The sequence below is a fragment of the Streptomyces piniterrae genome (genome assembly GCF_005048155.1).
GTDB lineage: Bacteria > Actinomycetota > Actinomycetes > Streptomycetales > Streptomycetaceae > Streptomyces > Streptomyces piniterrae.
Genome location: NZ_SUMB01000013.1, coordinates 1 through 115,343, shown reverse-complemented (window position 1 = coordinate 115,343; position 115,343 = coordinate 1). Strand labels below are relative to the sequence as shown.

The following is a 115,343-nucleotide window of genomic DNA, read 5'->3' as shown; positions in this document are numbered from 1 at the left end:
CTCGGTCACCCGCACCTGGTAGGCCAGCGCCGTCCGGCCGACGCGGGCGTCGACGACCAGTTCGGCCGTACCGGCCCGGCCCTCCGCGGCGGTGGCGGCCTTCGCCGCGGCCTGACCGGCCGACAGCTTCGGGCTGGTGGAGCGCACCTCGATCTGCCGCCCGGCGGCCCGGGTGACGTCCTGGTAGGCCGAGTCGGCGTCCAGGTGGATGACGAGGTCACCGCCGAGCACCGGCAGGCCGCGGTGGGTCCGTATGAAGCGGACGTGCTGCTTGCCGTCCGGGTCGACCAGGAGATCCGTGGCCGTGAGGGTGTCCTTCTTGCCGACGCCGGTGGCGGAGGCGTGGGCGTACGCGGCGGCGCGGGCCGCGTCGACTATCGCCGTGTGGGTGGGGGAGGAGGCCGGAGCTGAGGCCTGAGTGGTCGAGGGGGCCGCGGTGGCGTTGGCTGCCACCCCTGCCGTGATGGTCGCCGCCGTCGTCACCGCGACGGCGATCGCCAAGCTGCGTATGTGGGGTCTACGCACTGTTTCGGGTCCTTTGAGCACATGGGTGGCCGGCTCGCCAACCACCCGTACGCGCAGCGCTGTTGCGCACTGCGGGGGTCGGGCGACCCCGTGCAAACCCTGCGGGACCTGGCATGAGCATGTAAAGCCAGAAGGTCAGTTTTCGACCCTGTTAAACCGAAATTTGACAATTGGTCATCATTGAGTAGCGACAAGATGACCAATCGTGTTCTCGCCGAAGGAGAGGCGATAAGACGCGAGATGGTTGCTCCACGGGAGAGCATCGCCGATCCGGGCAGCCGAGAGACCTCATCTGACCGAACGCTGACCGACCGCCGACAGACTGGCGACAGACTGCGTCCGACAGACCGCCTCCGACAGACCGCGCCTGGTAGACCTCGCCCCGGACCGGGCAAAGATCCGCGCATGACCGTCCTCGTCGGCACCTCCGGCTGGCAGTACAAAGACTGGCGCGACGTCCTCTACCCACCGGACCGGCCGCAGCGGCTGTGGCTGGAGGAGTACGCCCGGCAGTTCGCCACCGTCGAGAGCAACGCCGCCTTCTACCGGCTGCCCGAGGAGAAGACCTTCGCCGACTGGCGGGACCGCACCCCCGACGGGTTTGTGATGGCCGTCAAGGCCAGCCGCTATCTGACCCACATCAAGCGGCTGCGCGAACCGGCCGAGCCGGTCGAGCGGCTGATGTCCCGCGCCGCCGCCCTCGGCCCCCGCCTCGGACCCGTCCTGCTCCAGCTGCCGCCCACGCTGCACGCGGACGCCGGACTGCTCGACGCCTGCCTCCGCTGCTTCCCGGCCGGCACCCGCGTCGCGGTCGAGCCCCGCCACCCCTCGTGGTGGACCGGGGAGATCAGAACGGTGCTGGAGCGGCGGGCCGCCGCACTGTGCTGGGCGGACCGGGAGTCCCGGCCCGTGACGCCCCTCTGGCGGACCGCCGACTGGGGGTATCTGCGCCTGCACGGGGGCCGCGCCGAACCCCGGCCGCGCTACGGCCGGCAGGCGCTCACCACATGGGTGCGGCGGATCGCGGACAACTGGCCCGACCAGGCCGATGTCCACACCTACTTCAACAACGACACGGGCGGCGCCGCCGTCCTCGACGCCGCCGCTTTCGCCCGCGCCGCCGCGGCCGCCGGCCGCACCGTGAGCCGTACGCCGTCCGGGCGTGGCTCCGCCCGCTGACGGCGGGGCCGGGATATATCTGCGCTCGTACCGCCCCGGCGAGCGAACGAGGTGAGGCGCGAGTGATCCGCAGACGGGTGGTGGTCTCCGGAGACGTGCACGGCGTGTTCTTCCGCGACACCTGCCGGCAGACGGCGGACGAGCACGGAGTGACGGGCTGGGTGCGGAACCTGCCGGACGGCACCGTGGAGGCCGTGTTCGAGGGAGAGCCCGAGCGCGTGGCGGACCTGGTGGACTGGGCACACAACGGCCCGCCCACCGCGATCGTCGACGCGGTGTACGTGCGGGAGGAAGCCCCGGAAGGCCTACGAGGCTTCGAGATCCGCGAAACACCCGGCGGGCTCTAGCCGGCGACCTGGTCGGCCCCTCTGGAATACCCTCCCTCGCCCCCGCGTTGTGGACCCGCAGGGGGCCTTCCCATCCCCTAGGGGATCTGTTCGAACACCCCCTAGGGGACGCCCGTCGCACGGAAGCCGACCCACAAAGAGAGCCGGCCGTTCGTCCGGGCGCATTTCGGGACCACGGTGGCATCCTGGACGTGTGTACGCACACGTGGTGCACCTTCGTTTCTCCTGGCGTGGCGCCGTGGCCGGACTGGCCGCGGCGGCGCTGGCTCTCGGCCTCGCGGGCTGTGCGAATACCGGCCCCGACGGGGATGCGGGTCCCAAGTCGCGGACTGTCTCCCCGTTCACCGGACTCCCCGCGTCGTCCGGGCGGCCGGTGCTCGCCGTCAAGATCGACAACGTGGGACCGGCGCGGCCGCCCACCGGGCTCGGCGCGGCGGACATCTGCTACGTGGAGCAGGTGGAGGGCGGACAGACCCGGATACTCGCCGTCCTCTCCTCCCGACTGCCGCCGAAGCTGGGGCCGGTGCGCAGTGCGCGCGAATCGGATCTCGAACTGCTGGGGCAGTTCGGCCGCCCCGCACTCGCGTACTCCGGGGCCCAGACCAAGCTCCTTCCCCTGATCGCGGTCGCGCCGCTGTACGACCTGCCGCCGGGCAAGGCCCCCGACGCCTACTTCCGCGACCGTGCCCGGTCCGCACCGCACAACCTCTACCTGCGGCCGGAACGGCTCCTCGGGCACGCGCCGGAGGCGTCCGAGGCGGCCGACATCGGGTTCCGCTTCGGGGCGGCGCCACCGGGCGGGCGGGAGGAGACGGCCTACACCGTGCGCTATCCGGCGTCCCGGTTCGACTTCACCTGGTCGCACTCCGACAAGAAGTGGCTGGTGGCGATGGACGGTGCGGCGGCGCGGACCACCGACGGCGGCCGGACCGCCGCCTCGACCGTCGTCGTCCAGCAGGTGAACGTGCGCGACTCGGGTTTCCAGGACCGGTGGGGCAGCGTCTCGCCGTTCACGGAGACCGTCGGGTCCGGCTCGGCGGTGGTCCTGCGTGACGGCAAGGCCTACGACGCGCGGTGGAGCCGGGCCGCGGAGCAGGTCGGCACCACCTTCACCACACCGGCCGGGGAGCCGCTGAACTTCGCCCGCGGGCAGATCTGGGTCATGCTCACCGGCCGCTGACAGCCGGGCGCCGACAGCCGGGCGCGGGGCGGGAGTTGAAGGCACCAAGGGCACCACCCCCCCTCGCAAGGTGCAGCATGTTGCACTCTGCGCGCACGTTATTGCAACGCTCTCGGTGAGCGATTAGCGTCATGCCCGAAGTCCGGTCGATGCAGCGGCCCCAGCACGACGAAACGGCCGCCGAGCTATCTGCGATCAGGGGGAAGTTGTGACGACTCTGGATGACGGCCTCGCGGCGGCCGCGGCGAAGTGGCCCGCCGGCCGTGAGGGAAACCAGGGTCAGGAGCCGGCGGCCATGGTTCCCATCGCCGCCCTGCGGCCCGCCGACTCACCCCGAACCGCCGGCGAGAGCAGCGACCACGTACGCAGGCTCGCCGAGTTGAACACCCCGCTGCCCCCGATCGTGGTGCACCGGCAGACGATGCGGGTCGTCGACGGGATGCACCGGGTACGCGCGGCCATCCTCCGCGGCGAGGAGTATGTGGCGGCCACCTTCTTCGAAGGCAGCTCGGCCGACGCCTTCGTGCTCGCCGTCGGGTTGAACAGCGCGCACGGGCTGCCGCTGTCCTCCGCCGACCGCTCGGCCGCCGCCGCCCGGATCATCCGCTCCCACCCGCAGTGGTCGGACCGGATGGTCGCCTCGGCGACGGGTCTGCCCACCAGGACGGTGGCCGCCCTGCGCGGTGGTTCCACCGACCCCGGGCCGCAGCTGAACACCCCGAAGGGCCGCGACGGCCGGACGGGACGCGAGGGCCGGGCGCGCCCGCGCCATACCGCCGCCGGACGTGAGCTGGCCGGCCGGCTGGTGGCCGAGCGGCCGGACGCTTCGCTCCGGGACATCGCCGCTCGGGCCGGTATCGCGGTCGCCACGGCGAAGGACGTACGGGACCGCATCCGGCAGGGACGTGATCCGGTGCCCCAGAAACTGCGCAAGGACGAGGCGGTGCGGAAGGCAGTCGCACCACCAAGCGCCTTGTCCGGCAGGGGCGTTGGCGACGTACGCAATGGTGCAGACGTACGCAATGGCGGCGACGTACCGGGTGCGGGGGGCATACGGGGCGCCGGGGGCGGCTGGGCGCGGCCGGCGAAGGGGCGGATGGACAGCGTGTCGGTGCTCGGCAGCCTCCGTAAGGACCCGTCCCTGCGGCAGACCGAACTCGGCCGCGCCCTCCTGCAGTTGCTGAGCGCTCACGCGATCAGCGAGGACAAGTGGCAGCTGCTCGCCGACTCGGTACCGGCGCACTGCAGCGACGCGGTGGCGCAACTGGCCCACCGTTGCTCGGAGGAATGGCTGCGCTTCGCGCAGGAGGTCGGTCGGGGGGAGGGCCACCCGAAGCGGACCGGATCGTCATGACCGTGCCCTCCAGCATCATGCCCGTCGGTACCGTGCCTTTCACCGTGGCCCGTCGCCCATCGTTGCGGCACACCGCGTCGTGACGCAGACTGCTGCGAGGAGAGGGGGGTGACCCATGGACCGTCAGGACGACGCATCACCAGGGCCGACGGCCCACTCACTCGACGGCCAGGTGCGCGCGGCCAAGACCGCCATCGCCGCGAGGCTCCGCCACATCCGGCAACACCACCCGGAAGGCCCGTTCACCCTGGCCAGGCTCGCGGAGCGGGCCGGCGTCTCCAAACGCACCCTGGCCTCGGCCGAGTCGTCCGACGGCACGAACCTGACCATCGAGACGCTGGTGAAGGTGGCGCACAGCCTCGGCATCCAACGCTGGGCCTATTTCCTCGACGAGCGGGTATTCGGGGAGGTCAACGCCGAATTGGAAACCCTGAAGGTACTGCGCCGCGGAAGGGTGGAAAAGGTGGCCCTGCGCACCTCCACCCCCGGAGGGCTGCCGCCCGCGTCCCTGGCCGAACTGACCTCCCTCATCACGGGAATCGTCGCGTCGGCGCAGGTGGCCCGCGACACGCTGCATGAACTGCCGGTCGAGGACAACTGACCGACTGGCCAATTCCGTCTCACCCTGCGCGTCGCGTCCTGCTCGCCGTCTTCTTCACAGCGGTCGTCTTCTTTTCGGCGGTCTTGGCAGCAGTCTTGGCGGTGGTCTTGACCGTGGTCTTTGCGGTGGATTTCTTCTCGGCGGTGGTCTTCTTTCCGGCGGTCTTCTTCGCCGTACTGGTGGACTTCTTACCGCCGGTCGCCTTCGGCGCCCGCGTCGTCTTCTTCGCCGTGGAACCGATGGTCTTCTTCGCCTCCGGTTCACCGGTTTCGCCCCGTGACCGCTGCGCGGCACGGACACTGTCCTGCAAGGCCGCCATCAGGTCCATCACCTCGCCGGCGGGCTGCACCTCACCGGCCTCGAATTCCGGCTCGCGGTCCGCCAGTTTCGCCGCCACGATCTCTTCGAGCGCCTCGCGGTAATGATCGTGCACATCGTCCTCGGACAGCTCCCCGAAGGAATCCATCAGGGCTTCGGCGGCCTTCACCTCATTGGACGCGACCGTCACCTCCCGCTCGGGGAGCACCCCGTCCATCGGCCGGATCTGGTGCGGCCACAGCAGGACCTGCATCACGAGGGTGTCCTCGACCGGGCGGATCATCGCCAGCGTCTCCCGCCCATGCAGCGCGATCTTGCCGAGCCCGACGCGCCGGTGCCGCTCCATCGCCTCGCGCAGCAAGGCGTACGGCTTGGCCGCGGCAGGCCCGTCCGTGCCCAGGTAGTAGCCCTTGCCCAGCTGCAACGGGTCGATGTCGCCGCCGTCGACGAACGCCAGAATCGTCAGCGTCTTCGCGGTCGGCAGCGGCAGCGCATCAAGATCGTCATCGGTGAGCGGCACGATGGCGTCCCCGCCAGCCTTGTAGCCACGGCCGATCTCGTCCTGAGTGACCTCGACCCCTTCGAGGGAGCAGACGGCCTGATTGCGTACCCGCCCGCCGTCCGCCGTGTGGATCCGCACAAAGCTGACCGACGCGGAGCTGTCCGTGGCGTTGTACGCGGCCACCGGAATCGTGACCAGGCCGAAGCTGATGGAGAACTTCGCCGTGGGGCGCATGAGAGGCCGCCTTCATCGTGGAACGAGGCGCAGGGCGAATGACGGAAACCATGCTAAGCGGGGTGGCGGAATTCCGCGATCGGAAGCCCCCGGGGAACGCCCCCGCCCCAGGGAAAGGCATTCGCCCCAGGAAACGCATTCGCCCCGGGAAATCGATCCGCTCCGGGGAAACGCATTCATCGCCGAACCCGAACCCGAACCCGAACCCGAACCCGGACACGGCCCCGGACCTAGGCCATCACCACGTCATACACCTCGAAAAGCTGGTCGAAATCGCCTTCCACCCCGGTCACCTCCTCGATCACGGACCACAGAAACCCTTCGTCCGGACCCCAGCTGGGCAACGCGATACGCCCTTCGACAGGCAACGGCGGCCCGTGATCCGCCACCGTTTCCCAGCCGTGAAAAGCCACATGCCGAACCAGTTCGGCATCGTCGTAAAGCGAGAAGGCGACATCCGAGAACGTCACAGCAAGCGCCTGGGTTTCCCTGAGAGGACCCGGCCCATCGGTCGCGATCAGAGATTCTAAACGCGGCACGAAGAGGCAGTCCGGATCCCACAACTGGGCCCAGCCGCCCCGTTCCGCGAAATACAGCCGCTCACCGGGATCGGACCCCCACGCCCAGTCGCCACCCGCCCGCTCGGACGTCGGCTCGTAGGCGAACGTGTCCGGGAGAAAACCCACGACATCATCGATCGAGCGGTCGCGTACGAAGAGCGCCGAGGTGTGCCATCCCATGCTGGGAGAGGATCGCGTGACGCCGAAGCGATTGTCAATCGGCCTGGTGACAGGGGGCGTTGGGGCCTCGAAGGGCGGTTCTCGAAGGGCGGTTCCCGAAGCGGTCACGGGCCCCGGCCCTCACCCCGTCCACGTCCACTCGGCGACCTCCGGCAGATCCGTGCCGTGCTCCCGGATCCAGGCGTGATGGCGGCTACGGGCGTCCGCCATCTCCTGACGCAACGCGACCGCATGGACCGCCAGGCCGGGCACCCGGTCCACGACATCCATCACCAGCCGGTACCGGTCGAGATCGTTGCGGACGACCATGTCGAAGGGCGTCGTCGTGGAGCCCTCCTCCTTATAGCCGCGGACATGCAGATTCGGATGCCCCGCACGACGGTAACCGAGCCGGTGGATCAGCCACGGATAGCCGTGATAGGCGAAGATCACCGGCTTGTCGCGGGTGAACAGCGCGTCGTACTCGAAGTCCGGCATGCCGTGCGGGTGTTCACCAGGCGGCAGCAGCCGGGCCATGTCCACGACATTGACCACCCGCACCGCCAGCTCCGGCAGATGCCGCCGCAGCAGATCCGCGGCCGCCAGCGTCTCCTGCGTCGGCACATCCCCGGCACAGGCCAGCACCACATCCGGATCGCGGCTGCTGACCTCCGTGCCCGCCCACCCCCACACACCCGCCCCACGCGCGCAATGCGCCTGCGCATCGTGGAGCGACAGCCAGTCGAAACACGGCTGCTTCCCCGCCACGATCACATTGACATGGTCGCGGCTGCGCAACGCATGATCCGCCACCGCGAGCAGGGTGTTGGCATCCGGCGGGAGATAGACCCGCACCACCTCCGGACTCTTGTTGAGAACATGATCGACGAAGCCCGGGTCCTGATGGGAGAACCCGTTGTGGTCCTGCCGCCAGACGTGTGACGTGAGCAGATAGTTCAAAGACGCGATGGGACGCCGCCACGGCAGCCCGCGCGCGGTCTTCAGCCACTTGATGTGCTGATTGACCATCGAGTCGACGATATGCGCGAACGCCTCGTACGAAGAGAAGAGACCATGCCGGCCCGTGAGGAGATAGCCCTCCAGCCACCCCTGGCACAGATGCTCCGACAGCACCTCCACCACCCGGCCATGTCGCGCCAGATGCTCGTCACCACCGGCCGTCTCCGCCTGCCACGCCTTCCCCGTCGCCTCGTACAGCGCCTCCAGACGGTTCGAGTCGGTCTCGTCGGGGCCGAAGACCCGGAAATCCCGGCGCTCCGCCGTGGCCTCCATGACCGCCTCCAGCAGACCGCCCAGCACCCGCGTCGGCTCATGCAGCCCGCCGCCCGGCTTGTCGATGTGCACCGCATGCCGCTCCAAGGACGGCATCGGCAGCTCCCGCAACAACAGACCACCATTGGCATGCGGCGACGCGCCCAGCCGCCGCGGCCCCTCCGGCACACACCCCAGCACCTCCGGACGCGGCCGGCCGGCCTCGTCGAACAACTCCTCCGGCCGGTACGAACGCAGCCACGCCTCCAGCTGACGAAGGTGGTCCCGGTTCTCCCGCACGCCCGACAGCGGCACCTGATGGGCGCGCCAGGTGCCCTCGACGGCCAGCCCGTCCACATCATGCGGACCGGTCCAGCCCTTCGGCGTACGCAGCACGATCACCGGCCAGCGCGGCCGGTCCACCTCGCCCTCGGCACGGGCCCGCCGCTGAATATCGGCGATCCGGTCCAGCGACCGGTCCATCGCGGCGGCCAGCGCCTGGTGCACCGCCTCCGGATCGTCACCCTCCACATGGATCGGATTGTGGCCGTAGCCACGCAACAGCGCATCCAGCTCGTCCTGCGGAATCCGGGCCAGCAGCGTCGGATTGGCGATCTTGTAGCCGTTGAGATGCAGAATCGGCAGAACCGCCCCGTCATACACCGGATCGAGGAACTTCGTGGCATGCCACGAAGCCGCCAGCGGCCCCGTCTCCGCCTCCCCGTCACCGACCACACAGGCAACCAGCAACTCCGGGTTGTCGAACGCCGCACCATACGCATGGGCGAGGGAATAGCCCAGCTCACCGCCCTCATGGATGGAACCCGGAGTCTCCGGCGCGACATGACTGGGCACCCCGCCCGGAAACGAGAACTGCCGGAACAGCCTCGCCATGCCCGCCCCGTCCCGGCTCACCCCCGGATACGTCTCGGCATACGTCCCGTCCAGCCAGGAGTTCGCCAGCACCGCAGGACCCCCATGGCCCGGACCCCACACGCACAACGCATCCAGATCACGGGCCTTGATCACCCGGTTGAGATGCGTGTGCACCAGGTTCAGCCCCGGCGAAGTACCCCAGTGACCCAGCAGCCGCGGCTTGATGTGCTCCGGCCGCAACGGCTCCGCCAGCAGCGGGTTCGCCATCAGATAGATCTGCCCCACCGACAGATAGTTGGCAGCACGCCAGTGCGCGTCCAGCGACCGGAGTTCGGCAGGATCCAGTTGACCGGACCCCGACGACACCGACCCGTCACGAGCACTCATCCCTCACCGGCCCTCTCGGCAGGCGGACAGGCCGACGCCTCCGACGACTCCAGATACACCTCCGCGGCGATCACCGCCTCGCGGACCGTCCGCCGGCCCATCAGCACACACAGCGTGTACGCGATGTCCTCCAGCCCGCGGCGCCGGGCCTGATCATGCGGCTTCGTGAGGACCAGGTGCTCCCACACCCGGTACCGCCGCAACAGCGCGGCGAGCTCATTCCTGTCCGGCAGCAGCATGCCGTCATCTCCCGATATCAGCCCGGGTGACCGGGGGAGCCACGACGGCGCGTGGAGATCGCGCCCGAACCGAGTCGCTCCCACCGTGCGACGGTCACGCGCCGTCCGCAACCGGACGCGGACGGCGAAAGCACCTCACACGTCAATCGGGCGGCTCCGGCGCCGGATGCTCTCCCGGCTCGGCACCCGGCGGCTCCTCCGGCTCCGGCCCCGGCTCCTCCGGCTCCGGCTCCGGCGGACGCGGGTCCCGAGGCACCGGCTGCGGCCCGCTCGGCACCGGCTCGGGGCCGTCGGGCTTCGGACTCGTAGCCACGACACCTCCTTCCTCTCGTCCTCCTGCTGGCTAACCGGCCACCCCGCCCGGTAAACGCCGCCGTTCAAGTCAATCGCCGAACACCAGGGACCGGTCCGTACACATCGCCGGCCCGTACACCTCGCCGGTCAGTACACATCCCGCACATAGCGCTTGTCCGCCGCGAGCTGCTTGACGTACGCCGCCGCCTTCTCCTCCTCCAGACCCCCATGCGCGACGGCTATCTCCCGCAACGCACGGTCGACGTCCTTCGCCATCCGCGACGCATCACCACACACATAGAAGTGCGCACCGTCCTGAAGCCACGACCACAACTGCGCGCCATGCTCACGCATCCGGTCCTGGACATACACCTTGGCGCGCTGATCCCGGGAGAAGGCCGTGTCCAGCCGGCTGAGCAGCCCCTCGCGACGCAACTCATCGAGTTCGTCCGCGTAGTAGAAGTCCGTGGCCCGCCGCTGCTCACCGAAGAAAAGCCAGTTGGGCGCCCGATGCCCCAGCGCACGACGCTCGTCGAGGAACCCGATGAACGGAGCCACGCCGGTACCCGGGCCCACCATCACCGCCGGCGTGGCAGGGTCGGCCGGCGGCCGGAAATGCGCGGCACGCTGCACGAACACCGGCACCGGGCTGCCGCACGGCGCGTCCGCGAGATACGTCGACGCCACCCCCTTGCGCGGACGGCCCCGAAGATTCTCGTAACGGACGACGGACACCGTCAGGCTGACGAGACCAGGATCCGTCAGGGGACTGGACGATATGGAATACAGGCGAGGCTGCAGCCGGGGCAGAATGCCCGCCCACTCGGCCGCACCGGCCCGCACGGGAAACTCCGCGATGACGTCGACGGCCTGCCGCCCCCAAGTCCACTGCGCCAGCTCGCCCTTGTTGTCCGGACGCAGCAGCTTCTTCAGCACGCGGTCCTGGGTGCGCTCGGCGACAAGCCGCAGCAGACCCGGCGTGATCCTCGCGATGTCCAGATGCCGATGCAGGGCCTCGCCGAGCGGCACCTCCCCGACCCCCGCGACCTCGACACCGGCACGCGCATCCAGACCGGTCACCGCCAGCCACTCCGCCACCAGATCCGGGCAGTTCAGCGGCCGGACGCCGAGCGCGTCACCGGCCTCGTAAACAAGCGGGACACCATCACCGTCACGCGTGTCGAACGTGAACCGGCGAACTTCCTTGGCGGCCCCGGGGAGGCTGAGCAGCCGGTTCCCCACCAGACGGGCGGTGGCGGGCGCGGCCTTGGAGGGACGGGCGGGAGCCGGCGATGCGGTGCTCGGTGACCCGGTGCTCGGCGATGCGGCGCCGGGTGACGCGACGTCCCGTGGCGCGGACGCCGGACCGGGCCGCGCCTCCCCGGCCCCAGCATCCCCCGCATCCCCCGCACCCTCCGCATCCCCCGGCACACCCAACGCCGTCAGCACCTGCTCCAACCACTGCCCCGCCGGCTGCTCGTAATCCGGTTCGCAGTCGGTACGCGGAACCAGACGCACCGCGCCCAACTCGTCGAGCCGCTGATCGAGACGGCGGCCATGCCCGCAGAAATCGTCGTACGAGGAATCACCCAGCGCCAGAACCGAGTACCGCACACCGTCCAACCGCGGAGTGTCGGGCGCGCTCAGCGTCTCCCAGAAACCCGACCCGTTGTCGGGCGCATCGCCGTCACCGAACGTGCTCGTGACGATGAGCAGATCCGCGGTACGCGGCAGGGCCGCCAGCGAACTCTCATCCATACCGACCAGCCGCGCCGCCCGCCCGGTGTCCGCCAGCCGCCGGGCCGCCTCGGCGGCGACCTCCTCCGCGTTCCCCGTCTGCGACGCCCACAGCACGATCACCTCACGCCCGGCGGCAGGGCCGGCCGCGGCACGGCCATCGGCAGCCGCCGGCACCGCACCCCCGGCGGCACCCCCGACCTGCGGCGCCGGCGACTCCGCCGCGCGCGAGAACATCCCGGCCAACACCCCGTTGACCCACAGCGCGCTCTCCGAACGGAACGGCGCATGCGACGGCAGTACGGGCGTGCCCGCCGCCCCGGAGCCCAGGCCGGACAGGAACCCGGAGAGATAACGGCGCTCATGATCGGTCAGCTCCGGCGGAGCCACCCCACCGAGCCGGAACACATCCGCCAGCACCGCCACCGCACCCGCCACCGAGGACCCCGACGCCCCACCGCCATCCCCCGGCACGGCCCCCACAAGCTCCCGCTGCTCGCCACCCCCCGACCCCACGGCCACCTTCGCCAGAGACACCGCACACACCTTGAACTCCGGCTGGAACGACACCGGATCGACCGCGTCATTCGTCACCGCGTTCACGCTCAGGTACTCACCGAACAGGTCGTTCCAATGGAACGGCGCGAAACAGCCCCCGGGCCGCACCCGGTCGGTCACGACCGCCGGCAGCACCGCCCGCCCACGCCGGGACGCGACCTCGACCGAGTCGCCCTCCGCAATGCCCAGACCGTCCGCATCCTGCGGATGGATCTCCACGAAAGGCCCCGGATTGAGCTTGTTCAGCTTGGCGACCTTGCCTGTCTTGGTCAGGGTGTGCCACTGATGCTGAAGACGACCGGTGTTCAGGACGAACGGGTAATCGTCATCGGGCATTTCGGCCGGGGGCAGATGCGGCCGGGCGAAGAACACCGCCCGCCCGCTGTCCGTCGGAAACGACAACCGGGGCCGCGTACCGTCCGGCCGCACCACCGGCGCCTGACTGACACCGTCATTGACATAACGCACCGGATTCCGGTCGGGCCCGTCGACAGAAGCACTGGGCCACTGCACCGGACCACGCCGCAGCCGCTCATACGTCACACCCCGCAAGTCATAACCGGTCCTCGGATTCCACGCCCGCCGGATCTCCGCGAAAATCTCCTCCGCGCTCTCATAACCGAACGCGTCCTCATACCCCATCTCACAAGCGACCCGCGCGATGATCCGCCAGTCCGGCCACGCCTCGCCCGGCGGATCGACGGCCCGCCGCACCAGCGTGAGATTCCGCTCCGAATTGACCATCACGCCCTCGGACTCCGCCCACATAGCGGCCGGCAGCACGACATCGGCATACGCATTGGTCTCGGTCTCCGCGAAAACATCCTGCGCGACAACGAACTCCGCAGCCTCCAAACCCTCGATGACCGTCTTCCGATTGGCCACCGAAGCGACAGGATTGGTGCAGATGATCCAGCAGGCCCTGATCTCCCCGTCCGCCATCCGCCGGAACATCTCGACGGTCCCCTGACCCGCCCCGTCCGCCCGCAACGTCCCCGGCGCGACACCCCACAACTCCTCGACGAACGCACGGTCCTCGGCCACCAGCACCGACCGCTGCCCCGGCAGCCCCGGCCCCATATAGCCCATCTCGCGGCCGCCCATCGCATTCGGCTGCCCGGTGAGCGAGAACGGGCCACTGCCCGGACGACAGATCGCACCGGTCGCCAGATGCAAATTGACCAGAGCATTGGTGTTCCACGTGCCGTGCGTGCTCTGATTCAGCCCCATCGTCCAGCAACTCATCCAGTCACCCGCCGCACCGATCCACTCGGCGGCCCGCCGGATATCCGCCTCCGGAATCCCGGTGATCTCGGCGACCGTCGCGGGCGGATAGTCCGCCAGGAAACCCGGCATCGCCTCCCACCCCTCCGTGTGCTCGGCGATGAACTCCGCATCCGTATGGCCGTTCTGCACCAACAAATGCAGCAACCCGTTCAGCAACGCCAGATCCGTACCCGGCCTGATCTGCAGAAACAGATCCGCCTTGGCCGCGGTCGCGGAACGCCGCGGATCGACCACGATCAGCTTCGCGCCCGCCTTGACCCGCTCCATCAGCCGCAGGAAAAGAATCGGATGACAGTCCGCCATATTCGACCCGATGACGAAGAACACATCCGCATGCTCGAAATCCTGATACGACCCGGGCGGACCGTCCGCACCCAGCGACAGCTTGTAACCACTGCCCGCACTCGCCATGCACAATCGCGAATTGGACTCGATCTGACGGGTCCGCAGAAAACCCTTGGCGAGCTTGTTCGCCAAATACTGCGCCTCCAGCGTCATCTGACCGGAGACATACAGCGCGACGGCGTCCGGCCCGTGCTCATCGACGATCGCGCGCAGCCGCCGCGCCGTCTCCTTCACCGCCGCGTCCATCGCCCGCGGCGCCGGCTCGTCGCCCCGCTCGGCCCGCACCAGCGCGGTATCCAGCCGGCCCGGCGCCGCCAGCAGATCGGCACTGGTCGCGCCCTTGGTACACAGCCGCCCGGCATTCGCCGGATGCCCCTTGTCCCCGGACGCCTTGCGCACCGTACGCCGCCCGTCCGCCCCGGTCCCGACATCGAGCACGATCCCGCAGCCGACACCGCAGTACGAGCACACCGTCCGCACCTGCGTCGTGCTGCCTGCGCTGTCGGTCTGCGACTCCGGTACGGCCACGGACGGGTCCCTTCGTGTCGGCTGCGTGCCAGGACCCGATCCGCGCTCTCTCCGCTCGGCTCGCCCATCCGGCCGAGCCCTCGCGGCCTTCCGGTCGGCCCCTCCGGTCGGATCCTCTGCGCACGAGGGTACGAATCGCCCGTTTCCCGAGTGTCACAGTGACCGATCATCGGTCGTTACACCCACCACACAACCGCCCCCGCCCCAACGTGAGGACCCCTCCCGGCCAGGTCCTGAAACTCACCGTCAACAGCACCTTGACGCAAGGAACGAATCACTCTCCGTAATCGTTGCCGGAAAGAGGAGGCAGGCAAGAGGCGGAGAAACACACACGGCGAAGCAGGCCCCGAGGGCAGGGGCGAGAGGAGAACAAGAGGAAAGGAGACGGGGAGAAACAGAAGGCAGACAAGGAAAGGAGAGCCAGGGCGGGAGAACGGACGCGCGGGCCAGCAGGGCGCGCAGAACGGGGGGAGCAGGAGGACACGCGAAACAGCAGGACGTGCGGCGCAGCAGGGCGGACGTGTGGAACAGCAGGGCGACCGGGACTGCCGGACCACGCGCGGCTCAGCAGCCAGCCCGTCACCACATGAGGCGTCGAGGCAGTCGTCGAGACGTCACATCACGAGCTCGCCCAGCGGGACGTCCGGATCCGCGAGAGCGATCTCGTCGACCGTCTGCCCGCTGGCCACCAGCGCGCGGATCGGATCGGTGACATCCCAGAGGTTGACGTTCATGCCGGCCAGCACCCGACGCCCGGCCAGCCAGAAGGCGATGAACTCGCGGGATTCGGTGCTGCCGCGGAAGACGACCCGGTCGTAGGCGTCGGGGTCGACGTAGCCGGTGTACTCCATGCCCAGGTCGTACTGGTCCGTGAAGAAGTACGGCAGCCGCTCGTAGATCACGTCCTGGCCGAGCATGGCCCGGGCCGCGGTCTGCGGCTGGTGGAGGGCGTTGGCCCAGTGCTCGACGCGGATGTGCTTGCCCAGCAGCGGGTGGAACGCGCTGGCGACGTCGCCGGCCGCGTAGACGTCGGGGTGGGAGGTGCGCAGCCGCGCGTCGACGTGGACGCCGTTGCCGACGTCGAGTCCGGCGGCCGCGGCGAGCCCGCTGTTGGGGGTGACGCCGACACCGACGATCACCGCGTCCGCCTCGACGCGCGTGCCGTCGGCCAGCAGCACGCCGTCCGCATGCCCGCCGCTGCCCGTGATCTGCGCGATCTGGGTGCCGCAGCGCAGGTCCACCCCGTGGTCGGTGTGCAGCTCGGCGAAGATCTGGCCGACCTCGCGGCCCAGCACCCGCTGCAGGGGGACCTGGGCCGTGTCCAGCACGGTCACCTCGACGTCGGCGGCGCGGGCGGCGGCCGTCGTCTCCAGGCCGATCCAGCCGGCGCCGATCACCACGACCCGGGACGCCGCGCGGAACGTCTCCTTCAGCCGGTCGCTGTCCGCGAGGCGCCGCAGATAGAGCACCCCGTCGAGGTCCGCGCCCGGCACCGGCAGCGGGCGCGGTGTGGAGCCGGTGGTGAGCAGCAATTTCGCGTAGTCGTGGTGGCTGCCGTCGGCGAGGGTCAGCCGGTGCCCGTCCGGGTCGATCCCGGTGACCGTGGTGCCCAGCCGCAGGTCGACCCCGTGCTGGGAGTACCACTCCGGCGGGTGCACGAACGCCTGCTCCTTCTCGGACGTGCCCAGGAGGTAGCTCTTCGACAGCGGCGGGCGCTCGTAGGGGCGCTCGCGCTCGTCGCCCAGCAGGACGATCGGGCCGTCGAAGCCTTCCGCGCGCAGCGTCTCCGCGGCCTTCGCGCCGGCCAGGCCCGCTCCGACGATCGTGAATGCTGTGTTCCCGGCGTTCCCGGCGTTCCCGGCCATGTCGCGCTCAGCTCCCGTCTGCGCTGCCCGCAGCCCACGCGGCCCATGCCGTCGTACGCGGCCCCGGGCGCCTCCAGATCATCAAGTACCCGATCATCAAGTACCCGCTGGCCTGCCGGGCAGGTACCGCCGATGGTGTGGTCGGCGGCCAGTGGGACCAGTGGGGTCAGGGGTGATGAGGGGTACCTGTGGGGTCAGAGGGAGGGGTAGGGCCGGGGAGGGTGACGGATGCCCGCGGGAGGGGTGGGCGCGGACGGGGCCGCGGTGCTGACATGCCCTCAGCCGTCCTCCACCATGCCCAGGAGACGCTCCCCCCTGCCGTGGACGCGCTCTGCCCTGCCGACGACGACATCCTCGGCCGTACCTGAAACGACACCCTCCACCGCACCGAGAGCGACCTCCCCAGCACCGTCGACGCCCCCCGCAGACCCCTCGACGCCACCCGCAGAATCGAGGAAGTGGAATTCCGGGTGCGGATGCATCAGGAAGTCGTGATGCGAGATGTTCCAGGCGTACGCCCCGGCCACGCCGAACACCACCCGGTCGCCCGACCGCAGCCCCGGCGCCGGGACATCGCGGGACAGGACATCCTTCGGGGTGCACAGCTGGCCGGTGACGGTGACACGGTCGCCGCGCGCCGCGGACCGCGGCCAGGGGTGCGGCCACGGCTCGTCGGACCGCAGCACCGTGCAGGGCTGGTCGTGGCCCTTGGTCGCGGGGGTGCGCAGATGGTGGGTGCCGCCGCGGACCACGGCGAACTCCTCGCCGTGACTGTGCTTCACATCCAGCACCTCGGTCGCATACCAGCCGCAGTACGCGGTCAGCGCGCGCCCCGGCTCGATGCGCAGCGTGAGCGCCGGGTGGGCCGCCGCCAACCGGGCCAGGCCCGCCCCGTACGCCGGCCAGTCGAAGCGCCGCTCCGGGGCGGCGTAGTCGACGGCCATCCCGCCACCGATGGTCACCTCCGACAGGCCGACCCGGTGACGCCAGGCGAGCTGCGCCGCCCACGTCACGATCGCCTCCGACACGGCCAGCTGCTCCGGCGCCTCCAGCCCGCTCGCCAAATGGGCGTGTACGCCGACGAGTTCGAGGTTCGGGTAGGTGCCGTCGGTGAGCAGCGCGACCACCTCGTCCGCCTGCTCCGGGTCCAGCCCGAACGGGGTGGGCCGGCCACCCATCGCCAGCGAACTGCCGTCCAGGGAACCGTCGTCGACCGGCAGGTTGAAGCGTGCCAGGACCGCGATACGGCGCTCCGGCGCGAGATCGGCGGCGAGGCCGGCCAGCATGTGCAGCTCGTAGACGCTCTCCACATGGAAGCGCCGCACGCCGATTTCGAGAGCCTGGGTGATCTCCTTCGGCGTCTTGCCGGGACCACCGAAGGCCAGCGGCGCATCGGGCACCGCCTTGCCGACATGCGCCAGTTCGCCGCCCGAGGAGACCTCGTAACCGTCGACATACGGGCGCAGCGCCGCCAGGATCTCCGGCTCAGGGTTGGCCTTCGCCGCGTAGTAGAGCTCCACACGCTCGGGCAGCGCCGCCCGCACCTCGGCCATATGGGCCCGCAGAGCCCCCAAGTCGTAGATGTACGCGGGGAGTTCCTCGGCGCGCAGGGACAGGGCGCGCTCCCGGACGGCGGGAGTGGGGGCGGTCATCGGGCGCTCCAGGGGGTGGTGTCGTCGGTGCGCACGGCACCGGACAGAACGGACTCGGCCAGCGGCGAGGGCAGCAGCACATAGCCGGCCTCCCGGTCGGCCTTGCGCTCCCAGCGGGTGAGCAGATTGGCCTTCGCGGGCAGCGGCACCCCGGCCAGCAGGGCGGCCAGCCGCGGCGGGCAGCCGTACCGGTCCGCGTAGGTCTGCAGAGTGCGCCGCACCTGCGCCCACAGCTCCGCCTCGGCGTCCGGATGCAGATCGGCGAGCGCGGCCAGCATCTCCGCCACATGGTTGACCAGCAGGCAGTACACCACCCGGTCCCAGCCGCGCTGCGCGTCGTACGTCATCGGCCCGGCGACCGCCTCCGGCAGCGAGGCGAGCAGCTCGGTGTGGTGCTCGGGGACGAGCTTCGTGCCCTCCAGATCACGGAAGAGGACCTGCGCGGGCATACCGTCGCCGTCGACGCAGACCAGCACGTTCTGCAGATGCGGTTCCAGCACCATGCCGTGATCGAAATACGCGGCGAGCACCGGCGGGACCAGCAGATTCAGATAGGCGGCCCACCACTCCAGCGCGGCCTGCGGCCCCGCGCCGTCCAGCAGGCGGGAGATATGGGCCGCGCTGCTCGGGTACTCGTCGGCGACGGCGGCCGCCAGCAGCGGCGTGGTGCCCGGCAGCAGCCGCCGGGAAAGCCCCTCGCGGATGATCACGCCGAATCCTTCGAGCAACTCGGTGTCCGGCCGCCCATCGGCGCCGGGCAGCGCCAGACTCCGGTAGGCGGGCTCGCGCAGCACCGCGCTGCCGGGGAAGCGGGTCGCCAGGTCGGCGAGCACCGGCTCCAGCAGCCGGGTCAGCGCGACCGCCCCGGACAGCTCGTAACTGGCGTTCTTACGAAGGCAGTTGGTGATCCGGACGTTCAGACTGAACTTCAGGAAGGACGCACCGTCGTACAGCGTGCGGACCGACGCGGTCGCCGCGAACGGGGTCTCACTGTGGCCCAGGACGAGGATGTCGCCGCGATCCAGCGCTTCCTGGAGGCCGGCGTGCCCCCGCAGCAACTCGTACTGCCAGGGGTGGGCCGGCAGCAGCCGGTAGCCGTCCGGGACCTCGCCGGCCAGCGCGTCCAAGGGGGCCGTGGCACCGGGCGTGGCGCACTCCTCCGCTATCAGCCCGTCGCGGACGGCGAGCAGCAGCAGCGGGAACGACGCCCCGGCCTCCGGCGCGTACGCCTGCCAGTCGGCCGGATCCCCGGTGCGGGCCTTGGGCGTGGGATGGAAACGGTGGCCCAGGATCAGCGACTGCTCGGACGCCACATAGCCGGCCTGCCACTCGTCACCGCCGTCGGCGGCGGGCGGACCGGACGCGCCACGAGCGGCCAGCGCCGCCGCCACCGCCTGATGGCTGGACTCGATCTGCGCCAGGAACTCCTCGTTGCGCACCCCCGTCCGCAGCGACAACTCGGCATGCACATACTCGGCCAGCCGGCGCCAGCCGACCTCCGCCCACCCCTCCGCGGTCTCCTCGGCCACCGGGCCGGTGAACCGGTGCGCACCGAGCAGCGACGTACGGCGCAGCCCGACCCGCAGCAGCACACCGCGACGCGGCAGCCGCAGCAGCAGCCGGCCGTGATCGACGGCGGTCTGGTGCTCGGGTCCGGAGACCTCGCGGAGCAGGCAGTTCAACAGCGTGTGCGCCACGGCCCGGTCGGCGGTGGGCAGACCGGCGGGGGCGGCCGGGGCCGTACCGGTGCCGGGCGTATTGGTCAGCGAGGGCATCGATGGCTCCTGCGGTTCCGGAGACTACGGGGGAGACGGGGAAGGAGGCGCGGCAGCAGGCCGGGGCCGGCGACCGCGAGGACGGCGGCCAGCGCTGCCGCGGTCCCGGTCAGAACGGGCGCGGCGGGACCGAACCAGTCGTTGCCGGCCGCGGCGGCCACTCCGGCGGCAACCGCACCCGCCTTGGAGAAGAATTCGATCGAGCCGAACAGCCCACCCGGGGCACGGCCCTTCGCACAGTCGGCGGCGAGCACCGACAGACACACCAGGCCCATCGTGAGCCCGGCACCGAGCACCAGCCGTACCGCGATGAACGCGGTCAGCGAGTCCGCGACGCCGTGCCCCGCCAGGCCCAGCGCGATACAGCCGAAACCGAGTACGATGCCGAGCCGCGGACGGCTCCGGAACAGCGAGTGCACCGCGATCGCCGCGACCAGATAACACATGTGCGGCAGAGCGAACAGGACACCCGACACCATCGGGCCGGCACCCGGAATCCGCTCCTTGATCAGCGCGATCAGGTACGGGAACGAGATGACGGTGGAGAAGACGAACGCGAACTCCAGCGCGTACAGGGCCCGCAGGGACGCCGCCGGGGCACGCCCCGCCGAATCGCCCTCCGCGGCCTCGACGGCCTCGACCGGCCCGGCCGCCTCACCCTCCGCGGCAGCCCGGCCCTGCGAAGAACCCGAAGAACCCGAAGAACCCGAAGGCCCAGCAGCGCCGATACGCGGCGGCTCCGGCAGAGCCGCCAGCATCACCGCCGCGGCCAGCGGCAGCAACGCCATCAGCGCATACTGCCGGTGCGGCGACAGCCACGGCGTCAGCGCCCCGACCACGATCGGCGCGAACACCAGCGCCGCCCGCGCACTGCCCTGCATCAGCGTCAGCGCCCGGGACAGCGCACCGCCCTCCAGCGCCGCCCCCAGATAGCCGTTCGACGCGGAGAACGTGCCGCCCAGCACCCCCTGGAGCACCAGCGCCGCCGCGAAGGTGACCAGCGAATCGGCCCAGCCCGCCAGCAGAAACGCCGCGGCCAGACCCAACTGCGCCCGCAGCAACAGCCGTTTACGGCCGAACCGGTCGGCGAGCCGCCCCCACAACGGCGCACCGACGGCACCGAAGATCGTCGGCACGATGTACAGCAACCCCGCCCAGCGAGCGGCCTCGTCGCCCAGCTCCGGAAGGATCTCGGTGAGGTACGGCGGCAGACCCAGCGCGGCGAACGACGCCACGAAGTAGCAGCCCGCCACCGCGTACACCTGACGGGGAGCGAGCCCCCGGCCGACCTTCGTCTCCACAGCGGCCGCATCCGCACGGCGCGCGGCCACGGTTCTCGTCGGGCTTATCCGCATCGTCGTCACATCCCCGTCGGCAGCGTCGGCAGCAGGTAATTGGGGCCGGTGGTGTAGTGCTTGTTGATGTCGGCCGCGCCCGAACGCTCCTTGGACAACAGGGTTCCGGCGCTGACCATGGCCTTGACCGGCAACTCCCCGGCGTCCAGCACATACGACCGCAGTACGGCACCCGGCTCGCCCGGCGCGGTACCCAGCCGCTCGACCGCCTCCGCGAGCCGGTCGCGGACCAGGGCCAGCAGCCGGCCGAGCGGCGCCCGCCCGTGCCGCGCCAGCCCGAAGGCGTAGGAACCCGCACACAGATGGACGGTGATGGTGGCGAACAGGTCCAGCACCGGCCGGTCCTGCTCGGAGAAGATCCGCGGATCGGCGAAATCCCCGGGGTCCGGGGCGTCCGCGCCCAGGGCGTCCCGCAGCCGCACGGTGTTGATCCGCGGCCCGTCGTTGTCCTTGAACAGCAGCCGCAGCCGGGTGCCGCGCGCCCCCTCGTCCAGCACCAGCGAGATGTTCTGCTGGTGCGACTCCAGACCGATGCCATAGCCGAACAGCGTGGTCTGCCAGTCGAAGAGCAGGGTCAGACAGGCGTCCAGCAGCGCCAGCGGGTCGCCGCCGTAGAAACGGTCGGCGAGCTCGTCGATCACCAGCCGCCCACCGGGCGCCCGGCCGAGCAACGCCGCCATCGGCACCACCGCGCTGCCGTCCAGACCCGCCGGATAGCGCCGGCACAGCACGGCCAGCAACTCATGACCGGCGTGCGCGTACCCCGTCTCATCGGCCTGCAGAACCGACTCCGCGAACCGCGGCTCACGGGCGATGACCTTCGCCAGCAGCCGCTGGCCCGCGGCGCCGTCGACGAGCGTCGGGGGCTTGATGGTGCGCCGGTTGCGCAGCCCCAGCGTCGAGGTGGCCAGCGGAAGCTTCAGATGCAGCCGGGGATCGGCGCCCACGGCCACGGTCCGCATCGACAACGTCGGCACCACACCGAGCAGCGCCCGCTCGGAGAGCACCGCCTCGCCCTCCAGACCGGTCGCGGCCAGGGCCTCCTGCAGCGGATCACCGAGCGTCAACGGATGCACAGGAAGCGCGAGATGGCTCTCACCGAGCTGCGGCAGCCCCAGCTCGGCCGGCGTCGGCCAGCAGCCGGGCAGCGCCGCCGCCCCGCCCGCCACGGTGATCGCCCGGCGCGGCACGGCCAGCCAGCGCAGCGCGAAGTGCGGCCGGAACTCCGGTGCGTACGCCCGTATTCGGGCCTCGTCCAGACCGGAGCGGCCGCGCGCGGTCGGGTACACGGGATGGTCGTGCCGGGCCGCGAGCGTGTCGTACGCCAGGCCCCCGTCCAGCCCCAGCCAGGAATCGACGGACGGCCCATGACGCTTCGTCAGCTCGGCCGCCACCTCCTCCCCGGTCCTGGCGTGCAGCCGCATCGTCGCCAGCGTTTGCCGGCACTCCTCGGCGAAGGCGTCGAAGCCCGCCCGGTCCGCCGGGTCGGCGAGCGCACCCAACGCGGCCAGGACCTCGTCGACCGAGGTCAGCCGCGCGCCGTCGGACTCACGGACGAGCAGCGGCAGCCGGGCCGCGTACTCGCTCTGATAGCCGTCCGGACCCAGCGGCAGCAACAGTGCACCGGCGTCCGGGCCGGCGGGCAGCCGCAGCCACGGGCCGTCCGGCCGCTCCAGCACGGTGCCGCGGGTGCGCAGCCCGACGACGTCCTCCCGCAGCAGCGCGCTCAGCACCCGCAGCAGCAGCTCCGACTCCTCGGCCGGGGCGGTCGGGTCGGTCGGGGCAGCTGAGCCGGTCGAGTCACCCGCGTCAGCTGCGTCAGTCGAGCCGGTCGAGTCAGCCGAGCTGGCCGAGCTGGCCGATCCGGTCGGCCCGCGTCCGGCCGCTCCGCCTCCGGTCGCCCCGTCTCCGGTCCGGCCCGTGAGTGTGTCGACGGCGACGCTCACGACGAGATCTCCCAGCGCTCGGTGGCGAAGAAGCCGTCCGCGACCCGGTCCACGGCCGCCCGGTCCGCGCCGGTGACCCGCAATACACCCAGGTAGTCGCGGTTGGTGCGATACAGCGGATGCTCGGTACCGACCGGACGCAGCGGCCGGTAGCTCACCCGCACGCCGTCCACCTCGCGGTCCACGGCGTCCGGCGCGCCGGTGAGTGTCCCGGCCCGGTCGGCGAGTGCGTACTCCACCCGGCCCGCGGCGTCACGCCGGGCACCGAGGTCGGCGGGCAGCGGCTCGCCCAGATGCGTACGCAGGATGTGCTCGAACAGCGGGATCTCCAGCAGCTGCGCCAACAGCAGATCGCACTGGTCGCCGATGACGCGGTAGTTCACCTCGATGAGCCGCGCCCGCCCCTCGTGCACCACGAACTCGGTGTGACAGGCCCCGAAACCGACGCCCAGCGCGTCGAGTTGGGCCAGCACCTGGGCGACGACGGGCTCGGGCTGGTCGGCGACGAAGTCCAGCCGCTCCTCGATGAAGGCCGGGGGCGGCGAGACGGCGGTGTGGAAGCCGCCCAGCACATGCCGCACCCGCCCGTCGCCGAGCGTCTCCAGGGTGAAGAGCTCACCGGGCAGGAACTCCTCGGCGACCAGTGCCGCCCCGGGCCGCCGCTCCTGAACCTCCTTGGCGCGCACCACCAGTTCCTCGGCGTCGCCGACCAGCATCACATCCTCGCTGGCCACGCCCTCGCGGGGCTTGAGGACGCAGGGATACGGCAGGCCGGCACCGGCCAGCGCGGACGGGTCCTGGCCCGGCGCCAGCTCGGCGGTCCGCACGGTGTCGGCGCCGGCCGCGGCGAGATGGCGGCGCATCTCCGCCTTGTTCTTGGCCCGCAGTGCGGCCCGCCAGTCCTTGCCGGGCAGCCCGAAGTAGTCGGCGACCAGCGCCGCTTGGGTCTGCAGATGGTCGCTGTTGCTGAAGACCGCGGTGGCCGGGTGGTGGGTGGCTATGCGGGAGATGACGGCGCGGAAGTCACGGACGTCGCACTCCACAACCTCGATCTCGGGGTAGGTGCGCCGGTGCGCCTCGGGCTGGTCCGTCAGGACCGTGACATCGAGACCGAGACGGGCCGCGGCGGGCAGGAATCCATCGGTGACCGAGTCGGTTGGATTGAGAGCGAGCAGATACATCCGCATGAGCGGGCCCCTTCGGGATCGGGGGTGGTGCGGGGACATGAGTGGGCGCTTCGGTAACGCCACGGAGGGAACCAATCACCCTCTGTAATCGTTGCCGGATAAAAGGAGGCAGCAGGCAAGAGGCGAAGGCCACCAGCAAGAGGCGGAAGGCACGCCCGCTAGAACAAGGTCACTGACAAGAGGTGGAGGTCACTGGCAAGAAGCGGAGGTCACTGGCAAGGGGCGGAAGGCGCGGGCGAGTTACGGAGAGAACGGGCGAGTTACCGAGAGAGGAGTTGCGGAGAGAGGGGCGAGCAGCGAGGTACGAAGTAACGAAGAAGCAGGCAGGAGCGAAGGCAGGAGCGCGAGGCGAGGCGGACCGGCGAGGTGGGCTGGAGAGCTTGACCGGCCAGGCGGACCTGCGAGGTGGAGCGGCGAGGCGGAGCGTCCCTTGCAGGTCAACCGTGCCCCTCCCGGTGTGCGCCGCGTGGAACACGAGGCGCACACCGGGAACCGGCCGAAACCTGCTCACCTGTGACGGCGGGTTGTGACGGCAGGTCAGGCATCAGTGGCCCGGCGTCGCGGCCGGTCAGGCCTTCGGCAGCTTCACACCGGTGGCCTTGGCCACGTCGGCGAGCATGTGCTCGGCGGCCTGGATGCCGATGCCGGACATCCAGGTCTCGTCCGGCACGTCGAAGACCTTGTCGTTCTTGACGGCGGGCAGGTCCTTCCAGACCGGGTTGGACGTGACGTCCTTCTGCTGGGTCTTGTCCGGGGTGTCGGCCACGGTCACGAAGACCAGGTCGGCGTCGGCCTTGTCGATCTCCTCCGGGCTGACGTCGAGCATCGTCTTCTCCGGGTCGGTGGAGTTCTGCGACTTCGGACGCGTCAGGCCGATGTCGTTGAGGACGACACCGCTGTAGGAGGACTTCTGGTAGAGGCGGGTCGGGCCGGCGACGAAGCGGACCACCGAGGCGGACGGCATCTTGCCGTCGTACTTCTTCTTGATGGCCGCGCCCAGCGCCTTGGCCTGCGCCTCATACGACTTGAGCCGCTTGGCGGCCTGCTTCTCCAGGCCCAGGGCCTCGGCGTGCGCCTTCAGGTTCGCCTTCCAGGGGCCGCCGGTGGTCTCGGTGAAGACGGTCGGCGCGAGCGCCTTGAGCTTGTCGTAGATCTTGTCGTGCCGGACCTTGGACGACAGGATCAGGTCGGGCTTGAGGGAGGCGATCTTCTCCAGGTTCGGTTCCAGCAGCGGGCCGACGTCCGTGACGCCCTTGACCTCGTCCTTGAGGTACGTCGGGAAGCCGCCCTCGGTCTTCATGTGCGGGGAGACCGCGCCGACCGGCTTGATGCCGAGCATGGTGACGTCGTCGAGCTCACCGGTGTCCAGGACGACGACGCGCTTGGGCTGCGAGGGGATCTTCACGTCGCCCTTGACGGTCTTGACGGTCCGCGGGAAGGCGCCGGAGGCACCGGACTTGGCCGCGTCGTCGCCGCCCGAGGACTTTTCGCCACCACAGGCGGCGAGGGCGGCGGTACCCAGAACGACGGCGAGCAGCGCGGCGAGCAGCCGCCCGATGCCGCGGAGGGAGAGTCTGCTGAACATGCGGGTTCGACTTTCTTTTGGGGAGCGGGGACAGATGCTCGTGGGGGAGAGCGCGGGGGGTGGGGCTTGTGGGGCTTGTGGGGCTTGTGGGTCTCTGGGGTCGGCCGGGGTGGGCTCCGGTCGGCCGGACGGGCTCCGGGTCAGTCGGACGCGGTGGTGTGTCGAAGTGGGCTGCCCTTCGGGATGACCAGCGGAGTGCCGGTCTCCGGGTCCGGAATCACCCGGCAGTCCACGTCGAAAACGGCCTTGACCAGTTCCGCGTCCAGGACCTCCGCCGGGGCGCCGGCCGCGGCCAACTGCCCGTCCTTGAGGACCACGAGGTGGTCGGCGTACCGGGCGGCCTGCCCGAGGTCGTGCAGCACCATCACCACGGTGCGGCCCGCCTCGGCGTGCAGCGCGGCGACCAGATCGAGGACGTCGAGCTGGTGCCGCAGGTCGAGGAAGGTGGTGGGCTCGTCGAGCAGCAGCAGATCGGTGTCCTGCGCCAGCGCGAGGGCGATCCAGGCGCGTTGCCGCTGGCCGCCGGAGAGCTGGTCCACCGGCTGGTCGCGCAGCCCGGTGGTGCCGGTGCGCCGCAGCGCCTCCTCGACGGCCTGCTGGTCGGCTTCCGACCAGGGGCTGAGCAGTCGCTGGTGCGGGTAGCGGCCGAGCCGTACCAGCGCCTCGACGGTGATCGCGTCGGGGGTGACGGGTTGCTGCGGCAGCAGGCCCATCCGCAGGGCCAGGGCCTTGGCGGGCATCCGGTGGATGTCGGAGCCGTCCAGGGTGACGGTGCCGGCGGCCGGCGCCAGCAGCCGGGTCAGTCCGCGCAGCAGGGTGGACTTGCCGCAGGCGTTGGGGCCGACGACGGCGGTGACGGCGCCGCCCGGCAGCACCAGGTCGAGGCCGCCGACGATCAGCCGGTCGCCGTAGCGCAGATCGAGCCCGTGGGTGGAGAGCTGGTTGGCGGGCGGCTGGTCAGTGGCCGATTGGCCGGTGGCCGGTTGGTCGGTGGTCGACTGGTCAGTGGTCAGCTGGTCAGTGGTCGACTGGCTGGTTGTCAGCTGGCCATTGGTCACTTTGCCGGTGGTCACTTTGCTGGTGGTCACTTGGCCGTTGGCCAGCTGGTCGGTGGTCAGCTGGTGGGAGGTCATCGGGCACTCCTGTTCACGGAACTGCTCTGACGGATCATCAGCACCAGCAGCCAGGGCGCGCCCAGGGTGGCGGTGACCACCCCGACCGGCAGCCCGCTGACCGGCAGCAGATACTGCGCCACCAGATCGGAGGCGAGCAGCAGTACGGCACCGGCGAGGCCGGAGAGGGCAAGCGTCCCGGCGGTCGGCGGACCCGCCAGGAACCGCACGATGTGCGGGACGGCCAGCGCGACGAAGGCGACCGGGCCGGTCAGTGCGGCGGCCAGCGAGGCCAGCACGATGGCGGTCACCAGGACCTGGAGGCGGGCGGTGTTGGTGTTCAGACCGAGCGCGCCGGCCGAGTCGTCGCCCAGGTCCAGCACGGCCAGCCGGCGGTGCAGCAGGAAGGCGACGACGAGCGCCACCACCACCGCCCCGCCCGCGGCCCACACTTCGGTCCAGGTCCGCCCGTACACCGACCCGGTGGTCCACTGGAGCGCCGAGCCGGCCAGCTCGGTGGGAAAGCGGACGACCATGAAGTTCACCGCGGCGGTCAGCCCCGCCTGGACGGCCAGGCCGACCAGGACGAGCCGGGTGACGCTGACGCCGGCGCGCCAGGCGAACACGCCCAGCAGCACCGCGGCGAGCAGCCCACCGCCGAGCGCGGCCAGCGGAATCAGCGCCTGCGAGGCGCCGGCCGCCAGCATCACCACCGCGCCGAACGAGGCGCCGCCGGTCACCCCCATCACGTCGGGGGAGGCGAGCGGATTGCGGAACAGCCGCTGCAGGAGTGTGCCGGCCACCGCCAGCCCGGTGCCCGCGACGACCGCCGCGACCATCCGGGGGGCCCGGAACTCCTGCACCACCAGCACCGTGCCCGGATCGCCCAGCCCGAAGAGGCCCTTGAGCGCGTCGGCCGGCGGCAGCGGCATCTCGCCGTTGGCCACGGACACCGTGACGAGGGCGAGGAGTACGAGAACGCCACCGAGGGCGAGCAGCGGTGTACGGCGGCCGGCGGGGCGGCGCGCGGTGCTCGCGGACACGGCGCCGAGCGGCTTCTTGGCCCGCACGGTCCCAGTCCCGGTCCCAGTCCCGGTCCCGGTCACCGCGCCGTTGACCGTGTCCTTGACCGCGCCGTCCACCGCATCCTTGGCTGTGTCGTCCACCGTGTCGTTCACCGCCTTGCCCACCGCGCCGTCCATAGCGTTGTTGGCTGCGTCGTTGGTTGTGTCGTTCATCGGGCCACCTTCCGGGCCAGCACCGCGAGCAGCGGCGCGCCGAGGAACGCGGTGAGGATGCCGACCTGAAGCTCGGACGGCCGGATGACGACCCGTCCGAGGATGTCGGCGGTGAGCAGCAGCAGCGGTCCCGCGATCAGGCAGCCGGGCACCACGATGCGGTGGTCGGAGGAGCGGAACAGCTGCCGGACGAGGTGCGGTGCGGCCAGGCCGATGAAGGCGAGCGGACCGGCGACGGCGACCGCGGACCCGGCGAGCAGGATCACCGCGAGGCCGCCGGCCGCCCGGATCCGGGACACCGGCACACCGAGCGCCAGCGCGGAATCGTCGCCCAGGGCGAGCGCGTTGAGCGCGGGGGTGATGGCCAGCGCGACGACCAGGCCGAGCACCAGGGTCGGCAGCACCGGGTAGAGCACGGCGAGGGGGCGTTCGGCCAGCGATCCGGCCAGCCAGAAGCGGGCCTCGTCCAGCGAGCGCTTGCTGGCCAGCATCACCGTCGACGTCCATGACACCAGGACGAGTTGGAGGACCGTGCCGCCGAGCGCGAGGCGTACCGGATCGAGGTCGCCGGCCCGCCGGGCGAGCGCCTGGGCGAACAGTGCGGCGCCGGCGGCCCCCGCGAACGCGAACCAGAGGTATTCGACGGGACGGGTCAGATGCAGCGCGAAGATGGCGGTGACCACGGCGAAGGACGCGCCCGCGTTGATGCCGAGGGTGGTCGGTGAGGCCAGCGGGTTGCGGGTGATGCCCTGGGTGACCGCGCCGGCGACGCCGAGCGCCGCGCCCACCGCGAGCGCGACGACGGTCCGCGGCAGTCGCAGCCCGGTGACCACGATGGCGTCGCGTCCGTGTGCGCTTCCTGACAGGGCATCAAGCACCGTGGACAGCGGCACGGACCGGGCGCCGAGGGCGAGGCTCAGAGCCGCGCAGACCGCCAGCGCGCAGAGCCCGGCCGTGAACAGCGGGATGCTGCGCCAGGTCTTCGTGGCGGGGCGCGCGCCGGGCACGGGGGGTGCGGTGGCTGGTGGCTTGATCGTCGACACGCGGCGTTACATTAGGTTAGGCATACCTAAACCCGCAAGTCTGAGCCCGTGAAGGATCAACAAATCCCTTTTGTCGACCCGCCGGTCGGTAATGCCCGCCCACCTGCTACGCCGTTTACGGGTCATGCTGGAAGGGAGGCCGACTTGAGGAGCGTCATGAACCCCAGCACCCCCCGCATCGCGGTCATCGGCGCCGGCCCCGGCGGCCTGACCTGCGCCCGCGTCCTCCAGCGCCACGGCGCGCCGGTCACCGTCTTCGACCGGGATCCCGCAGCCGACGCCCACCCGCAGGGCGGCACGCTCGTCATGCGGCCGCACTCCGGGCAACGCGCTCTCCAAGAGGCGGGCCTCGACGAGCAGTTCCGCGCCCTGGCCCGCCCCGTAGGCCAGGAGACGCGACTGCTCGACCACACAGGCACCCTCCTGGGACGCACACCGCCACCCGACGAGGAACCGAGCCCCGAAATCGACCGCGGAGAGCTGCGCCGCCTGCTCCTGGACTCCCTCGCTCCCGGCACCGTGCACTGGGGCCAGTACCTCCGCACCCTCCATCCGATCGGCGACGGCACCCACAAAGCCGAGTTCGACGACGGCCACACCGCCACCTTCGACCTGGTCATCGGCGCCGACGGCGCGTGGTCCAGGGTGCGGCCCCTGCTCTCGGACGACACCCCCCACTACTCCGGCGTCACCTTCGTCGAGGCCGGATTCGACGACGCCGACACCCGCCACCCGGCCGTCGCCCGCCTGGTCGGCGACGGCGGCATGAGGGCCCTGTCCGGCAGCAAAGGCCTGATCGCCCAACGCGACGGCCACGGCCGCATCCGCGTATACGCCGCCTTCCGCGGCTCCCAGGACTGGGCGGCGGAGCGCGGCCTGAGCCTCGACGACACGGAGGCGGTGCGCGCCGCCCTGCTCGAAACGTTCGCCGGCTGGGACGGCCAACTGCTGGCACTGCTGCGGGACAACGACGGTGGGTTCGTCAACCGGCCGCTGTTCGCCCTGCCCGTACCCCACACCTGGCCCCACACCCCCGGCCTCACGCTGCTCGGCGACGCCGCGCACCTCATGACGCCGCTCGCCGGCACGGGCGCCGACCTCGCCATGCTCGACGGCTGCGAACTCGCCCTGGCGCTCACCCTCCCTCGTAGCCCCGAGGGCGGGGGAGGGGCGGCCATCACCGACCAGGACGCGGCGGTGCGCGCGTACGAGGCGGCCATGCTGCCGCGCTCCGCCGAGGCCGCCGAGAGCGCCGCCCGCGCCCTGGACGACGCGCTCACCCCCGACGCACCGCACGGCGCCCGGCATCATCTGCTGCGCCGCTTCCGTCACCACTGACGTGCGAACGGGGGCCTGGTGGACCCTTAGGGGAGATCCCCTAAGGGTCCACCAGGCCCCAGGCCAATGCATACCCGCTGCGAGCCGGCCCCACCGCTCCTTCACGTCGCTCCTTCACGTCGCTCCTTCACGCCTCGGCTCTTGCCAGCCCTCCGACCCCTCCGATCCCTCCGATCCCTCCGGTTGCGCCCCCGCCGGCCCCATCGGACGATCGGCACCGTACGTAAACGATCACCGCACCGTTCGAAAGTGATCAGCGGTACGCGAGGCCGGCGAGAGCGCACGACGACAGCGAGGACACCGAAGACCCCCGCCGAGGAGGGACGGAACACACGTGAAGATCACCGAGCCCACGCTCGGCGCGCCGTGTTGGGTGGAGCTGGGCACCTCGGACGTGGACGCCGCCACGGTCTACTACCGCGAGGTCTTCGGCTGGAGCGCCGAGACCGACCCGCGCTCAGAAGCCGGCGGCTACACCGTCATGTCGCTGGGCGCCGCCCCGGTCGCCGCCGTGACCCCTCTCTACACGCCGGGGCAGCCGACCGCGTGGACCGTGTCGTTCGCGACCCGGGACACGGACGCGCTGGCCGCCGCGGTCGCCGAGGCCGGCGGGAAGCAGCTGCTGGCACCGCGGGACATCTTCGACGTGGGCCGCTTCGCCGTCGTCGCCGACCCGGAGGGAGCCGTCTTCTCGCTCTGGCAGGCCCGCTCCTTCCCCGGTGCCACCCTGTTCAACGCGCCGGGCTCGCTCGGCTGGGTCGAACTCGCCACCCGGGACGCGGAGCGCGCCAGGGCCTTCTATCCGCGGGTGTTCGGCTGGACGGTCACCGCGCACGACCGGTACACGCGATGGGGCATCGACGGCGCCGAGTTCGGCGGTATGCGCCCCCTGGACGAGCGCAATCCGGACGACCGCCCCACGCACTGGCTGCCGTACTTCGCGGTCGAGGACGTCGATGCGACCGCCGCCCGCGCCATCGAGTCCGGCGGCATGCTGCTGGGCCCCCCGACCGACGTACCCGGCGGCCCGCGGATCGCGATGATCCGCGACCCCCAGGGCGCGGTCTTCGGCATCCACAGCGCCGTCGACGAGGGCTGACCCGAGCACAGCTCACGAACACCGACCGAACCACAACTCACGAAGGCCGACGGAAGCACAACTCACCAACGCCGACCGAAACGCAGCCCACCAACGCCCTCCACGGCGGCTACCGACGCGCTGACATCGGTGCGCTGACCCCCCGTCACGCGATTGGCCCTCAGGCGGTCGTTTCACCACACTTCTTGGGTGATATGAGCGTAATGTCCAACTAGCGCTGGCGGCGCCACCATGCCGATGGGTGGCCATTGCGCGTCAAGAACAGGAGACCCCTATGTCCACGACCGACATCCTCGTGGCCCGAGGAACGCGGCTCGCCGCCGGAGCGGGCGCGCTGACCACGGTTGTCGCCCTCGGAGCGGCGCTGCTCGCCGCGGCGCCGGCCCAGGCGACTCCCGCGAAGCCGAAGCCGTACGGCATCGTCACCGCCAAGGGGGGAGTGAACGAGCGTCAGTACCCCAGCACCGACTCCTCCGTGGAGGGGCATCTGGGCCACCGCGCGCACGTCGGTCTGGTGTGCAAGGTCCGTGCCCAGAACGTCATGGGCAACACCGTCTGGTTCCTGACCCGGGACGGCGTGCGCGGGGGTCGCTACCCGACCTGGGTGTCGGCGAAGTTCGTGACCAATTCCGGTGCCGTCAAGTACTGCAAGGACCTTTCGCGGAGCCATATGGAGCCCATTGACCCGGCGAAGCCCGGCAACGGCTGATCCGCGGCCCCGCGCGGCGCCCTGACGGTCGTAGGGCGCCCCGCGGAGCGCGTGCGGGGCCCGGCCCCGGTGCCTCCGGGTGCCGGGCCGGGCCCCCGGTGCCTCCGGCGCAGCGCCGCACCCCTTCCCTCTTCCGTATTACTGGAACACGTTCTACTGTGCCCCTCGACCCGGCATCCGACGGCCCGTCAGGAACCCGGAACAGGAAGCGGCCATCGGCGCCGGGCGACTCGCACCGGACGAACTGGAGGGGCCGTGCACCTCGAATACACCCCCGGACAGCAGCAGTTGCGCGCCGAACTGCGGACGTACTTCGCCGGACTGGTGCCGGACCGCGCCTACGCCAGGTACACCGAGCCCGCCGCCCAGAAGCGTTTCTACCGCGAGACCGTGCGCCGCCTGGGCCGCGACGGCTGGCTCGGGGTCGGCTGGCCCACGGAGTTCGGCGGGCGGGGCATGAGCCCGATGGAACAGTTCGTCTTCTTCGACGAGGCGGCGCAGGCGGGCGTCCCGCTGCCGCTGATGGCGCTGAACACCGTCGGCCCGACGATCATGCAGTACGGCACCGACGAGCAGAAGGCCTACTTCCTGCCCCGGATCCTCTCCGGCGAGATCGACTTCGCCATCGGCTACAGCGAACCGGACGCCGGGACGGACCTCGCGGCGCTCAGGACCCGCGCCATACGCGAGGGCGACGAGGAGACCGGCCACTACGTCGTCAACGGGCAGAAGATCTGGACGACCAACGGCGACACCGCCGACTGGGTGTGGCTCGCGGTACGGACTGCCTTCGAAGATCCTGCTGCCCCGCCCCACAAGGGCATCACCATGCTCCTCGTCCCCACCAGCGACCCCGGCTACTCCTGCACCCTGATCAACACCCTCGCCTCGCACGACACCACCGCCAGCTACTACGAGAACATCACCGTCCCCGCCGCCCGCCGCGTCGGCGAGGAGAACAAGGGCTGGCGGATCATCACCAACCAGCTCAACCACGAGCGGGTCACCCTCGCCGCGCACGGCACCATGGCCATCCGCGCCCTGCACGACGTGCAGCGCTGGGCCGCCGACACCAAGCTCGCCGACGGCCGCCGGGTCATCGACCTGGGCTGGGTCCGTGGACGGCTGGCCCGCACCCACACCAGACTGGACGCCATGAAGCTGCTGAACTGGCAGATGGTCGACGCACTCCAGAAAGGCACCCTCACCCCGCAGGACGCCTCCGCGGTCAAGGTCTACGGCTCCGAGGCCCGCAGGGACGCCTACGCCTGGCTGATGGAGGTCGTCGGCTCGGCCGGCCCCCTCAAGGAGGGCTCGGCGGGCGCCGTACTCCACGGCGAACTGGAGCGCGGCTACCGCTCGGCCGTCATCTTCACCTTCGGCGGCGGCAACAACGAGATCCAACGCGAGATCATCTCCTGGATCGGCCTCGGGATGCCCCGCGTACGGCGCTGACACGGCTCGGGAGGTGCGGTGATGACAGGCGACCCCGGACTCTTCGGCCCCCGCTCGGTGACCTGGCAGATGCACGGCGACCCCATGATGTGGATAGCGGGCGTCCGCGCGCTGTACCTCCAGGCACTGCACCCGCGCGCGGTACGCGGAGTGATGCAGAACTCCGCCGCCTTCCAGAACAACGAGAGGGGCAGCCGGGACGCCTGGGGCCGGCTGATGCGGACCGCGAACTTCGTCGGCACCCTCACCTACGGCACCACCGAAGCCGCCGAGCAGGCCGGCGCCAGGGTCCGCGCCCTCCACCGCCGGCTGACCGCCACCGACCCGGCCACCGGCGAACGCTACGGCGTCGACGAACCGGCCCTGCTGCTGTGGGTGCACTGCGCCGAGATCGACTCCTACCTGCACGTACTGCGCCGCTCCGGCTACCCCGTCAGCGACGCGCAGGCCGACGCCTACCTCCACGAGCACCGCGAAAGCGCCCGGCTCGTCGGCCTCGACCCGGCCGGGGTTCCCGGCGACCGCGCCGCGCTCGCCGCCTACTTCGCCCGCGTACGGCCCGAACTCGCCCTCACCCCCGAAGCCCGCCAGGTGGACGCCTTCCTCCGCAGGCCACCCACACCCGCCCCGCTCGTCCCCGCCCGGTGGCTGCTGTGGACGCGCGTCGCGGACCTCGCCTACGGCGCACTGCCCCCGTACGCGCACGCACTGTACGGGCGGCCGGCACCCCCGCCCGCCACCGTCACCCGGCAGCTGCGCGCCGCCGGCCGCGCCCTGCGGGCCGTTCCCCCCGCCCTCCGCTGGCAGCTGCCGCCCCAGCACATCCTGCGCGCCGTGGCGCGACTCGGCCCCGGCGCCCGCCCAGCGCCCTACAAGCTGTGCCGTTCCGCCGCCATACTGGGCGGGCAGGACACGCAGGGGGAGCTGCGCGCCTGAAAGCGGGGACGGGGGCGGCGATACGCGATGGCGGAAAACAGGCTCGTGCAAGGGCGGTACCGGCTGCTCGACACCATCGGGCGCGGCGGCATGGGCGAGGTATGGCGCGCCCTCGACGAATCACTCGGCCGGCAGGTCGCCGTCAAATGCCTCAAGCCCATGGGGCCGCGCCACGAACCGGGGTTCCTGCGGGTGCTGCGCGAACGCTTCCGCCGCGAGGCCCGGGTCGCGGCCGCCCTCCAGCACCGCGGTATCACCGTCGTCCACGACTTCGGCGAGGACGACGGCACCCTGTTCATCGTCATGGAGCTGCTCAGCGGCCGTAACCTCAGCCAGCTGATGGACGACAACCGGCGCGCGCCGCTGCCCGTCCCCGACGTCATCGAGATCGCCGAGCAGCTCACCGCCGCACTCGCCTACACCCACGAACAAGACATCGTGCACCGCGACCTCAAGCCCGCCAACATCGTCCGGACCACCGACGGCACGGTCAAGATCTGCGACTTCGGTATCGCCCGCCTCAACCACGACATCGGCTTCACCGCCCGGCTGACCGGCACCGGCGTCGCCATGGGCACCCCGCACTACATGTCGCCCGAGCAGATCGGCGCCGGCACCGTCGACCACCGCAGCGACCTCTACTCCCTGGGCTGTGTGCTCTACGAGATCGCCACCGGCGCCCCGCCCTTCAACCAGGACGACGCCTGGTCGGTGCTGGTCGGACACCGCGACACCGCCCCGGAACCGCCCCGCACCCAGCGCCCCGACCTGCCCGAGCCCTACCAGCGGATCATGCTCGACCTGCTCGCCAAGGACCCCGACGACCGGCCCCGGGACGCCGACGAACTCGGCAAACGCCTCGCCGACGCCCGGCACCGGCAGGGCACCGCCGGCACCCCGGCGACGGACACCGCCGCGACGGCGCCCACCGTACGGATGCCGTCCTGGGCCCTCGGCATCACCACCGGCTCCCCGGCGAACTCCGCCCGGCCGCCCCGGCCGGCCCGCCCCCACCGGCCCGCCGACGTCCTCACCGACACCTGGACCGGCGGGCACGGCACCCAGCGCCGCGAGGCGTCCCCGGCCGCCGGCACCGCCCTCCCGGCACCCTCCGACGACGCCCCCGACGACCCGCACGCCCTCACCGCCCTCCTGGAGACCAGCTACGCACTGGGCAGGCTCGGCCGCCACTTCGAGGCGCACCAGATCGCCGTCCAGGTCCTGGCGGGACGTGAGCGGACCCTGGGCCCGGACCACCCCGACACCCTCGGCTGCCGCCACCACCTCGCGTTCAACCTCGCCCGGCTGGGCCGGCTGGAGGACTGCTGCGCCATGGCCGGGGAAGTGGCCGGGGCGCGCGCCCGGGTGCTCGGCCCCGGCCATCCCGACACCCTCGCCACCCGCTACGAACTCGCCTACGTACAGGGCCGGCTGGGAAAGTGGGCGGAGGCGCTGCGGTCCTACCAGGAAGTCGCCGCGGCCCGCACCGGGACGCTCGGCCCCGCGCACCCCGACACCCTCGCCGCCCGCTACGAGGTCGGCATCAGCCTCGGCCGGCTGGGCCGCGGCGCCGAAGCCCTGGCCGTCTACCGCGACCTGGTGGCGGCCCGCACCCGCGCCCAGGGCGCAGACGACCCCGAGACCCTGCGCGCCCGGCACGGCCTGGGCGTCAACCTCGGACGGCTCGGCCGCTGGACGGAAGCGCTCGCCGAGGCCCGCGAGGTGGCCGCGGCACGCGAACGGGCACTGGGCGCCGACCACCCCGACACCCTGGTCAGCCGCCGCGAGATCGCCGTGGCACTCGGCTGGCTGGGCCGCTGGGCGGAGGCACTGGGCATCCACCGCCAAGTCGCCGACGCCCGCGAACGCGTCCTGGGCGCCGCCCATCTCGACGCGCTCGCCAGCCGCAGCGACCAGGCCCAGTGCCTGGACCAGCTCGGCCGCCCGGCCGACGCGGCCGCCCTCTACCGCCGGGTCGCGGCACTGCGCCAGGAACGCGCCACCGGCCGCCGGTAGACGTCACCCCGGCCGCCGGGTTCAGTTCGTGCCGACCCGGTAGAGCACCGTGGCATGCGGCGGCACGTTCTCCGCGACGATCGCCCCGCCACTGGAGCGGGTACGGCCGGTCACCAGATCCCGCATCCGGTACGCACCCGCACCCGGCAGCCCCGCCGCCTCGGCCGTCGTCGACAGCGTGCGCGGCGTATCACCCGAGTTGAACAGGGCCACCGCCCGCTCGCCGTTCGCCAGCGGCTTGGACAGCACCGTGAACCCGTCGCCCTGCCCCACCACCTTCCCCTGGACCCCCAGCGGATCCTGGTCGACGGCGATGACCTGCTCGTTCCCCAGCACCTCGCGCGCCGCGGGCGACAGCTCACCCAGATCCGTACTGGAGATCAGCGGCGCAGCCATCACCGCCCACAGCGACATCTGGCTCTGGATCTCGTGCCGGGTCAGCCCCGAGTCACCGGCCAGCAGAAAATCCGGGTCGTTCCAGCGTCCTGGCCGCTGCAGGCCCGCCAGCCCCGCGTTGTAGCGGAAGTTGTAGGCGATCGACGACCACTTCGTGGCCGGGGACTGCTGCTCCATCGCGATGTCCCGGCCGCCCCGCCACAGATTCCCCAGCTTCGAGGACCAGCGGATGACCTTGTGCCACACCTTGTCCCCCGCGTACTGGAAATAGGCCGGCGCGGACACCGAGAAGGTGATGTCCCGGCCGGTGTCCTCCAGCGCCCGGCTCTGCTGCCGGTACAGATCGTGATACGTCTCCTCCTTGGTGCGCCCCGGAGCGGTCGGCACATTGCAGCCGTCGGCCTTGAGATAGTCCACCTTCCAGCGCGCGAACTGGGCCGCGTCCTGCGGGAAATGACCGAAGCTGCCCGGATACTTTCCGCAGGTCAGCGTGCCCACATCTTCGTAGATGCCGAACTTCAGCCCCATCTGGTGCAGCTGCCGGCCGACATACGCCATGCCGTGCGGGAACTTCTCCGGGTCCGGCACCAGTTCCCCGTCCGGGCCGCGCTGCTTGGCCATCCAGCAGTCGTCGACGGTCACCGTGTCATAGCCCTTGTCCGCCAGACCGGTGCGTACCAGCGCCCGCGCATTGTCGAGGACGACCTTCTCGTTGACCTCGCACAGGTAGTACGACCAGTTGTTCCACCCCATCGGCGGCGTAGGGGCCACGTTCGGATACGCCGCCGCATGCGCCCCGGCACGCTTGGGGCCGGGCACACGGGGCGGATCGGGAACAGCGGAGGCGGGGCCGGTGGCCGCGAGCAGTGCCGCCGCGCACGCCGCGAGGGCGGTCAGCCCGGCGACGGCGCGGCCGATACGGGGTACCGACGGGTGGGACACGGGTCACCTCACGGAGGGCGGAACGGCCGGATCACGGATGGGCGGGACGGCCTGAGCGCGGACGGTGGGACGGCCTGAGCGCCGCACCAACGGGCCGGTGCCGGCAACGACGCACCGGCCGGACGCTAGAATCCGGCACCCGCCCGGTCAAGAAGCCCCACCGGCCGCGCCGGAGGATTCAGCCGCCTGCGCCTGGCCCGCACCCCCTCCACGTGCTACGAAGAGGCATGCCGGAACGGACTTCGTACGACGTGGTCATCGTCGGCGGCGGGCACAACGGACTGGTCGCCGCCGCCTATCTCGCACGCGCCGGACGCAGCGTGCTGATGCTGGAGCGGCTGGACCACACCGGTGGTGCCGCCGTGTCGACCCGGGCCTTCGCCGGCGTCGACGCCCGGCTGTCCCGCTACTCCTACCTCGTCAGCCTGCTGCCACCGAAGATCGTGCGGGACCTCGGGCTGCGCTTCGCGGTCCGCAAACGCACCGTCTCCTCCTATACCCCCGCCGTACGCCAGGGCCGGCCCACCGGCCTCCTGGTCGGCGGCGGCCCGCAGCGCACCCGCAAGGCGTTCGCCGAACTCACCGGATCCGACCGGGAGTTCACCGCCTGGCAGCGTTTCTACGGCAGCACCCACCGGCTCGCCGAACGCGTCTTCCCGACCCTCACCGAACCGCTGCCCACCCGCGCCGCACTCCGCGCCAGGATCGACGACGACGCCACCTGGCACGCCCTCTTCGAACGCCCCCTGGGCGAGACGATCGAGGAGACCTTCACCGACGACCTGGTACGCGGAGTCGTCCTCACCGACGCCCTCATCGGCACCTTCGCCACCGCCCACGACCCCTCACTGCGCCAGAACCGCTGCTTCCTCTACCACGTCATCGGCGGCGGCACCGGCGACTGGGACGTCCCCATCGGCGGCATGGGCGCACTCACCGACGCGCTCGCCGACGCCGCCCGCCGCGCCGGCGCGGAGATCGTCACCAGCTGCCCGGTCACCGGCATCGCCACGGACGGCCGGACCGCGGAGGTCACCAGCGCACAGGGCACGATCGGCGCCCGCCGGGTCCTGGTCAACGCCGCACCCCGGGAACTGGCCCGCCTCCTCGGCGAAGCCCCGCCGCCACCCGCCGACGGCGCCCAGCTCAAGGTCAACATGCTGCTCACCCGGCTGCCACGGCTGCGCGACACCCGCGTCGACCCACGGGAGGCCTTCTCCGGCACCTTCCACATCGCCGAGGGATACCAGCAGCTGGAGACCGCCTACCAGCAGGCCGCCGCCGGCGAACCGCCCACCGCCCCGCCCTCCGAGATCTACTGCCACTCCCTGACCGACCCCTCCATCCTCGGCCCGGACCTCGTCCGCCAGGGCTACCAGACCCTCACCCTCTTCGGGCTGCACACCCCCGCGCGGCTGTTCACCGCCGACACCGCGGCGCAGCCGGCCACCCGCGACCGGCTGCTCGCCGCCACCCTCGCCGAACTGGACAACCACCTCGCCGAGCCACTCGCCGGCTGCCTGGCCAGGGACGCCGACGGCCGCCCGTGCATCGAGGCCCGCAGCCCGCTCGACCTGGACCGCGAACTGGGCCTGCCCGGCGGCAACATCTTCCACCGCGACCTGGCATTCCCGTACGCGGAACCCGACGACCCGGCGACCGGCGGCGAGGCGACCGCCCCCGGCCGGTGGGGCGTGGCCACCGGGCACCCCAACGTCCTGCTGTGCGGAGCGGGCGCGGTCCGCGGCGGCGGAGTCAGCGGCATCCCCGGCCACAACGCGGCGATGGCGGTACTGGAGGAGGACGCCGCCGCGGGCACCGGCGGCACGGGTGGGTAGGGGCGGGGCCGGGTGGGGACGTGGCTGGGGTGGCGGCGCGGCTGGGGTAGGGATGCGGCTGGGGTGGCGGCGCGGCTGGGTGGGGGCGCGGCTGGGGTGGCGGCGCGGCTGGGTGGGGACGTGGCTGGGCAGCGACGCGGCTGGGCAGCGACGCGGCTGGGTAGGCATTGGCCTGGGGGCCGGTGGACCCTTAGGGGACGTCCCCTAATGGTCCACCGGCCCCCGGAGCACGGGCCGTCCGCACGGAGGGAACCTCCGACGCGGCAACGAAAGACCTGACGCAGCATCAGAAAATCTCTTCCCTCGTACGGCCCGCTGCGGCATCCTGCGCCCATGCAGACGGAGCTGAGCAACACGCTGGGAGTCGAGCACGCCCTCTTCGGGTTCACGCCCTTCCCCGCGGTCGCCGCCGCGATCACCCGGGCCGGCGGCTTCGGGGTGCTCGGCGCGGTCCGCTACACCGCGCCCGGTGAACTGGCTCGTGACCTCGACTGGATGCAGGACCACACGGACGGCAAGCCGTACGGCCTCGATGTGGTGATGCCTGCCAAAAAGATCGAGGGCGTCACCGAGGCCGACGTCGAGGCGATGATCCCCGACAGCCACCGCCAGTACGTCGCGGACCTCCTCGCCAAACACCAGGTGCCGCAACTCGCCGAAGGCGAAGCGTCCGGCTGGCGGATCACCGGCTGGATGGAACAAGTCGCCCGCTCCCAGCTCGACGTGGCCTTCGACTACCCCATCAAGCTGCTCGCCAACGCCCTGGGCTCACCGCCCCCCGACGTCATCCAGCGCGCCCACGACCACCACATCCTCGTCGCCGCACTCGCCGGCAGCCCCCGCCACGCCCGGCACCACAAGGACGCCGGCATCGACATCGTCGTCGCCCAGGGCTACGAAGCCGGCGGCCACACCGGCGAGATCGCCACGATGGTCCTCACCCCGGAAGTCGTACGAGCCGTCGACCCACTGCCGGTCCTCGCCGCCGGCGGCATCGGCACCGGCGAACAGATCGCCGCCGGGCTGGCACTCGGCGCCCAGGGCGTCTGGCTCGGCTCGATCTGGCTCACCACCGAGGAAGCCGAGCTCCACTCCCGCCGGCTCACCGCGAAACTGCTCGCCGCCGGCCCCGGCGACACCGTCCGCTCCCGCGCCCTGACCGGCAAACCCGCCCGCCAGCTGCGCACCGAATGGACCGACGCCTGGGACGACCCCAACGGCCCCGGCACCCTCCCCATGCCGCTCCAGGGACTGCTCGTCGCCGAGGCCAACTCCCGTATCCAGCGGTACGAGATCGAACCGCTGCTCGGCACCCCCGTCGGCCAGATCGTCGGCCGCATGAACAGCGAACGCAGCGTCCAAGCCGTCTTCGACGACCTCACCCGCGGCTTCGAACGGGCCATCGACCGCATCAACCGCATCGCGGGACGCACCTGACCCGGGACGCACCTGGCCGGGACGCACCTGACCGGGACGCATGTGCCCCGGATACGCACCTGACCTGGCCACACCCGACCCAGCCGCACCTGACCTGGACGCACCTGACCTGGACGCATCTGAGGAGGCACCCACCCCATGTCCGAGACCCCCAACGGCTTCTGGGCGCAGGCCACCGCCGACCCGGACCGCACCGTCCTGATCGCCCCGGACGGCGAGGAGTGGACCGCCGGCCGGCTGCACGCCGCGGCCAACCAACTGGTCCACGGACTGCGCGCCGCCGGCCTGGACCGCGGCGACGCCTTCGCCGCCGTCCTCCTCAACGGCGTCGAATTCCTCACCGCCTACCTCGCCGCCTCCCAGGCCGGCCTCTACCTCGTCCCCGTCAACCACCACCTCGTCGGCCCGGAGATCGCCTGGATCGTCGCCGACTCCGGAGCCAAGGTCCTGATCGCCCACGAACGCTACAAAGACGCCGCCCGGCACGCCGCCGACCAGGCGAAACTCCCGGCCGACCGGCGCTACGCCGTCGGCGCCATCGACGGCTTCCGCCGCTACGCCGAACTCCTGGACGGCCAACCGGAGTCCGCCCCCACCGACCGCACCCTCGGCTGGGTCATGAACTACACCTCGGGCACCACCGGACGCCCACGCGGTATCCGCCGCCCGCTGCCCGGCAAACCCCCGGAGGACACCTACCTCGGCGGATTCCTCGCCATCTTCGGCATCCAGCCCTTCGACGACAACGTCCACCTGGTCTGCTCGCCGCTCTACCACACCGCCGTACTGCAATTCGCCGGCGCCTCACTGCACATAGGGCACCGCCTCGTCCTCATGGACAAATGGACGCCCGAGAACATGCTGGCCCTCATCGACAACCACCGCTGCACCCACACCCACATGGTCCCCACCCAGTTCCACCGCCTCCTCGCACTCCCCGAAGAGACCCGCGCGGCATACGACGTGACCTCGATGCGGCACGCCATCCACGGCGCCGCACCCTGCCCCGACCACGTCAAACGCGCCATGATCGACTGGTGGGGCGGCTGCGTCGAGGAGTACTACGCGGCGAGCGAGGGCGGCGGCGCCTTCGCGACCGCCGAGGACTGGCTCAAGAAGCCCGGCACGGTCGGCAAACCCTGGCCCATCAGCGAACTCGCCATCTTCGACGACACCGGAAACCGCCTCCCCGCCGGCGAACTCGGCACGGTCTACATGAAGATGACCACCGGCGGCTTCAGCTACCACAAGGACGCCGGCAAGACGAAGCAGAACCGCATCGGCGACTTCTTCACCGTCGGCGACCTCGGCTACCTCGACGAGGACGGCTACCTCTTCCTCCGCGACCGCAAAATCGACATGATCATCTCCGGCGGCGTCAACATCTACCCCGCCGAAATCGAATCCGCCCTCCTCAGCCACCCCGCCGTCGCCGACGCGGCCGCCTTCGGCATCCCGCACGACGACTGGGGAGAGCAGGTCAAGGCCGTCGTCGAACCCGCCGAAGGGCACACGGCGGGCCCCGCACTCGCCGACGACATCCTCGCGCACTGCGAACAGCACCTGGCCGGATACAAGCGCCCCCGTACGGTCGACTTCATCGCGGCCATGCCCCGCGATCCGAACGGCAAGCTCTACAAGCGGCGCCTGCGCGACCCGTATTGGGAGGGCCGGGAGCGGGCGGTGTAGGACGGCGGTGGCGCGGGGGCGCCGGTCAACGGCCTACGGGCGGCGGAACCGCTGGGCAGTCGGCCGGGCGCCTTGACCCCGATGGGGCCGCGGCCGAGGATCGCGCCATGATGCGAGCGCTGAGCAATACGGTCGACGGAGTCCTGCGGCGCAGCGCGCGCCGGGTGCCGGGACGGACGGCGGTACGGTACGGGGAACGCGCCTGGACCTACCGCGAGCTGGACGACGCGGTGACCGCCGCGGCCCGGCTACTGCTGGCCGACGGACTGCGCACCGGCGACCGCGTCGCCGCCTACGGCCACAACTCCGACGCGTATCTCATCGGCTTCCTGGCCTGCGCTCGCGCCGGACTGGTGCATGTCCCGGTCAACCACAGCCTCACCGGCGAGGATCTGCGCTACACCCTGGAACAGTCGGGCAGCACACTCGTACTCGCCGACCCCGCACTCGTCCACCACCTGCCGGACTCCATCCGCAGGCTGCCCCTCCGCGACGCCCCCGACAGCCTGTTGGAACGGCTGCCCGGCGCCCTAGAAGGGGCGGGTGCTCCCGGCCTGGCAGGCGCTCCCGAATCGGCCGCTGCCCGCGAATCCGCCGGTGCCCCCGAACCGGTCAGGCCCCTCGAACCGGCCGGCGACCCCTTCCGTGCGGCAGACGCCGGCGACGACGGCTCCCTCGTCCAACTCCTCTACACCTCAGGGACCACCGCCCTCCCCAAGGGCGCGATGATGACGCACCGGGCCCTGATCCACGAATACACCAGCGCCGTCGTCGCCCTGGACCTCAAAGAGACCGACCGCCCGCTGCACTCGCTCCCGCTCTACCACTCCGCCCAGATGCACGTCTTCCTGCTGCCGTACCTCATGGTCGGCGCGGAGAACACCATCCTCGACGGGCCCGACCCGGCCCGGATCTTCGACCTGGTGGAAGCCGGCCGGGCCGACAGCCTGTTCGCGCCGCCCACCGTATGGATCGCGCTGTCGAACCACCCGGACTTCGCCGTCCGCGAGCTGACCGCACTGCGCAAGGCGTACTACGGCGCCTCGATCATGCCGCTCCCGGTCCTGGAACGGCTGCGCGCCCGGCTGCCCGGACTCGCCTTCTACAACTGCTTCGGGCAGAGCGAGATCGGGCCGCTGGCCACGGTGCTCGGCCCGGAGGAGCACGAAGGCCGGATGGACTCCTGCGGACGACCGGTGCTGTTCGTGGAGGCACGTGTGGTGGACGAGACGGGCGAGGAGGTGCCGGACGGCGAACGCGGGGAAGTCGTATACCGCTCCCCGCAGCTGTGCAGCGGCTACTGGGGCAAGCCGGAAGAGACCGCCGAGGCGTTCCGGGACGGCTGGTTCCACTCCGGGGACCTCGCCATCCGTGACGCCGAGGGCTATCTCACGGTGGTCGACCGGGTCAAGGACGTCATCAACTCCGGCGGTGTCCTGGTCGCCTCGCGCCAGGTGGAGGACGTCCTCTACGAGCATCCGCAGGTGGCGGAGGTCGCGGTCATCGGGCTGCCGGACGAGCACTGGATCGAGGCGGTGACGGCGGTGGTCGTACGGCGCACCGGCGGGGACGGGATCGGCGACGGGGCATCGGACGGGAACGGCGACGGCGCGGCCGGGCAGGCCGTGGGGCAGGAACTGCTGGGGGAGCAGGAACTGATCGATCTGGCCCGCGCGCGCCTCGCGTCGTTCAAGGCGCCCAAGCGGGTGATGTTCGTGGACGCGCTGCCGCGCAACGCCAGCGGCAAGGTCCTCAAGCGCGAACTACGGGACCGGTTCGGCGCATCCTGAACCTGGCCCCGCCCCACCCTGGACCTGCCGCCGCCCCACCCTGACCCCGTCCTGACCTGGGCCTCGGCGGATCCTGAGCAGGGCCCGGCGCTGCGCGAAGGGCGACTGTCAGTGCCTCCTGCCATGCTGTGAAAACGGCAGCAGAACGCACACCCGACACCGTCCCACCCAGCCCCCACCCAGCCCCGTACCAGGTCCCACCCCAGCCCCGTACCAGCGCATCACCAGCCCAGCACACCGGAGGAGCAGGACCCATGCTGACGACCCATTACGTCCCGGGCACGCCGAACTGGATCGACCTCGGCGCGCGCGACATCGACGCCACCGTCGCCTTCTACACCACCGTGTTCGGCTGGACCTTCCAGTCGGCCGGCCCGGATGCCGGCGGCTACGGCTTCTTCCAGCTCGACGGCAAGACCGTCGGCGCCGTGGGCCCGTGTACCGAGGAGGGCGCGAACCCCGCCTGGACGGCGTACTTTCACACCCCCGACGCCGACGCCACCCTCAAATCCGTGGAGCAGGCCGGCGGCTCCGTCCGCGTCCCGCCGATGGACGTCTTCACCGCCGGCCGGCTGGCCGGATTCACCGACCCGACGGGCGCCGAGTTCGCCGTCTGGCAGCCGGGCGACGTCAAGGGCCTGGAAGCCGTCATGGAGCCGGACACGCTCTGCTGGACCGAGCTGTACACCACCGACGCGGCCGCCGCGAAGGACTTCTACCACTCGGTCTTCTCCTGGAACTACCAGGACATGCAGATGGGCGGCGACCTGGTCTACTCCGTCGTCTCCTCGCCCGGCGGCGGGAAGGGCGATGACACGGGCCAGGGCGGCATCATGCAACTCCAGGAGGCTCACCTGGCGGCCGGCTCGACATCGGAATGGCACCCGTACTTCGGCGTGACCGACTGCGACGCCACCTTCGCCAAGGCCACCGAAAACGGCGCCACCACCCTGATCCCCCCGATGGACGCCCCGGGCGTCGGCCGCCTGGCCATGCTCAACGACCCCGAAGGCGCCACCTTCGCCCTGATCAAGGGAGACCCGACGATGACGTGAGACCACGAACACCCGACGACATCGACCCCTCCCTCACGACCTCAACTCGTCCCTCACGACCTCAACTCGTCCCTCACGGCCTTGACTCGTCCCTCACGGCCTCGACTCGGACTCGTCCCGTGGCCGCGCATCGACAATGCGCTTGATCTTGCCCACCGAGCGCTCCAGCGTCTCCGGTGCCACGATCTCGACCCCGACCGACACCCCGATACCGTCCTTGACGCCGCGTGCGATCCGGCCGACGGCCGCCGCGCGTTCCTCAGGGGACGCGTCCGGGCGGGCCTCGGCGCGTACGGTCAGCTGGTCCATCCTGCCCTCGCGGGTCAGCCGCAGCTGGAAATGCGGGGCGACACCCGGGGTACGGAGCACGATCTCCTCGATCTGCGCGGGGAAGAGATTGACCCCGCGCAGAATGATCATGTCGTCGCTGCGCCCGGTGATCTTCTCCATGCGACGGAAAGCGGCCCGCGCCGTACCCGGCAGCAGCCGCGTCAGATCACGGGTGCGATAGCGGACGACCGGCATCGCTTCCTTGGTGAGCGAGGTGAAGACCAGTTCACCGTGCTCACCGTCCGGCAACACCTCGCCGGTGATCGGGTCGACCACCTCCGGGTAGAAATGGTCCTCCCAGATGTGCAGCCCGTCCTTGGTCTCCACACACTCCTGGGCGACGCCCGGCCCCATGACCTCCGACAGGCCGTAGATGTCCACCGCGTCGATCGCGAACCGCTCCTCGATCTCCCGGCGCATCTCCTGCGTCCACGGCTCGGCACCGAAGATGCCCACCTTCAGGGAGGTCTTACGGGGATCGACGCCCTGCCGCTCGAACTCGTCCAGCAGCGTGAGCATGTAGGACGGCGTCACCATGATGATCTCGGGGCGGAAGTCCTGAATGATCTGCACCTGCCGGCCGGTCATCCCGCCGGACGCGGGCACGACCGTGCACCCGAGCCGCTCCGCGCCGTAGTGCGCCCCCAGACCGCCGGTGAACAGCCCATATCCGTACGCGATATGGACGGTGTGCCCGGGACGCCCGCCGGCCGCGTGGATCGATCGGGCGACGACATCCGCCCAGGTCGACAGGTCACGCTCGGTGTAGCCGACCACGGTCGGGCGGCCTGTGGTGCCGCTGGAGGCGTGGATGCGGCGCACCTCGCCCCGGGGTACGGCGAACATCCCGAACGGGTAGTTGGCTCGCAGATCATCCTTGGTGGTGAACGGGAACCGGGCGAGATCCCCCAGCGAGCGGCAGTCCTCCGGCTGCACCCCGGCCCGGTCGAAGGACTCGCGGTAGAACGGGACGTGGTCGTAGGCATGGCGCAACGAGGCGCGCAGCCGGGTGAGTTGTAGTTCCCGCAATGCGTCCACGGAGAGTTTCTCCGCTTCGTCGAACGTCTCGCCGCCGCCCGCAGCCGCTTCCCGCATGCAGTGTCACCGTCCTCGTCACCGCTCTCATCTTGACCTACCGATCATTCGGTAGCTGAGCGCGGATCCAAGTAATCAGCGCGCGCCGGGGACGTCAAGGGGCGTGCGCGGCAATGCGGGGCGTCGTCCGTCGAGGTGTGCTCGCGTCTTTGGTTGTCCGGTGCGCGCCCCCTCTCTTGCGCGCACTCGCTCCTCTTGCGCGCTCCCGCCTTCTCTGTCGGCTCGGTCGCGCCTTGTGCCTCTGCCTCGCTGCCTCGCCTCCTTCTTCCTTGTTACGGCAACAATTACGGACCGTAATTAATTCCTCACGGATCCGTCGGGTGGGTCTAGGCTCGGTGTGGTCTACGAGTGAGAAGGACGTCCGATACCGAGGGAGGCTCGCTGTGCGGCTGATCGGCTTGATGTTGAGGTGTCGTACGTGGATTGCCGGTGCCGGCGTCGCTTTGCTCCTGGCGGGGGGCGGTTCCGGGGCCGTCGCGGCGCCCTCGGGTGAGTTGGTGCGGGGAGCCGCCGCGATCACCTCAGTGCACTCTCCGTACGCCCGGCTCCGTCCGATTGCCGTCCTGTCCGCCGAGCGGCTGGCGATCAGTGATCTGGTTGCCGCGGCCAAGTGGGGGACCGGGAGCCCGATCGACGACCCGGTGCGTGAGCGGCAGGTGCTGGACGCGGTTGCCGAGCAGGCGCGTCGGCTGGGTGCCGATCCGGTGGTGACGGTGCGGATCTTCCGGGATCAGATCGAGGCGAGCAAGGTCGTCCAGCGCGGACTGCATCGCGTGTGGGACGCGGACCCCTCCCAGGCGCCGACCGAGCGCCCGGATCTCGGTGAGGTCCGCAAGGAGATCAATCGCATTAGTGGTGAGTTGGTGCGGGCGATCGCGGGGTCTGCCGACGCGCGCTCCGCGCCGTCCTGCGGGCCGGTGTTGGCGGCCGCAGCCGTGCGTGTACGTCACGAGCGGCGCCTCGACGGTCTGCACACGGGAGCCCTGGCCCGCGCCCTGCCCTCCGTCTGTGTTGATGGGGATGGCGGAGAGGGATGAAGGAGCCAGGCCTCGGAGGTCGGCGGCAGTCGGCCGGGAGCTGCTCCTGCCCTTCGCCCCTCGGTCCGCGCGTTCCCCCGCAGCCCCTCCCGTCCCCTGTTACCCCTCCCGTCCCCCCGCCCCCTCGCGTTCGCCTGCCGCCACCGCCTTCGCCCAGCGGTAGTCCGCCTTGCCGCTGGGGGAGCGCTGGATGTGGTCGGTGAAGACGACGGCGCGGGGGATCTTGTAGCCGGCCAGCCGGGTGCGGCAGTGGGTCTGGATGCCGTCGAGGTCCAATGGGCCGCTGCCGTCGCGGAGTTGGACGACGGCGGCGACGCGGTTGCCCCAGCGTTCGTCCGGTACGCCGGCCACCAGTGCGTCGTATACGTCCGGATGGGCCTTCAGTGCCTGTTCGACCTCTTCCGGATAGACCTTCTCGCCGCCGGAGTTGATGCACTGCGAGCCGCGGCCGAGGACGGTGACGATGCCCTCGTCGTCGACGGTCGCCATATCGCCCAGCAGCACCCAGCGGTCGCCGTGTGCCTCGAAGAACGTCTCCGCGGTCTTCTTCGGGTCGTTGTAGTAGCCGAGCGGTACGTGTCCGCGGAGGGCGAGACGGCCCACCTCGCCGGCCGGCGCCAACTCGTGGGTCGCCGGATCCACCACCGCCATACGGGAGTTGACCCGTAGCCGGAAGCCCCGGTCCGGGCCCGAGTCGTCCGTCGCGGTGCCGTTGAAACCGGATTCCGACGAGCCGAAGTTGTTCAGCAGCATCACGTTCGGGACGAGCGCGCTGAACTGGGCGCGTACCGTCTCCGAGAGGATCGCGCCGGAGCTGCTGACGCTGAAGAGGGAGGAGCAGTCGGTGCCCTTGAGGGGGCCGCCGAGCGCGTCGACGAGCGGGCGCAGCATGGCGTCGCCGACCAGCGAGACGCTGGTGACCTTCTCGCGTGCGATGGTCCGCAGCACCTCTTCGGGCACGTATTTGCGGTGGAGTACGACCTTCTGGCCGAAGTGGAAGGCGATGAACGCGGTGAGGGTGGAGGTGCCGTGCATCAGTGGGGGAGTGGGGAAGAAGACGATGCCCTCACCGCCCGCCGCGACCCGTTCGGCCAGCTCATGCGGCCGTTTCACCGGCTCGCCGGTCGGTGCTCCGCCGCCCATCCCGGAGAAGAAGATGTCCTTGTGGCGCCACATCACGCCCTTGGGCATCCCGGTGGTGCCGCCGGTGTAGATGATGATCTGGTCGTCGGCGGACCGCGGGCCGAAGCCGCGCGCGGGTGATCCGGCGGCCTCGGCCTCGGCGAGCGGGACGGGCGGAAGGTGGGGTTCGGGGGCGCCGGCGGGTGGTGTGCCGACCCGTATGAGGTGCCGCAGCTTCGGGGTGTGGGGGAGGGCGGCGGCCACCCGGTCGGTGAACTCCGCGTCGAAGACCAGCGCCACCAGGTCGGCGTCCCGGTAGAGGTAGACCAACTCCTCCTCGACGTAGCGGTAGTTGACGTTCACCGGTACGGCGCGGATCTTCAGGCAGGCGTAGACGGCCTGGAGGTAGGCGACGCCGTTGTAGAGGTGCATCCCGACGTGGTCGCCGGGGCCGATGCCGTGGTCGCTCAGGTGGTGGGCGAGGCGGTTGGCGGCGCGGTCCAGCTCCGCGTACGTCAGCCGCCGTTCGGCGCCGGTTCCGGGATGGTCGGCGTACACCAGCGCCTCGCGGTCGGGGACCGTGTCGACGATCGACTCGAAGAGGTCGGCGAGGTTGTACTCCATGTCTCCTCCAGACCGGGCGGCGTCGGCTTGGCGGTCATTAGAGCGCCGGTGGCGGGAGCAGGGAAGGCCCACGGCGAAGAAAACTGACTACCTGTCAGAAAACTCTTGAAGTCGGGGTACGGCTACTGCAACCTGTTCTAGGTCTGAGACGGGAGGACGTCCATGGGTGGCACGGAACATGGCACGGAACATGGCACGGAACACGGGTCGGAACATGGCACGCCGCACGGGACCGAACATGGCACGGCGCATGGGACGGAACATCTGACGGTCGAGCGCGTCGGCGCCACGCTGGTGCTCACGCTCAACCGGCCGGAGGCGAAGAACGCGCTCTCGCTGTCGATGCTGGTGGGCCTGTACGACGGCTGGATCGAGGCCGACGAGGACGACGGGATCCGCTCGGTCGTCCTGACCGGCGCGGGCGGCGCGTTCTGCGCCGGTATGGACCTCAAGGCCCTGGCCGGCAAGGGCATGGCGGGGGAGCGGTACCGCGACCGCCTCAAGGCCGACCCCGATCTGCACTGGAAGGCGATGCTGCGTCACCACCGCCCCCGTAAGCCGGTGATCGCCGCCGTCGAGGGCCACTGCGTGGCCGGCGGTACGGAGATCCTCCAGGGCACCGACATCCGGGTGGCCGGTGAGAGCGCCACCTTCGGGCTCTTCGAGGTCCGGCGCGGCCTGTTCCCCATCGGCGGCTCCACGGTCCGCCTCCCGCGCCAGATCCCCCGCACCCACGCCCTGGAAATGCTGCTCACCGGCCGCCCGTACACCGCCGCGGAGGCCGAACGGATCGGTCTGATCGGCCATGTCGTCCCCGACGGCACCGCACGGGAGAAGGCCCTGGAGATCGCCGAGCGGATCAACGCCTGCGGGCCGCTCGCCGTCGAAGCCGTCAAGGCGTCCGTCTACGAGACCGCCGAGATGACCGAGACGGACGGCCTGGCGGCCGAACTCGCCCGCGGCTGGCCGATCTTCGACACCGCCGACGCCAAGGAAGGCGCCTCGGCCTTCGCGGAGAAACGCCCGCCCGTCTACCGGCGCGCCTGACCCCCCAGGCCCCCGCAGCCCCCCAGCCCACGGAGCTCAAGGAGTCCCGTATGCCAGAGGTCCTCACGGCGCCCCTCGTCGTGGAATTCCCGTTCACCCGCTCGCTCGGCCCCGTCCAGAGCGCCTTCCTCACCGGGCTCCGCGCACGCACCGTCCTCGGCGTCAGGGCGAGCGACGGCCGGGTGGTCGTACCGCCCACCGAATACGACCCGGTCACCGCCGAGGAGATCCGCGAGCTGGTCGAGGTCGGCACCACCGGCACCGTCACCACCTGGGCCTGGAACGCCCGCCCCCGCCCCGGGCAGCCCCTGGGCACCCCCTTCGCCTGGGCGCTGGTCACCCTGGACGGCGCGGACACCGCCCTGCTGCACGCCCTCGACGCCCCCGGCGCGGAATCCGTACACAGCGGGATGAGGGTGCGCATCCGGTGGGCCGAGGAGCGCACCGGCGCCATCACCGACATCGCCTGCTTCGAGCCGTACGACAGCGAGCCGGGGCGTCAACCCACCGCCCACAGCGGCGAGTTCGCCGACACGGACACAGAGACAAACGCAGACACCGACGCCAACGCCGACGCCGGCCCCGTCACCGGCATCATCGCCCCCGCCAGGCTCGACTACACCTACGCGCCCGGACGGGCCCAGAGCCGCTATCTCAACGCGCTCGTCGACCGCAGGACCGTCGGCGAGCGCTGCCCGGCCTGCCGCAAGGTGTACGTCCCGCCCCGCGGCGCCTGCCCCACCTGCGGCGTCGCCACCGACGAGCAGGTGGAGGCGGGGCCGAACGGCACCGTCACCACCTTCTGCATCGTCAACATCAAAGCCCGCAATCTCGACATCGAAGTCCCCTACGTCTACGCCCATATCGCCCTGGACGGCGCCGACCTGGCGCTGCACGCCCGCATCGGCGGCATCCCGTACGACCAGGTCCGGATGGGGCTGCGGGTGGCGCCCGTGTGGACCGAGGGCGCCCGCTTCCCCGACCACTACCGCCCCACCGGCGAGCCCGACGCCGACTACGACAGCTACAAGGAGCTGATCTGATGCGGGACGTGGCGATCGTCGCCTTCGCGCAGACCGCGCACAGCCGGACCTCCGATGAGCTCTCCGAGGTGGAGATGCTGATGCCGGTCCTCCACGAGGTACTGGACCGCACCGGCCTGAAGACCGCCGACCTCGGCTTCGTCTGCTCCGGCTCCAGCGACTACCTCGCCGGCCGGGCCTTCTCCTTCACCATGGCACTGGACGGCGTGGGAGCGTGGCCGCCGGTCTCCGAGTCGCATGTCGAGATGGACGGCGCCTGGGCGCTGTACGAGGCATGGGTCAAGATCCTCACCGGTGAGGCCGACACCGCCCTCGTCTACGCCTACGGGAAGTCCTCCCCGGGCGAACTGCGCGACGTACTGACGCGGCAGCTGGACCCGTACTACGTGGCGCCGCTGTGGCCCGACTCCGTCGCCCTGGCCGCGCTTCAGGCGCAGGCCCTGATCGACGCGGGAGCCACCGACGAGCGGGCGCTGGCCGGTGTCGCGGCCCGCAGCCGTACGGACGCCGCCGCCAACCCGTACGCGCAGCTCAGCGGCCCCGCCCCGATGGGGGACTACGTCGTGCGGCCGCTGCGTCGCGGCGACTGCCCGCCGGTGAGCGACGGCGCGGCAGCCGTGATCCTCGCCGCCGGGGACACCGCCCGTGCCCTGTGCGCCCGCCCCGCCTGGATACGCGGCCTGGACCACCGCATCGAGGCGCACAGCCTGGGCGTCCGGGACCTCACCGAATCGCCGTCGACGCGCCTGGCCGCCGAACGCGCGGGCGCCTTCGCGCGGCCCGCCGACACCGCCGAACTCCACGCCCCCTTCACCTCCCAGGAGGTCGTACTGCGCCGGGCGCTGCGGCTCGACGACGACGTGACCGTCAACCCCTCGGGCGGCGCGCTCACCGCCAACCCCGTCATGGCCGCCGGCCTCATCCGGCTCGGCGAAGCCGCCGCCCGCATCCACCGGGGCGAGTCGGACCGCGCCCTGGCCCACGCCACCTCCGGCCCATGCCTGCAGCAGAACCTGGTCGCCGTCCTCGAAGGAGAGGGACATGCCGCATAACGAGAGGCTCATGCCGCACAAGGAGCCCGTGGCCGTCGTCGGCATCGGCCAGACCAGGCACGTCGCCGCGCGCAAGGACGTGTCGATCGCAGGACTGGTCCGCGAGGCCGCCCAATGCGCCCTGGAAGACGCCGAGTTGACCTGGGCCGACATCGACGCCGTCGTCATCGGGAAGGCCCCGGACTTCTTCGAGGGGGTGATGATGCCGGAGCTGTATCTCGCGGACGCACTGGGCGCGGTGGGGAAACCGATGCTGCGCGTGCACACCGCCGGATCGGTCGGCGGCTCCACAGCCCTGGTCGCCGCCAACCTCGTCGCCGCCCGCGTCCACGGCACGGTCCTCACCCTCGCCTTCGAAAAACAATCCGAGTCCAACGCCATGTGGGGCCTCTCCCTCCCCATTCCCTTCCAGCAGCCCCTGCTGGCCGGCGCCGGCGGCTTCTTCGCCCCGCACGTCCGCGCCTACATGCGCCGCACCGGCGCCCCCGACACCGTCGGCTCCCTCGTCGCCTACAAGGACCGCCGCAACGCGCTGAAGAACCCGTACGCGCACCTCCACGAAACCGACATCACCCTGGAGAAGGTCCAGGCGTCGCCGATGCTCTGGGACCCGATCCGCTACTCCGAGACCTGCCCGTCCTCCGACGGCGCCTGCGCGATGATCCTCACCGACCGGACCGGGGCCGCGCGCTCGCCGCACCCGCCCGCCTGGGTCCACGGCGGCGCGATGCGCAGCGAACCCACCCTCTTCGCCGGCAAGGACTTCGTCTCACCGCAGGCCGGCAAGGACTGCGCCGCCGACGTCTACCACCAGGCCGGTATCACCGACCCGCGCCGGGAGATCGACGCGGTCGAGATGTATGTCCCCTTCAGCTGGTACGAGCCGATGTGGCTGGAGAACCTGGGCTTCGCCGCGGAGGGCGAGGGCTGGAAACTCACCGAAGCCGGCGTCACCGAACTGGACGGCGATCTCCCGGTCAACCCGTCCGGCGGCGTCCTGTCCACCAACCCCATCGGCGCCTCCGGAATGATCCGCTTCGCCGAGGCCGCCCTCCAGGTACGCGGCCGGGCCGGCGCGCACCAAGTGGACGGCGCCCGGCGGGCGTTGGGCCATGCCTACGGAGGCGGCGCGCAGTTCTTCTCGATGTGGCTGGTGGGCGCCGAACCCCCGCAGAACTGACCCCGGTGGCCGCCCGCGGAGGCCCCCTGTCCGTCCCCGTACGCAGTGGTTAGGCTTGGCCGCCGACGACCGACCAGGAGGAGCGGGGACGTGGCCGACAGCATCACCGAGGAGCGGCTCGCGGGCGGGATCAGGCCCGAGCTCGACCTGACACAGGCCGAATGGCAGTCGAGCAGCCAGGGGGTGGGCGAGGTCCAGATCGCCTTTGTCGAGGGCTATATCGCGATGCGCAACAGCCGCAGCCCGGATATCCCGGCGGTGATCTTCACCCCCGGCGAGTGGAATGCGTTCGTCCTCGGCGCGCGCGAGGGCGAATTCGACCTCACCTAGCCCGTGGGGCCTGTCCGACGGGTCAGGGTCGGACAGGCCCTGCCCGGCTCGCCTATGCGAGAACCACACACCCCCGCTCCCGCAGCGCCCGGACCGCCACCGCCCCGTCATGCACGGCGTTCCACCGCAGATCCAGCTTCTCCAGCGACGGCAACTCCGCGACCCACGACGGGAGTTCGGCGATCCGATTGCCGCGCAGGTCGACCCGGCGCAGCAGCGGGAGGGCGCGGAGCGCCTCGGGGACGCGGGGCAGCGCGTTGTCCCGTAGCTCCAGTTCGCGGAGCTCGTGCAGCGTCCCGACGCCCGCCGGGAGGTCCGTCAGGCGGTTGCCGCGCAGCCAGAGCTCCCGCAGCCGGCCGAGCCGTCCCACGGACGTGGGGAGGTGCCTCAACTCGGCGCCCTGAGCACGGAGTTCCACCAGCCCGGCCAGGTCGCCGAGCGTCTCCGGGAGGCGATCCAGCGGGTTCCCGCCGATGTTGAGATAGCCGAGCCGGTCCAGCCTGCCGAGGGCGTCCGGCAGTGCGGTGAGCCGGTTGTCGTGGAGGTAGAGACAGCGCGTCAGCCCGGCCAGATCGCCGATCTCGTCGGGCACCCGGGTCAGGGCGTTGTGGCCCAGATCCAGGGTGTGCAGGGCGCGGAGCCGGCCGATCGCGGGCGGGATCTCGGTCAGGTGGTTGTCGGCGAGGATCAGGACCTCCCAGTCCTCCCGCCCCCAGACCTCCTCGGGAACGCAACGCAGCCCGGCCTTCCAGAGGTTGAGGGTGGGAGGAGACGAAGGCGCGGGCGTCAGGGCCACCGCAGGCCCCTGGTCCGGCCGGCGCCGGTGCGGTGGCAGGACGCGGTGCACGGCTCCACCGGATCGTCCGGCGTGTCCACCGGATCGCATGGGGGCAGGCGGCCTCCGAAGACCGGGAGATCACGCAGCAGCTGCCGGCTGTCGGCCATCTCGCCCCCTCTGATCGACGGCAGTCGGCGACGCTAGCAGGAACGGTGAGGACCGCCGTCCGGCAGGTGGTGGATCTTGTCGTCACTCCGCGCCATGAAGGGCACGGCGGGCACGGCGGAGTCGCCGACGATCTTGCCGAGGGGGCCGGGCCGGCGCCGTAAAGTGGCGATCATGACGGGCGAGAGAGATCTGAGGGCGCTGCTGAGCGGTATGCGGCCCGAGCTCAACCAGGGACCCTATGTGTTCACGACCGTGCCCGGCGCCGTCCCCGAGGGGCTGACGCCGGTCGTCACCGTCGCCGAGCAGGAGGGCCGCACCCTCGTCGTCCGCCAGGAGGACGCCGACCGGGCGGGCCTGGCCTACGACTACGTCGCCGGCTGGATCACGCTGCGGGTGCATTCCGCGCTGGACGCCGTCGGACTGACCGCCGCCATCGCCACCGAACTCGCCGCCGCCGGCCTCAGCTGCAATGTCGTCGCCGGCTTTCACCACGACCATCTTTTCGTGCCGTACGACGCGGCGGACGAAGCGCTCCGCCGTCTCTCCGCGCTCGCCGCCAGCAGCTGATCGGCGCGGTACGGCGGGCCCCGCACCGCCCGGCCTCCCGGCCGGTACGCCGCGCGTGTCGCTCGCGCCGACGTCCGCGCCGCTCGTGCCCTCCGGCCACGTACGATGGCGGCATGTCCTTTCTCCGCCGCCGCAGCGCAGCCACGCCCGCCGGGCCTGACTTCGACGTCCTCGCCATGGACCCCGGTGACTGGCCGGGCAACCTCGGAGCCGGGCTGCTGCCCGCGCCCGACGGCAGCTGCCAGGGCGTTTTCCTCCGCTACGACCTGTTCGGCGGCCGCGGCCCCGCGATGATCATCGGCAATCTGCCGGAGGGCTCCCCGGCCCGCGAGCTCGACGAGGACCAGGTGCCCTTCGAGGTCGCCCAGCTCCTCGCGGCGCTCGGCAACGACGAGCCGGTGGTGGTCGTCGAGAGCGAGGACACCCCGGTGATGCACGAGGACAACCTGCTGATCGTCAAGCGCATCAAGTGCTCCGAGAGCCGGATCTCCTGCGCCCAGTTCGACCGCAGCGACGGTGTCCTGGTCACCATCGCCAGCTGGGACCGGCCGATCACCGACGATCTCTACGCCCTGCTCAAGCCGCTGCCCGCGGAACTCTTCCAGCAGGGCTGAGCGGCGCCCCGGAGCGGACATCCGCCGCGCGGACAGCTGCCGCGCGCACAGCCTCGCGCCCGGTGAACGGTCCTGCCGTCCACCGGGCGCGAGGCTGTCGTCATCCGGCCTGGGCACCTCCCGGCGCCGGCCGGCGGAGCTACCGGCCCGACGGCGGCACCTTCACATCGGCCGCCCGGACATAGCCCACCCGGTGCCCGACCTGGATCTCGTAGTAGACGTCCTCGCCGCGCACGATCGCATGCTGGCTGACGTCGAACGTCGGCGCGTAGAAGTACTCGCTCCGCTTGCGGTCCCCGACGGCGTACCGCTGACCGGCGGCCAGTTTGTACGGCAACGGGACGACGTCCTGGACCGGCACCCCCGCGGGGTACGCCTCCTTCTCCGGGTACGCCCGGCCGTAGACCGGGATCTCCGCCACACCGGGCTTCGGCGTGACGACCAGGCCCCTCGCGTTCACCGCCGTCGGCGCACGACGCGGGTTGTGGAACCACGCCCGCTGCCCGAGATACCAGATCGCCGTCCAGTCACCGGAGCGGCCCGCCACCGCGAACCGCTGGCCCGTCGTGGCACGCGCCCCGGTGTCGTTGACGCCGGTCGTCGAGTCCTTGCCGTCCGGATGCAGGCCGATGTCCTTCACCAGCGGGGCGTCCCCGCTCGGCCCGGTGTGCAGCCGGACCGCGGCCGAGCCGTGCGGCGCGCAGGGCTTGCCGGCCTTCTCGCAGTCGGTGTAGACGGGCTGGTTGCCGTCGTAGGAGGGGAGGATGGTGACCAGGCCGCCGCGCGGGCCCGCGGTGGGCGTGAACGGCCTGCCCAGCAGCTCGAAGTAGTGCGCCCAGTCCCAGTACGGGCCCGGGTCGGTGTGCATGCCCTTGACCGCGGTGGGCGTCATACCGGCCACGTTGTCGTGCCCCAGGATGTGCTGCCGGTCGAGCGGCACGTCGTACCGGTGGGCCAGATACCTCACCAGCCGGGCCGACGTACGGTACATCGCCTCCGTGTACCAGGCGTCCGGCGCGGCGAGGAAACCCTCGTGCTCGACGCCGATGGAGTGCGCGTTGATGTACCAGTTGCCCGCGTGCCAGCCGACGTCCTTGGTCGGCACATGCTGGGCGATCAGACCGTCCGAGGAGCGGATCGTGTAGTGCCAGGACACATACTTCGGGTCCTGGATCAGCCTCAGTGTCGTCTCCCACGAACCCTCGGTGTCATGGATGACGATCGAGTCCACGCGCTGGTCATAGGGCCGGTTCGCCAGGTCGTGATTGCCGTAGTCGTCGTCGCCGAACTCCTCGTACGGCGCCGGGACCGACTCGCAGGCGACGCTCCACGGGCACTCCAGACTGCCGTCGTCGCCCGACGCGGACGCCCGCGCCCGGGCGGGGGCCCGCCGGGCGAGCCGGTCCGCCTGGGCCTTGTCGGCGGCGAGCGAGGGCGCGGCGGCGAGGGTGACCCGCTGACCCGCGTCGGTCGTCCGGGTCTGGCCACGGCGCATCAGGTCGTACACCTCGTCGGCGAAGACCTTGCCGCTCCTGGCGTCGTCGGCGCCCGCATACCGCGCCACCGCCGCATACCACTCGGCCGGGTCGGCGCTCTCGCGCAGGCCCAGTTTCCGCTGCTCGGCGGCGAGCAGCGCCGCGCCGCCGAGCACATTCGCCGACGGGTCCGAGCGCAGCTTCTCCGCCGGCAGACCGGTCAGCTCGGCGGCCCTGGGCAAGGTCCGCAGCCGGGCGGGGAGTTCGGCGGGTACCGCAGCCCTGGCCCGGCCCTCCGGCGCGGTCTTCCGCGGGCGGGCGCTGTCGCCACGGGCGTCCTCGGTACCGTCGCTGAACTCCGGAACACCGGCCAGCGCCGCGCGGGCGTCCGTCAGATGCATCGGACCGTAACCACCGGAGACGCTGGGCGCGCCGCCGTGGGCGTCCCAGCGCGACTCCAGATACGAGACGCCCAGCAGCACACTGCGCGGCACATGGAACCGCGCGGCGGCGTCGGTGAAGGCGCGCTGCAGAGCCTCCGTACGGGGTGCTGCGGCCCCGGCCGACGGGGCGGCCGAGACCAGTGGCAGCAATAACACCGCCGCGGCGACGGCGGTGCCGGACCTGCGCAGGGCGGAGCGGGGGACTCTCTTGTCGTCTTCCGGGGCGGATCCTCGCAAAGCAGCCTCCTCGAGCCGGCCCGAGCCGGAGCGGTGTGACGGTTGGCGCACAAACGGCCGTGCGGGGCGGGACCCGAGACTAGAGCCCCTGTACGTTCAGCGCTATACGTTCGCCGACGATCCGTCAACCACCCCACACGGTCGGGATTTCGCATGTCAGGGCGTATCCCGAGGAGCTTTCCCGGTCCGGGCGCCTGGCCTGCGGGGCATCAGTGGAATGGACCAATGGCCGCGGCCCGGTGGCTCGCACATGGGTGAGCCGCACGCAGAGGTGAGCGGCACGTTCGGGTGAGCCGCACACACGGGTGAGCGGCGCGCCCGTATCGGTCGCGCCGCTCACAGTCCCCCTAGGGGGCGCCATCAAAGTGCCCGCCTGGCCTCCGGCTCGCCGTACCCGAGAACCTGACGGGCCTTTGACGACCCCCCTCGGCGGTCAGCGGGTGCCCACCGCCGCCCTCACCGCACGGCGCGCCATCTGGCAGTCGTCGTGCAGCCGGCGCAGGAGCAGCCGCTGCTCCTCGCCCGCCGCGGGCGCCCCGGGGTGTCCCGGCCCCTGGGTGCCCGTCGGCGCGGGTTCGCGCATGGTGCGCTGCACCGCGGTCTCGTAGCGCCGGATCTCGCGGGTCAGCACCAGCATCAGATTGACCAGGAACGCGTCCCGCGAGACGGGCCCGGCGGCCTGGGCGAGCTGGCTGATCTGCCGGCGGGCCACCGGGGCGTCACCGAGCACGGACCACAGCGTCGCCAGGTCGTACCCCGGCAGGTACCAGCCCGCGCTGTCCCAGTCCAGCAGCACCGGGCCCGCGGGGGACAGCAGCACGTTGTTCAGCAGTGCGTCACCGTGGCAGAACTGGCCCTGGGTGTGCGCCAGGCCGTGCAGCAGCTTCTGCAGGTCCCCCAGGTCACGGTCGGTGAGCAGCCCCAGGTCGTGATACCGGCCGATGCGGCCCGCGTAGTCCAGCGGGGCGTCGAACAGTCCGGCCGGCGGGCGCCAGAGGTTGATCCGGCAGATCGCACCGAGCGCGGCCCGTACGTCCGCGCGGGGCGGCGCCTCGGACGGATGCCGGGCCACCGCCGCGATCCTGCCGGGCATCCGCTCGACGACCAGCGTGCAGTTGTCGGGATCGGCCGCCACCAGCCGCGGCACCCGTACCGGCGGACGATGCCGGACGAACGCGCGGTAAGCAGCTATTTCCTGCCGGAACCGCTCGGACCACGCGGGGGAGTGGTCCAGTAAACACTTGGCGACCGCGGTCGTACGGCCCGTCGTGCCCACCAGGAGGACGGACCGGCCGGTGCGCCGCAGGACCTGGACCGGGTTGAACTCCGGGCAGATGCGGTGCACCGAGGCGACGGCGGCGCGTAGCTGGGCGCCCTGTGGGCCGGACAAGTCGAGTCTCCCGCTGAGCGGTTGGGTGCCCGTCCCCTGCGCCCGCCTCATACGGCCACCGGGAAGGCCGGTCACTCCCCCCGCGGAGGGGGAGGGGTCGAGATACGGCCCGCTCCCCGAGGGGTGCGGGCGGTACGGCCGGGTGGGGGCGGTCACGGCGGACGATGCTGCATACATGGGTGAGACAGATCCCTTCGTGCGCCGACGAGTTGCGTGCGCCCCCGGCCCGGCGGTGAGAACCCGGTGAACGGGCCCCGTGCAGGAGGCCGATCCAGGGTCCCCGTGAAGGGCGCGCACCCTGGGGAATGCGGTCCCGCCACCGGGCCGGGGGCTGCACATCTACAGAACACGCGGGCGCGGGTGGCAGACCATGTGGCGCACCCTGGCGAACCCTGGCGAATGCTCGCAGGCCCCGTCACGGGCCGTTACTGTCAACTCAGTCGAGGAACCTGGGGGCTTGACGTGGACAGGCAGCCGAACACCCGTCTCGCGGACCTTTTCGGCCTGGCCGGCTGGTCCAAGGGCGAGCTGGCGAGACTGGTCAACCGGCAGGCGGCGGCCATGGGGCATCCGCAGCTGGCGACCGACACCTCGCGAGTGCGGCGTTGGATCGATATGGGGGAGACCCCACGGGATCCGGTGCCCAAGGTCCTGGCTTCCCTGTTCACCGAGCGCCTCGGCCGTGTCGTAACCATCGAGGACCTCGGGTTCGCAAGGACAGGTCGCGCGGGGAAGCGGCAGGCCATGGACGGTCTGCCGTGGGCACCCGAGCGGACCGCCGCGGTCCTCACGGAATTCACGGGAATGGACCTCATGCTCAACCGACGCGGCTTGGTGGGTGCGGGCGCTGCGCTCGCCGCGGGCTCCGCACTCACTGGCGCCATGTACGACTGGCTGCACACCGAACCGGACCGGACCGTCCACTCGCTACGCCCCGACGACCAGTTCGCGGCCGACTCCTTCGACGAACTCGACCAGATCGGCCTCGACCGCTACGAGGCGGCCCCCGTGGGGTCGCAGGAGATCGACGCGCTGGAGCGCTCGGTCGAGGTCTTCCGCGCCTGGGACGCGGCCCGCGGCGGCGGGCTGCAGCGCAAGGCCGTGGTGGGACAGCTCAACGAGGTCGGCGGCATGCTCGCCTACCGTCATCCCGATCATCTGCAGCGCAGGCTGTGGGGGGTGGCGGCCAACCTGGCGGTGCTCGCCGGCTGGATGTCCCATGACGTGGGCCTGGAGCCCACCGCGCAGAAGTACTTCGTCATCGCCGCCCATGCGGCGCGTGAGGGCGGCGACCGGCCGCGGGCCGGCGAGGCGCTCTCCCGGGCCGCCCGCCAGATGGTCCATCTGGGCCGTCCCGACGAAGCGCTGGACCTGATGAAGCTGGCCAAGTCCGGCTCCGGGGAGGCGGCGTTGCCCCGTACCCGCGCCATGTTCCACACCATCGAGGCCTGGGCGCAGGCGTCGATGGGGCGCGGTCAGGCGACCCGGCGCACCCTCGGCGAGGCGGAGGAGCTGTTCGTTTCGGACAAGGGCGATGTGCCGCCGCCGAGTTGGATGCAGCTGTTCAACGAGGCGGATATGCACGGGATGGAGGGGCTGGTGTACCGCACCCTGGCGGAGCACGACCCTTCGGTCGCGCCCATCGCGGAGCAGCACGCCAAGAAGGCGCTGGCGCTGCGCGAGGACGGCCGGCAGCGTTCGCAGATCTTCGACCACATCTCGATCGCGTCGGCCTGCTTCATCGCGGACGACCCGGAACAGGCCGACCGTTACGCACGGTTGGCGCTGCTGTCCATCGGTGAGAACTCCTCCCACCGCACCTGGGACCGGCTGCGCGAGATGTACCGGCTCACCGGCCAGTACGCGAACTACGCCAAGATCCAGGACCTGCGGGAGGAGATCCAGCAGGTCCTGCCGAAGGCGAAGGCCAAGGGGCGGGGGCCGGGCCTGTCGGGGCCGGGTCTCGGCGGCAACCTCTCGGTCTGACCGGACCGAAGGCCCGAAGAGGGCTGACCGGTCCTACGTTCCCGGCAGCACAACCCCGGAACGACCCCGGCGCCCGCACCTACCCGTACATCTACCGGAAGACGTCAACGATCCCTTGCCCGACGGCAGTTGTCGCCAGGTCAGCTCTCGGCAGCTGTGCCTGCGTCAGCCGCCGACCCTGGCGACCAGTACGCATGCGTCGTCCTCGCGTTCGGTGCTGCCGAACTCCTCGACGACGATACGGACGCTGTCCTGCGCGCTGCGGGCCGCGGCGAACCGCGGTGCCAGTGCGAGGAGCCGCTCGGCTCCCTCATGGGCGGCGTCCGCGCCATGTGTACGGCGGGGTGCGAGTCCGTCGGTGTGCAGCACGAGCAGGTCGCCCGGCTGCAGTTGCTCGGTCCGCTGGTCGTAGGTCGCGCCGGCGGTCGCCCCGAGCAGTACGCCCTCGGGCGGGTCCAGTGCGCGCCCTGTGCCGTCGCGGAAGAGCAGGGGGGCGGGGTGTCCGGCCTGGGCCCACTCCAGTCGGCGGCTGGCCGGGTCGAAGCGGGCGCAGACGGCGCTGCCCAGCGCGGGCTGGGAGGCGGTGTCGAGCAGTTGGTTGAGGTAGCCCATCAGCGGTCCCGGGCGCTGTCCGGCGACGGCCATGCCGCGCAGTGCGCCGAGGACCATCGCCATGCCCGAGGTGGCGGTGACGCCGTGCCCGGTGAGGTCGCCGACGCTCAACAGCGTGTCGCCGTCCGGGAGTTGCAGTGCGTCGTACCAGTCGCCGCCGATCAGGGCGCTGGTGCCGGACGGGAGGTAGCGCCCGGCGAGGTCGAGGGCCACCGGGCCGCCCTGCGGGAACCGCAGGGAGCCGCGCCACGGCGGTAGCACGGCCTCCTGCAGCTCGACCGCCAGCCGGTGCTCGGTCTGCGCGATGTGCCGTTGGCGTTGCAGCGAGTCACGGGTCTCGCGCACCGCCCGCTGGCTGCGGCGCAGCTCGCTGACGTCCCGCAGCACGGCCCACATGCATGCGGTGCTGCCGTCGGCGTCGAGCACCGGCTCGCCCACCATGTGCACCGTGCGGACGCTGTGGTCGGTGCGCACGATGCGGAATTCGCCGTCGATCGGCTTACCGTCCACCAGGCAGTCGGTGACCATCCTGGTCAGCTGCTCCTGGTCGTCGGTGAGGATCAGGGACGGCAGTTCGTCGAGGGTCAGCGGTCCGTCGGCCGGGTCCCTGCCGAACATGGCGAACAGTTCGTCGGACCAGCTCACCTCGTCGGTGAGCAGATTCCACTCGGCGCTGCCCACCCGGCGCAGCAGCGCGCCGCGCTCGTGGGGCGCCGGGGCCGGCTCCGCTTCGGGCGGTGCGGCGGGCAGCTCGTCGTGCGGTTCCTCGTCCTCGACCGGGAGGCCCTCTCTCAGCTGGTCGAGGTGGCCGCCGAGGTCGTCGAGGTGGTGCACGGCGAGGTCGCAGAGGGCCCGCTGCCAGCGCAGCTGGGGGTCGGCGGCGGTCTCGGCGTGTACGGACGACTCCCGGCGCACGGCGTCGAGGCCACCGCGCAGGCGGCGGGCCTGCGTGATCAGTGCCTCGACCGTGCCGCGCTCGGGGGGCCGGTCGGCGGGATGGTCCGCGAAGAGAGGGGACGGCATGACGTACTCCGTGATCAGGCGGCGCGCCAGGGCCAGGTCTGAGAGAAGGGCCGGTTACGACTGTTGCACAGGCTGCGACCGTCCGTAAGGGATTTGGCATTACCCGATACGGTGGTGCAGCGGGCATATGCCAGTGGCTTCCTGGGGCATAGACACCGCCGACTCTGCGGAATATCGGATTCCAGGCTAGGCTGCGGCCGCCGTAAAGCTGCTGTTCCCGCGATCCCATGGTGGGAACGACGCATACGGTCCGCGGACACCGGCAAGAATGCCGGTCAGCGGAAATCCCGTTGCCAGCCCGTCCCCCGCACCGGATGCTGACCTCATGTTCGATCCAGACATAGCGCCCAGTGGCACCCTGCTCGGCCTCCTTCAGCGTGGCCGCGGCGACGGGACCCTGCATGCCCTCGCGGCGCCGCGGGCCGAGGCGCTCGCGGCACTCAACGACAGTGTGCTGCGTGACCCCCGCCGCGACTGGCAGGTGGAGAACCGCTCGCTCTACTACGCGCGCCTCTACATGCAGCTCGACGGCGGCCTCGAAGAGATCGAACGGCACCTCTTCCACCCCGACGACCGCATCGACACGGGCGAGGAGCGCACCGGCCTCGCCCTCGCCGTCCTCGGCCACCTCGCCGCGTACGGCAGGGACGCCGCGCGCCTCCTGCTGCGCAGCTACGCCGCTGTCGGCAGCAACTGGCGATGGGCCCTGGACGAGCTCGCGCTGCGTGACGACGACGCCGGGCTGATGACCCTCGCGCCCGCCGTCCTCGCCCGCTTCCCCGACACCGAGGAGGGCCGGGCCGAGCTCGCCGCCGCGGTCCGCGACGCCTTCGAGCCCCGGCCCTGGCGGCTGTGGGCCGAGGATCCCCGCTACGGCGTGCGGCTGGCCGCCGCCGGGGAGCAGGGCTCCTTCGACCGCTGGCAGCGGCAGCTGCGGCCGCGCGGGCCGCGCCCCGGCTGGAGCGTCACCGAGGTCCTGGAGTGGGCCGAGCAGGACCTCGACCTGCGCCCCGGGGAGCGCCGGCACATCGCCGCGGCGCGCTGCCTGGCCGCCGTGGTCGGTCCCGAGGACCGCCCCGAGGTGCTGCGGGCCGCGCGCAGCGGCCCGGACGCGGCACGCGCCGCGGCGCTGCACCACCTCGCCGAGCGCGGCGATCCCGACGTCCTCGATCTGATCGAGATCGCGGCCGTCGACCCCGTCTCCTCCGAGTCGCTGGTCTCCGCCGCGCTCGCCTCCTTCGAGCGGATGCGCAGCGTGGCCGCCGTCGAACGGTCCCGCGTCTGGGCCCGTCGCCAGGACCGGCTGGGCGCGTCCGCCGCCGCGATGCTCGCCCGCCGCGGCGCGAAACGCGACACCGAGCTGGTGCTGGCCGCGCTGCGCCGGACCGTCCGCGAGGCGGGCCCGGACGCGGACGCCCTCTGGGAGCTGGTCGACGGCGCCGGGCGCCTCGGCGTCGGCTGCGCCGCCCCGGTTTTGCGTCATATCTACCGTGAGACCTCCTCCTCCCACCTCCGGGGCCGGGCGGCCGGCGCGCTCGCCGTCACCGATCCCGGGTTCGCGGCCGGCTTCGCCGTCGAGTGCCTGTGGGACTGCGAGGAGACCACCCGCGAGCTGGCCGCCCGGCACGCCGCGACCGGCGACGACCGGGTCGTCGAGCAGCTCCGGCGGCTCGCCGCGGACCCGGCGGAGGAGGCCGAGGTCCAGACGGCCGTACGCAGCCGGTTCGGGCCCGACGCCTCGGCGGTGTGACGGCGGGGCCGCGGCCCCGCACCGCCCGCGTGCAACCGGAACGCTCATGGGACGTTTCCCGGCTGGAAAGATCCCCTTGGCTCCCTCCACGCACGGTGCGCCGACAACAGCGGTATGCGTGTCGTCATCGTCACCGAATCCTTCCCGCCAGATGTCAACGGCGTCGCCCACTGCGCCCTGGAGACCGCCCGGCACCTCGTCCGGCGCGGCCACGATCCGCTCGTCATCGCCCCGCTCGGCGGCTATGAGCCGGCCGGCGGAACGTACGAGAGTCCCTGCCCCGTCGTCCGAGTGCCGTCGGTGCCGCTGCCCGGGTATCCGCAGGTGCGGATCGCGCTGCCCGGACGCAAGCTGTCCGCGGCGCTCGACGGGCACCGTCCCGACCTGGTGCACCTCGCCAGCCCCTTCGTCCTCGGCGCGCGGGGGATGGCGGCCGCGGCCCGGCGGCGGGTGCCCGCGATCGCCGTCTACCAGACCGATCTGGGCCGCTACGCCCGCACCTACCTCGGGGGCGGCGGCGCGACGGCCTGGCGCCGCATACGGGCCGTGCACGCCGCCGCCGCCCGCACCCTCGCACCGTCCAGTGCCGCGCTGCTCGACCTGACCGAGCACGGTGTGCCACGGGTGCGCCTGTGGCCGCGCGGCGTCGACTCCGAGCGCTTCCACCCCGGGCGGCGTGACACGGTGCTGCGCACCTCGCTGCTCGCGGGCCGGGAGCTGCTGGTGGGGTACGTGGGGCGGCTGGCTCCGGAGAAGGACGTCCGGCTGCTCGCCGAGACCTCGCGGCTGCCGGGCGTCCGCACCGTCGTCATCGGCGACGGCCCCAGCGCCGCCGGACTGCGGGCCGGCCTGCCGCAGGTGCGCTTCCTGGGCCGCCGCACCGGCGATGAACTCGCCCGCCTCTACGCGTCACTGGACGTGTTCGTCCATACCGGCCCGTATGAGACCTTCTGTCAGACCGTGCAGGAGGCGATGGCCTCCGGTGTGCCGGTGGTCGCGCCGCGCGCGGGCGGTCCGGTCGACCTGGTGGACCACGGCCGTACCGGGCTGCTGGTGACGCCCGGCGACGGCGGCGCGTTCCGGGACGCGGTGCGGTTCCTCGCGGGCAGCGCCGAGCTCCGCGCCCGGTACGGCGCCGCGGGCCGCCGCGCCGTGGAGGACCGCACCTGGGAGGCCGTGGGCGACCAGCTGCTCGGGCACTACGAGGACGTGCTCGGCGACCGGACGGCGGTGGCGGCATGACGGCACGCGGGGAGGTCGTGGCGGAGCTCCGGACGGCGCCGCGCCAGGAAACCGGGCTGCGGATCGTACGGATCGCCAACTTCGTCACCCCGGCCTCCGGCGGGCTGCGCACCGCACTGCGCGAGCTCGGCGCCGGCTACCGGGCGGCGGGGCACGAGCCGGTGCTCATCGTGCCGGGCGAGCCGGGGAAGGACCAGGCCGGTGGCGCGTCCGGCCTCGGTGTGCGGGATGAACTCACCGACCAGGGGCGGGTGATCACCCTGCCGGGGCCGGTGCTGCCCGGTACCGGCGGCTATCGCGTGCTGGCCGACCGCCGCCGGCTGCACCATCTGCTGCGGGCGCTGGCTCCCGACCGGCTGGAGGTCTCCGACCGTACGACGCTGCGCTGGACGGGGGAGTGGGCGCGCCGGGCCCGGGTCCCGGCGGTGATGGTGTCGCACGAGAGCGTCGACGGGGTGCTGCGGACCTGGGGCGTGCCGCGGCCGGTCGCCCGCGCCGCCGCGGACCGGCTGAACTCCCGTACGGCGCACGCCTACAGCCGGGTGGTGTGCACCACCGAGTGGGCGGCGGCGGAGTTCACCCGGGTCGGGGCGCGCAACGTGGTGCGGGCGCCGCTCGGCGTCGACCTCGCCGCCTGGCACCCGGGCTGCCGCAGCGAGGAGCTGCGGCGGCGGTGCGCGGCACGGGCATCGGTGCTGATGCTGCTCTGCTCCCGGTTGTCGCCGGAGAAGCGGCCGGGCCGCGCGCTGGACGCGCTGGCCGAGCTGCGCCGGCGCGGTGTCGACGCGGCGCTGGTGGTGGCGGGTGACGGGCCGCTCCGGGCGCGGCTGGAGGCGCGGGCACGGGCCGAGCGGCTGCCCGCGGCGTTCCTCGGGCATGTCGCCGACCGCTCCCGGCTCGCCGCGCTCCAGGCCAGCGCCGATCTGTGCCTGGCACCGGGGCCGGCCGAGACGTTCGGCCTCGCCGCTCTGGAGGCGCTGGCCTGCGGCACGCCGGTGGTCGCCAGCGCGGCCTCGGCGCTCGCCGGTCTGGTCGGGCGCGGCGGTGACACGGCCCTGGACGACGGCTCCTCCTTCGCCGACGCGGTCCAGCGGGTCCTGTCCCGGCCCGAGCGGCCGCGCCGGGACGCCGCCCGCCGCCGTGCCGAGGGCTACGGCTGGCGGCCCGCCGTCGAGGCGTTTCTCGCCGCGCATGACGCGCACGGGCCGACGGACGAGCCGGCCGGTGCGCCGGTGCCGTCGTATCCGACGAGCCCGCGGGGCGGGTGGTGAGGATGGGGACGCAGGAGGCAGGAGGGAGTACCGAACCGTCGACCGCGGAGGGCATGGAGGGCTCGGAGGGCACGGTTGGGCCCCACCCCACCGATTCACCGGCCCCGGAGGGCAAGGCAAGGCCCCACCCCACCGATCCACAGGCCCCGCCCTGCTTCGTAGCGCTCGGTGATTCGCTCACCGAGGGGCTGGGCGACCCGCTGCCGGGCGGCGGCTGGCGGGGCTGGGCGGCGCTGCTCGCGGACGCGCTGGGGGAGCGGCCGGGCGGCGTACGGCTGGTGAATCTGGCCGAGAGCGGGGCGCTGGCCGGTGATGTGGCGGAGCGGCAGCTGCCCGCGGCGCGGCGGCTCGCGCCGCGCTTCGTGTCGCTCGTGGTCGGCGCGAACGACACGCTGCGCGCCGCCTTCGACATCGCGAAGGTCGCGGCCGCGCTCGATCTGGCGCATGGCGCGCTGAGCGCCGACGGTGCCGTGGTGCTGACGGCGTGTCTGCCGGACCCGGGCCGGATGCTGGGGCTGCCCGCACCGCTCGCCCGGCCGCTCGCCCGCCGGATGCGGGCCGTGAACGCCGTCGTGCACGCGGTGTCCGACCGCTACGGGGGCGTGCATCTGCATATCGCCGACCACCGGTGGGTCACCGACCGTGACTCCTGGAGCGTGGACCGGCTGCACCCCAGTGAGCGCGGCCACCGGCTGCTGGCGCACGCCTTCCACACCGCGCTCGCCGGCACCGGCGTGCCCGTCGGACCGCCGCCCGCGCTCACCCTCGACGGACCGCCGCCGACCCGCGCCGGGTCCGCCTGGTGGATGGCGACCCGCGGCACCCGCTGGGTCGCCGACCGGTGCACCGACCTGCTGCCCGGTCTGCTGGCCCTGGCCTGGCAGGAGTGCCGGCACGGCCTGGCCGGCTCCGGACGGCTGCTGGACGCGGCGGCCGAGCGTACGACCCGCGCCGCGCTCGCCGCCCTGGGCCCGGCACGCGCCGGCTCACCCGTACAGGGCCCAGGGTCGAAGGGCGCTGCGACAATGGCCGGATGACGGGACGCTGGGAGTTCTGGATCGATCGCGGGGGCACCTTCACGGACGTCGTCGGCAGACGGCCGGACGGGCGGCTGGTCACCGGCAAGCTGCTCTCGCACCATCCCGAGCGCTACCGGGACGCCGCGGTGGCCGGCATCCGGATGATGCTGGGGCTCGGCCCCGACGAACCGGTGCCCGCCGAGCGGGTCTCCTTCGTGAAGATGGGGACGACGGTCGCCACCAACGCCCTGCTCGAACGCAAGGGCGAGCCGACCGTGCTGCTCATCACCGAAGGATTCCGCGACGCGCTGCGGATCGCGTACCAGAACCGGCCGCGGATCTTCGACCGGCGGATCCTGCTGCCGGAGGCGTTGTACGAGCGGGTCGTCGAGGTCCCGGAGCGGGTCGGCGCGGACGGCACGGTCGTCCGGCCGCTGGACGCCGACAAGGTCCGCCGGGCCCTGGTCCGGGCGCGTGCGGACGGGCTGCGCAGCGCGGCCGTCGTGCTGCTGCACGGCTACCGGCACACCGCGCACGAGAAGGCCGTCGCCGAACTGGCCCGTGCCGCCGGCTTCCCGCAGGTGAGCTGTTCGCACGAGGTCAGCCCGCTGATGAAGCTGGTGCCGCGCGGGGACACCACCGTCGTCGACGCGTATCTCTCCCCGATCCTGGGCCGCTATGTCGACGAGATCGCGGCCGAACTCCCGGGCATCCGGCTGATGTTCATGCAGTCCAATGGGGGGCTGCGGGAGGCCACGCACTTCCGCGGCAAGGACGCGGTGCTGTCCGGGCCCGCGGGCGGCGTCGTCGGCATGGTCCGTACGGCCGCCGAGGCCGGCGACCACGACCGGGTGATCGGCTTCGACATGGGCGGCACCTCCACGGACGTGTCGCACTACGCGGGCGAGTTCGAGCGGGTCTTCGGCAGCGAGGTCGCCGGCGTACGGATGCGCACCCCGATGATGAACATCCACACCGTCGCGGCGGGCGGCGGGTCCGTGCTGCACTTCGACGGGCGCCGCTACCGCGTCGGCCCCGACTCGGCCGGCGCGGACCCGGGCCCGGCCTGCTACCGGCGCGGCGGACCGCTGGCCGTCACCGACGCCAACGTGATGCTCGGCCGTATCCAGCCCGACCACTTCCCCGCGGTGTTCGGGCCGGACGGCGACCAGCCGCTGGACGCCGGCACCGTACGGACCCGCTTCGCGGAGCTCGCCGAGCGGATCGCCGCGGAGACCGGCGACGACCGCGGCCCGGAGGACGTCGCCGCCGGATTCCTGGACATCGCCGTGCTCAACATGGCCAACGCGGTCAAGAGGATCTCCGTCCAGCGCGGCCATGACATCACCCGCTACGCGCTCACCAGCTTCGGCGGCGCCGGCGGCCAGCACGCCTGCGCGGTCGCCGACGCCCTGGGCATCGACACGGTCCTCGTCCCGCCGCTGGCCGGCGTGCTCTCCGCGTACGGCATCGGCGTCGCCGACGCCACCGCGATGCGCGAACAGGCCGTCGAGGCGGAGTTCGCGGAGGCCGGGGCCATCGGCCGGGTCCGGGAGGTCTGCGACGCGCTCGCCGAGCAGACTCGGCGGGAACTCCTCGACGACGGGGTGCCGGACGAGTCGATCACCACCCGCGCCCGGGTGCTGATCCGCTACGCCGGGACGGACTCCACCATCGGCGTCCCGCTGGCCGACGCCGACACCATGACCGCCGAGTTCGTCCGGGCACACCGCGCCCGCTACGCCTTCACCATGGACAAGCCGCTGGTGGCGGAGGCGGTATCGGTCGAGGCGCTCGGCGCGGCCGGTGGCGCCTCCGGGTACCAGGCCCCGTCCGCCGACAGGGAAGGGGAGTTGCGGCCCGCCGCCACGGTCCGGATGTACGCGCAGGGGCACTGGCAGGACACCGCCCTCTACCGGCGCACCGAGCTGCGCCCCGGGGACGTCCTCACCGCCCCGGCGATCATCGCCGAGGACGACGCGACGACGGTCCTCGACCCGGGCTGGCAGGCGGCCGTGGGCGAGCGCGGTCACCTCCTGCTGACCCGGGCCGAGCCGCGTGCCGGGCGGGTCGCGGTCGGCACCGAGGCCGACCCGGTGATGCTGGAGGTCTTCAACAGCCTCTTCATGGCCGTCGCCGAGCAGATGGGCGTCCGCCTGGAGAACACCGCGCACTCCGTCAACATCAAGGAACGCCTCGACTTCTCCTGTGCGCTCTTCGACTCCGAGGGCAACCTCATCGCCAACGCCCCCCACATCCCCGTGCACCTGGGCTCGATGGGGGAGTCCATCAAGGAGGTGCTCAAGCGGCGCGGCGACGACATGCGGCCGGGCGACGTGTACGCCATCAACGACCCGTACCACGGGGGGACACACCTCCCGGACGTCACCGTCGTCACCCCCGTTTTCGACGAGACACCGGCGGCCGACGCGGCGGGCGACGAGCGCCACGAGCTGCTCTTCCTGGTGGCTTCCCGCGGCCATCACGCCGAGATCGGCGGCATCACCCCCGGCTCGATGCCCGCCTTCAGCAGCACCATCCAGGACGAGGGCATCCTCCTCGACAACTGGCTGCTGGTGCGCGACGGCCGGCTGCGCGAGCGCGAGACCCGCGAACTGCTGGCCTCGGGCCCGTATCCGTCCCGTGCGCCGGACGCCAACATCGCCGATCTGCGGGCCCAGATCGCCGCCAACGAGAAGGGCATCCACGAACTGCGGCGGATGACCGAGCAGTTCGGGCTGGATGTCGTACGGGCCTACATGGGGCACGTACAGGACAACGCCGAGGAATCGGTGCGGCGGATCATCGCGGACCTGTCCGACGGCAGCTGCCGCTACGAGACCGACAGCGGGGCGGAGATCCATGTCGCCCTGACCGTCGACCACGCCGCCCGCGGCGCCGTACTGGACTTCGCCGGCACCTCGCCCCAGCAGCCCGGCAACGCCAACGCGCCCAGCTCGGTGGTGATGGCGGCGGTTTTGTACGTGTTCCGCACCCTGGTCGCCGAGGACATCCCGCTCAACAGCGGCTGCCTCAAGCCCGTCGACGTCCGTATCCCGGAGGGCTCGATGCTCGCGCCGGTCTTCCCGGCGGCCACCGTCGCGGGCAACGTGGAGACCTCGCAGGCGGTCACCGGCGCGCTGTACGCCGCGCTGGGCGTCCAGGCCGAGGGCTCGGGCACCATGAACAACGTCACCTTCGGCAACGACCGGGTGCAGTACTACGAGACCGTGGCCGGCGGCTCCGGCGCGGGCGACGGCTTCGACGGCGCGGACGCCGTACAGACCCATATGACCAACTCCCGGCTGACCGATCCCGAAGTGCTGGAATGGCGCTACCCGGTCCGCGTCGACAGCTTCGCCATCCGTGACGGCAGCGGCGGCACCGGCCGCTGGCACGGCGGCTGCGGCGCCGAACGCCGGCTGCGCTTCCTGGAGCCGATGACCATCGCCCTGCTCACCAACCACCGCAGGGTCCCGCCGTACGGCATGGCGGGCGGCGCACCGGGCACGCTCGGCGCCAACTTCATCGACCGGGCGGACGGTTCCCGTGAGGAGCTCAAGGGCTGCGACGCGGCGGAGGCCGGTGTGGACGATGTGCTGGTGATCCGGACGCCCGGGGGCGGGGGGTACGGGGAGGCGTGAGCGGGGCCGGGAGCGTCCCGGCGGCGGGTGCGCCGTAGAATGACGCGCCGGCCGGCGAGCGGGGCCACGACTCCACGACCGGCGCCACCAGCAGGGCCGTCCCCCGGCGGGTCCGTGCCGTTTCGTCCGTTGTCAGTGGGACCGCCTACTCTGTGCGACGTGACTTTTTCCGCCCCGGGGGCCGCTGCGCCCCAGCTCAACGGGCCGCACCGGCCCGCGCCGGGCCCGGCCGCCGACGAAGGACTGGCCCGCCGGCTGCGCGCCCTCGCGTGCACCGCGCCGCTGCACGACCTCGACGTGCGCAAGGCCAACCTCGCGGGCGAGTACGGCGTCTACGCGATGGCGGAGGTGGCGCTCGCCGTCATCGATCTCGTCACGCTGAACATGGACTTCGACACCGGCGCCGATCATGAAGAGATAGTGGCGAAGGTGCTCCCCCGGGTCGCCGCGCAGACCCCGCGCCGCCCCGCCGCCGAGCATGAGCGGGTGGCCCGCTGGGTGCTGGAGAACCTGATCAACGTCGGCAGCGTGGACCGCGGCTTCCGCGCCGTCTACGGCACCTTCAACACCGACGGCGAGTACGTCCGCCGCGACTACGACTTCAAGCTGATCGAGGAGGTGCCGGGCGCGGGCGGCAGCGTGTACCTCCGCGCCACCGACGAAGCGGTCAACGTCCTGGTCGGCGCGCTCGACACGGACGTCACCAGCGCCCAGATCGCCGCCGAGGTCAAGCTGGAGGTGCTGATCAACCGCGGCCGGCTGGCCGACGCCCAGCTCGCCGCCGAGCAGGCCCGCTACCGCACCGTGCAGTACGCCGAGACGCTGCGCCGCACGCTGGACGCCACCCGCCGCAATGTCCGCGCCGTCGACTGGCTGGAAACCGTCCCCGACATGATCACCGAGGCGCTGGACCACGTCGCGGACCGCTACCGCCACGAGAACGCCATCCTCACCAACATCCGCAAGGCCCGCGACGAGTCCGAGGAGCCGGAGCACAAGCGGCGCGCCGCCGAGCTCGTCGACATCGTCAAGGACTGCATCCGCCGCCACACCCAGCTCCAGTCCCGGCTGCTGGAGGCCGGCCCGCTCTTCCGCGCCGAACAGGACCGGCAGGCGTTCGCCACCCCCACCGCCCGCTCCGGGCTCGACCTCTACGGCCAGCTGGTCGCCCCCCTGCTGCCGCTGCCCGCCGAGCGTGCCATCCGTGTCACCGACGCGTTCTTCGCCCGCGGTACGGGGCTGCGCACCCCCTCCGCGGTCCGCGTCGCCGACCTCGTCGAGGTGCTGCTCACCCCGCCCATGGAACGTGAGCACCTCGGCGCCGAGATGCCCGAGCCCGATCTCGTGGCGACGCCCGACGACAGCCGCTTCAGCGAGGAGCAGCTGGACGCCGCGATGGAGCTGCTCGACCTGCCCGCCGACGCGCCCCGCCGGCTCTCCGGGCTGCTCGCCGAGGCGCGCCGCAAGGACCCCGAACTCCCCTATCTCGTCGCCCTGTTGGCGGTGCACGCCGCCAGCCCCCCGGTCGGCACCGCCTACCGCCAGGGCGAGCAGCAGCTGCTCTTCGCCGTCGACGACGGCACCGAGCTGGCCGACCCCGAGTTCGGCGGCGCCGACCTCATCGTCGGCACCGCCCTGCTGGACGCGGCCGGGATGGCCGCCGACCGCTCGGAGGTGGCCTGATGTCCCGCGCTGGGGGCGTACGGCCGGTGCGGCGCCCTGGGGCCCACCCGGCAACTGCCGCACATCCCGCCGATTCCGTAGATCCCGCCTGTTCATCCGATATCGCCGAGATCGTCCCCCGCAAGGAGCTTGTCCCGTGACCGAGTACGACGCCGACGAGGTGCCGCAGCCGGACCCGGCGTCCGGGACGGGCGAAGCGGGCTGGGGTGCCCGTGCCGCCGACGCCGAGCCGGCACCGGCCGGGCCTGCGCCCCTCACCCCGGCCGACGCCGCCGACGCCGCCCGGCTGGTCTCCTTCGGGCTCCAGCCCAAGCTGCTGCCGGCCCGCGACGCCGAGTACGCCGAGCTGCTGCGCCGCTACCGGGACGAGCCCGCCTTCGCCCGCCTCGCCGACGCCGTCGCCGCCGGCCTCGGCCTGGTCGTCCTGGAGGTCTCCACCCGCGCCGGGATGGCCGTCACCGCCGCCGAGGACTCCGTCTTCGCGGTCCGCATGGGCGACTACGCCCGCCGCGCCTCCGCCGACTCCGCCGACCGCTTTCTGCACGGACTGGCGCATCTCGCCGTAGCCGCGCTGGCCTTCCCGCGCCCCGAGGACCTCGCCGACGACGGCTACATCGGCCGGATCACCGTCAACGGCGTCGACGCCTTCGTCCGGCAGGCCTGCCGCCGCCTGGAGGAGCGCGCCGAGCAGGACGGCCATAACACCGACCCGGCCACCGACGCCCCCGGCCTGGAATCCGCCTGGCGGGTCTACGCCCGGCGCAGCGCCACCGGCGCCACGAAGGACGCCCGGCGGCTCGCCGGTTCGACCACCGGCATCATCGCCAAGGCCGTCACCTTCCTCGTCGACTCCGGCTTCCTCCAGCGCACCGGCGACGACGCCGGCGGCGCCTACCGCACCACCGCCCGCTACCAGCTCCAGGTCCGCGACATGGCCGGCAGCGCCGCCATGGCCGAGCTGCTGGAACTCGGTGTGGTCCCGGTCGCCGACGGCAGTGCCACGCTGCTGCCCGGCGAGGACACCGACGACCTCGACCTGGTCGCAGGCGCGGGACTGCCCTTCCACTCCGGCTGAGCACGCACACCCGTACCACCTACCCGCCACAACAACGAGAGTCCGCCATGTACGAGCTGTCCCGGGTCCGTCTCTACTCCATCGGGCCCGCCGGTGCGCGCTATGCCGACACCGTGCTGGACCTGCGCGGAGTCGGCGCGCCGGTGCCCCAACCGGCCCCGGCGCAGGCGGACTTCTTCGAGGACGAACCGGTCGGCCCGCCCCGCCGCCCCGCCCCCGCGGGTGTCCTCTTCCTGGAGAACGGCGGCGGCAAGTCCGTCCTGCTCAAGCTGATCTTCTCGGTGATGCTGCCCGGCCACCGCAACACCCTCGGCGGCGCCAGCTCCGGCGTCCTGCGCAAGTTCCTGCTCGCCGACGACTGCGGCCATGTCGCCCTGGAGTGGCAGCACGTACTGACCGGTGAGAGCGTCGTCGTCGGCAAGGTCAGCGAATGGCGTGGCCGGCAGGTCTCCAACGACCCGAGGAAGTTCGCCGAAGCCTGGTACAGCTTCCGGCCGGGGCCCGGGATGAGCCTGGACTCGCTGCCCGTCGCCGAGGCCACCATCGTCCGGCCCCGCCACGAGCACGGCGAGGGCGCCTCCGGCGCACAGGGCCGCCGCCGCACGATGAAGGGCTTCCGCGACGTCCTGACCGAGGCCGGGAAGAACTACCCGAATCTCGACGTGGTCTGGGAAGAGATCCACGAGCGCTGGAACGAACACCTCGGCGTGCTGGGCCTGGACCCGGAGCTCTTCCGCTACCAGCGGGAGATGAACGCCGACGAGGGCGAGGCCGCCGGCCTGTTCGCGGTCAAGAACGACTCCGACTTCACCGACCTGCTGCTGCGTGCCGTCACCGACACCCGCGACACCGACGGCCTCGCCGACCTCGTCCACGGCTTCGCCCACAAGCTCGGCCGGCGCGCCGAGCTCACCGCCGAGCGGGACTTCACCGCCGGCTCCCTCGACCTGCTGTCGCGTATCGCCGACGCCGCCGAGCAGCGCGAACGCGCCCGCGAGGTGCACGCCGGCGCCGAGCGCCGCACCCGCGGCCTCGCCCAGCGGCTGCACGCCCGCGGCACCGAAGAGCGCGGCCGTGCCGCCGAGCTCGCGGAGCAGGTCGCCGCTGCGGCGCACCGCGTCACCGACGCCGAGCGCACCCGCGAGCGCCGCTCCCTGGTCTCCGCCGAACTCGCCTACCGGCACGCCTCGCTGGCACTGGCCGCCGCCGAGAAGGGCGCCGCCGCCCAGCGCCGCGAGCTCAACGACGCCCGTACGCTGCACAGCGCCTGGCAGGCCGCCGAGATCGCGCTGCGGCACCGCGCCGCCGCCGACCGCTCCGCCCGGGTCGCCGCCGCCATCCGCGAGGCCGAGCGGGACGCCGCCCCGGCGCTCGCCGCCCGCGCCACCGCCGCCGCCGACCTCGTACGCGCCCTGCACACCGCCGCCGAGGCCGGCGAGCGGATCGCCAACGAGGAGGAGGAGCGCTCCGCCGCCCTCCAGGAGGCCGGCGAGGGCGCGCACCGCGACGCGACCGCCGCCGCCACCCACGCCCAGCGCGCCCGCAGCGAGGCCGACCACCTCAAGCAGCGGCTCGCCGAGGTCGCCCAGGAGACCACCGAGGCCGTCCAGGCCGGCTGGCTGGACGACACCGCCCCGGACGCCGACCCGGCGCGCGCCGCGCTCGCCGCCTCCGACGCGGAGAAGACCGCCGTGGCGGCCTGGGATTCGGCCCGCGAGGCCGCCCGGCAGTCCACCGACCGTGCCCGGGAGGCCACCGCGCGGCACTCCGCGGCGGAACTGGCCGCCGCCCGCGCCGAGGACGCGGCGCAGGCCGCGGAGCGCGCCCACGAAGCCGAGCGCCGGGCCGCCGAATCCCTCGGCGCGGAGGAGCGGCTGGCCGAACTGCTGGGCCTTCCGCAGTCGACGTCCAAGCGGCTGCCGGGTCCCCGGACACCGTCCACCGGCGCGGATGACACCGAGGCGCGCCGCCCCGCCGCCGGCCCGCTCACCGCGGAGGAGCTGGACCGCAGCGCCGACGCGCTGTGCGAACTGCTGGAGGAGGGGGTCGCCGCCGCCGAGCGGCAGCTGTTCGATCTGCGGACGGCCGCCGCCGACGACGCGCGGATCCTCGGCGCGCTGGGTGACGGCGGGCTGCTGCCCCCGGGCCCCGACGTCCTGGCCGCCGTGGAGTACCTGGGTGAGCACGGCGTGCCCGCGCTGCCCGGCTGGCGCTATCTCGCCCAGTCCGTCGACCCCGCCGACCACGCCCGAGTGCTGGCCGCCCGCCCCGAGCTGGTCGACGGCGTGATCATCACGGACCCCGACACCCACGCGCGGGCGCGCGACGTGCTCGCCCAGGCCGCGCTGCTGCCCCGCTCCGCGGTCGCCGTCGGCACCGCCGCCGCGCTGCTCGCGCCCACCACGGGCCCCGACGAGCGGGACACCGGCGTGTACGGCGTTTTCCTCGTTACACCGAACCCGGCGATGCACGACGAGTCCGCCGCCGACGAGGAGCGGCAGACGCTGCGCGCCCGCGCCATAGAGCGCGACGAGGAGATCCGGGCGCTGGCCGCCCGCCTCTCCGGGGACCGCGCACTGGCCGCCCGGCTCGGCTCATGGCGCGCCGGCTGCCCGGCCGGCCGGCTCGCCGAGCTGGCCGAAGCCGCGGAGCACGGCCGCACGGCCGCGGACGAGGCGGCGGCCGAGCTGGCCGAGGCCCGTACGGTGCGGGCCGAGGCGGACGAGGCCGCGGCGGAGGCCACCCGGGTCCGCGACGAGCGTCAGGAGACCGCGCAGCGCGCCCGCCGGGTCGCGGACGTCCTCGCCGGGCTCGCGCACCGGCTGCGCGAGCGCGCCGGCTGGCAGTCGCGGATGCGTGAACTCGCCGACGAGGCAGCCGAGTTCGAGGCCCGAGCCGAGGAGTGCGTGGACCGGGCGCGGGCCGCCGACGAGGACCGCAGGGCCGCCCAGCGGGCCGCCGACGACGCCCGCCGCACCGCCCGCGCGCTGCGCGCCGAGCGCGCCGAGATCGCCGGCGTCCCGGACGACCTGGGCGATGCACCGGAGGGTGCGAGCAGCTCCCTCCCCGCGCTGCGCGAGGCCTACCGTGCCGCCTCCCAGCTCTACGAGAAGGTCGGCGTCGGCGCCGACCTGCGCGCCGAACAGGCCCGCGCCGAGGGCGAGGAGAGCGCCGCCCTGGCCGAGCTCAACCGCCTCACCAACAAGGTCCGCACCCGCGCCGAACAGCTCCTGGAGAGCCCGGAAGCCGCCGACGGCCCGTCCCGGCAGGCGGCCGCGGCCCGCGCCGAATCCCTGGTTCAGATGCTGGAGACCCGCGCCTCGGCCGCCAGCGAGCAGCTCGGCCGGCTGCGCGGCGAGGCCGAGCGGCTGGCACCGGCCGACGGCGACGCGCACACCGAGCTGCCCGACGGCATGGTCCCCGCGGACGCCGACCGGGCCAAGGAGCTGCTGCGCACCGCCAATGGCGAACTGGCCACCGCCACCGAGGCGTTGGACACCGCCCGCGCGCAGCACGAAGGACTGCTGCGCGCCCACCGCGCCGCCGAGGACGCGGCCGGCGGCTTCGACGAGACCGCGGCGCTGCTGCGCGATCTGCTCCGCGACCACCACGACGCCGAGGATGCGGCGGGCGAGCGGCCCGAGCCGTACGCCGGCCGTCTGGAGGAGGCGCGGCAGGCCGCTGCCGAGTCCCGCCGTTCGCTGCGCGGCTGCGCCACCGACCTCTCCGCCGCCGAGGCCGCGGTCCGCGAGGCCGGCGACATCCTCGTACGGCACGCCAACGCCACCCGCTACGAACAGGTCCGCACCCCCGCCCGCCAGCAGATCCGCGAGCTGCCCGCGGCCGCGCTGCCGGACCACGCCGCCAAGTGGGCGGAGGCGTTCGCGCCCCGGCTGCGGGTGCTGACCGACGAGCTGGCGCAGCTGGAGCGCAATCGCGACAGCATCGTCGACCGGCTCCGCGGTCTGGTGGAGTCGTCGCTGACGACGCTGCGTTCGGCCCAGCGGCTGTCCCGCCTTCCCGAGGGGCTGGGGGAGTGGTCCGGGCAGGAGTTCCTGCGGATCCGTTTCGAGGACCCGGACCAGGCCACGCTCACCGAGCGGCTGGGCGAGGTCATCGACGAGGCGACCCGCGCGGCGGTCAGGAAGAACAGCGATCTGCGGCGGGACGGTATGTCCCTGCTGCTGCGCGGGGTCAGCGCGGCGCTCCAGCCGCGCGGGGTGGCCGTGGAGATCCTCAAGCCGGACGCGGTGCTGCGCGCCGAGCGGGTGCCGGTCGGGCAGATGGGCGATGTGTTCTCCGGCGGCCAGCTGCTGACCGCCGCCATCGCCCTGTACTGCACGATGGCGGCGCTGCGCAGCAACGACCGGGGCCGTGACAAGCAGCGGCACGCCGGCACGCTGTTCCTCGACAACCCCATCGGCCGCGCCAACGCCACCTATCTGCTGGAGCTCCAGCGTGCGGTGGCCGACGCGTTGGGCGTCCAGCTGCTCTACACCACGGGCCTGTTCGACACCACCGCGCTCGCCGAGTTCCCGCTGGTCATCCGGCTGCGCAACGATGCCGACCTGCGGGCCGGGCTGAAGTACATCAGCGTCGAGGAGCATCTGCGGCCGGGGCTGCCGCAGCAGGATCCGGCGGGTGAGGCGGTGCACGGCCAGATCACGGCGACGCGTATGTACCGCCGTCCGGAAGAGCCGCAGCAGCCTGCTGATCCGCAGGCCCCGGATCAGCGGGCCCGGGATCAGCAGGCACCGGACCCGCGGACGACATCGCCGGAGACGAGCCCTGAGGACCCGGCCCAGGACGGAGCCGCTCGCTGACCCACCGGTGGAACTCGCCGATGTGGTGCTCGCTGGGCACCAGCACCCCGCCGGCGCGGTAGGCCCGCGACGCCATCGCGGGCTGGGTCCGTTCGCAGGCCGCGAAGTCCTGCGCGTTGACCCGGTGGAAGAGTTCCACGGAGCGGGACAGGTCGGCGCCTGAGGCCACGACGTCGGGTGCGTACAGCCAGTCGCACTCGACGACGGTGCGGTCCGCGGCCATCGGGAACATCCGGTGCACGATGACATGGTCGGGCACGAGGTTGACGAAGACCTGCGGGCGGACGGTGATGGCGTAGTAGCGGCGGTCCTGTTCCTCGGCGATGCCCGCGAACGGCGCGAAGCCGCCGCCGCCGTCCACGGTGAACCCCTCGGCCTCCGCCGCGAACTGTGCACCGTGCCCCACGAAGTACTGCGCCGCGAAACCGTCCGCGAACTCCGGGAGCACCTCGGTGAGTTCGGGGTGGATGGTGGCGCAGTGGTAGCACTCCATGAAGTTCTCGACGATCAGCTTCCAGTTGGCGGCCACGTCGTAGCGGATCCGCCGGCCGAGCGCGAGACCGTCCACCCCGTAGCGCTGCACGGCCGCCGGGTCGCCCAGCCGCTCGGAGACCGCGGCGACCACCGTCTCCTCGAACGACGGCGGTTCCTCGGCCAGGCACACCCACACATAGCCCAGCCACTCCCGCAGCCGTACCGGCAGCAGCCCTCGCTCGCCGCGGTCCACATCCGGCATCCGCTGGAGGTTGGGCGCGGCCACCAGCCGTCCGTCCAGGTCGTAGGTCCAGGCGTGGTACGGGCACTGGAGGTTGCGCCGCACCTCCCCGGACTCCTCGGTGCACAGCCGGGCGCCACGGTGCCGGCACACGTTCAGGAAGGCCGCGAGACCGCCCCGGCGAGTGCGGGTGATCACCACGCTCTCCCGGCCCACCTGGACCGTGCGGAAGGCGCCGGGCCGCTCCAGGTCGGCGGCGCGGACCGCGCAGAACCACAGCGACTCGAAGATCCGCTCCTGTTCCTCGGCGAACACACCGGCGTCGGTGTACATCCGGCCCGGCAGGGTGGCGAGCAGGCTGGGCGATACGGGCGCGAGGGTCATCGGGCACCTCCGTGTGCGGGCGCGGGCGCGGCGGTCAGCCGGCCGGGGTCGAACAGCTCGATGGGATGCCCGGTCTCCCCGGTCAGCGCCAGGTCGGCGAGGATCTCACCGACCACCGGCACGAACTTGAAGCCATGGCCGGAGAATCCGCAGGCGACGGTGACCGCGTCGGGGTGCGCGGGATGCCGGGTGATGACGAAGTGCTCGTCGGGGGTGTTGCTGTACATGCAGGTGGCGGCCTTCAGGAAGCGTCCCGGCAGGCCCGGCAGCAGCCGTCCCACCTGGTCGGCCATGGCCCGCACCTCGTCGTCGTGGACGGTCCGCTCGATGGTTTCCGGGGTGCAGACGGTGCCCTTGCGGAAGAACGCCACCTTCGCGCCGCCGCCGGGCCCGTCGATCGCGGGGAAGCCGTAGATCTGGACGCCCGCCGCGTCCTCCCAGATGTAGACGGGGTGCCGCGCCGGGGTGTACGGGGCGGTGCCGCCGTCGGGCGCGAACCAGTACATGACCTGCCGCTCGATGGTGAACGGCACACCGAGATCCGCCAGCAGCCCCGGCGCCCAGGCACCCGGGCAGATCACCAACTGGCCGGCCGTATAGGTGTCTTCGGGGGTGTGCACCCGCACCCCGCGACCGCCGGGCAGTGTCTCCCAGCGGGTCACCGGCTCCTGGAAGCGCAGTTCGGCGCCGCCGCGGGTGGCGAGCTGGAGCTGCGCCGCGACGGTGTTCTCGGGGCGGACGAGCCCGGCCCGCGCCTCGTACAGCGCGACCTCGTCCGCGGCCGGGGTCAGGGTCGGGAAGCGGCGCCGGATCTCCTCGGCGTCCAGCATCTCGTGCGGCAGGTCCCAGGTCCGCGCGGAGAGCAGCGACCCGGCGACGGTACGGCTGTCAGGACGCCCGAGCATCACCCCGCCGCAGAGCGTCGCCACCGTGCGGCCGGTGTCGCGCTCCAGCCGGTCGTACAGCTCGTAGGAGCGCAGCAGCAGCGGGACATACGCGGGATCCTCGAAATAGGACTGCCGGGTGATGCGCGATCCGCCGTGGCTGGAGCCGCGTTGATGCACCGGGCCGAACTTCTCCAGGCCGAGCACACGGGCGCCGCGCGCGGCCAGATGGTGGGCGGCGGCGCTGCCCATGCCGCCGAGTCCGAGCACGATCACGTCATACGAGGGGGACATACGGGCCTCCCTGGGGGGCGGGGCCATCGGACAGGCCCTAGCGGCGGATGCGGTCCATGGACGGGTCGAAGAGCGGCTCGGCGCGGACCGTCGCCGGGACCTTCTCGCCGAAGTACTCCAGATGTACGGCCGTGCCGGGGACGGCCGCGGCGGACGGCAGCCAGGCATAGGCGATCGTCCGCCCGATGGAGTAGCCGTAGGCCGCGCTGGTGACATGGCCGGCCGGTACGCCGTCCAGGTAGACCGGCTCATGACCCAGCACGATCGCCGACGGGTCGTCGAGCGTCAGACACACCAGGCGGCGCGGCACGTCGTCCGGCGTCAGCCCCTCCAGGGCCGCGCGCCCCACGAAGTCGCCCTTGTCCCGCTTCACGGCCCAGCCGAGCCCGGCCTCGTAGGGGTTGTGCTCGGTGGTCATGTCCTGGCCCCAGGCGCGATAGCCCTTCTCCAGCCGGAGGCTGTTGAACGCGCCGCGGCCGGCCGCGATCACCCCGAGCCGCTGCCCGGCCCGCCACAGCGTGTCCCACAGCCGCAGCCCCAGATCGGCGCCGGTGTACAGCTCCCAGCCCAGCTCGCCGACGTAACTGAGCCGCAGTGCGGTCACCGGCACCTCGCCGATGAACGCCTCCTTCGCCCGGAAGTAGCCGAAGCCGCGGTGCGAGAAGTCCGCGCCGGTGAGCGGCTGGACCAGATCCCGGGCGAGCGGCCCCCAGACGCCGATGCAGCAGGTCCCGGAGGTGATGTCGCGTACGCGGACTCCCTCGGGCGCGTGGTCGGTCAGCCACTCCAGGTCGGCCGGGCTGTTGACGCCGATCTGGAAGCGGTCCGCGGCGAGCCGGGCCACCGTCAGATCGCTGCGCACCCCGCCCGCCGCGTCCAGCAGCAGCGTGTACGTCACCGCGCCCGGCTTCTTCGCCAGCTGGTTGGTCGTCATCCGCTGGAGGAAGTCCAGCGAGCCGGGCCCGGTGACCTCCAGGCGGCGCAGCGGCGTCATGTCGTAGAGCGCGACCCGCTCCCGGGTGGCGCGCGCCTCGGCCGCCACGATCGGTGACCAGTGCCGCGCCGACCAGGCGTCCCGCTCGGGGACTTCCAGCCCCCGCGCCGCCTCGGCGTTGGCCTCGAACCAGTGCGGGCGCTCCCAGCCGCCGCCCTCCAGGAAGTACCCGCCGAGCTCCTGCTGACGGGCGTACCAGGGGCTGACCCGCAGCGGCCGCGACCCGCTCGCCGGTTGCAGCGGGTGAATGACGTCGTAGACCTCGATGAACTGCTGTCGGCCGCGCTCGTGGACGTACGCGGGGGAGCGCTGGGCGCCCTCGAAGCGGGACGGCTCGCAGCCGTGCAGATCGATGCCGGGGCGCCCGTCCGTCATCCACTCGGCGACCGCCTTCGCCGCGCCCGCCGAGTGGGTGACCCAGACCGCCTCGGCCAGCCAGAATCCGCGCAGCTCACGGGACTCGCCGAGCAGCGGCATACCGTCCGGGGTGAACGAGAAGACCCCGTTGAAGCCGTCCGCGACCCGGCTGCCGGCCAGGGCGGGCAGCAGCCAGGCGCTGTCCTCCCAGCTCGCCGCGAAGTCGTCGGGGGTGAAGGGCAGCGAGGACGGCATCACGGGAGCCTCGTCGTAGCCGGGCACCGTGTACGGGTCGACGGGCAGCGGGCGGTGGGCGTACGAGCCGATGCCCAGGTGCACCTGTCCGGAGCTGTCGTCCGGGTGCTCTCGGAAGTACAGGTCGCGGTCCTGGAAGCGCAGGATCGGGCGCCGGCCGTCCAGTCCCGGGACCGGCGTGGTCGTCGCGTACTGGTGCGCCAGCGGCAGCAGCGGCACTGCCGCGCCGACCCCCGCCATCGCACCGATCACCGGCCCCCAGAAGCCCGCGGCGGAGACGACGAGCTCCGCCGGGAAGCTGCCCCGGTCGGTGACCACGCCGGTGACGTGGCCGTCCGCGCGCTCGATGCCGGTCACGGTGTGCCGGTCCAGGAAGCGGGCGCCGCGTGCGGTGGCCCGTGCGGCCTGGACACGGGAGGCCGGCAGCGCGCGGGCCAGTCCGTCGCCGGGCGTGTGGAAGCCGCCGAGCACCTTCGACTCGTCCAGCAGCGGCCACAGTTCGGCGCAGCGGCGCGCGGAGACCAGCTCGCCCTCGATGCCCCAGGACGCCGCCAGCCCGGCCTTGCGGTGCAGATCGGCCCAGCGCTCCTCGTCGGTGGCGATCTCCAGGCCGCCCACCGGGTCGAAGCAGGGGTTCCCGTCCTCCGACAGCCCGGAGAACTTCTCCACGGTGTACGCGGCGAGGCGGGTCATCGTGCGGCAGGTGTGGGTGCGGAAGACCAGGCCGGGGGCGTGCGAGGTGGAGCCGCCGGGAGCGTGCAGCGGGCCCTGTTCCAGGACGGTGATGTCCTGCCAGCCGCGCGCGGTGAGCTCGTCGGCCAGTGAGCAGCCGACGATGCCGGCGCCGATGATGACGACGCGGGGCCCGCCCGCGCGGCCGGTCACAGGGCCACCACCGAACGCAGGACCTCGCCGCGCTGCATCTTGGCGAAGGCAGGTTCGATGTCCTGGAGGCCGATCGTCTCGCTGACGAACCGGTCCAGGTGCAGTTTTCCGCTGAGATAGAGATCGATCAGGACGGGGAAGTCGCGGCTGGGCAGACAGTCGCCGTACCACGACGACTTCAGGGCGCCGCCGCGGGCGAACAGATCGATCAGCGGCAGCTCGATCGTCATCTCCGGGCCCGGGACGCCGACCTGGACGAGAGTGCCGGCCAGATCGCGCATGTAGAAGCCCTGCCGGTAGGTCTCCGGGCGGCCCACCGCGTCGATCACCACATCGGCGCCGTGCCCGCCGGTGAGCGCGCGGACCGCCTCGACCGGGTTCGTGCCACGGGAGTTGACGGTGTCGGTGGCCCCGAACCGCTCCGCGGCGTCCAGCTTGCCGTCGTCGATGTCGACGGCGATGACCCGGCGCGCACCGGCCCGGGAGGCGCCGGCGATGGCGGCGTTGCCGACCCCGCCGCAGCCGATCACGGCGACGGTGTCCCCGCTGCCCACGGCCCCGGTGTGCACGGCCGCGCCGTACCCGGCCATCACCCCGCAGCCGATCAGCCCCGCCGCCTCCGGGCGGGCCGACGCGTCGACCTTCACCGCCTGACCGGCCGCGACCAGCGTCTTCTCGGCGAATGCGCCGATGCCGAGGGCGGCGGTCAGCGGGGTGCCGTCCGTCAGTGTCATCGGGCGGCCGGCGTTGCGGGAGTCGAAGCAGTACCAGGGGCGGCCCCGGCGGCAGGACCGGCACTGGCCGCAGGGCGCGCGCCAGGCGAGCACCACGTAGTCGCCGGGGGACAGGTCCGTGACGCCGGGCCCGACGGCCTCGACGACACCGGCCGCCTCATGGCCGAGCAGATACGGGAATTCCTCGCCGATCGCGCCGTCGCGGTAGTGCAGATCGGTGTGGCACACCCCGCACGCCTGGACGGTCACGAGCACGTCGCCCGGACCGGGATCGGGTACGAGGATCGGCAGCACCTCGACGGGCGCGCCCTTCTTGACGGCGACGACGGCGCGGGCTTCGTGCGGCATGTCTCACTCCTAAACAGCGCCTGCCGGCAGGGCAGGGGCGGGTGCGCATGGAGTCGGCACGGATGCCTGTGAGGGGTTGTGGTGGTGCGTTGCGCGAAAGGTGAAACGCGAAAGACGGGATGCGAGAGGTGAAAGGCGGAATGCGGAATCCGGGGAGCGGAGAACCGTGACGGACACAGCCGTCCGCCCCTCCCGGTGTTGCCCATGGCGCGCTGCGTTGCGCCATGGGAGACATGCTGGAAGTCAGCCAGGGATCCGTCAAGAGGTGATTTTTCGCTGCCCCGTCCCCGGCCCCGGGCTCAACCCGCGTACCCCATGCGGCGGGAGAGCTCGGCCGCGGCCTTCGCGGAGCGCTCCGCGAGTTCGGGGAGCAGCGAGCGCTCCATGCGGTACGCGGGCCCGGACACGCCGATCGCCCCGATCACCGCGCCGTCGTGCGCCCTGACCGGCGCCGCCACCGCGTTCAGACCGATCTCCAACTCCTCGGTGGTGCAGGCGAATCCGTCCTCGAAGGCGGCGGTGAGCTGTGCGCGCAGTGCGGCCGGGGTGGCCACGGTGTTCTCGGTGAAACGTGCCAGCTTGCGGGTCACCAGGGCCTCCCGGCGCTCCCGCGGCAGATGCGCCAGCAGCACCTTGCCGCTGGCGGTGGCGTGCAGCGGGGTGCGGCGGCCGAGCCAGTTGTAGGCGGTCACCGCGGCGGCGCCCCTGGCCTGCATGATGTTGACCGCCGCATCGCCGTCCAGTACCGCGATGTTGGCGGTCTCCCCGGTGTCCGTCGCGAGCGCCCGGCACACCGGCTGGCCCTCCTGCGAGATGTCCAGCCGGATCGCGGCGGCCCCGGCCAGCCGCAGCACCCCGGCGCCCAGGAAGTACTTCCCGCGCTCCTTCTCCTGCTCCACCAGCCCGCGGTTCTCCAGCACACCCAGGATCCGGAACGCGGTCGACTTGTGGACGCCCAGCTCCTCGGAAATCTCCGTCACCCCGGCCTCGCCCATCCGGGCCAGGATCTCCAGAACGCTCACCGCGCGGTCCACGGACTGGACGGATCCCGCCCCGCCGCGCCGCTCCTCGGACCGGTCGTCAGCCGTCTCGCTCGAGTTCGACATGGGTCTTTGCGTCACCACCCGGTGGCCCTTGCGGGCTCGTCTGAGGGCATGTCTCCGGGAAGCCCTTGACGGCCCGCTCCCCGGCTTGGATTCTGTTGCGCATCGCGCTCTGCGATGCGTTATTCAAAACGCCATGATACCGATCAGCGCGAGGGGGGCCAGATGATTCCCGTCTGCCGCATCGAGGACCTGCCCGAGGGCGAGTCCGTACGGATCGAGATCGACGACACCACACCGGCCATCGCCGTCTTCCACACCGAGGACGGTTTCTACGCCGTCGACGACACATGCAGCCACCAGGACGCCTCGCTCTCCGAGGGCTGGGTCGAGGGCTGCTTCGTGGAATGCCCGCTGCACGCGGCCCTGTTCGACCTGCGCACCGGCGCACCCGCCTGCCTGCCCGCCCGCCGCCCCGTGCGCACGCACGAGGTCAGTGTGCTGGACGGGATGATCCATGTCCGGCCCGCCGTCCGGGAAGAGGCCGTGGCATGACCGCCGCCATGCGGACCGTCACGGTCGTCGGAGCGTCCCTGGCCGGGCTCCACGCCGTCCGGGCCCTCCGCGCCCAGGGCTTCGACGGCCGCCTGGTCGTCATCGGCGCCGAACGCCACCGCCCGTACGACCGGCCGCCGCTGTCCAAATCCTTCCTGGCCGGGGACGCGGAGACCGACGCGCTGTCGCTCTCCGACGCCGAGGAGGAGGCGGAACTGGCCGCCGAATGGCTGCTCGGCACCCCCGCCGCCGGACTCGACACGGCCGGCCGCGCGGTGCTCCTCGCCGACGGCCGCCGGATCACCACCGACGGCGTGGTGGTCGCCACCGGAGCGGCGCCCCGCACCCTGCCGGGGCCGCCCCTCGCCGGCGTCCACACCCTGCGCACCCTGGACGACGCGCTTGCGCTGCGCGGCGAACTGCGCACCGGCGCACGGCAGGTGGTGGTGATCGGCGGCGGCTTCATCGGCGCCGAGGCCGCCACCGCCTGCGCCGGCCTCGGCGCCCAGGTCACCGTCGTGGAAGCGGCACCCCTCCCGCTGGTGCCCCAACTCGGCCGGGAAATGGCCCAGTTGTGCGCACGGATGCCCGCCGAGCACGGGGTGCGGCTGCTGTGCGGCACCGGCGTCAAGGCGCTGCGGGCGGACGCCGGGGGCCGCCCCGCGCCCCGCGTCACCGCCGTGGAACTCGCCGACGGCCGTCTGCTGGACGCCGACGTCGTGATCGTCGGCATCGGTGTCAGCGCCGCCACCGACTGGCTGACGCCCTCGCCCCTCGCCCTGCGCGACGGCGTGCTCTGCGACGAGGGCGGAGTGAGCTCGCTGCCGCAGATCGTCGCCGCCGGAGACGTCGCCCGCTACGGCGAACTGCGCGCCGAACACTGGACCAGCGCCACCGAACAGCCCGCCACCGCCGTCCGCAACCTGCTCGCCGGCGCCACCGTCGCCCGGCACACCGCCCCGCCCTACTTCTGGTCCGACCAGTACGGCAGCAGAATCCAACTGGCCGGCCGCCGCGGACCCAAGGACACCGTACGCATCGTCGAGGGCGGCCCCGACGAGGGCAGTCTGCTCGCCGTCCACGAACGCGACGGCGAGATCACCGCGGTCTTCGCCGTCAACCGCCCGCGTCCCTTCATGCGGCTGCGCCGTCGACTCGCGACCGGCCGTCCCGCGACTCCCGCTCCTCCTGCCGGCGCACCCGCCGCCGCTCACGGCGCAACTCCCTAGCCGTACTGCTCGGCTGGGACTGCACCCCGTACCGCTGCACCCACACCTGCCGGGTCACCCATACGTCCAGCACCGCCCAGGTCGCGACCACGGTGCTGGCGACGGTGCTGAGCACCGCGGGGAACGCCAGCCAGGATCCCGCCAGCGTGCTCAGGAACGCCACCATGGCCTGAATCAGCGTGAGCGCCACGATGATGACGGCCCGCACCGCGGCCGTACGCACCGGATCGGGCATCCGGCGCCGGGTCGCCGGCTCCTCCACCCACAAGGCACGCCTGCCGGTGTCCATGAAAGCGTCACACTCCCGTACTCTCCCGCGTGTCCGACTCCTCGGCTGATTCCCGGATTTCACCGGACACATGCTCGAGGCGTTCGTCCACCGGATGTCCTCGTCGCCTCTCATCGTCACGCACCCGTCCGGCGCGAAGTTCCCGGGGGCCACGCAAATCCGGTCACCCGGCTACGTCGTCCGCGCGATATCTCCGTCCTATACCCGGTCGCCATCCCGGGCGGGTTGTCCGGGAATCAACGGACAACCCAGGACGATCCCGCCCCGGCCGTATTCCCCGACGCCCCGGTGGCCCTTCGGGTTGGTACCCCGACAGTAGTAGGCTCTCGCCGTTTGTTGACGGAACACCGCCCCCGAGCGCCGGGGTTGACGTAGGGGAGGCCATGCGCTTTCGCGGGAAGTCGATCCGCCGGAAGATCGTGGCGCTGCTGCTCGTGCCACTGGTGTCCCTCACGGCCATGTGGGCGTTCGCGACCTATATCACCGGACGCGAGGCCAACCAGCTGCTCGATGTCGGCAACGTCGTACTGAAACTGGGCTCGCCGGTCGACGAGGTCGTCCGGTCGCTGCAGCGCGAGCGCCGCCAGAGCCTGCTCTATCTCGCCGACCGGCGCGGCGCCAACGCGGTCACCGAACTGCGCCAGCGGACCCGCGCCACCGACGAGGCCGTCGAGCGGCTGCGCGGCATCACCGAGGACCCCGGCGTGCGCGAGGACCTCAGCGGCGACGCCGGGAACCGGATGGACGGCATCATCAGCGGCCTGGACGGGCTCACCTCGCTGCGCGCGCAGGTCGAGGCCAACACCGTCACCAGGGACGAGGCCATGGAGGCGTACAGCGCCCTGGTCGACCCCCAGTACGACTTCCTGCTAGCCCTCAACGCCCTGGACGACGCGGAGATGGACCGGCAGGGCCGTGCGCTCGTCATCATCGCGCGGGCCCGGGAAGCCTTCGCCCGCGAGGACGCGCTGATATCCGCGGCGCTGGTCTCCGGCAGCATGAGCAAACGCGATCTGCGCGCCTTCTCCGACCGGATCGCCGAGCGCCGGGTCCGCTACAGCGCCGCCCTCGCCGTCCTGCCCGCCAAGGACCGCGGCCTCTACGACGACTACTGGCGCGACGCCAGGGCCCGCGAGGTGACCTCCTACGAGGACCAGGCCATCGCCGCGGGCGCGCAGGCCGCACCCCGCGTACTCAACGCCGAACGCTGGGACGTGGCCGCGGAGAAGGTGCTCGGCGACCTGCGGAAGATGGGCGAGGAGGCCGGCGCCCGCTACCGGCAGCGCGTCGAACCGGTGGCCGTGACCGTCGTCCTCAAGGCCGGTGTCGCCGGTGTGATCGGCTTCATCGCCCTGCTGGTCTCCGTCATCGTCTCCTTCCGCATCGGCCGCCGGCACATCAAGGACCTGACCCGGCTGCGCAAGGGCGCACACGAGGTCTCCGGCGTCCGGCTGCCCAGCGTCATGCGCCGGCTGGCCGCCGGCGAACAGGTCGACGTGGAGACCGAGGCACCCCGGCTGGAATTCGGCCAGGACGAGATGGGCCAGGTCGGCCAGGCGCTCAACACCCTCCAGCGGGCCGCCGTCGAAGCCGCCGTCAAACAGGCGGACATGCGCCGCGGCGTCTCCGAGGTGTTCGTCAACCTCGCCCGCCGCAGCCAGGTCCTGCTGCACCGGCAGCTGACCCTCCTGGACACCATGGAGCGGCGCACCGAGGACACCGAGGAACTCGCCGACCTGTTCCGGCTCGACCACATGACCACCCGTATGCGCCGGCACGCGGAGGGCCTGGTCATCCTGTCCGGCGCGGCCCCCTCCCGGCAGTGGCGCAAACCCATCCAGCTGATGGATGTGGTGCGCGCGGCCGTCGCCGAGGTGGAGGACTACGAGCGGATCGAGGTGCGCCGGCTGCCGCGCCTCGCGGTGGACGGCCCGGCGGTCTCCGACCTCACCCACCTGATAGCCGAACTCCTGGAGAACGCCACCGTCTTCTCGCCGCCGCACACCGCAGTCCAGGTGCTCGGCGAGCGGGTCGCCAACGGCTTCACCCTGGAGATCCACGATCGCGGTCTGGGCATGACCGCCGATCTGCTGCTCGACGCCAACCTCCGGCTCGCCGAGACCCCCGAGTTCGAGCTGTCCGACACCGACCGGCTCGGCCTGTTCGTGGTCAGCCGGCTCGCCCAGCGGCAGGGCGTCCGGGTCTCCCTCCAGACCTCGCCGTACGGCGGCACCACGGCCGTGGTCTTCATCCCCGGCACGATCCTGACCGAGACCTCCGACGGCGGCCGGGACGATCCCGAGCTGACGGCCGGGGAACCGGCGGGCGGCCGGGGCGTCCGTGAACTGGAGGGCCCCGCGGGCAGGTTGGCCGCGCTCTCCCAGGTGCCGGTGCCGCTCCCGGAGCGCGAGAGCCGTACGCCCGGCATCTTCGACGGCCCGGTGGAGCTGGAGGCGCCGCTGGGCCCGGACGAGCTGAGCTCCCTCGACGACGAGGAACGGCTGTTCGGCGGGAGCGGCGCGGAACGCACCCGGGGCCGCGGCCGCCGGGGGCCGTCCGCGCCGACCGGCCCGGTGCCCTCGCAGGCCGCCCCGTCCGCCCCCCGCAGTATCGCGCCGGTGCCGCCCGTGCCGGACGGCGAGCAGCACCACCAGACCCGCGACCAGGCCCCGGCCGGCGGACTCGCTCCGCTGCCGCGCCGCCCCCGCCCGCCGGTCCTGGTCTCCGACCACGGCCGCACGGTCGACGACGGCGACGCGCGCGGCAAGGCGGCCACCGGGCGCCCCGACAACGGGCGCTCCGACACCGGACGTTCCGATGCCGAGCGCTCCGACACCGAGCGCACCGACGAGGCCGGTTCCGAGGCCACGACGTCCAGGGGGCTGCCCCGCCGGGTGCGTCAGGCCAGCCTGGCCCCGCAGCTCAAGCCCGACCCCGACCGCCGCCCCGAGCCGGCCGCGGAGCCCGCCGACGACCGCGACGCCGAGGCGGTCCGCGCCCGGATGGCCTCCCTCCAGCGCGGCTGGCAGCGCGGCCGCCGCGACAACGACGAGACCGCGGGCGACAGGACGACGGGCGACACGGCAACGGGAGGCACCGCCCCGGCGCGCGCCGAAGCCCCACAAGACGCGGACGCCGGACGTACGGATGACGTCCGCCGCCCGGACGACGTCCGCGACATCGCCGCGCGCGGCGACGGCGAGGGCACCACAGCACCAGGAACCACATCGGGAGGGGACGGTCCATGACCGCACCGAAGGCAGCAGCTTCCATCGCGTCCGCCGCGGCAGAGTCGGCGAAGGGGTCCGGACAGTTGAACTGGCTCCTCGATGAGCTGGTCGCACGGGTCGGCAGCGTCCGCAAGGCACTTGTGCTCTCCAGCGACGGGCTGGCCACCGGCGCCTCGAAGGACCTCAGCCGTGAGGACGGCGAGCATCTGGCCGCGGTCGCCTCCGGCTTCCACAGCCTGGCCAAGGGCGTCGGCCGGCACTTCGACGCGGGCCGGGTCCGGCAGACCATGGTCGAGCTGGACGACGCGTTCCTGTTCGTCAGCGCGGCCGGCGACGGCAGCTGTCTGGCCGTACTGGCCGACGCGGACTCCGATGTCGGGCAGATCGCCTACGAGATGACGCTGCTGGTCAAGCGCGTGGGTACGCACCTGGGCACCGCGCCCAGGTCCGGGCTGTCCACCTGAGCGCGATGGCGGCGACGGCATGAGGGAGCGGAGCGAGCATCGAGGCGGCGGGTCGGCCGTGCCGGGGCGGGACCCGGCCCGCTGGTTCGACGACGACGCGGGCCCGGTCGTCCGCCCGTACGCCATGACGCGGGGGCGCACCCGTACGCCCGCCGAGGACCGCCTCGACCTGATCGCGCAGGTGATCGCCGAGAGCCGCGCGGACGAGTCCGTCACCGACCAGACGCTGTCGCCCGAGCATCTGGACATCGTCGGGCTGTGCCGGGACGCACCGCTGTCGGTCGCCGAGCTCGCGGCCGAACTCGACTTGCCGGTCGGCGTCGTCCGGGTGCTCATCGGCGATCTGCTGGATGTGGGCCTGGTGCATGTCAGCCGGCCCGTGCCGCCGGCCGAACTGCCCGACGAGAAGGTGCTGCGCGAGGTGATCGACGGCCTGCGTGCCTTGTGACCCGCGCGCGTCCGACGTAGGACGTAGGGCGTAGGACGTCCACCTCATGACGCCTGACGCATGACGCATGACCGTGCCGCCCGTCCGGATCTCCGGCGGGCGGCACAGTCATGTGTGGTGCATGGGGGACGCCCCGGCGGCACCGTCATGACGGCCCCTTTTGGGCGGGTTGGCGACCTCTGGTGGTCACCCGCGTACAACGATTCCGCGCCACGGGTGAGCACGCCGCCGCCCGCGTTGTAGCGTGCCTCGTCAGCTGCCGCCCCCCGTTGGCTGGATTCAAGGAACAAGCGTGAGCCGCACCTTCATACACGGCATTTCGGGAGAAGGGACCCAAGGTGTTCGGGCGTTCTGAGCGCCACGGCCGGGCCGCCGTCGTCGACCCGGTGTCGCTCAAGATCCTGGTCGCGGGCGGTTTCGGCGTGGGCAAGACCACGCTGGTGGGCGCGGTCAGCGAGATCAAACCGCTGCGTACCGAGGAGCAGTTGACCGAGGCGAGCCGGCCGGTCGACGACCTCGCCGGGGTGGAGGCCAAGACCACCACCACGGTCGCGATGGACTTCGGCCGGATCACGCTCAACGAAGAGCTGGTCCTCTATCTCTTCGGCACACCGGGACAGGACCGTTTCTGGTTCCTCTGGGACGAGCTGGCGCGCGGCGCCCTCGGCGCGGTGGTGCTCGCCGACACCCGCCGGCTGGCGGACAGCTTCGCCGCGATCGACTACTTCGAGCGGCGCGACCTTCCCTTCACGGTCGCCGTCAACTGCTTCGACGGAGCCGAGGTCTACCCGGTGGACGCCGTCCGGGAGGCCCTGGACCTGGACCCCGCGGTCCCGGTGATGCTGTGCGACGCGCGGGTCAAGGACTCGGCCCGTGACGTACTGATCGCCGTCGTCGAGCACGCGATGCGGTTCGGCGCCCGGCGGCGCGAGCCCGCGTTCCCCTGAGGAGCGCGGAGTACGGCCCGTACCCCGCCGTCCGGGGTACGGGCCGTACGTCTCAGTATCCGGGGATACCGCGGGGTTACGCGCCCGCCCCGCCGTCCTCGGCCAGCCAGCCGAAGCTCCGCTCGACGGCTTTGCGCCAGTTGCCGTACTCCCGGTCCCGGGTCTGTCCGTCCATCCGCGGTGTCCACTCCGCGTCGCGCTGCCAGTGCGTCCTCAGCTCGTCCAGGTCCTGCCAGACACCGGTCGCCAGGCCGGCCGCGTACGCCGCGCCCAGGCACGTCGTCTCCGGGATGACCGGGCGGATCACCGGTACGCCCAGCACATCCGCCTGATGCTGCATCAGCAGACTGTTGGCGGTCATACCGCCGTCGACCTTGAGCTGGGTGATCCGCACCCCGGAGTCCTGGTACATGGCGTCCACCACCTCCCGGGTCTGCCAGCTCGTCGCCTCCAGTACGGCGCGCGCCAGATGCGCCTTGGTGACGAAGCCGGTCAGACCGGTGATCACCCCGCGCGCGTCGGAGCGCCAATACGGCGCGAACAGGCCGGAGAAGGCCGGGACGATATACGCGCCGCCGTTGTCCGGGACGCTCGCCGCCAGCGGTTCGATCTCGGCGGCCGACGCGATGATGCCGAGCTGGTCGCGCAGCCACTGCACCAGGGCGCCGGTGATCGCGATCGACCCCTCCAGGCAGTAGACAGGTGCCTCGCCGCCGAGCTGGTAGCCCATGGTCGTCAGCAGCCCGCTCTTCGACGGGACCGGCCGGTTACCCGTGTTGAGCAGCAGGAACGAGCCGGTGCCATAGGTGTTTTTGGCCTCGCCGACGCCGTAGCAGGTCTGCCCGAAAACCGCCGCCTGCTGGTCGCCGAGCGCGGACGCCACCGGTACGCCGTGCAGCTGCCCGACGGCCGTGCCGTACACCTCCGCCGACGATCTGATCTCCGGCAGCATCGCCTCGGGCACCCGCATCGCCGACAGAATGGCCGGATCCCACTGGAGGGTGGAGAGGTTCATCAGCATCGTGCGGCCCGCGTTGGTGACGTCCGTGACATGCACCCCGCCGTCGATGCCGCCGGTCAGATTCCAGATCAGCCAGGAGTCGATGGTGCCGAAGGCGATCTCGCCCCGCTCCGCGCGGGCCCGCAGGCCCGGCACCTCGTCCAGCAGCCAGGCCGCCTTGGGGCCGGAGAAGTAGCTGGCCAGCGGCAGCCCGGTGGCCTCCCGGAACCGGTCCTGGCCGTCCGTGCCACCCAGTTCGGCGCAGAGCTGGGCGGTGCGGGTGTCCTGCCAGACGATCGCGTGATGGACCGGTTTGCCGGTGGCCCGGTCCCACAGGACGGTGGTCTCCCGCTGGTTGGTGATGCCCAGCGCGCTGAGCTGGTCCGCGCGCAGTCCGGCCTTGGCGAGCGCACCCGCCACCACGGCCTGCACCTTCGACCAGATCTCGGTGGCGTCGTGCTCCACCCAGCCCGGTTTGGGGAAGATCTGCCGGTGCTCGCGCTGGTCGACGGCGACGATCGCCCCGTCGTGGCCGAAGATGATGCACCGGCTGGAGGTGGTGCCCTGGTCGATGGCGGCGACGTACTTCTCGGTGTGCTCCGTCATGACGTCATGTCTCCTGAAGTCTCTGGAGTACGGGTGCTGGAGTACGGGTGAGGGGGGCGGGGCCCGCTGGTGCCGGAACGAGGGTGCCGGACCGCCGGTGTCAGTACGCCGTGTTGTAGACCAGACCGGAGAGCACCGCGCCGATCAGCGGTCCGGCCACCGGGATCCAGGAGTAACTCCAGTCGGAGGAACCCTTGTTGGGGATCGGCAGCAGCGCGTGTGCGATCCGCGGGCCGAGGTCGCGGGCGGGGTTGATGGCGTAGCCGGTGGGCCCGCCGAGCGAGAGCCCGATGCCGACCACGAGCAGCGCCACCAGCAGGACGTTGATCCCGGAGCCGTAGACCCCGGCCTGCGCGCCGGGGACCTGGCCGATACCGATGCCCTTGTTCTGGCCGAAGAACAGCAGTGGCAGCACCAGGCCGATGGTGGCGATGATCTCGCTGACGAGGTTGGCGGCCGGATTGCGGATCTCCGGCGCCGTGGAGAAGATCCCCAGCGTCGGCTGGGCCTTGTCCTGCTCGGAGTTGGCGGCGAACTGGGCGTAGTACAGCGCCCAGGCCAGCACGGCGCCGATCAGCGCGCCGACCATCTGCGCCAGGATGTACAGCGGCACCTTGGACCACTCGGTGCCGTCCGCGACCGCCGAGCCGATCGTCACGGCCGGATTGAGATGCCCGCCGGACAGCGGGGCTGCGGTATAGGCCCCGGCGAGTACGCCCAGGCCCCAGCCGAAGGCGATGGCGACCCAGCCGGCGGATTTCGCCTTGGAGTAGTGCAGGGTGACCGCGGCGCACACACCGGCGCCGAACAGAATCAGAATCGCGGTGCCGATCACTTCACCGACGAAGATGTCCCCATTGGAATACATGGCGGCTCCTTGGCCCTGGCCCGGGGACGTCCCCCGGTCCTCCGTGCAGGGTGCGTGTCACCGGCGGGCAGCGGACAGCCGCTGCCACCCGGCCGGGTGCCCAGGCCGGTCCGGCCCCAGGTGCGGCGTTGCCGAACTGGCACCCGGAAGTGTTCACCGCAGGTGATGGGGCGTCAAGGTCGCGCACAACAGTGGATGTTGGGGGAGGAGGCGGGCCTGGCGGCTGTGCGGGGGACGGACCGGCCGGTCGCCGCGGGCCGGTCCCGCGGCCGTCAGCCGGCCGCCGGTACGCCCGCCTGGCCGGCCCGCCTGCCGTACGCCGGGCCGGTCGGCAGCGGCACCCGCAGCGCGGCCCCACGGCGCACCTCCGTACGCTCCGAGCCAGGCCGGCCCAGCACCCAGCTCGCCCCCGGCAGCCCCTTCGCGGCCTTCTTCAGCGGCGCCAGCGCGGCCGCCGCCTGGTGGTGACCGGTGACGCTGCCGGGCGGGCAGACCACCGTGGCCAGCGACAGCGTCACCGGCAGCCCGCCCGCCGACCAGGCCGTGTCCAGCAGCGATTTGGCGAACGGGTCGAGCCGGTCGGGCTCGGCCAGCACCAGGAAGTCGTCACCGCCGATATGGCCCACCCTGGCGGCCGGCTCGCGCGCCGCGACCTCGGCCAGCACCCGGCCCACCGAGCGGATCAGCTCATCGCCGGCCGCGAACCCCGCGCCGTCGTTGACCTGCTTGAAACCGTCCACGTCCAGCCAGCTCAGCGCGAACGCCCGGCCCTCGGAGATCCGCCGGTCGACCTCCCCGTTGACCGCGTCCGAACCGGGCAGCCGGGTCAGCGGGTTGAGCCGTGCCGCCTCCTCCACCCGGCTCTCGGCCAGCGCCCGCAGAATGTCCGCCAGATGCACCACACCGATGCACCGGCCGCGCTCGTCCACCACCGCCACATCGTCGCCGGCCCGGTCCCGGTCGCCCTCGGCGATCACGTCCAGCACCTGCCAGGCGGTGGCGTCGGCGCCGACCGTCCGCGGCCGGTCCGCGAGCCGCAGCGCCGGCCGGTCGGCGTACAGCGCGTGCCCGTAGCGCCCGGAGAGCGACAGCAGGAACCGGTCGCGGTCGATCGCCCTGACCGGCACCCCGTCGGTGTCCACCAGCAGGACACCCGACACCGCGGGAGAGCCGGTGAGATGGCTGCGTACCGCGTCCGCCGACGCGGACATCGGCAGCAGCGCGGCCGGCTGCAGGAACTGCGCGACGGGCGGCCCGGCGGGCGGGCCGGCCGGCGCCGCGTGCCCGCTCACCGCCGGTGGGTCGGCCGGGAGGTAGATGTCCGCGGCCGCCCGGCGGGCCGGCGGCGCGAACAGATACCCCTGCGCCAGCTGCACCCCCGCCTCCCGTGCCGCCGCGTACTGCCGCTCGGTCTCCACGCCCTCGATGGCCAGCAGCCCGCCCACCTGGTCGCACAGCTGCCGCATCGCGGCGACCGTGGCCCGTCGCCCCCGGTCCTCGTCCAGCCCGACGCACAGCGAGGCGTCGAGTTTGACGAGGTCGGGTGCCAGATCTCCGAGCAGCCGCAGCGGCAGATCGCCGTCCCCGACCCCGTCCGCGCTGATCCGGTAGCCCTCGTCGCGCAGCCCGGCCACCGCCTCCAGCAGCGACCGGTGCGGGACATGGGTGAACGGCCCGCCGATGTCCAGGGTGATCTCCCACGGGCGGCGGCCCACATCGCGCACGGCCTTGCCGAGCGACGTCAGGCTCGGCAGCTCGGCGACGGTCGCCGCGAAGACATTGACGTGCAGCGGCAGCAGCGTCTCCTGGCGCGCCGCGGACCGCACGGCGAGCGCCGCCAGTTCGGCGTCCAGATCGGGGCAGCGGTGCGCGGACGCCAGTACGTCGGAGCCGTTGCCGCGGCCCTCGGGACGGGCGAGTATCTCCAGCGCGGCGACCGAGCCGGTCGCGAGGTTCACGACGGGTTGGAAGGCGAATCGAAGCTGGTCCGTCCAGGCAGGCACGGTAAGCAGCATGCCCCCGCGGAGACCCCGACTCGGCCCGGTTCACGCACTGTTCATGCATCATTCCGGAGAGTACGGACCGCCGTCCGGCACCCTCACATGATCTTCGAGGCCGGGCGCCATCAGCTTCGGGGGCGGGCGCCGGCGGCAGCGCCTTCACCGCACGGCGACCACCGCGGAACCGTGCCCGAACAGCCCCTGATTGGCCGTCAACCCCACGCGTGCGCCAGGGACTTGACGCTCACCCGCGTGCCCCCTCAGCTGCCAGGTCAGCTCGCAGACCTGCGCGACGGCCTGCGCCGGCACCGCCTCGCCGAACGAGGACAGACCGCCGCTGGCGTTCACCGGCAGCCGCCCGCCGAGCGCCGTCGCACCGTCCCGGAGCAGCTTCGTGGCCTCGCCCGCGCCGCACAGCCCCAGATCCTCGTACCACTCCAGCTCCAGCGCCGTGGACAGGTCGTAGACCTCGGCCAGCGACAGGTCCTCGGGGCCGATGCCCGCCTCCTCGTACGCGCCCCGGGCGATCGACGCCCGGAACCCGGTCGCCGGCTCCGGGACGGCGGCCGCGGAGTCGGTGGCGATGTCGGGCAGATCCAGCACCGTACGCGGATAGTGCGGGGTGGCCGTGGAGACCGCGCGGATCCGCACCGGGTCCGCGGCGCCGTGCCGGCGGGCGAAGTCCATGCTGCTCAGGACCAGCGCGGCGGCCCCGTCGGAAGTGGCGCAGATGTCCAGCAGCCGCAGCGGATCGGCCACCACCGGCGACGCCGCGACCTCCTCGGCGGTGACCCGCTTCCGGTAGCGGGCGTACGGATTGGCCGCGCCCGCCGCCGAGTTCTTCACCTTCACCTGCGCGAAGTCCTCGACGGTATCGCCGTACAGCGCCATCCTGCGGCGCGCGTACAGCCCGAAGTACTCCGGGTTGGTGGCCCCCAGCACCCGGAACCGCAGCCAGTCCGGGTCGTCGGGGCGCTCGCCGCCGGCCGGCGCGAAGAACCCCTTGGGCGCGGCGTCGGCGCCCACCACCAGGACCACCTCCGCCATGCCGGCCAGGATCTGCGCCCGCGCGGTGTTGATCGCCTGCGCGCCGGACGCGCAGGCGGCGTACACGCTGGTCACCCGGGCGCCCTGCCAGCCCAGCGCCCTGGCGAAGGTCGCCCCCGCGACATAGCCGGGATAGCCACCGCGCACCGTGTCGGCACCGACCACGCTCTGCACGGCGCCCCATTCCAGGCCGGCGTCCGCGAGCGCGTCCCTGGCCGCCTTCGTCCCGTACTCGACGAAGCTACGCCCCCACTTGCCCCACGGGTGCATACCGGCGCCGAGCACCGCCACCTCGCCCGTCATGCGGCCGCCTCCCGTCCGGACGCGCCCGCGACCGGCCGCCACCACCAGGTCGTCCAGATGTGCTCGGCATCCTCGTCGAGGACCCCCGGCACCAGCTCGACCTCCGCGCCGACCGCCAGATCCGCGACCCCGACACCGGGCGCGGCCTGCCCGAGAACCACCATCCGCTCCGCCGCCAGCTCCACCGCGACCAGCGTGTACGGCCGCCACTCGACGTCGGGATCGGAGACGTACGGGGCGGGCGGGCGATAGCGCCCGTCGGTGTACGACCAGACCGTGCCGCGCCGGGACAACGGCACCTCGTCCAGCTCGCCGCCCGCGCAGCCGGGGTTGCGGCAGAAGGTGTCCTCGCGCGGGAAGAACACCGAGCCGCAGTCCCGGCACCGGGTCCCCAGCAGCCGGAAGTCCGCGGCGTCCTGATCGAACCAGCCCGGCACCACGGGCTTGCGTATGCGTGGCACGACGGCCCCTTCCGGCAGCGAACAGCGCGTTGACCCAAGCAATCTGACGGTACGTCAGGAGTGTGCCACGCCCTCGCTCGACGGGGAACCCCGGTCCGGTCTGGACGCCGTCGGTGCGCGGTGTTATGTTGTTCTCGTTCCGAGAAAGACTCAAAGTGAGAATGACGAGACCGGGGTGAGGGTCATGGACGGGGACCGGGAGCGCGGTGGCAGCGGCGCCGAGGACGACGCGGAGCGCGCATTCCTCGCGGCCTACGACCCGCGTGACTTCCCCGCCATCGCCGTGACCGTCGACATCGTCGCGCTGACACTCCGTCAAGGCGCCCTGCACGTCCTGCTCGTGGAGCGCGGCGGCCGGCCCTTCCAGGGCGCCTGGGCGCTGCCCGGCGGCTTCGTGCGGGCCGGGCGGGAATCGCTGGACGAGGCCGCCGCCCGCGAACTCGCCGAGGAGACCGGGCTGGACGCCGCCCAGCTGGACCGCGTCCACCTCGAACAGCTCGGCTCGTACGGCGACCCAGGGCGCGACCCGCGGATGCCCGTCGTCACCGTCGCCTATCTCGCCTTCGCCCCCGACCTCCCCGAGGCGCGCGGCGGCGGCGACGCCTCGGCGGCGGCCTGGGTCCCGGTCGCCGATCTGGATCTCGGCGCCGGGCACCCTGCGGCTTCTCGAACGCGGCAGGCTCGTCGGACTGGTCAAAGTTTCACCGAACCGGACGCGGCCCGCCCGCGTCCACCAGAGCAGGGCCCGGGGCACGGGACCGACGGGGGTGGTTCCGTGCCCCGGCCCGCAGACCCCGCCGCGGTGGGCTCTGCGGCCGCAACCGCCCCGGAGACAACGCAGACCCCGCTCCCGGAGACGGTGAGGGCCCGGCTCGCCTTCGACCACGCCAGGATCGTCGCCGACGGCCTCGACCGCGCCCGCGCGAAGATCGAGTACACCCCGCTGGCCACCGCCTTCCTCGGCGCCGAGTTCACCATCGTCGAACTCCGCGGCGTCTACGAAGCCGTCTGGGGCAGCCCGCTGCACGCCGGGAACTTCCACCGCAAGGTGCTCTCCGTCCCCGGGTTCGTCGAATCCACCGGCGCCACCGCCGCCCGCGGGGGAGCCCGAGGAGGCCCACGCGCCCGCCTCTACCGCGCGGGCGACGCCCGCCTGCTGCACCCGGCACTGCTCCGCCCGGACCGTGAGGACAGCGTCCGATGAGCCGGGGGAGCGGGGAGGTTGCCGAGGGGAGCCCCCGTACGGCCGACACACCCGCCGACGCCCGCGCCGCGCTGGCCGCCGCCCGCCGGCCCGCCGACCTCTTCCCCACCGACGACGCCGAGGCCGCCCGCGTCTACCGCAGGCTCGCCCGCCTGCTGCACCCCGACGCCGCCACCGCCACCGAACGCCCCGCCGCCCAGGACGAGTTCGCCCGCCTCAACGCCCTCTGGCAGCGCCGGACCGACGCCACCCGCCCGACCCTCACCACCCGCCGCCACACCTACAGCCTCGGCGCCACCCGGGCCACCGGCGACCTCGCCGTACTCCGCGAGGCCACGTACGAGCAGGACGGCACCCGGCACCACGCGCTGCTGAAGATCCCGCGCGCGGTGACCGACAACGACCTCATGGAACGCGAGGCGGAGGCGCTGTCCCGCCTGGCGCGGCGCGGCGAGCCACGCCACCGCGGCTACGCGCCCCGCCTGCTGGAATCCTTCCGGCACCGCGATCCGGACACCGGCGTAGAACGCCGCGTCAACGCCCTCGTCCCCCTCGACGGCTTCCGAACCCTCACCGAGGTCCGCGCCGCCCACCCCGACGGACTCGACCCGCGCGACGCCGCCTGGATGTGGCGCCGGCTCCTGGTCGCCCTCGGCTGGGCGCACCGTGCGGGCCGGGTGCACGGCGCCGTCCTCCCCGACCACCTCCTCATCCACCCGGAGAAGCACGGCCTGGTCCTCGTCGACTGGTGCTACAGCACCCCCGTCGGCGCCGGTGAGCACGTGCCCGCCCTCGTCGAACGCCACCGCGACAGCTATCCGCCCGAGGTCACAGGGCGCCGACCGGCGACCGAGGCCACCGACATCCACCTCGCCTCCCGCACCATGGGGGCCCTCATGGGGGAGCGCACGCCGAAGCCGATGCGGGCCTTCCTGCGCGGCTGCACCCTTCCCGCCGAGGCCCGCCGGCCGCACGACGCCTGGCGGCTGCTGGCCGAGCTGGACGCGCTCCTCGACCGCCTCTACGGGCCGCGCACCTTCCGCCCGTTCACGATGCCGGAGCCGGCCCGGCACCAGTGAGCCGCCGCACCTCCGCCGTACACCACTCACACACGCAACCACCTTCACGCACGCAACCACTCAACGCATCAGGGGGATTCACCATGGGCAGCGGAACCTGGTCCACCAACGTCTACGGCGCCGCGGCGAGCTACCGCGCCGCCTCCGGCGCCAGCGCCTTCGACTACAGCGATCGCGTCACCGCCACGGCCCCGCGCCACACCTGGACGGCGCACCCCTCGCTGGACCCCGAGGGCCTGACGACCCGCGAGAGCCGCGACTCGGACGAACACCCCACCTCGCTGGCCGTCTCGGTCATCTTCGATGTGACCGGATCCATGCGGTCCGTGCCGCGCGTCCTGCAGACCAAGCTCCCCGAGCTGTTCGGCCTGCTGCTGCGCAAGGGATATGTCGAGCACCCGCAGATCCTCTTCGGCGCCGTCGGCGACGCCACCTGCGACCGGGTCCCGCTCCAGCTCGGCCAGTTCGAGTCCGACAACCGCATGGACGACGACCTCGGCAACATCCTCCTGGAGGGCGGAGGCGGCGGCCAGATGACCGAGTCGTACGAGCTCGCCCTCTACGCCATGGCCCGCCACACCAGCCTCGACTGCCACGAGAAGCGCGGCCGCCGCGGCTACCTCTTCCTCATCGGCGACGAGATGCCGTACGGCAAGGTCAAGGCCCGCGAGATCCGGGCGGTGTTCGGCGACGACGTCCACGAGGACATTCCCCTCGCCACGATCCTCGCCGAAGTACGCCAGAAGTTCGATGTCTACTTCCTCGTCCCGGCCGGCGCCGCCCACGTCGGCAACGCCTCCGTCCTGGGCACCTGGCGCAAGCTGCTCGGCCAGAACGTCATCGAACTCGACGACCTCGGCGCGGTCTGCGAGACCATCGCGCTGACCATCGGCCTCGGCGAGGAGGCCATCGACCTCGCCGCCGGCCTCGACGACCTCGCCGACATCGGCTCCGACGCGGGCGACACCGTCGGCAAGGCACTGGCCACCCTCAACCGTGGCCGCGGCACCGTCGCGCGGTCCACGGCCCCGCTGATCGACCCCGCCGGCGAGACCGGTCCCGGCGCCACCACCCGCCTCTGACCGGCCTCAAGGGGAAGGTTCCTCCCGTGCACACCATCGTCGTCGACCTCGGCTACGGCGACGCCGGCAAGGGCACCGTCGTCGACCGGCTCTGCGTCCCCTCACCGGGCGCGGCGCCGGTCGCGGCGGTGGTCCGCTTCAACGGCGGCGCCCAGGCCGCCCACAACGTCGTCACCACCGACGGACGCCACCACACCTTCGCCCAGTTCGGCTCCGGCACCTTCAGCGGCGTCCCCACCCACCTCTCCCGCCTGATGCTGGTGGACCCCCTCGCGCTCGCCGCCGAGGCCCGCCACCTCGCCTCCCTCGGCTCGGCGAACCCGCTCGCCCTGCTGACCGTCGACCGGCGCGCCCGGCTCACCACCCCCTACCACGCGGCCGCCAACCGGGCCCGCGAGCAGGCCCGCGGCACCGCCCGGCACGGCTCCTGCGGCATGGGCATCGGCGAAACCGCCGCCTACGCCCTGGCCCACCCCGCCGACGCGCCCACCGCGGGCGACTGCACCTCCCGTACGACACTGCGCCGCAAACTCGCCCTGCTCCGCGACCGGTTGACCGAGGAACTCGGCCCGCTCGACGCCCCGCCCGTCGAGGCCTGCCTGGACGCCTTCGCCGCGTTCGCCGCTCACGTACGGCTCGTCGACGGCGACCACCTGGCGCGGCTGCTGCGCACCGGCCCGGTCGTCTTCGAGGGCGCCCAGGGCGTACTCCTCGACGAATGGCACGGCTTCCACCCCTACACGACCTGGTCGACGACCACCTTCGCGGGCGCGGAGGAACTGCTCGCCGAGGCCGGGCAGCCGCGCGCGGCCCGGCGGCTGGGCGTCGTACGGACCTACACCACCCGGCACGGACCGGGCCCGCTGGTCACCGAGGACCCCGCGCTGCCGGACGCCCTCCCCGAGGCCCACAACGGCAACGGCCGCTGGCAGGGCGCCTTCCGCGCCGGCCACTTCGACGCCGTCGCGCACACCTACGCCGTCGAGGTCTGCGGCGGAGTGGACGCCCTCGCCGTCACCCATCTCGACGCCCCTGCCCGCACCGGAGGCGCCCTGCGGATGGCCCACGCCTACCGCACGCCCACCGGCCTCCTGGACCGCATCCCCACCGCGCCGCCCGGCGACCTGGCACGCCAACAACGGCTCACCGAACGGCTGTCGGCCGCCCGGCCCACCCGTTGGCGGTCCCCGGGTGCCGACCCGCACGCCTGGTGCGACGCCCTCGCGCACACCCTGGACGCCCCGGTCGTCATGGAGTCGTACGGGCCCACGGCGGCCGACAAAATCACCGCACGGGAAAGTCGAAATAGGTGTCGGGAAAGGTCTCCGGCTTGAAGGTGTAGTGCCACCATTCCTCCGGGAGATTCACGAACCCGGCCCGCTCCAGCCCGTGCTTGAGCAGCAGCCTGTTCCTCAACTGCCGCCCGTGAATGCGCGGATCGAGGGTGTGCGCGAGCGTGTCGAAACAGTCGAAACCGGTGCCCATGTCAAGGGAGTTGTCCGGGAAGCGGTCGGCCCGCGGCCCGTAACAAGGCGTGAGCGGCTCGCCGGGGACGTAGGGGCGAGTCGGCAGCGCGGGCAGCCGCACCAGCGTCACATCGAGCGTACTGCCCCTGCTGTGCCCCGACTTGGCGGCGATATAGCCGTCCTCGAACAGCCTCGACTTCGCCACCCGCGGATAGAACTCGGCCTTCATCGCCTCGTCGTCGAGATCCTCGGCCCACCGCACGAAATGGTCCACGGCACGCTGCGGCCGATAGCAGTCGTACACCTTGAGCGTGAATCCCCGCCGCAGAAAGGACACTTGGGCACGGTGCAGCGCCCGAGCGGCATCCCGGGTCAGTATGCATTTCGGTCTGAGATATCCGTCCACCGGTACGCCCACGAAATTGTGCGGCGTGAAATAGCGCATCTCCTGGATGATCGTGGGATCCACCTCCCGCAGCGCGACAAACCCCTTCGGGAGTCCGGGCGCGGGGGAGTGGCGCGCCGGCCCGTGAACGGTCCCGGCCCCCGCGCCGGACGGCAGCGCGGTGACGGTCAGCAGGGCGGCGGCAGCGACGGCGAGGCCGCGCAGCGCGGCAGCGAGTCTCGGCATGGCCCTCGTCTACCAGGCACGGGCGGCGGAGCGGAAGACCGCCACCGGGCCCGGCTAGCCGCCCTCAACTCCCCGTACCCGCACCCGATACCCCACCGCGCCCCCGTCCCGCCGCTCCACGACCACCCGGCCGTCCACCAGCCGCGCGGTGAACCGCTCCACACTCGGCCGCTGCCAGCCGTCCCCGGCATCCGGCACCACCACACCGCCGCCCCCGCGCCCGGCCGCCGGCGCCCACACCTCCAGCTCCATCCCCCCGTCCGCGCCCGCCACCGGCAGCACCGAACCCGCCCGCGCCAGCACCGGAATCCGCGACAGCGGCGCGTCCACCAGCACCTGCCCAGGACCGTCGTACGCCCGCCCGGTCGCGGTGTCGTACCACCGCCCGCGCGGCAGCCGCACCGCCCGCCGCGTCGCCCCCTCCTCCATCACCGGCGCCACCAGCAGCGCGTCCCCCAGCAGGAAGGCGTCCTCACAGTCCCGCAGCGCCCGGTCCCGCGGCTGGCTCCACCACACGGGACGGACGTAAGGAGCGCCGGTCAGCCGCGCCAACTGCCCCAGCGTGCCGAAATACGGCAGCAGCCGCTCCCGCTCGCGCAGCGCCGTACGGGCATGCGCCAGCACCTCGGGGCCGTACTCCCACGGCTCCCGCCGCCCCGCCCAGATCGCCGAATGCGTACGGAACAGCGGCAGATACGCCCCCAGCTGGAACCAGCGCAGATACAGCTCCCGGGACGGCACCGCGGAGAACCCGCCGACATCGGGCCCGCTGTACGGCACCCCGCACAGCCCCATCCCCAGCACCAGCGACAGCGACGCGCGCAGCCCCGGCCAGCCCGTCGCCACATCCCCCGACCAGGTGCCCCCGTACCGCTGCAACCCCGCCCAGCCGGACCGCGAGAACAGGAAGGGCCGCTCGTCGGGGCGCAGTTCGCACAGCCCCTCGTAGCCCGCCCGCGCCATCGCCAGCCCGTAGACGTTGTGCGCCTCCCGGTGGTCGCCGCCCCGGCCCTCCAGCGCATGCCGGGCCGAGCGCGGCAGCGTCGACTCCCCGAACGGCGCGAACGAGACCGGCTCGTTCATGTCGTGCCAGACCCCCGAGAACCCCTGCGCCAGCCGCTCCGCGTACAGCCCGCCCCACCACTTGCGTACCCGCGCGTCGGTGAAATCCGGGAACACCGACTCGCCCGGCCACACCACGCCGCGCACCTCCCGCCCCCGCGCGTCCCGCACGAACGCATCGGCCGCCGCCCCGCCGTCGTACACCGTCGGGTTCTCCTGCCCCGGCTCCGCCTTCACCGCCGGATCCACGATCGACACCAGCCGCACCCCCTCGGCGCGCAGCTCCCCGGCGAGCCCCGGAAGATCCGGGAACCGCTCCCGGTCGACGGTGAAGACCCGCTTCCCGTCGAAGTGATCGATGTCCAAGTGGACGGCGGACAGCGGCAGTTCGCGCTCCCGGTAGCCGGCGACCACCCGGCGCACCTCCGCCTCGTCGCCGAACCCCCAGCGGGCGTGCTGATAACCCAGCGCCCACCGGGGCGGCAGCGCGGGCGCGCCGGTCAGCGCGGTCCAGCCGAGCAGCACCCGGGACGGGGTACCGGCCAGCACCCAGTAGCGCAGCGGCCCGCCGTCCATCCGCACCTCACAGGTGCCCGGCCGGTCGTGCCCCGAGCCCGCGCCCTCCGCGCCCTCGCGCAGCGCCACCCGGCCGTCCCAGGAGTTGTCGTGGAACACCAGATGGGTGCCGGCGTCCGCCACCACTATCTGCACCGGCATCGTCAGCGACAGCGGATCGTCACCCGGCTCGAAGGCGCCGCCCGGATCGGTGTTCCACAGCCGGTACGCACCGTCCCGCAGCCGCGGCCCGTGCGCACGGCCGCCCAGCCCGAAGAACCGGGCGTCGGCCGCCACCTCGGAGCGCTGCACCCACCGGGAACCGAGGCCCCCGCCGGGCTCCCGCCCCTCCGCGTGGCCGCCCGCGGGGGAGCCGGAACCGTCGTGGGCCGAGTCGTCGGCGCGGTCGTCGGCGCGGTCGTCGGTCCGGTCCCACCAGCGCGGCGGCAGCTCCCGGCGCAGCACCGCGCCGCCGGGCGTCCGCACCTCGACCGCGCCGTGCCGGGAAACGGTCACCATCACCCGCTCCGAGACGATCCGCCAGCCGCCCTCGGTGTCCGGCTCCAGCACCGCCCTGGCGTCCGCCTCGGGACAAGGCCCGGCCAGCGCGTACGAGGGCTCCGGCTCGGCACCGTCCCAGCCGCAGAACACCGCGCCGCCCGCCGCCACCCGCACCCGCAGCGACGACCGCGCGAAGTGGATCAGCCCGCCGCCCGGCAGCGACTCGGCGTCGCGCGCGGCCCCCGGCACCCGCGCCCGCTCCGACACCCGACGCGGCAGCGCCCGCGCATCCGCCCTTCGCCGGCGCCACGCCGTACGCACGGACCGCAGCCCCTGCGCCGGCCCGACTGCCCTGACCACCCGTACCGACCGCACCAGATCACGCCCGTCCATGCCGGTCAGCCTGCCATTGACGCCCCCCTGTGCGGGAGCCGTTCAACTGCCGTTCACCTGCGAGGGGTCACGCTCGGCCACCTTCGGGCCAGCGGATCGCCGGGCGATGGCCGAAACCGACCCACCGGCCAGGCGCCGGCCCGGCCGCCCATGACCGCTCCCTCCCGTCCCCCCGCCCGACCTGCTGCCCACCCCCTCACCGCCCCCCGTCCGAATGTGGCAGGCCGACCCTGGTGCACAAGACGATCACATGGCATCGTCCAGGCAAGCCGTGTCGCGCGCCCACGCCCCGGGAGACCCCCAACGCCGTGCGCGCCCGACGCAGACGACGTACCGCCCGGGAGCCGCATGATGACCACCGCACCGCAGTCCGCCCCCCAGCCGGAACCACAGCCGGAACCCCTCTGGCAGCCCGGCCCGGACCGCATCGCCGAAGCACAGGTCACCCGCTTCCACACCTGGGCCGCCGCACACCACGGGGCACCCGCCCCGACCCCCGGCGACCCCGCCGCCGGCTACGCCGCCCTGCACCGCTGGTCCACCGACGAACTCGCCGCCTTCTGGCAGGCCACCGCCGAATGGTTCGACGTCCGCTTCTCCACCCCGTACGAAACCGTCCTCGCAGACCCGACGATGCCCGGCGCCCGCTGGTTCCCCGGCGCCACCCTCAACTACGCCGAGCACGCCCTGCGCGCCGCCGAGGACCCGGCCCGCGCCGCCACCCCGGCACTGCTGTACGTCGACGAGACCCACGAACCCACCCCCGTCACCTGGACGGACCTGCGCGCCCAGGTCGGATCGCTGGCCGCCGAGCTGCGCCGCCTCGGCGTCCGCCCCGGCGACCGCGTCAGCGGCTATGTCCCCAACATCCCGCAGGCCGTCGTCGCCCTCCTCGCCTCCGCCGCGGTCGGCGCCGTCTGGACCTCCTGCGCCCCCGACTTCGGCGCCCGCAGCGTGCTGGACCGCTTCCAGCAGATCGAACCGGTCGTCCTGTTCACCGTCGACGGCTACCGCTACGGCGGCAAGGAACACGACCGGCGGGACACCGTCGCCGAGCTACGCCGCGAACTGCCGACCCTCCAGGCCGTCGTCCACATCCCCCTCCTCGGCACGCCCGCCCCCGAAGGCGCCCTGAACTGGTCGGACCTGACCGCGAACGACACCGAACCGGTCTTCGAACAGGTCCCCTTCGACCACCCGCTGTGGGTTCTGTACTCCTCCGGCACCACCGGCCTGCCCAAGGCCATCGTCCAGTCCCAGGGCGGCATCCTCCTCGAACACCTCAAGCAGACCGGCCTGCACTGCGACCTCGGCCCCGACGACCGGTTCTTCTGGTACACCTCGACCGGCTGGATGATGTGGAACTTCCTCGTCGCCGGTCTGCTGGTGGGGTCGACGATCGTCCTCTACGACGGCAGCCCCGGCCACCCCGACATCTCCGCCCAATGGCGGGTCGCCGCGACCACCCGCGCCACCGTCTTCGGCACCTCCGCCGCCTACGTCATGGCCTGCCGCAAAGCCGGCCTGCACCCCGCCCGCGACCTCGACCTCTCCGCCGTCACCTGCGTCGCCACCACCGGCTCCCCGCTCCCGCCCGACGGCTTCCGCTGGCTGCACGACTCCTTCGCGGAGAGCGGCGCCGACCTGTGGACCGCCTCCGTCAGCGGCGGCACCGACGTCTGCAGCTGCTTCGCCGGCGCCGTCCCCACCCTCCCCGTCCACATCGGCGAACTCCAGGCCGCCTGCCTCGGCACCGACCTCCAGTCCTGGGACCCCCAGGGCAAGCCCCTCACCGACGAGGTCGGCGAACTCGTCGTCACCAACCCGATGCCCTCCATGCCCATCCGCTTCTGGAACGACCCCGACGGCAGCCGCTACCACGACAGCTACTTCGACATGTACCCCGGCGTCTGGCGGCACGGCGACTGGATCACCCTCACCTCCCGCGGCTCCGTCGTCATCCACGGCCGCTCCGACTCCACCCTCAACCGCCAGGGCGTCCGGATGGGCTCGGCGGACATCTACGAAGCCGTCGAGCGCCTCCCCGAGGTCCGGGAATCCCTGGTCATCGGCCTCGAACTCCCCGACGGCGGCTACTGGATGCCGCTCTTCGTGCACCTCGCGCCCGGCGCCACCCTCGACGACGACCTCCGCGACCGCATCAAGCGCACCATCCGCGAACAGCTCTCCCCCCGCCACGTCCCCGACGACATCATCGAAGCCCCCGGCGTGCCGCACACCCTCACCGGCAAGCGCATCGAGGTCCCCGTCAAACGCCTCCTCCAGGGCACCCCCCTCGAAAAGGCCGTCAATCCCGGCTCCGTCGACAACCTCGAACTCCTCCGCTTCTACGAGCGCATCGCCCGCGACCGCGCGAAGTAGGGCCGTTGTCAGACCCCTCGATTACTCTCAGTGACAAGTGATGTTCGAGCACCGCATCGCACTGAGGCGGACCAGGGGGAGTCATGACATCCACACCGAGAGACACATCCCGCAACACAGCCCGGAACACGTCCCGCAACACCTCGCGGAACGCATCCGGGCACACGCCCGACCGTCCCACCCGGCGGACCAAGCAGTCCGCCGCCCGCCGCCAACTGCGCCGCGAAGTCCCCAGCACCGCCGCCGTCCTGGCCGACGAGCGGGACTTCGCGGCCATGCGCCGCTACCCCACCTTCCCGTTCGACGACCACGCCGGCTACCTCCAGCAGCTGGAGACCCTGCTGCGCACCCTCGCCTCCCAGGGCGTACACACCACCCTCAGCCTCTTCGACCCGGCCGCCTACGAGGAATACTGCGCGGACCTCGGCCTGGACCCGGACCGCCCCGACAGCCGTACGCGCTACACCGCCGAACTCGCCTGCACCGGCGCGACATTGCCCTACGGGGGCGAGCCGCTCACCGAACTGCTGCCGTTACTCGTCGAAGAAGCCGACCGGCAGGCGACCTGGGACCAGGCCACCGCGCTCCTGGCCCGCGCCGGCACCTGCCCCGACTGCGGCGAAGACCTCGCACCCGCCGCCTTCGCCCGCGCCACCCACGCACTGCAACGCCTCCTCGAAGCCCTCGGGGCCGGCACCCACCACCTCGTCTGCAGCATCCCCGCCCGCGAGCCATCCCTGCTGGCGGTCCTGCACGTTACGGCCGACGACGCCGACCGCCGCCAACTCTCCGAGTCCCGGACCCTGGTCTTCTGCACCGTCCTCGCCGCCGGCCTCGCCCTCCGCACCCCAGGCGGCATCGTCTCCCGCACCACCGCCAAGGCCCCCGACGCCGACGCCACCGACACGACCAACGCCACCCACCCCCACGACACCGTCCGCGGCTGGGCCCTGCGGGACTCCTGGCTCCGCCCGCTCACCGCCGCCGAGGTCTTCACCGCCTACTGCACCGACGCCGACACCGGCGAGCCCATCCCACCCGAGCACGGCGTCGACTACGCCCCCGGCCTCACCCTCACACCCCCGCCGGACAGACACCGCCACCACTGACGGACCGCCCCCGCCCGTACGGCAGATGGCCGCCCCGCCACGGGGGCGGGACGGCCATCAAGGCTCCTGCGACGCACCGCGCCGCACGGGATCACTCCCCGGAGAGCACCGCCTGCGCGGCGGCCCGAGCATCGTCGGCGGTGTCCGCGGCACGCGCCGCGGCCGCCGCACGCTCACACTGCGCCAGCGTGTGCTTGGCCAGCGTCGCCCGCACATACGGAATCGACGCCGCACCCATCGAAAGGCTGGTGACACCGAGCCCCGTCAGCACACAGGCCAACAGCGGATCGGAGGCCGCCTCACCACACACACCACAGCTCTTGCCCTCGGCCTTCGCGGCCTCGGCGGAAACCGCCACGAGATCCAGCAGCGCCGGCTGCCATGGATCCTGCAACCGCGACACCGCACCCACCTGACGGTCGGCGGCGAACGTGTACTGCGCCAGGTCGTTCGTCCCCAGAGAAAGGAACTCGACCTCCTGAAGAATCGACCGCGCCCTGAGAGCCGCGGACGGAATCTCCACCATCGCCCCGAACTTCGCCCGCAGCCCGGCATCCCGGCAGGCGTCCGCGAACGCCCTGGCGTCGATCCGGTCCGCCACCATCGGGGCCATGACCTCGAGGTAGACCGGCAGCCCCTCGGCCGCCTTGGCCAGCGCGGTCAGCTGCGTCCGCAGCACATCGGGGTGGTCGAGCAGCGTCCGCAGGCCCCGCACGCCCAGCGCCGGGTTCGGCTCGTCACCCGGCGTCAGGAAGTCCAGCGGCTTGTCCGCACCGGCGTCGAGCACCCGCACGACAACCCGGCCCTCGGGAAAGGCCTCCAGCACCTTCCGGTACGCCTCGACCTGCTTCTCCTCGGACGGCGCCTTCTGGCTGTCATCCAGGAACAGGAACTCGGTCCGGAACAGACCGACACCCTCCGCACCCGCCTCGACCGCGGCCGGCACATCACCGGGACCGCCGACGTTCGCCAGCAGCGGCACCTTGTGCCCGTCGGACGTGGCCCCAGGACCGGACGACGCGGCCAGCGCGGCCTTCCGCTCCGCGGCGGCCTTCTCCATCTCCGCGCGCTTCTCGGCGCTCGGCTCGACGAAGATCTCCCCGGTGCTGCCGTCGACGGCGATCACCGTGCCCTCGACCAGCTCACCCGCACCCGGCAGCGCGACCACGGCCGGCACCCCCAGCGCCCGCGCGAGAATCGCGCTGTGACTGGTCGGCCCGCCCTCCTCGGTCACGAACCCGAGCACCAGCGCCGGGTCCAGCAGCGCCGTGTCCGCCGGCGCCAGATCGCGAGCGATCAGCACATACGGCTCGTCGCTGTCCGGCACACCCGGCATCGGCACGCCCAACAGCCGGGCGACGATCCGATTCCGCACATCATCGAGGTCGGCGACCCGCCCGGCGAGATACTCACCAGCACCCGCCAGCAGCGCCCGATAGGCGGCGAACGCGTCGTACACACCGCGCTCGGCGGTGCTGCCGACCGCGATCCGACGCTCGACGTCCGCCATCAGCTCGGGGTCCTGAGCCATCATGGCCTGCGCCTCGAGCACGGCCTGAGCCTCGCCGCCCGCCAGATTGCCCCGCGCGATCAGGTCGGCTGCCACCGCTTCCACGGCCTGGCGGGCACGCCCCTGTTCGCGCTCCGCCTCTTCCGCCGGAATCTGCTTGGCCGGCGGTTCCAGAACCGCCGTCCCCATGTGCCGCACCTCGCCTATGGCCACACCGTGGCTCACGCCGACGCCTCGCAGCGTTGTCTCCATTTCACCCGTCTCCGGTTGATGCGGCGGTCCGAGCCGCCGCGGTGAATGTGGTACCGCCGTCGAACGGCGCCCGGCTACTGCCAGGAGAAGAGCTGGTCGCCCGACTTCACGTCGCCGTCCTCGCGCACATCGCCCAGCGAGTCCGCCGTGGCCTCCAGCGCGACGATCGGGCACACCGCCGACTTGCCGGCCTCCTCGACCGCAGCCGGGTTCCAGCGCACGATGGCCTGCCCGCGGGAAACGTTGTCGCCCTTGTTGACGAGCAGCTCGAAGCCCTGGCCGTTGAGCTGAACGGTGTCGATACCGAGATGGGTGAGCACGCCGTGTCCCTCGCCGTCGACAACGACGAACGCGTGCGGATGAAGCGAGACAACAACGCCGTCCACAGGCGCAACCGCCTCGGACGGCTCACGAACGGGGTCGATGGCGGTACCGGGACCCACCATCGCTCCGGAGAACACCGGGTCGGGCACAGCCGCGAGTCCGATGGCGCGTCCTGCAATAGGGGACGTCACGGTGGTCATGGGAAGCCTCCCAGGGGTGGAGATTCATCAGGCCGCCGTCACTACCTGTCCTGGACGACGCACCGTTCAGAAGCGTAAGTCATTAGAACTGACGGTTCCGCATAGAGCGCCCGGTCGAAGATCTCGCGTCGCGCCGAATCGATTTGCCTCGCCCACAGCAGACCTGTACTGTCTGACACCTGCCCCGGAGAGCCAGGCCGCAAGCAACTGCGGCCCGGACAGTGGTGGGCGGCACTCCTCAGAGTCTTCTTCGAGATTCTCGAATTGTGCGCTTCTGCATGTCTGCAGAAAGGCGGCGGTTCGAAAGCCCCGAAAAGCCCTGATAGAGTGTGAAACGCCGAAGGGAAGCGCCCGGAGGAAGCCCGAGAGGGAATCCAAAGGAAGCGTCCGTTCCTTGAGAACTCAACAGCGTGCCAAAAGTCAACGCCAGATATGTTGATACCCCGTCTCCAGCATCAGCTGGGACGAGGTTCCTTTGAAAGTCCTACCGTCACGATGTGCCGGTAGGCGATACACAGCGAGGACGCTGTGAACCACCGGATTATTCCTCTGGTGGTTCCGCTCAACGCGAGTGTCACCCGATTACGGGTAAACATTCACGGAGAGTTTGATCCTGGCTCAGGACGAACGCTGGCGGCGTGCTTAACACATGC

The 115,343-nt window shown here is 72.2% G+C and carries 84 protein-coding genes and 1 pseudogene (1 of these 85 running past the window's edge); 45 read left to right on the top strand and 40 right to left on the bottom strand.

Features of this window, described 5'->3' with window-relative positions:
* On the bottom strand, positions 1-525 hold the 5' portion of the coding sequence (locus FCH28_RS31035) for a M4 family metallopeptidase (protein WP_136743512.1). The gene continues 1,281 nt to the left of window position 1, outside the view; only the first 525 of its 1,806 coding nucleotides appear in the window; its start codon is at positions 523-525; its stop codon lies off the left edge, out of view.
* A gap of 405 nt (positions 526-930) precedes the next feature.
* Between FCH28_RS31035 and FCH28_RS31030 the strand changes: the two genes are divergently transcribed.
* The 5 genes from FCH28_RS31030 to FCH28_RS31010 all read left to right on the top strand — a co-directional run bounded on the left by FCH28_RS31030 (position 931) and on the right by FCH28_RS31010 (position 5,186).
* The gene (locus FCH28_RS31030; RefSeq protein ID WP_136743511.1) at positions 931-1,704 is read left to right on the top strand and encodes a DUF72 domain-containing protein; all 774 of its coding nucleotides are present in this window, start codon (positions 931-933) and stop codon (positions 1,702-1,704) included.
* Between the two features lie 62 nt (positions 1,705-1,766).
* On the top strand, positions 1,767-2,051 hold the full coding sequence (locus tag FCH28_RS31025; RefSeq protein WP_187363969.1) for an acylphosphatase: 285 nt from the start codon (positions 1,767-1,769) through the stop codon (positions 2,049-2,051).
* 193 nt (positions 2,052-2,244) lie between these two features.
* Positions 2,245-3,231: a DUF3048 domain-containing protein gene (locus FCH28_RS31020; RefSeq protein WP_246103405.1), complete on the top strand. Its 987-nt coding sequence runs from the start codon at positions 2,245-2,247 to the stop codon at positions 3,229-3,231.
* A gap of 208 nt (positions 3,232-3,439) precedes the next feature.
* Positions 3,440-4,585: a ParB/RepB/Spo0J family partition protein gene (locus FCH28_RS31015; protein WP_222852468.1), complete on the top strand. Its 1,146-nt coding sequence runs from the start codon at positions 3,440-3,442 to the stop codon at positions 4,583-4,585.
* 115 nt (positions 4,586-4,700) lie between these two features.
* Complete coding sequence (locus FCH28_RS31010; RefSeq protein WP_136743510.1) at positions 4,701-5,186, top strand: helix-turn-helix domain-containing protein; 486 nt, start codon at positions 4,701-4,703, stop codon at positions 5,184-5,186.
* 19 nt (positions 5,187-5,205) lie between these two features.
* Here FCH28_RS31010 and ku read toward each other — a convergent pair whose 3' ends face one another.
* From ku to FCH28_RS30930, 16 genes are all read right to left on the bottom strand, one after another.
* A complete protein-coding gene (gene ku / locus FCH28_RS31005) occupies positions 5,206-6,240 on the bottom strand; it encodes a non-homologous end joining protein Ku (RefSeq protein ID WP_136743509.1) in 1,035 nt (344 codons plus the stop codon).
* A 230-nt stretch (positions 6,241-6,470) separates the two neighbouring features.
* Entirely contained in the window at positions 6,471-6,980 is a 510-nt protein-coding gene (locus FCH28_RS31000) for a hypothetical protein (protein WP_136743508.1), read from the bottom strand.
* Positions 6,981-7,100: 120 nt separating this feature from the next.
* On the bottom strand, positions 7,101-9,494 hold the full coding sequence (locus FCH28_RS30995; RefSeq protein ID WP_136743507.1) for a phosphoketolase family protein: 2,394 nt from the start codon (positions 9,492-9,494) through the stop codon (positions 7,101-7,103).
* The gene (locus tag FCH28_RS30990) at positions 9,491-9,733 is read right to left on the bottom strand and encodes a DUF5133 domain-containing protein (protein WP_136743506.1); all 243 of its coding nucleotides are present in this window, start codon (positions 9,731-9,733) and stop codon (positions 9,491-9,493) included. Before FCH28_RS30990 ends, FCH28_RS30995 begins: the two co-directional genes overlap by 4 nt.
* A gap of 142 nt (positions 9,734-9,875) precedes the next feature.
* Positions 9,876-10,046, bottom strand: a complete 171-nt coding sequence (locus FCH28_RS38365; RefSeq protein WP_169314298.1) for a hypothetical protein — start codon at positions 10,044-10,046, stop codon at positions 9,876-9,878.
* Between the two features lie 128 nt (positions 10,047-10,174).
* On the bottom strand, positions 10,175-14,482 hold the full coding sequence (locus tag FCH28_RS30980) for a bifunctional nitrate reductase/sulfite reductase flavoprotein subunit alpha (protein WP_136743504.1): 4,308 nt from the start codon (positions 14,480-14,482) through the stop codon (positions 10,175-10,177).
* Between the two features lie 614 nt (positions 14,483-15,096).
* A complete protein-coding gene (locus FCH28_RS30975; RefSeq protein ID WP_136743503.1) occupies positions 15,097-16,347 on the bottom strand; it encodes an NAD(P)/FAD-dependent oxidoreductase in 1,251 nt (416 codons plus the stop codon).
* Positions 16,348-16,625: 278 nt separating this feature from the next.
* Entirely contained in the window at positions 16,626-17,999 is a 1,374-nt protein-coding gene (locus tag FCH28_RS30970) for a type III PLP-dependent enzyme (RefSeq protein ID WP_136743502.1), read from the bottom strand.
* A complete protein-coding gene (locus tag FCH28_RS30965; RefSeq protein ID WP_136743501.1) occupies positions 17,996-19,774 on the bottom strand; it encodes an IucA/IucC family protein in 1,779 nt (592 codons plus the stop codon). The genes FCH28_RS30970 and FCH28_RS30965 overlap by 4 nt, the downstream gene beginning before the upstream one ends.
* Positions 19,762-21,105: an MFS transporter gene (locus FCH28_RS30960; protein ID WP_246103404.1), complete on the bottom strand. Its 1,344-nt coding sequence runs from the start codon at positions 21,103-21,105 to the stop codon at positions 19,762-19,764. The genes FCH28_RS30965 and FCH28_RS30960 overlap by 13 nt, the downstream gene beginning before the upstream one ends.
* 29 nt (positions 21,106-21,134) lie before the next feature.
* The gene (locus tag FCH28_RS30955) at positions 21,135-22,874 is read right to left on the bottom strand and encodes an IucA/IucC family protein (RefSeq protein WP_136743661.1); all 1,740 of its coding nucleotides are present in this window, start codon (positions 22,872-22,874) and stop codon (positions 21,135-21,137) included.
* Between the two features lie 197 nt (positions 22,875-23,071).
* The gene (locus tag FCH28_RS30950; protein ID WP_136743499.1) at positions 23,072-24,262 is read right to left on the bottom strand and encodes an ATP-grasp domain-containing protein; all 1,191 of its coding nucleotides are present in this window, start codon (positions 24,260-24,262) and stop codon (positions 23,072-23,074) included.
* A gap of 568 nt (positions 24,263-24,830) precedes the next feature.
* Positions 24,831-25,847 (bottom strand): ABC transporter substrate-binding protein, encoded by a 1,017-nt coding sequence (locus tag FCH28_RS30945; protein WP_136743498.1) that lies wholly within the window; start codon positions 25,845-25,847, stop codon positions 24,831-24,833.
* A 140-nt stretch (positions 25,848-25,987) separates the two neighbouring features.
* Complete coding sequence (locus FCH28_RS30940; RefSeq protein WP_246103403.1) at positions 25,988-26,980, bottom strand: ABC transporter ATP-binding protein; 993 nt, start codon at positions 26,978-26,980, stop codon at positions 25,988-25,990.
* Positions 26,977-28,197, bottom strand: coding sequence for a FecCD family ABC transporter permease (locus tag FCH28_RS30935; protein ID WP_246103402.1), 1,221 nt, complete (start codon positions 28,195-28,197; stop codon positions 26,977-26,979). Before FCH28_RS30935 ends, FCH28_RS30940 begins: the two co-directional genes overlap by 4 nt.
* Entirely contained in the window at positions 28,194-29,204 is a 1,011-nt protein-coding gene (locus tag FCH28_RS30930; RefSeq protein WP_136743658.1) for a FecCD family ABC transporter permease, read from the bottom strand. The genes FCH28_RS30935 and FCH28_RS30930 overlap by 4 nt, the downstream gene beginning before the upstream one ends.
* Positions 29,205-29,396: 192 nt before the next feature.
* Between FCH28_RS30930 and FCH28_RS30925 the strand changes: the two genes are divergently transcribed.
* From FCH28_RS30925 to FCH28_RS30900, 6 genes are all read left to right on the top strand, one after another.
* A complete protein-coding gene (locus FCH28_RS30925; RefSeq protein ID WP_136743497.1) occupies positions 29,397-30,578 on the top strand; it encodes an FAD-dependent oxidoreductase in 1,182 nt (393 codons plus the stop codon).
* A gap of 334 nt (positions 30,579-30,912) precedes the next feature.
* Entirely contained in the window at positions 30,913-31,677 is a 765-nt protein-coding gene (locus FCH28_RS30920; RefSeq protein WP_136743496.1) for a VOC family protein, read from the top strand.
* Between the two features lie 274 nt (positions 31,678-31,951).
* Positions 31,952-32,386 carry an SH3 domain-containing protein gene (locus tag FCH28_RS30915; RefSeq protein ID WP_136743495.1) on the top strand — a complete coding sequence of 145 codons (435 nt, stop codon included), beginning with the start codon at positions 31,952-31,954 and terminating at the stop codon, positions 32,384-32,386.
* 255 nt (positions 32,387-32,641) lie between these two features.
* Positions 32,642-33,841 (top strand): acyl-CoA dehydrogenase family protein, encoded by a 1,200-nt coding sequence (locus FCH28_RS30910; RefSeq protein ID WP_136743494.1) that lies wholly within the window; start codon positions 32,642-32,644, stop codon positions 33,839-33,841.
* A 21-nt stretch (positions 33,842-33,862) separates the two neighbouring features.
* Complete coding sequence (locus FCH28_RS30905) at positions 33,863-34,777, top strand: oxygenase MpaB family protein (RefSeq protein ID WP_136743493.1); 915 nt, start codon at positions 33,863-33,865, stop codon at positions 34,775-34,777.
* Positions 34,778-34,804: 27 nt separating this feature from the next.
* The gene (locus tag FCH28_RS30900; RefSeq protein WP_136743492.1) at positions 34,805-36,793 is read left to right on the top strand and encodes a serine/threonine-protein kinase; all 1,989 of its coding nucleotides are present in this window, start codon (positions 34,805-34,807) and stop codon (positions 36,791-36,793) included.
* 21 nt (positions 36,794-36,814) lie between these two features.
* On the opposite strand, the gene FCH28_RS30895 is transcribed toward FCH28_RS30900, so the two are convergent.
* A complete protein-coding gene (locus FCH28_RS30895) occupies positions 36,815-38,131 on the bottom strand; it encodes a glycoside hydrolase family 27 protein (protein ID WP_136743491.1) in 1,317 nt (438 codons plus the stop codon).
* A 227-nt stretch (positions 38,132-38,358) separates the two neighbouring features.
* Between FCH28_RS30895 and FCH28_RS30890 the strand changes: the two genes are divergently transcribed.
* The 5 genes from FCH28_RS30890 to FCH28_RS30865 all read left to right on the top strand — a co-directional run bounded on the left by FCH28_RS30890 (position 38,359) and on the right by FCH28_RS30865 (position 45,940).
* A complete protein-coding gene (locus FCH28_RS30890; protein ID WP_136743490.1) occupies positions 38,359-39,969 on the top strand; it encodes a phytoene desaturase family protein in 1,611 nt (536 codons plus the stop codon).
* A gap of 333 nt (positions 39,970-40,302) precedes the next feature.
* A complete protein-coding gene (locus FCH28_RS30880) occupies positions 40,303-41,406 on the top strand; it encodes an NAD(P)H-dependent flavin oxidoreductase (RefSeq protein WP_136743489.1) in 1,104 nt (367 codons plus the stop codon).
* A gap of 138 nt (positions 41,407-41,544) precedes the next feature.
* A complete protein-coding gene (locus FCH28_RS30875; RefSeq protein WP_136743488.1) occupies positions 41,545-43,095 on the top strand; it encodes an acyl-CoA synthetase in 1,551 nt (516 codons plus the stop codon).
* A 107-nt stretch (positions 43,096-43,202) separates the two neighbouring features.
* Positions 43,203-44,885: an acyl-CoA synthetase gene (locus FCH28_RS30870; RefSeq protein WP_136743487.1), complete on the top strand. Its 1,683-nt coding sequence runs from the start codon at positions 43,203-43,205 to the stop codon at positions 44,883-44,885.
* A gap of 254 nt (positions 44,886-45,139) precedes the next feature.
* Positions 45,140-45,940, top strand: a complete 801-nt coding sequence (locus FCH28_RS30865; protein WP_136743486.1) for a VOC family protein — start codon at positions 45,140-45,142, stop codon at positions 45,938-45,940.
* A 93-nt stretch (positions 45,941-46,033) separates the two neighbouring features.
* On the opposite strand, the gene paaK is transcribed toward FCH28_RS30865, so the two are convergent.
* Positions 46,034-47,365, bottom strand: a complete 1,332-nt coding sequence (gene paaK / locus FCH28_RS30860; protein ID WP_136743485.1) for a phenylacetate--CoA ligase PaaK — start codon at positions 47,363-47,365, stop codon at positions 46,034-46,036.
* A gap of 401 nt (positions 47,366-47,766) precedes the next feature.
* Here paaK and aroQ point away from each other — a divergent pair, with 401 nt between their 5' ends.
* Positions 47,767-48,402, top strand: a complete 636-nt coding sequence (gene aroQ / locus FCH28_RS30855) for a gamma subclass chorismate mutase AroQ (RefSeq protein WP_136743657.1) — start codon at positions 47,767-47,769, stop codon at positions 48,400-48,402.
* A 99-nt stretch (positions 48,403-48,501) separates the two neighbouring features.
* Here the strand turns inward: aroQ and FCH28_RS30850 are convergent, their stop codons facing one another.
* The gene (locus tag FCH28_RS30850) at positions 48,502-50,148 is read right to left on the bottom strand and encodes an acyl-CoA synthetase (protein WP_136743484.1); all 1,647 of its coding nucleotides are present in this window, start codon (positions 50,146-50,148) and stop codon (positions 48,502-48,504) included.
* 162 nt (positions 50,149-50,310) lie between these two features.
* Here FCH28_RS30850 and FCH28_RS30845 point away from each other — a divergent pair, with 162 nt between their 5' ends.
* From FCH28_RS30845 to FCH28_RS30825, 5 genes are all read left to right on the top strand, one after another.
* Positions 50,311-51,195, top strand: a complete 885-nt coding sequence (locus FCH28_RS30845; RefSeq protein ID WP_246103401.1) for a crotonase/enoyl-CoA hydratase family protein — start codon at positions 50,311-50,313, stop codon at positions 51,193-51,195.
* Positions 51,196-51,245: 50 nt separating this feature from the next.
* The gene (locus tag FCH28_RS30840; protein WP_136743483.1) at positions 51,246-52,238 is read left to right on the top strand and encodes an OB-fold nucleic acid binding domain-containing protein; all 993 of its coding nucleotides are present in this window, start codon (positions 51,246-51,248) and stop codon (positions 52,236-52,238) included.
* Complete coding sequence (locus tag FCH28_RS30835; RefSeq protein ID WP_187363968.1) at positions 52,238-53,290, top strand: thiolase domain-containing protein; 1,053 nt, start codon at positions 52,238-52,240, stop codon at positions 53,288-53,290. Before FCH28_RS30840 ends, FCH28_RS30835 begins: the two co-directional genes overlap by 1 nt.
* The gene (locus tag FCH28_RS30830) at positions 53,280-54,470 is read left to right on the top strand and encodes a thiolase domain-containing protein (protein ID WP_246103400.1); all 1,191 of its coding nucleotides are present in this window, start codon (positions 53,280-53,282) and stop codon (positions 54,468-54,470) included. Before FCH28_RS30835 ends, FCH28_RS30830 begins: the two co-directional genes overlap by 11 nt.
* Positions 54,471-54,560: 90 nt before the next feature.
* Positions 54,561-54,800, top strand: a complete 240-nt coding sequence (locus FCH28_RS30825) for a DUF397 domain-containing protein (RefSeq protein ID WP_136743482.1) — start codon at positions 54,561-54,563, stop codon at positions 54,798-54,800.
* A gap of 52 nt (positions 54,801-54,852) precedes the next feature.
* On the opposite strand, the gene FCH28_RS30820 is transcribed toward FCH28_RS30825, so the two are convergent.
* A complete protein-coding gene (locus FCH28_RS30820; protein ID WP_425472036.1) occupies positions 54,853-55,596 on the bottom strand; it encodes a leucine-rich repeat domain-containing protein in 744 nt (247 codons plus the stop codon).
* Between the two features lie 182 nt (positions 55,597-55,778).
* Entirely contained in the window at positions 55,779-55,919 is a 141-nt protein-coding gene (locus FCH28_RS38360) for a hypothetical protein (RefSeq protein ID WP_169314297.1), read from the bottom strand.
* Here FCH28_RS38360 and FCH28_RS30810 point away from each other — a divergent pair.
* Together FCH28_RS30810 and FCH28_RS30805 are read left to right on the top strand one after the other, a co-directional pair.
* The gene (locus FCH28_RS30810) at positions 55,918-56,313 is read left to right on the top strand and encodes an ACT domain-containing protein (RefSeq protein WP_136743480.1); all 396 of its coding nucleotides are present in this window, start codon (positions 55,918-55,920) and stop codon (positions 56,311-56,313) included. The genes FCH28_RS38360 and FCH28_RS30810 overlap by 2 nt on opposite strands.
* 113 nt (positions 56,314-56,426) lie before the next feature.
* Positions 56,427-56,927, top strand: a complete 501-nt coding sequence (locus FCH28_RS30805) for a hypothetical protein (protein WP_136743479.1) — start codon at positions 56,427-56,429, stop codon at positions 56,925-56,927.
* A gap of 139 nt (positions 56,928-57,066) precedes the next feature.
* Here the strand turns inward: FCH28_RS30805 and FCH28_RS30800 are convergent, their stop codons facing one another.
* Both FCH28_RS30800 and FCH28_RS30795 read right to left on the bottom strand, forming a co-directional pair.
* Entirely contained in the window at positions 57,067-59,082 is a 2,016-nt protein-coding gene (locus tag FCH28_RS30800) for an N-acetylmuramoyl-L-alanine amidase (protein WP_136743478.1), read from the bottom strand.
* 433 nt (positions 59,083-59,515) lie between these two features.
* Positions 59,516-60,649: an aminoglycoside phosphotransferase family protein gene (locus FCH28_RS30795; protein ID WP_136743477.1), complete on the bottom strand. Its 1,134-nt coding sequence runs from the start codon at positions 60,647-60,649 to the stop codon at positions 59,516-59,518.
* 285 nt (positions 60,650-60,934) lie between these two features.
* On the opposite strand from FCH28_RS30795, the gene FCH28_RS30790 reads away from it, so the two are divergent.
* Positions 60,935-62,458, top strand: a complete 1,524-nt coding sequence (locus FCH28_RS30790) for a DNA-binding protein NsdB (RefSeq protein WP_136743476.1) — start codon at positions 60,935-60,937, stop codon at positions 62,456-62,458.
* Positions 62,459-62,623: 165 nt separating this feature from the next.
* Here the strand turns inward: FCH28_RS30790 and FCH28_RS30785 are convergent, their stop codons facing one another.
* The gene (locus FCH28_RS30785) at positions 62,624-64,093 is read right to left on the bottom strand and encodes a PP2C family protein-serine/threonine phosphatase (RefSeq protein WP_136743475.1); all 1,470 of its coding nucleotides are present in this window, start codon (positions 64,091-64,093) and stop codon (positions 62,624-62,626) included.
* Positions 64,094-64,418: 325 nt separating this feature from the next.
* On the opposite strand from FCH28_RS30785, the gene FCH28_RS30780 reads away from it, so the two are divergent.
* From FCH28_RS30780 to FCH28_RS30745, 8 genes are all read left to right on the top strand, one after another.
* On the top strand, positions 64,419-65,843 hold the full coding sequence (locus tag FCH28_RS30780) for a HEAT repeat domain-containing protein (protein WP_136743474.1): 1,425 nt from the start codon (positions 64,419-64,421) through the stop codon (positions 65,841-65,843).
* A gap of 114 nt (positions 65,844-65,957) precedes the next feature.
* Positions 65,958-67,085, top strand: a complete 1,128-nt coding sequence (locus FCH28_RS30775) for a glycosyltransferase family 4 protein (protein WP_136743473.1) — start codon at positions 65,958-65,960, stop codon at positions 67,083-67,085.
* A complete protein-coding gene (locus FCH28_RS30770) occupies positions 67,082-68,356 on the top strand; it encodes a glycosyltransferase (RefSeq protein WP_136743472.1) in 1,275 nt (424 codons plus the stop codon). The genes FCH28_RS30775 and FCH28_RS30770 overlap by 4 nt, the downstream gene beginning before the upstream one ends.
* A gap of 2 nt (positions 68,357-68,358) precedes the next feature.
* Entirely contained in the window at positions 68,359-69,393 is a 1,035-nt protein-coding gene (locus FCH28_RS30765) for an SGNH/GDSL hydrolase family protein (protein WP_246103399.1), read from the top strand.
* The gene (locus FCH28_RS30760; RefSeq protein WP_136743471.1) at positions 69,390-73,019 is read left to right on the top strand and encodes a hydantoinase B/oxoprolinase family protein; all 3,630 of its coding nucleotides are present in this window, start codon (positions 69,390-69,392) and stop codon (positions 73,017-73,019) included. Before FCH28_RS30765 ends, FCH28_RS30760 begins: the two co-directional genes overlap by 4 nt.
* A gap of 159 nt (positions 73,020-73,178) precedes the next feature.
* Positions 73,179-74,702 carry a hypothetical protein gene (locus FCH28_RS30755; protein WP_136743470.1) on the top strand — a complete coding sequence of 508 codons (1,524 nt, stop codon included), beginning with the start codon at positions 73,179-73,181 and terminating at the stop codon, positions 74,700-74,702.
* Positions 74,703-74,838: 136 nt separating this feature from the next.
* The gene (locus tag FCH28_RS30750) at positions 74,839-75,777 is read left to right on the top strand and encodes a hypothetical protein (protein WP_246103398.1); all 939 of its coding nucleotides are present in this window, start codon (positions 74,839-74,841) and stop codon (positions 75,775-75,777) included.
* 47 nt (positions 75,778-75,824) lie between these two features.
* Positions 75,825-80,600 carry a hypothetical protein gene (locus tag FCH28_RS30745; protein ID WP_246103397.1) on the top strand — a complete coding sequence of 1,592 codons (4,776 nt, stop codon included), beginning with the start codon at positions 75,825-75,827 and terminating at the stop codon, positions 80,598-80,600.
* Here the strand turns inward: FCH28_RS30745 and FCH28_RS30740 are convergent.
* The 5 genes and pseudogenes from FCH28_RS30740 to FCH28_RS30720 all read right to left on the bottom strand — a co-directional run.
* Positions 80,587-81,699 (bottom strand): annotated as a pseudogene (locus FCH28_RS30740) (aromatic ring-hydroxylating oxygenase subunit alpha); the annotation flags it as partial. The gene FCH28_RS30745 and the pseudogene FCH28_RS30740 sit on opposite strands and share 14 nt — an antisense overlap.
* A complete protein-coding gene (solA, locus tag FCH28_RS30735; protein ID WP_136743468.1) occupies positions 81,696-82,877 on the bottom strand; it encodes an N-methyl-L-tryptophan oxidase in 1,182 nt (393 codons plus the stop codon). The gene solA and the pseudogene FCH28_RS30740, both read right to left, overlap by 4 nt.
* 37 nt (positions 82,878-82,914) lie before the next feature.
* Entirely contained in the window at positions 82,915-85,368 is a 2,454-nt protein-coding gene (locus tag FCH28_RS30730; RefSeq protein WP_136743467.1) for a GcvT family protein, read from the bottom strand.
* A complete protein-coding gene (locus FCH28_RS30725; RefSeq protein WP_136743466.1) occupies positions 85,365-86,450 on the bottom strand; it encodes an S-(hydroxymethyl)mycothiol dehydrogenase in 1,086 nt (361 codons plus the stop codon). The genes FCH28_RS30730 and FCH28_RS30725 overlap by 4 nt, the downstream gene beginning before the upstream one ends.
* Positions 86,451-86,749: 299 nt before the next feature.
* Complete coding sequence (locus FCH28_RS30720) at positions 86,750-87,556, bottom strand: IclR family transcriptional regulator (RefSeq protein ID WP_136743465.1); 807 nt, start codon at positions 87,554-87,556, stop codon at positions 86,750-86,752.
* A 162-nt stretch (positions 87,557-87,718) separates the two neighbouring features.
* On the opposite strand from FCH28_RS30720, the gene FCH28_RS30715 reads away from it, so the two are divergent.
* Positions 87,719-88,048, top strand: coding sequence for a bifunctional 3-phenylpropionate/cinnamic acid dioxygenase ferredoxin subunit (locus FCH28_RS30715; RefSeq protein WP_136743464.1), 330 nt, complete (start codon positions 87,719-87,721; stop codon positions 88,046-88,048).
* A gap of 8 nt (positions 88,049-88,056) precedes the next feature.
* The gene (locus FCH28_RS30710; protein ID WP_136743651.1) at positions 88,057-89,277 is read left to right on the top strand and encodes an NAD(P)/FAD-dependent oxidoreductase; all 1,221 of its coding nucleotides are present in this window, start codon (positions 88,057-88,059) and stop codon (positions 89,275-89,277) included.
* Here FCH28_RS30710 and FCH28_RS30705 read toward each other — a convergent pair.
* The gene (locus tag FCH28_RS30705; protein WP_136743463.1) at positions 89,183-89,566 is read right to left on the bottom strand and encodes a hypothetical protein; all 384 of its coding nucleotides are present in this window, start codon (positions 89,564-89,566) and stop codon (positions 89,183-89,185) included. The two genes, FCH28_RS30710 and FCH28_RS30705, sit on opposite strands and share 95 nt — an antisense overlap.
* A 383-nt stretch (positions 89,567-89,949) precedes the next feature.
* Here FCH28_RS30705 and FCH28_RS30700 point away from each other — a divergent pair, with 383 nt between their 5' ends.
* The 4 genes from FCH28_RS30700 (at position 89,950) to FCH28_RS30685 (ending at position 94,655) form a co-directional block, all read left to right on the top strand.
* Positions 89,950-92,814, top strand: coding sequence for a sensor histidine kinase (locus FCH28_RS30700; protein ID WP_136743462.1), 2,865 nt, complete (start codon positions 89,950-89,952; stop codon positions 92,812-92,814).
* Complete coding sequence (locus FCH28_RS30695) at positions 92,811-93,260, top strand: roadblock/LC7 domain-containing protein (protein WP_136743461.1); 450 nt, start codon at positions 92,811-92,813, stop codon at positions 93,258-93,260. Before FCH28_RS30700 ends, FCH28_RS30695 begins: the two co-directional genes overlap by 4 nt.
* Before the next feature lie 19 nt (positions 93,261-93,279).
* Positions 93,280-93,708, top strand: a complete 429-nt coding sequence (locus FCH28_RS30690; protein ID WP_136743460.1) for a DUF742 domain-containing protein — start codon at positions 93,280-93,282, stop codon at positions 93,706-93,708.
* A 338-nt stretch (positions 93,709-94,046) separates the two neighbouring features.
* Complete coding sequence (locus FCH28_RS30685) at positions 94,047-94,655, top strand: GTP-binding protein (protein ID WP_136743459.1); 609 nt, start codon at positions 94,047-94,049, stop codon at positions 94,653-94,655.
* A gap of 76 nt (positions 94,656-94,731) precedes the next feature.
* Here the strand turns inward: FCH28_RS30685 and glpK are convergent, their stop codons facing one another.
* From glpK to FCH28_RS30660, 5 genes are all read right to left on the bottom strand, one after another.
* The gene (gene glpK, locus FCH28_RS30680) at positions 94,732-96,261 is read right to left on the bottom strand and encodes a glycerol kinase GlpK (protein WP_136743458.1); all 1,530 of its coding nucleotides are present in this window, start codon (positions 96,259-96,261) and stop codon (positions 94,732-94,734) included.
* 100 nt (positions 96,262-96,361) lie between these two features.
* Complete coding sequence (locus tag FCH28_RS30675; protein WP_136743457.1) at positions 96,362-97,129, bottom strand: MIP/aquaporin family protein; 768 nt, start codon at positions 97,127-97,129, stop codon at positions 96,362-96,364.
* Between the two features lie 272 nt (positions 97,130-97,401).
* On the bottom strand, positions 97,402-99,132 hold the full coding sequence (locus FCH28_RS30670; protein ID WP_136743456.1) for a GGDEF domain-containing protein: 1,731 nt from the start codon (positions 99,130-99,132) through the stop codon (positions 97,402-97,404).
* A gap of 156 nt (positions 99,133-99,288) precedes the next feature.
* Entirely contained in the window at positions 99,289-100,479 is a 1,191-nt protein-coding gene (locus tag FCH28_RS30665) for a lipid-transfer protein (RefSeq protein WP_136743455.1), read from the bottom strand.
* A complete protein-coding gene (locus tag FCH28_RS30660; protein ID WP_136743454.1) occupies positions 100,476-100,940 on the bottom strand; it encodes a Zn-ribbon domain-containing OB-fold protein in 465 nt (154 codons plus the stop codon). Before FCH28_RS30660 ends, FCH28_RS30665 begins: the two co-directional genes overlap by 4 nt.
* 184 nt (positions 100,941-101,124) lie before the next feature.
* On the opposite strand from FCH28_RS30660, the gene FCH28_RS30655 reads away from it, so the two are divergent.
* The 4 genes from FCH28_RS30655 to FCH28_RS30640 all read left to right on the top strand — a co-directional run bounded on the left by FCH28_RS30655 (position 101,125) and on the right by FCH28_RS30640 (position 105,639).
* Positions 101,125-102,144, top strand: a complete 1,020-nt coding sequence (locus tag FCH28_RS30655) for an NUDIX hydrolase (protein WP_136743453.1) — start codon at positions 101,125-101,127, stop codon at positions 102,142-102,144.
* A complete protein-coding gene (locus FCH28_RS30650; RefSeq protein WP_136743452.1) occupies positions 102,141-103,223 on the top strand; it encodes a molecular chaperone DnaJ in 1,083 nt (360 codons plus the stop codon). The genes FCH28_RS30655 and FCH28_RS30650 overlap by 4 nt, the downstream gene beginning before the upstream one ends.
* An 83-nt stretch (positions 103,224-103,306) precedes the next feature.
* Positions 103,307-104,305, top strand: coding sequence for a hypothetical protein (locus FCH28_RS30645; RefSeq protein ID WP_136743451.1), 999 nt, complete (start codon positions 103,307-103,309; stop codon positions 104,303-104,305).
* A gap of 26 nt (positions 104,306-104,331) precedes the next feature.
* Entirely contained in the window at positions 104,332-105,639 is a 1,308-nt protein-coding gene (locus FCH28_RS30640; protein WP_136743450.1) for an adenylosuccinate synthetase, read from the top strand.
* Here the strand turns inward: FCH28_RS30640 and FCH28_RS30635 are convergent.
* Both FCH28_RS30635 and FCH28_RS30630 read right to left on the bottom strand, forming a co-directional pair.
* Positions 105,590-106,402 (bottom strand): M15 family metallopeptidase, encoded by an 813-nt coding sequence (locus FCH28_RS30635; protein ID WP_136743449.1) that lies wholly within the window; start codon positions 106,400-106,402, stop codon positions 105,590-105,592. The two genes, FCH28_RS30640 and FCH28_RS30635, sit on opposite strands and share 50 nt — an antisense overlap.
* A gap of 54 nt (positions 106,403-106,456) precedes the next feature.
* Positions 106,457-108,913: a glycoside hydrolase family 31 protein gene (locus tag FCH28_RS30630; protein WP_136743448.1), complete on the bottom strand. Its 2,457-nt coding sequence runs from the start codon at positions 108,911-108,913 to the stop codon at positions 106,457-106,459.
* 351 nt (positions 108,914-109,264) lie between these two features.
* On the opposite strand from FCH28_RS30630, the gene FCH28_RS30625 reads away from it, so the two are divergent.
* Both FCH28_RS30625 and FCH28_RS30620 read left to right on the top strand, forming a co-directional pair.
* Positions 109,265-111,295, top strand: a complete 2,031-nt coding sequence (locus FCH28_RS30625; RefSeq protein ID WP_136743447.1) for an acetoacetate--CoA ligase — start codon at positions 109,265-109,267, stop codon at positions 111,293-111,295.
* Between the two features lie 83 nt (positions 111,296-111,378).
* Positions 111,379-112,404, top strand: a complete 1,026-nt coding sequence (locus FCH28_RS30620) for a hypothetical protein (protein WP_246103396.1) — start codon at positions 111,379-111,381, stop codon at positions 112,402-112,404.
* 91 nt (positions 112,405-112,495) lie between these two features.
* Here the strand turns inward: FCH28_RS30620 and ptsP are convergent, their stop codons facing one another.
* Both ptsP and FCH28_RS30610 read right to left on the bottom strand, forming a co-directional pair.
* A complete protein-coding gene (ptsP, locus tag FCH28_RS30615) occupies positions 112,496-114,166 on the bottom strand; it encodes a phosphoenolpyruvate--protein phosphotransferase (protein ID WP_136743446.1) in 1,671 nt (556 codons plus the stop codon).
* A 74-nt stretch (positions 114,167-114,240) separates the two neighbouring features.
* Positions 114,241-114,690: a PTS sugar transporter subunit IIA gene (locus tag FCH28_RS30610; RefSeq protein WP_136743445.1), complete on the bottom strand. Its 450-nt coding sequence runs from the start codon at positions 114,688-114,690 to the stop codon at positions 114,241-114,243.
* Between the last annotated feature and the right edge of the window lie 653 nt (positions 114,691-115,343).

Coding starts and splice junctions, on each gene's coding strand:
- FCH28_RS31030 (WP_136743511.1), top strand. CDS start 931: ATGACCGTCCTCGTCGGCACCTCCGGCTGGCAGTACAAAGACTGGCGC.
- FCH28_RS31010 (WP_136743510.1), top strand. CDS start 4,701: ATGGACCGTCAGGACGACGCATCACCAGGGCCGACGGCCCACTCACTC.
- ku (WP_136743509.1), bottom strand. CDS start 6,240: ATGCGCCCCACGGCGAAGTTCTCCATCAGCTTCGGCCTGGTCACGATT.
- FCH28_RS31000 (WP_136743508.1), bottom strand. CDS start 6,980: ATGGGATGGCACACCTCGGCGCTCTTCGTACGCGACCGCTCGATCGAT.
- FCH28_RS30995 (WP_136743507.1), bottom strand. CDS start 9,494: ATGAGTGCTCGTGACGGGTCGGTGTCGTCGGGGTCCGGTCAACTGGAT.
- FCH28_RS30990 (WP_136743506.1), bottom strand. CDS start 9,733: ATGCTGCTGCCGGACAGGAATGAGCTCGCCGCGCTGTTGCGGCGGTAC.
- FCH28_RS30975 (WP_136743503.1), bottom strand. CDS start 16,347: ATGGCCGGGAACGCCGGGAACGCCGGGAACACAGCATTCACGATCGTC.
- FCH28_RS30970 (WP_136743502.1), bottom strand. CDS start 17,999: ATGACCGCCCCCACTCCCGCCGTCCGGGAGCGCGCCCTGTCCCTGCGC.
- FCH28_RS30965 (WP_136743501.1), bottom strand. CDS start 19,774: ATGCCCTCGCTGACCAATACGCCCGGCACCGGTACGGCCCCGGCCGCC.
- FCH28_RS30950 (WP_136743499.1), bottom strand. CDS start 24,262: ATGCGGATGTATCTGCTCGCTCTCAATCCAACCGACTCGGTCACCGAT.
- FCH28_RS30945 (WP_136743498.1), bottom strand. CDS start 25,847: ATGTTCAGCAGACTCTCCCTCCGCGGCATCGGGCGGCTGCTCGCCGCG.
- FCH28_RS30940 (WP_246103403.1), bottom strand. CDS start 26,980: ATGACCTCCCACCAGCTGACCACCGACCAGCTGGCCAACGGCCAAGTG.
- FCH28_RS30935 (WP_246103402.1), bottom strand. CDS start 28,197: ATGAACGACACAACCAACGACGCAGCCAACAACGCTATGGACGGCGCG.
- FCH28_RS30925 (WP_136743497.1), top strand. CDS start 29,397: ATGAACCCCAGCACCCCCCGCATCGCGGTCATCGGCGCCGGCCCCGGC.
- FCH28_RS30915 (WP_136743495.1), top strand. CDS start 31,952: ATGTCCACGACCGACATCCTCGTGGCCCGAGGAACGCGGCTCGCCGCC.
- FCH28_RS30905 (WP_136743493.1), top strand. CDS start 33,863: ATGACAGGCGACCCCGGACTCTTCGGCCCCCGCTCGGTGACCTGGCAG.
- FCH28_RS30900 (WP_136743492.1), top strand. CDS start 34,805: ATGGCGGAAAACAGGCTCGTGCAAGGGCGGTACCGGCTGCTCGACACC.
- FCH28_RS30890 (WP_136743490.1), top strand. CDS start 38,359: ATGCCGGAACGGACTTCGTACGACGTGGTCATCGTCGGCGGCGGGCAC.
- FCH28_RS30880 (WP_136743489.1), top strand. CDS start 40,303: ATGCAGACGGAGCTGAGCAACACGCTGGGAGTCGAGCACGCCCTCTTC.
- FCH28_RS30875 (WP_136743488.1), top strand. CDS start 41,545: ATGTCCGAGACCCCCAACGGCTTCTGGGCGCAGGCCACCGCCGACCCG.
- FCH28_RS30870 (WP_136743487.1), top strand. CDS start 43,203: ATGATGCGAGCGCTGAGCAATACGGTCGACGGAGTCCTGCGGCGCAGC.
- FCH28_RS30865 (WP_136743486.1), top strand. CDS start 45,140: ATGCTGACGACCCATTACGTCCCGGGCACGCCGAACTGGATCGACCTC.
- paaK (WP_136743485.1), bottom strand. CDS start 47,365: ATGCGGGAAGCGGCTGCGGGCGGCGGCGAGACGTTCGACGAAGCGGAG.
- aroQ (WP_136743657.1), top strand. CDS start 47,767: ATGTTGAGGTGTCGTACGTGGATTGCCGGTGCCGGCGTCGCTTTGCTC.
- FCH28_RS30850 (WP_136743484.1), bottom strand. CDS start 50,148: ATGGAGTACAACCTCGCCGACCTCTTCGAGTCGATCGTCGACACGGTC.
- FCH28_RS30845 (WP_246103401.1), top strand. CDS start 50,311: ATGGGTGGCACGGAACATGGCACGGAACATGGCACGGAACACGGGTCG.
- FCH28_RS30840 (WP_136743483.1), top strand. CDS start 51,246: ATGCCAGAGGTCCTCACGGCGCCCCTCGTCGTGGAATTCCCGTTCACC.
- FCH28_RS30835 (WP_187363968.1), top strand. CDS start 52,238: ATGCGGGACGTGGCGATCGTCGCCTTCGCGCAGACCGCGCACAGCCGG.
- FCH28_RS30830 (WP_246103400.1), top strand. CDS start 53,280: ATGCCGCATAACGAGAGGCTCATGCCGCACAAGGAGCCCGTGGCCGTC.
- FCH28_RS30810 (WP_136743480.1), top strand. CDS start 55,918: ATGACGGGCGAGAGAGATCTGAGGGCGCTGCTGAGCGGTATGCGGCCC.
- FCH28_RS38360 (WP_169314297.1), bottom strand. CDS start 55,919: ATGATCGCCACTTTACGGCGCCGGCCCGGCCCCCTCGGCAAGATCGTC.
- FCH28_RS30805 (WP_136743479.1), top strand. CDS start 56,427: ATGTCCTTTCTCCGCCGCCGCAGCGCAGCCACGCCCGCCGGGCCTGAC.
- FCH28_RS30795 (WP_136743477.1), bottom strand. CDS start 60,649: ATGTATGCAGCATCGTCCGCCGTGACCGCCCCCACCCGGCCGTACCGC.
- FCH28_RS30785 (WP_136743475.1), bottom strand. CDS start 64,093: ATGCCGTCCCCTCTCTTCGCGGACCATCCCGCCGACCGGCCCCCCGAG.
- FCH28_RS30780 (WP_136743474.1), top strand. CDS start 64,419: ATGTTCGATCCAGACATAGCGCCCAGTGGCACCCTGCTCGGCCTCCTT.
- FCH28_RS30775 (WP_136743473.1), top strand. CDS start 65,958: ATGCGTGTCGTCATCGTCACCGAATCCTTCCCGCCAGATGTCAACGGC.
- FCH28_RS30770 (WP_136743472.1), top strand. CDS start 67,082: ATGACGGCACGCGGGGAGGTCGTGGCGGAGCTCCGGACGGCGCCGCGC.
- FCH28_RS30765 (WP_246103399.1), top strand. CDS start 68,359: ATGGGGACGCAGGAGGCAGGAGGGAGTACCGAACCGTCGACCGCGGAG.
- FCH28_RS30760 (WP_136743471.1), top strand. CDS start 69,390: ATGACGGGACGCTGGGAGTTCTGGATCGATCGCGGGGGCACCTTCACG.
- FCH28_RS30745 (WP_246103397.1), top strand. CDS start 75,825: ATGTACGAGCTGTCCCGGGTCCGTCTCTACTCCATCGGGCCCGCCGGT.
- solA (WP_136743468.1), bottom strand. CDS start 82,877: ATGTCCCCCTCGTATGACGTGATCGTGCTCGGACTCGGCGGCATGGGC.
- FCH28_RS30725 (WP_136743466.1), bottom strand. CDS start 86,450: ATGCCGCACGAAGCCCGCGCCGTCGTCGCCGTCAAGAAGGGCGCGCCC.
- FCH28_RS30720 (WP_136743465.1), bottom strand. CDS start 87,556: ATGTCGAACTCGAGCGAGACGGCTGACGACCGGTCCGAGGAGCGGCGC.
- FCH28_RS30715 (WP_136743464.1), top strand. CDS start 87,719: ATGATTCCCGTCTGCCGCATCGAGGACCTGCCCGAGGGCGAGTCCGTA.
- FCH28_RS30710 (WP_136743651.1), top strand. CDS start 88,057: ATGCGGACCGTCACGGTCGTCGGAGCGTCCCTGGCCGGGCTCCACGCC.
- FCH28_RS30705 (WP_136743463.1), bottom strand. CDS start 89,566: ATGGACACCGGCAGGCGTGCCTTGTGGGTGGAGGAGCCGGCGACCCGG.
- FCH28_RS30700 (WP_136743462.1), top strand. CDS start 89,950: ATGCGCTTTCGCGGGAAGTCGATCCGCCGGAAGATCGTGGCGCTGCTG.
- FCH28_RS30695 (WP_136743461.1), top strand. CDS start 92,811: ATGACCGCACCGAAGGCAGCAGCTTCCATCGCGTCCGCCGCGGCAGAG.
- FCH28_RS30690 (WP_136743460.1), top strand. CDS start 93,280: ATGAGGGAGCGGAGCGAGCATCGAGGCGGCGGGTCGGCCGTGCCGGGG.
- glpK (WP_136743458.1), bottom strand. CDS start 96,261: ATGACGGAGCACACCGAGAAGTACGTCGCCGCCATCGACCAGGGCACC.
- FCH28_RS30675 (WP_136743457.1), bottom strand. CDS start 97,129: ATGTATTCCAATGGGGACATCTTCGTCGGTGAAGTGATCGGCACCGCG.
- FCH28_RS30665 (WP_136743455.1), bottom strand. CDS start 100,479: ATGACGGGCGAGGTGGCGGTGCTCGGCGCCGGTATGCACCCGTGGGGC.
- FCH28_RS30655 (WP_136743453.1), top strand. CDS start 101,125: ATGGACGGGGACCGGGAGCGCGGTGGCAGCGGCGCCGAGGACGACGCG.
- FCH28_RS30650 (WP_136743452.1), top strand. CDS start 102,141: ATGAGCCGGGGGAGCGGGGAGGTTGCCGAGGGGAGCCCCCGTACGGCC.
- FCH28_RS30645 (WP_136743451.1), top strand. CDS start 103,307: ATGGGCAGCGGAACCTGGTCCACCAACGTCTACGGCGCCGCGGCGAGC.
- FCH28_RS30635 (WP_136743449.1), bottom strand. CDS start 106,402: ATGCCGAGACTCGCTGCCGCGCTGCGCGGCCTCGCCGTCGCTGCCGCC.
- FCH28_RS30630 (WP_136743448.1), bottom strand. CDS start 108,913: ATGGACGGGCGTGATCTGGTGCGGTCGGTACGGGTGGTCAGGGCAGTC.
- FCH28_RS30625 (WP_136743447.1), top strand. CDS start 109,265: ATGACCACCGCACCGCAGTCCGCCCCCCAGCCGGAACCACAGCCGGAA.
- FCH28_RS30620 (WP_246103396.1), top strand. CDS start 111,379: ATGACATCCACACCGAGAGACACATCCCGCAACACAGCCCGGAACACG.
- ptsP (WP_136743446.1), bottom strand. CDS start 114,166: ATGGAGACAACGCTGCGAGGCGTCGGCGTGAGCCACGGTGTGGCCATA.
- FCH28_RS30610 (WP_136743445.1), bottom strand. CDS start 114,690: ATGACCACCGTGACGTCCCCTATTGCAGGACGCGCCATCGGACTCGCG.